This window comes from Pseudomonas sp. B1(2018) (assembly GCF_003097365.1).
GTDB classification, from domain to species: Bacteria; Pseudomonadota; Gammaproteobacteria; order Pseudomonadales; family Pseudomonadaceae; genus Aquipseudomonas; species Aquipseudomonas laurylsulfatiphila.
Genome location: NZ_PYUK01000011.1, coordinates 57,672 through 166,717, shown reverse-complemented (window position 1 = coordinate 166,717; position 109,046 = coordinate 57,672). Strand labels below are relative to the sequence as shown.

Annotated in this window: 132 protein-coding genes and 5 pseudogenes (2 of these 137 cut by a window edge); 46 read left to right on the top strand and 91 right to left on the bottom strand. The window is 56.1% G+C overall.

Annotated elements, in window-relative coordinates:
- Together C9422_RS18870 and C9422_RS18865 are read left to right on the top strand one after the other, a co-directional pair.
- Positions 1-1,047: the 3' portion of a redoxin domain-containing protein gene (locus C9422_RS18870; RefSeq protein ID WP_116581734.1), read on the top strand. The gene continues 42 nt to the left of window position 1, outside the view; the window shows 1,047 of its 1,089 coding nt (coding positions 43-1,089); its start codon lies beyond the left edge, outside the window; its stop codon occupies positions 1,045-1,047.
- 354 nt (positions 1,048-1,401) lie between these two features.
- Entirely contained in the window at positions 1,402-1,611 is a 210-nt protein-coding gene (locus C9422_RS18865; RefSeq protein WP_008020772.1) for a hypothetical protein, read from the top strand.
- Between the two features lie 1,154 nt (positions 1,612-2,765).
- Here C9422_RS18865 and C9422_RS18855 read toward each other — a convergent pair.
- From C9422_RS18855 to C9422_RS18770, 17 genes are all read right to left on the bottom strand, one after another.
- Positions 2,766-3,065: a hypothetical protein gene (locus tag C9422_RS18855; protein WP_116581773.1), complete on the bottom strand. Its 300-nt coding sequence runs from the start codon at positions 3,063-3,065 to the stop codon at positions 2,766-2,768.
- Between the two features lie 52 nt (positions 3,066-3,117).
- Positions 3,118-3,648: a DUF2514 family protein gene (locus tag C9422_RS18850; protein WP_178082426.1), complete on the bottom strand. Its 531-nt coding sequence runs from the start codon at positions 3,646-3,648 to the stop codon at positions 3,118-3,120.
- Positions 3,645-4,196 carry a glycoside hydrolase family 19 protein gene (locus C9422_RS18845; protein WP_116581732.1) on the bottom strand — a complete coding sequence of 184 codons (552 nt, stop codon included), beginning with the start codon at positions 4,194-4,196 and terminating at the stop codon, positions 3,645-3,647. The genes C9422_RS18850 and C9422_RS18845 overlap by 4 nt, the downstream gene beginning before the upstream one ends.
- A 59-nt stretch (positions 4,197-4,255) precedes the next feature.
- Positions 4,256-4,720, bottom strand: coding sequence for a tail fiber assembly protein (locus C9422_RS18840; protein WP_116581731.1), 465 nt, complete (start codon positions 4,718-4,720; stop codon positions 4,256-4,258).
- Positions 4,717-5,670, bottom strand: a complete 954-nt coding sequence (locus C9422_RS18835; protein ID WP_116581730.1) for a phage tail protein — start codon at positions 5,668-5,670, stop codon at positions 4,717-4,719. Before C9422_RS18835 ends, C9422_RS18840 begins: the two co-directional genes overlap by 4 nt.
- 3 nt (positions 5,671-5,673) lie before the next feature.
- A complete protein-coding gene (locus C9422_RS18830) occupies positions 5,674-8,895 on the bottom strand; it encodes a host specificity protein J (RefSeq protein WP_116581729.1) in 3,222 nt (1,073 codons plus the stop codon).
- On the bottom strand, positions 8,892-9,482 hold the full coding sequence (locus C9422_RS18825; RefSeq protein ID WP_116581728.1) for a tail assembly protein: 591 nt from the start codon (positions 9,480-9,482) through the stop codon (positions 8,892-8,894). The genes C9422_RS18830 and C9422_RS18825 overlap by 4 nt, the downstream gene beginning before the upstream one ends.
- 537 nt (positions 9,483-10,019) lie before the next feature.
- Positions 10,020-10,727, bottom strand: coding sequence for a C40 family peptidase (locus C9422_RS18815; protein ID WP_116581726.1), 708 nt, complete (start codon positions 10,725-10,727; stop codon positions 10,020-10,022).
- Position 10,728: 1 nt separating this feature from the next.
- Positions 10,729-11,421, bottom strand: a complete 693-nt coding sequence (locus C9422_RS18810) for a phage minor tail protein L (protein WP_116581725.1) — start codon at positions 11,419-11,421, stop codon at positions 10,729-10,731.
- Complete coding sequence (locus C9422_RS18805) at positions 11,418-11,747, bottom strand: phage tail protein (RefSeq protein WP_116581724.1); 330 nt, start codon at positions 11,745-11,747, stop codon at positions 11,418-11,420. The genes C9422_RS18810 and C9422_RS18805 overlap by 4 nt, the downstream gene beginning before the upstream one ends.
- 9 nt (positions 11,748-11,756) lie before the next feature.
- Positions 11,757-14,537: a phage tail tape measure protein gene (locus C9422_RS18800; protein WP_116581723.1), complete on the bottom strand. Its 2,781-nt coding sequence runs from the start codon at positions 14,535-14,537 to the stop codon at positions 11,757-11,759.
- 24 nt (positions 14,538-14,561) lie between these two features.
- Complete coding sequence (locus C9422_RS18795; protein WP_116581722.1) at positions 14,562-14,852, bottom strand: DUF1799 domain-containing protein; 291 nt, start codon at positions 14,850-14,852, stop codon at positions 14,562-14,564.
- Between the two features lie 17 nt (positions 14,853-14,869).
- Complete coding sequence (locus C9422_RS18790) at positions 14,870-15,253, bottom strand: phage tail assembly chaperone (protein WP_116581721.1); 384 nt, start codon at positions 15,251-15,253, stop codon at positions 14,870-14,872.
- A 9-nt stretch (positions 15,254-15,262) separates the two neighbouring features.
- Positions 15,263-15,910, bottom strand: coding sequence for a phage tail protein (locus tag C9422_RS18785; protein ID WP_116581720.1), 648 nt, complete (start codon positions 15,908-15,910; stop codon positions 15,263-15,265).
- 70 nt (positions 15,911-15,980) lie between these two features.
- Entirely contained in the window at positions 15,981-16,403 is a 423-nt protein-coding gene (locus C9422_RS18780; protein WP_116581719.1) for a phage tail terminator-like protein, read from the bottom strand.
- On the bottom strand, positions 16,403-16,972 hold the full coding sequence (locus C9422_RS18775; RefSeq protein WP_116581718.1) for a hypothetical protein: 570 nt from the start codon (positions 16,970-16,972) through the stop codon (positions 16,403-16,405). The genes C9422_RS18780 and C9422_RS18775 overlap by 1 nt, the downstream gene beginning before the upstream one ends.
- Positions 16,969-17,316: a hypothetical protein gene (locus C9422_RS18770; protein WP_256589991.1), complete on the bottom strand. Its 348-nt coding sequence runs from the start codon at positions 17,314-17,316 to the stop codon at positions 16,969-16,971. Before C9422_RS18770 ends, C9422_RS18775 begins: the two co-directional genes overlap by 4 nt.
- A 79-nt stretch (positions 17,317-17,395) precedes the next feature.
- On the opposite strand from C9422_RS18770, the gene C9422_RS18765 reads away from it, so the two are divergent.
- A complete protein-coding gene (locus C9422_RS18765; RefSeq protein WP_116581716.1) occupies positions 17,396-17,701 on the top strand; it encodes a hypothetical protein in 306 nt (101 codons plus the stop codon).
- On the opposite strand, the gene C9422_RS18760 is transcribed toward C9422_RS18765, so the two are convergent.
- The 11 genes from C9422_RS18760 to C9422_RS18715 form a co-directional block, all read right to left on the bottom strand.
- Positions 17,698-18,192 carry a DnaT-like ssDNA-binding protein gene (locus C9422_RS18760; protein ID WP_116581715.1) on the bottom strand — a complete coding sequence of 165 codons (495 nt, stop codon included), beginning with the start codon at positions 18,190-18,192 and terminating at the stop codon, positions 17,698-17,700. The genes C9422_RS18765 and C9422_RS18760 overlap by 4 nt on opposite strands.
- 3 nt (positions 18,193-18,195) lie before the next feature.
- Positions 18,196-18,456: a hypothetical protein gene (locus C9422_RS18755; protein ID WP_116581714.1), complete on the bottom strand. Its 261-nt coding sequence runs from the start codon at positions 18,454-18,456 to the stop codon at positions 18,196-18,198.
- A gap of 45 nt (positions 18,457-18,501) precedes the next feature.
- Positions 18,502-19,665, bottom strand: coding sequence for a P22 phage major capsid protein family protein (locus C9422_RS18750; RefSeq protein WP_116581713.1), 1,164 nt, complete (start codon positions 19,663-19,665; stop codon positions 18,502-18,504).
- A gap of 97 nt (positions 19,666-19,762) precedes the next feature.
- Positions 19,763-20,542, bottom strand: coding sequence for a DUF6651 domain-containing protein (locus tag C9422_RS18745; RefSeq protein ID WP_116581712.1), 780 nt, complete (start codon positions 20,540-20,542; stop codon positions 19,763-19,765).
- 209 nt (positions 20,543-20,751) lie between these two features.
- Positions 20,752-20,910, bottom strand: coding sequence for a hypothetical protein (locus C9422_RS32285; RefSeq protein WP_165824800.1), 159 nt, complete (start codon positions 20,908-20,910; stop codon positions 20,752-20,754).
- A gap of 299 nt (positions 20,911-21,209) precedes the next feature.
- Entirely contained in the window at positions 21,210-21,386 is a 177-nt protein-coding gene (locus C9422_RS32280) for a hypothetical protein (protein WP_165824799.1), read from the bottom strand.
- On the bottom strand, positions 21,383-23,029 hold the full coding sequence (locus tag C9422_RS18735) for a hypothetical protein (protein WP_256589990.1): 1,647 nt from the start codon (positions 23,027-23,029) through the stop codon (positions 21,383-21,385). Before C9422_RS18735 ends, C9422_RS32280 begins: the two co-directional genes overlap by 4 nt.
- Positions 23,030-24,424 carry a DUF4055 domain-containing protein gene (locus C9422_RS18730; protein WP_116581710.1) on the bottom strand — a complete coding sequence of 465 codons (1,395 nt, stop codon included), beginning with the start codon at positions 24,422-24,424 and terminating at the stop codon, positions 23,030-23,032. It abuts the gene before it with no gap.
- Positions 24,425-24,426: 2 nt separating this feature from the next.
- The gene (locus C9422_RS18725; protein ID WP_116581709.1) at positions 24,427-25,725 is read right to left on the bottom strand and encodes a terminase large subunit domain-containing protein; all 1,299 of its coding nucleotides are present in this window, start codon (positions 25,723-25,725) and stop codon (positions 24,427-24,429) included.
- A complete protein-coding gene (locus tag C9422_RS18720) occupies positions 25,712-26,173 on the bottom strand; it encodes a DUF2280 domain-containing protein (protein WP_116581708.1) in 462 nt (153 codons plus the stop codon). The genes C9422_RS18725 and C9422_RS18720 overlap by 14 nt, the downstream gene beginning before the upstream one ends.
- Positions 26,174-26,206: 33 nt before the next feature.
- Positions 26,207-26,830: a putative metallopeptidase gene (locus C9422_RS18715; RefSeq protein WP_165824798.1), complete on the bottom strand. Its 624-nt coding sequence runs from the start codon at positions 26,828-26,830 to the stop codon at positions 26,207-26,209.
- Between C9422_RS18715 and C9422_RS18710 the strand changes: the two genes are divergently transcribed.
- On the top strand, positions 26,818-27,084 hold the full coding sequence (locus C9422_RS18710; RefSeq protein ID WP_256589989.1) for a hypothetical protein: 267 nt from the start codon (positions 26,818-26,820) through the stop codon (positions 27,082-27,084). The genes C9422_RS18715 and C9422_RS18710 overlap by 13 nt on opposite strands.
- Before the next feature lie 31 nt (positions 27,085-27,115).
- Here C9422_RS18710 and C9422_RS18705 read toward each other — a convergent pair whose 3' ends face one another.
- The 20 genes from C9422_RS18705 to C9422_RS18615 form a co-directional block, all read right to left on the bottom strand.
- Positions 27,116-27,517: a hypothetical protein gene (locus C9422_RS18705; protein ID WP_116581706.1), complete on the bottom strand. Its 402-nt coding sequence runs from the start codon at positions 27,515-27,517 to the stop codon at positions 27,116-27,118.
- Positions 27,514-27,690, bottom strand: coding sequence for a hypothetical protein (locus C9422_RS32275; RefSeq protein ID WP_165824797.1), 177 nt, complete (start codon positions 27,688-27,690; stop codon positions 27,514-27,516). The genes C9422_RS18705 and C9422_RS32275 overlap by 4 nt, the downstream gene beginning before the upstream one ends.
- Before the next feature lie 5 nt (positions 27,691-27,695).
- A complete protein-coding gene (locus tag C9422_RS18700; protein ID WP_116581705.1) occupies positions 27,696-27,956 on the bottom strand; it encodes a hypothetical protein in 261 nt (86 codons plus the stop codon).
- A 114-nt stretch (positions 27,957-28,070) separates the two neighbouring features.
- Positions 28,071-28,331 (bottom strand): hypothetical protein, encoded by a 261-nt coding sequence (locus tag C9422_RS18695; RefSeq protein WP_116581704.1) that lies wholly within the window; start codon positions 28,329-28,331, stop codon positions 28,071-28,073.
- The gene (locus C9422_RS18690; protein WP_116581703.1) at positions 28,331-28,645 is read right to left on the bottom strand and encodes a peptidase M48, Ste24p; all 315 of its coding nucleotides are present in this window, start codon (positions 28,643-28,645) and stop codon (positions 28,331-28,333) included. The genes C9422_RS18695 and C9422_RS18690 overlap by 1 nt, the downstream gene beginning before the upstream one ends.
- Positions 28,646-28,782: 137 nt before the next feature.
- A complete protein-coding gene (locus tag C9422_RS18685; protein WP_116581702.1) occupies positions 28,783-29,037 on the bottom strand; it encodes a hypothetical protein in 255 nt (84 codons plus the stop codon).
- A 216-nt stretch (positions 29,038-29,253) separates the two neighbouring features.
- Entirely contained in the window at positions 29,254-29,931 is a 678-nt protein-coding gene (locus tag C9422_RS18680; RefSeq protein WP_116581701.1) for a hypothetical protein, read from the bottom strand.
- On the bottom strand, positions 29,928-31,067 hold the full coding sequence (locus C9422_RS18675) for an oxidoreductase (protein ID WP_116581700.1): 1,140 nt from the start codon (positions 31,065-31,067) through the stop codon (positions 29,928-29,930). Before C9422_RS18675 ends, C9422_RS18680 begins: the two co-directional genes overlap by 4 nt.
- Entirely contained in the window at positions 31,067-31,273 is a 207-nt protein-coding gene (locus tag C9422_RS18670; RefSeq protein WP_116581699.1) for a hypothetical protein, read from the bottom strand. Before C9422_RS18670 ends, C9422_RS18675 begins: the two co-directional genes overlap by 1 nt.
- The gene (locus C9422_RS18665) at positions 31,270-31,467 is read right to left on the bottom strand and encodes a hypothetical protein (protein ID WP_116581698.1); all 198 of its coding nucleotides are present in this window, start codon (positions 31,465-31,467) and stop codon (positions 31,270-31,272) included. The genes C9422_RS18670 and C9422_RS18665 overlap by 4 nt, the downstream gene beginning before the upstream one ends.
- Positions 31,464-31,595 carry a hypothetical protein gene (locus C9422_RS32590; RefSeq protein WP_256589988.1) on the bottom strand — a complete coding sequence of 44 codons (132 nt, stop codon included), beginning with the start codon at positions 31,593-31,595 and terminating at the stop codon, positions 31,464-31,466. The genes C9422_RS18665 and C9422_RS32590 overlap by 4 nt, the downstream gene beginning before the upstream one ends.
- Positions 31,592-32,173, bottom strand: a complete 582-nt coding sequence (locus C9422_RS18660; protein ID WP_116581697.1) for a recombination protein NinG — start codon at positions 32,171-32,173, stop codon at positions 31,592-31,594. The genes C9422_RS32590 and C9422_RS18660 overlap by 4 nt, the downstream gene beginning before the upstream one ends.
- A complete protein-coding gene (locus C9422_RS18655) occupies positions 32,170-32,442 on the bottom strand; it encodes a hypothetical protein (protein WP_116581696.1) in 273 nt (90 codons plus the stop codon). The genes C9422_RS18660 and C9422_RS18655 overlap by 4 nt, the downstream gene beginning before the upstream one ends.
- Positions 32,439-32,909 (bottom strand): hypothetical protein, encoded by a 471-nt coding sequence (locus C9422_RS18650; protein ID WP_116581695.1) that lies wholly within the window; start codon positions 32,907-32,909, stop codon positions 32,439-32,441. Before C9422_RS18650 ends, C9422_RS18655 begins: the two co-directional genes overlap by 4 nt.
- Positions 32,906-33,121: a TraR/DksA C4-type zinc finger protein gene (locus C9422_RS18645; protein WP_116581694.1), complete on the bottom strand. Its 216-nt coding sequence runs from the start codon at positions 33,119-33,121 to the stop codon at positions 32,906-32,908. The genes C9422_RS18650 and C9422_RS18645 overlap by 4 nt, the downstream gene beginning before the upstream one ends.
- Entirely contained in the window at positions 33,114-33,914 is an 801-nt protein-coding gene (locus tag C9422_RS18640) for a hypothetical protein (protein ID WP_256589987.1), read from the bottom strand. Before C9422_RS18640 ends, C9422_RS18645 begins: the two co-directional genes overlap by 8 nt.
- Entirely contained in the window at positions 33,901-34,821 is a 921-nt protein-coding gene (locus C9422_RS18635; protein WP_116581692.1) for a hypothetical protein, read from the bottom strand. The genes C9422_RS18640 and C9422_RS18635 overlap by 14 nt, the downstream gene beginning before the upstream one ends.
- Positions 34,822-34,927: 106 nt before the next feature.
- Positions 34,928-35,350 carry a phage regulatory CII family protein gene (locus C9422_RS18630; RefSeq protein WP_116581691.1) on the bottom strand — a complete coding sequence of 141 codons (423 nt, stop codon included), beginning with the start codon at positions 35,348-35,350 and terminating at the stop codon, positions 34,928-34,930.
- Between the two features lie 391 nt (positions 35,351-35,741).
- Entirely contained in the window at positions 35,742-35,945 is a 204-nt protein-coding gene (locus C9422_RS18620) for a hypothetical protein (protein ID WP_116581689.1), read from the bottom strand.
- Between the two features lie 34 nt (positions 35,946-35,979).
- Entirely contained in the window at positions 35,980-36,228 is a 249-nt protein-coding gene (locus C9422_RS18615; RefSeq protein ID WP_116581688.1) for a Cro/CI family transcriptional regulator, read from the bottom strand.
- 95 nt (positions 36,229-36,323) lie between these two features.
- On the opposite strand from C9422_RS18615, the gene C9422_RS18610 reads away from it, so the two are divergent.
- The 4 genes from C9422_RS18610 (at position 36,324) to C9422_RS18595 (ending at position 38,902) form a co-directional block, all read left to right on the top strand.
- A complete protein-coding gene (locus C9422_RS18610; protein WP_116581687.1) occupies positions 36,324-37,178 on the top strand; it encodes a S24 family peptidase in 855 nt (284 codons plus the stop codon).
- 230 nt (positions 37,179-37,408) lie between these two features.
- Positions 37,409-37,777: a type II toxin-antitoxin system MqsR family toxin gene (locus C9422_RS32970; RefSeq protein ID WP_116581686.1), complete on the top strand. Its 369-nt coding sequence runs from the start codon at positions 37,409-37,411 to the stop codon at positions 37,775-37,777.
- Positions 37,774-38,508, top strand: coding sequence for a type II TA system antitoxin MqsA family protein (locus C9422_RS18600; protein ID WP_116581685.1), 735 nt, complete (start codon positions 37,774-37,776; stop codon positions 38,506-38,508). Before C9422_RS32970 ends, C9422_RS18600 begins: the two co-directional genes overlap by 4 nt.
- Positions 38,498-38,902, top strand: coding sequence for a hypothetical protein (locus tag C9422_RS18595; protein WP_116581684.1), 405 nt, complete (start codon positions 38,498-38,500; stop codon positions 38,900-38,902). The genes C9422_RS18600 and C9422_RS18595 overlap by 11 nt, the downstream gene beginning before the upstream one ends.
- Before the next feature lie 44 nt (positions 38,903-38,946).
- Here the strand turns inward: C9422_RS18595 and C9422_RS18590 are convergent, their stop codons facing one another.
- Positions 38,947-39,264 carry a DUF1654 domain-containing protein gene (locus tag C9422_RS18590; protein ID WP_116581683.1) on the bottom strand — a complete coding sequence of 106 codons (318 nt, stop codon included), beginning with the start codon at positions 39,262-39,264 and terminating at the stop codon, positions 38,947-38,949.
- Positions 39,265-39,736: 472 nt separating this feature from the next.
- A complete protein-coding gene (locus C9422_RS18585; RefSeq protein WP_116581682.1) occupies positions 39,737-40,165 on the bottom strand; it encodes a hypothetical protein in 429 nt (142 codons plus the stop codon).
- A 549-nt stretch (positions 40,166-40,714) separates the two neighbouring features.
- Between C9422_RS18585 and C9422_RS18580 the strand changes: the two genes are divergently transcribed.
- The 9 genes from C9422_RS18580 (at position 40,715) to C9422_RS18550 (ending at position 45,995) form a co-directional block, all read left to right on the top strand.
- A complete protein-coding gene (locus tag C9422_RS18580) occupies positions 40,715-40,963 on the top strand; it encodes a hypothetical protein (RefSeq protein WP_116581681.1) in 249 nt (82 codons plus the stop codon).
- The gene (locus tag C9422_RS18575; RefSeq protein WP_116581680.1) at positions 40,960-41,193 is read left to right on the top strand and encodes a hypothetical protein; all 234 of its coding nucleotides are present in this window, start codon (positions 40,960-40,962) and stop codon (positions 41,191-41,193) included. Before C9422_RS18580 ends, C9422_RS18575 begins: the two co-directional genes overlap by 4 nt.
- Positions 41,190-41,324, top strand: a complete 135-nt coding sequence (locus tag C9422_RS32585) for a hypothetical protein (RefSeq protein WP_008037046.1) — start codon at positions 41,190-41,192, stop codon at positions 41,322-41,324. Before C9422_RS18575 ends, C9422_RS32585 begins: the two co-directional genes overlap by 4 nt.
- Positions 41,325-41,601: 277 nt before the next feature.
- Entirely contained in the window at positions 41,602-41,742 is a 141-nt protein-coding gene (locus tag C9422_RS32270; protein WP_165824795.1) for a hypothetical protein, read from the top strand.
- A 338-nt stretch (positions 41,743-42,080) separates the two neighbouring features.
- Positions 42,081-43,241, top strand: coding sequence for a hypothetical protein (locus tag C9422_RS18570; protein WP_256589986.1), 1,161 nt, complete (start codon positions 42,081-42,083; stop codon positions 43,239-43,241).
- A gap of 52 nt (positions 43,242-43,293) precedes the next feature.
- Positions 43,294-44,283, top strand: a complete 990-nt coding sequence (locus C9422_RS18565; protein ID WP_116581678.1) for a RecT family recombinase — start codon at positions 43,294-43,296, stop codon at positions 44,281-44,283.
- Positions 44,283-44,945 carry a lambda exonuclease family protein gene (locus C9422_RS18560; RefSeq protein ID WP_116581677.1) on the top strand — a complete coding sequence of 221 codons (663 nt, stop codon included), beginning with the start codon at positions 44,283-44,285 and terminating at the stop codon, positions 44,943-44,945. Before C9422_RS18565 ends, C9422_RS18560 begins: the two co-directional genes overlap by 1 nt.
- An 88-nt stretch (positions 44,946-45,033) precedes the next feature.
- Positions 45,034-45,681, top strand: a complete 648-nt coding sequence (locus C9422_RS18555; RefSeq protein ID WP_116581676.1) for a hypothetical protein — start codon at positions 45,034-45,036, stop codon at positions 45,679-45,681.
- Between the two features lie 2 nt (positions 45,682-45,683).
- Positions 45,684-45,995, top strand: a complete 312-nt coding sequence (locus C9422_RS18550) for a hypothetical protein (RefSeq protein WP_116581675.1) — start codon at positions 45,684-45,686, stop codon at positions 45,993-45,995.
- Between the two features lie 14 nt (positions 45,996-46,009).
- Here C9422_RS18550 and C9422_RS18545 read toward each other — a convergent pair whose 3' ends face one another.
- Positions 46,010-46,456 carry a hypothetical protein gene (locus C9422_RS18545; protein WP_116581674.1) on the bottom strand — a complete coding sequence of 149 codons (447 nt, stop codon included), beginning with the start codon at positions 46,454-46,456 and terminating at the stop codon, positions 46,010-46,012.
- Between the two features lie 88 nt (positions 46,457-46,544).
- Positions 46,545-47,081, bottom strand: coding sequence for a hypothetical protein (locus C9422_RS18540; protein WP_116581673.1), 537 nt, complete (start codon positions 47,079-47,081; stop codon positions 46,545-46,547).
- A gap of 47 nt (positions 47,082-47,128) precedes the next feature.
- Here C9422_RS18540 and C9422_RS18535 point away from each other — a divergent pair, with 47 nt between their 5' ends.
- The gene (locus C9422_RS18535; RefSeq protein ID WP_116581672.1) at positions 47,129-47,917 is read left to right on the top strand and encodes a hypothetical protein; all 789 of its coding nucleotides are present in this window, start codon (positions 47,129-47,131) and stop codon (positions 47,915-47,917) included.
- Here the strand turns inward: C9422_RS18535 and C9422_RS18530 are convergent.
- Complete coding sequence (locus C9422_RS18530) at positions 47,898-48,599, bottom strand: hypothetical protein (RefSeq protein ID WP_133249022.1); 702 nt, start codon at positions 48,597-48,599, stop codon at positions 47,898-47,900. The two genes, C9422_RS18535 and C9422_RS18530, sit on opposite strands and share 20 nt — an antisense overlap.
- Before the next feature lie 123 nt (positions 48,600-48,722).
- Here C9422_RS18530 and C9422_RS18525 point away from each other — a divergent pair, with 123 nt between their 5' ends.
- Positions 48,723-49,646 carry a DNA cytosine methyltransferase gene (locus tag C9422_RS18525; protein WP_116581670.1) on the top strand — a complete coding sequence of 308 codons (924 nt, stop codon included), beginning with the start codon at positions 48,723-48,725 and terminating at the stop codon, positions 49,644-49,646.
- On the opposite strand, the gene C9422_RS18520 is transcribed toward C9422_RS18525, so the two are convergent.
- Together C9422_RS18520 and C9422_RS18515 are read right to left on the bottom strand one after the other, a co-directional pair.
- Complete coding sequence (locus tag C9422_RS18520; protein ID WP_133249021.1) at positions 49,643-49,966, bottom strand: hypothetical protein; 324 nt, start codon at positions 49,964-49,966, stop codon at positions 49,643-49,645. The genes C9422_RS18525 and C9422_RS18520 overlap by 4 nt on opposite strands.
- A gap of 127 nt (positions 49,967-50,093) precedes the next feature.
- Positions 50,094-50,855, bottom strand: coding sequence for a hypothetical protein (locus C9422_RS18515; RefSeq protein WP_116581668.1), 762 nt, complete (start codon positions 50,853-50,855; stop codon positions 50,094-50,096).
- Positions 50,856-50,966: 111 nt separating this feature from the next.
- Between C9422_RS18515 and C9422_RS18510 the strand changes: the two genes are divergently transcribed.
- The 7 genes from C9422_RS18510 to C9422_RS18475 all read left to right on the top strand — a co-directional run bounded on the left by C9422_RS18510 (position 50,967) and on the right by C9422_RS18475 (position 54,577).
- Complete coding sequence (locus C9422_RS18510; protein ID WP_116581667.1) at positions 50,967-51,215, top strand: hypothetical protein; 249 nt, start codon at positions 50,967-50,969, stop codon at positions 51,213-51,215.
- Positions 51,216-51,264: 49 nt separating this feature from the next.
- Positions 51,265-51,621 carry a hypothetical protein gene (locus C9422_RS18505; protein ID WP_116581666.1) on the top strand — a complete coding sequence of 119 codons (357 nt, stop codon included), beginning with the start codon at positions 51,265-51,267 and terminating at the stop codon, positions 51,619-51,621.
- Positions 51,622-51,671: 50 nt separating this feature from the next.
- The gene (locus C9422_RS18500) at positions 51,672-52,406 is read left to right on the top strand and encodes a metallophosphoesterase (protein WP_116581665.1); all 735 of its coding nucleotides are present in this window, start codon (positions 51,672-51,674) and stop codon (positions 52,404-52,406) included.
- Positions 52,407-52,439: 33 nt separating this feature from the next.
- Positions 52,440-52,649 (top strand): hypothetical protein, encoded by a 210-nt coding sequence (locus C9422_RS18495; RefSeq protein WP_116581664.1) that lies wholly within the window; start codon positions 52,440-52,442, stop codon positions 52,647-52,649.
- On the top strand, positions 52,646-52,921 hold the full coding sequence (locus C9422_RS18490) for a hypothetical protein (protein WP_116581663.1): 276 nt from the start codon (positions 52,646-52,648) through the stop codon (positions 52,919-52,921). Before C9422_RS18495 ends, C9422_RS18490 begins: the two co-directional genes overlap by 4 nt.
- Positions 52,918-53,229, top strand: coding sequence for a hypothetical protein (locus C9422_RS18485; RefSeq protein WP_116581662.1), 312 nt, complete (start codon positions 52,918-52,920; stop codon positions 53,227-53,229). The genes C9422_RS18490 and C9422_RS18485 overlap by 4 nt, the downstream gene beginning before the upstream one ends.
- A 163-nt stretch (positions 53,230-53,392) precedes the next feature.
- Positions 53,393-54,577, top strand: a complete 1,185-nt coding sequence (locus tag C9422_RS18475) for a site-specific integrase (RefSeq protein ID WP_116581661.1) — start codon at positions 53,393-53,395, stop codon at positions 54,575-54,577.
- Here C9422_RS18475 and katG read toward each other — a convergent pair.
- Positions 54,560-56,824, bottom strand: a complete 2,265-nt coding sequence (gene katG, locus C9422_RS18470) for a catalase/peroxidase HPI (RefSeq protein ID WP_116581660.1) — start codon at positions 56,822-56,824, stop codon at positions 54,560-54,562. The two genes, C9422_RS18475 and katG, sit on opposite strands and share 18 nt — an antisense overlap.
- A 310-nt stretch (positions 56,825-57,134) precedes the next feature.
- Between katG and C9422_RS32265 the strand changes: the two genes are divergently transcribed.
- Positions 57,135-57,293, top strand: coding sequence for a hypothetical protein (locus tag C9422_RS32265; RefSeq protein WP_165824794.1), 159 nt, complete (start codon positions 57,135-57,137; stop codon positions 57,291-57,293).
- A gap of 115 nt (positions 57,294-57,408) precedes the next feature.
- Here the strand turns inward: C9422_RS32265 and C9422_RS18465 are convergent, their stop codons facing one another.
- Both C9422_RS18465 and C9422_RS18460 read right to left on the bottom strand, forming a co-directional pair.
- Positions 57,409-57,606: a YbdD/YjiX family protein gene (locus C9422_RS18465; RefSeq protein WP_007976534.1), complete on the bottom strand. Its 198-nt coding sequence runs from the start codon at positions 57,604-57,606 to the stop codon at positions 57,409-57,411.
- A gap of 14 nt (positions 57,607-57,620) precedes the next feature.
- Complete coding sequence (locus C9422_RS18460; RefSeq protein ID WP_104447622.1) at positions 57,621-59,678, bottom strand: carbon starvation CstA family protein; 2,058 nt, start codon at positions 59,676-59,678, stop codon at positions 57,621-57,623.
- A gap of 331 nt (positions 59,679-60,009) precedes the next feature.
- Between C9422_RS18460 and C9422_RS18455 the strand changes: the two genes are divergently transcribed.
- The 5 genes from C9422_RS18455 to C9422_RS18435 all read left to right on the top strand — a co-directional run bounded on the left by C9422_RS18455 (position 60,010) and on the right by C9422_RS18435 (position 64,191).
- A complete protein-coding gene (locus C9422_RS18455) occupies positions 60,010-61,374 on the top strand; it encodes a cache domain-containing protein (protein ID WP_116581659.1) in 1,365 nt (454 codons plus the stop codon).
- A gap of 34 nt (positions 61,375-61,408) precedes the next feature.
- Positions 61,409-62,041, top strand: coding sequence for a response regulator transcription factor (locus C9422_RS18450; RefSeq protein ID WP_116581658.1), 633 nt, complete (start codon positions 61,409-61,411; stop codon positions 62,039-62,041).
- Between the two features lie 158 nt (positions 62,042-62,199).
- Positions 62,200-62,640 (top strand): phage infection protein, encoded by a 441-nt coding sequence (locus tag C9422_RS18445; RefSeq protein ID WP_116581657.1) that lies wholly within the window; start codon positions 62,200-62,202, stop codon positions 62,638-62,640.
- A 745-nt stretch (positions 62,641-63,385) separates the two neighbouring features.
- Positions 63,386-63,547: a hypothetical protein gene (locus tag C9422_RS32260; protein WP_165824793.1), complete on the top strand. Its 162-nt coding sequence runs from the start codon at positions 63,386-63,388 to the stop codon at positions 63,545-63,547.
- A gap of 53 nt (positions 63,548-63,600) precedes the next feature.
- Complete coding sequence (locus C9422_RS18435; protein ID WP_165824802.1) at positions 63,601-64,191, top strand: helix-turn-helix domain-containing protein; 591 nt, start codon at positions 63,601-63,603, stop codon at positions 64,189-64,191.
- Positions 64,192-64,306: 115 nt separating this feature from the next.
- Here C9422_RS18435 and C9422_RS18430 read toward each other — a convergent pair whose 3' ends face one another.
- From C9422_RS18430 to C9422_RS18410, 5 genes and pseudogenes are all read right to left on the bottom strand, one after another.
- Entirely contained in the window at positions 64,307-64,816 is a 510-nt protein-coding gene (locus C9422_RS18430; RefSeq protein ID WP_165824792.1) for a hypothetical protein, read from the bottom strand.
- A 336-nt stretch (positions 64,817-65,152) separates the two neighbouring features.
- Positions 65,153-65,730: pseudogene (locus C9422_RS18425) on the bottom strand (RHS repeat domain-containing protein); the annotation flags it as partial.
- Positions 65,731-65,863: 133 nt separating this feature from the next.
- Entirely contained in the window at positions 65,864-66,334 is a 471-nt protein-coding gene (locus C9422_RS18420) for an SMI1/KNR4 family protein (RefSeq protein ID WP_116581654.1), read from the bottom strand.
- 197 nt (positions 66,335-66,531) lie between these two features.
- Positions 66,532-66,882, bottom strand: coding sequence for a hypothetical protein (locus tag C9422_RS18415; protein WP_116581653.1), 351 nt, complete (start codon positions 66,880-66,882; stop codon positions 66,532-66,534).
- Positions 66,883-67,165: 283 nt separating this feature from the next.
- Positions 67,166-67,471: a hypothetical protein gene (locus C9422_RS18410; RefSeq protein ID WP_116581652.1), complete on the bottom strand. Its 306-nt coding sequence runs from the start codon at positions 67,469-67,471 to the stop codon at positions 67,166-67,168.
- Between the two features lie 128 nt (positions 67,472-67,599).
- Between C9422_RS18410 and C9422_RS32255 the strand changes: the two genes are divergently transcribed.
- Positions 67,600-67,800 carry a hypothetical protein gene (locus C9422_RS32255; protein ID WP_165824791.1) on the top strand — a complete coding sequence of 67 codons (201 nt, stop codon included), beginning with the start codon at positions 67,600-67,602 and terminating at the stop codon, positions 67,798-67,800.
- A gap of 148 nt (positions 67,801-67,948) precedes the next feature.
- On the opposite strand, the gene C9422_RS18400 is transcribed toward C9422_RS32255, so the two are convergent.
- The 24 genes and pseudogenes from C9422_RS18400 to tssI all read right to left on the bottom strand — a co-directional run bounded on the left by C9422_RS18400 (position 67,949) and on the right by tssI (position 90,900).
- A complete protein-coding gene (locus C9422_RS18400; RefSeq protein ID WP_116581651.1) occupies positions 67,949-68,323 on the bottom strand; it encodes a hypothetical protein in 375 nt (124 codons plus the stop codon).
- 608 nt (positions 68,324-68,931) lie between these two features.
- On the bottom strand, positions 68,932-69,543 hold the full coding sequence (locus tag C9422_RS18390) for a DUF1963 domain-containing protein (RefSeq protein ID WP_116581650.1): 612 nt from the start codon (positions 69,541-69,543) through the stop codon (positions 68,932-68,934).
- Positions 69,544-69,756: 213 nt separating this feature from the next.
- Entirely contained in the window at positions 69,757-70,380 is a 624-nt protein-coding gene (locus C9422_RS18385) for a hypothetical protein (protein WP_116581649.1), read from the bottom strand.
- A gap of 139 nt (positions 70,381-70,519) precedes the next feature.
- Positions 70,520-71,038, bottom strand: coding sequence for an SMI1/KNR4 family protein (locus C9422_RS18380; protein ID WP_116581768.1), 519 nt, complete (start codon positions 71,036-71,038; stop codon positions 70,520-70,522).
- A 194-nt stretch (positions 71,039-71,232) separates the two neighbouring features.
- Positions 71,233-71,550, bottom strand: a complete 318-nt coding sequence (locus tag C9422_RS18375) for a hypothetical protein (protein ID WP_116581648.1) — start codon at positions 71,548-71,550, stop codon at positions 71,233-71,235.
- A 29-nt stretch (positions 71,551-71,579) separates the two neighbouring features.
- Positions 71,580-71,965, bottom strand: a pseudogene (locus C9422_RS18370) (type IV secretion protein Rhs); the annotation flags it as partial.
- A gap of 257 nt (positions 71,966-72,222) precedes the next feature.
- Complete coding sequence (locus C9422_RS18365) at positions 72,223-72,702, bottom strand: hypothetical protein (RefSeq protein WP_256589983.1); 480 nt, start codon at positions 72,700-72,702, stop codon at positions 72,223-72,225.
- 203 nt (positions 72,703-72,905) lie between these two features.
- Positions 72,906-73,517 (bottom strand): hypothetical protein, encoded by a 612-nt coding sequence (locus C9422_RS18360; protein WP_116581766.1) that lies wholly within the window; start codon positions 73,515-73,517, stop codon positions 72,906-72,908.
- 4 nt (positions 73,518-73,521) lie between these two features.
- Positions 73,522-73,806: a hypothetical protein gene (locus C9422_RS32580; RefSeq protein ID WP_256589994.1), complete on the bottom strand. Its 285-nt coding sequence runs from the start codon at positions 73,804-73,806 to the stop codon at positions 73,522-73,524.
- 78 nt (positions 73,807-73,884) lie between these two features.
- Positions 73,885-74,483: pseudogene (locus C9422_RS32575) on the bottom strand (RHS repeat domain-containing protein); the annotation flags it as partial.
- A 180-nt stretch (positions 74,484-74,663) separates the two neighbouring features.
- Positions 74,664-75,113: an NTF2 fold immunity protein gene (locus tag C9422_RS18350; RefSeq protein ID WP_165824790.1), complete on the bottom strand. Its 450-nt coding sequence runs from the start codon at positions 75,111-75,113 to the stop codon at positions 74,664-74,666.
- 381 nt (positions 75,114-75,494) lie between these two features.
- Positions 75,495-76,091 (bottom strand): hypothetical protein, encoded by a 597-nt coding sequence (locus C9422_RS18345; protein WP_116581646.1) that lies wholly within the window; start codon positions 76,089-76,091, stop codon positions 75,495-75,497.
- 6 nt (positions 76,092-76,097) lie between these two features.
- Positions 76,098-77,510, bottom strand: a complete 1,413-nt coding sequence (locus C9422_RS18340; RefSeq protein ID WP_371924801.1) for an RHS repeat-associated core domain-containing protein — start codon at positions 77,508-77,510, stop codon at positions 76,098-76,100.
- A 209-nt stretch (positions 77,511-77,719) separates the two neighbouring features.
- A complete protein-coding gene (locus tag C9422_RS18335; RefSeq protein ID WP_116581645.1) occupies positions 77,720-78,316 on the bottom strand; it encodes an imm11 family protein in 597 nt (198 codons plus the stop codon).
- Between the two features lie 10 nt (positions 78,317-78,326).
- Positions 78,327-80,579 (bottom strand): annotated as a pseudogene (locus tag C9422_RS18330) (RHS repeat-associated core domain-containing protein); the annotation flags it as partial.
- Positions 80,580-80,707: 128 nt separating this feature from the next.
- Positions 80,708-80,980 carry a hypothetical protein gene (locus tag C9422_RS18325; RefSeq protein WP_116581644.1) on the bottom strand — a complete coding sequence of 91 codons (273 nt, stop codon included), beginning with the start codon at positions 80,978-80,980 and terminating at the stop codon, positions 80,708-80,710.
- A gap of 313 nt (positions 80,981-81,293) precedes the next feature.
- A complete protein-coding gene (locus C9422_RS18320; protein ID WP_116581643.1) occupies positions 81,294-81,722 on the bottom strand; it encodes a hypothetical protein in 429 nt (142 codons plus the stop codon).
- Between the two features lie 314 nt (positions 81,723-82,036).
- The gene (locus C9422_RS18315; protein ID WP_256589982.1) at positions 82,037-82,408 is read right to left on the bottom strand and encodes a hypothetical protein; all 372 of its coding nucleotides are present in this window, start codon (positions 82,406-82,408) and stop codon (positions 82,037-82,039) included.
- Between the two features lie 276 nt (positions 82,409-82,684).
- Positions 82,685-83,425, bottom strand: a pseudogene (locus C9422_RS18310) (RHS repeat domain-containing protein); the annotation flags it as partial.
- Positions 83,426-83,444: 19 nt separating this feature from the next.
- On the bottom strand, positions 83,445-83,762 hold the full coding sequence (locus tag C9422_RS18305; RefSeq protein WP_116581641.1) for a hypothetical protein: 318 nt from the start codon (positions 83,760-83,762) through the stop codon (positions 83,445-83,447).
- Complete coding sequence (locus C9422_RS18300) at positions 83,762-87,943, bottom strand: RHS repeat-associated core domain-containing protein (RefSeq protein WP_116581640.1); 4,182 nt, start codon at positions 87,941-87,943, stop codon at positions 83,762-83,764. Before C9422_RS18300 ends, C9422_RS18305 begins: the two co-directional genes overlap by 1 nt.
- A 3-nt stretch (positions 87,944-87,946) precedes the next feature.
- Entirely contained in the window at positions 87,947-88,414 is a 468-nt protein-coding gene (locus C9422_RS18295; protein WP_116581639.1) for a DcrB-related protein, read from the bottom strand.
- Positions 88,415-88,453: 39 nt separating this feature from the next.
- Positions 88,454-89,038, bottom strand: coding sequence for a hypothetical protein (locus C9422_RS18290; protein WP_116581638.1), 585 nt, complete (start codon positions 89,036-89,038; stop codon positions 88,454-88,456).
- A gap of 11 nt (positions 89,039-89,049) precedes the next feature.
- The gene (gene tssI / locus C9422_RS18285; protein WP_116581637.1) at positions 89,050-90,900 is read right to left on the bottom strand and encodes a type VI secretion system tip protein TssI/VgrG; all 1,851 of its coding nucleotides are present in this window, start codon (positions 90,898-90,900) and stop codon (positions 89,050-89,052) included.
- A 711-nt stretch (positions 90,901-91,611) separates the two neighbouring features.
- Here tssI and C9422_RS18280 point away from each other — a divergent pair.
- The 6 genes from C9422_RS18280 to C9422_RS32570 all read left to right on the top strand — a co-directional run bounded on the left by C9422_RS18280 (position 91,612) and on the right by C9422_RS32570 (position 96,820).
- Complete coding sequence (locus C9422_RS18280) at positions 91,612-93,072, top strand: DUF6861 domain-containing protein (RefSeq protein WP_116581636.1); 1,461 nt, start codon at positions 91,612-91,614, stop codon at positions 93,070-93,072.
- A gap of 8 nt (positions 93,073-93,080) precedes the next feature.
- Positions 93,081-93,410 (top strand): hypothetical protein, encoded by a 330-nt coding sequence (locus C9422_RS18275; protein WP_116581635.1) that lies wholly within the window; start codon positions 93,081-93,083, stop codon positions 93,408-93,410.
- Positions 93,411-93,546: 136 nt separating this feature from the next.
- On the top strand, positions 93,547-93,951 hold the full coding sequence (locus C9422_RS18270) for a hypothetical protein (RefSeq protein ID WP_256589981.1): 405 nt from the start codon (positions 93,547-93,549) through the stop codon (positions 93,949-93,951).
- A gap of 89 nt (positions 93,952-94,040) precedes the next feature.
- A complete protein-coding gene (locus C9422_RS18265; RefSeq protein WP_116581634.1) occupies positions 94,041-94,274 on the top strand; it encodes a hypothetical protein in 234 nt (77 codons plus the stop codon).
- A 433-nt stretch (positions 94,275-94,707) separates the two neighbouring features.
- The gene (tri1, locus tag C9422_RS18255) at positions 94,708-95,835 is read left to right on the top strand and encodes an ADP-ribosylarginine hydrolase Tri1 (protein ID WP_165824789.1); all 1,128 of its coding nucleotides are present in this window, start codon (positions 94,708-94,710) and stop codon (positions 95,833-95,835) included.
- A 76-nt stretch (positions 95,836-95,911) separates the two neighbouring features.
- Positions 95,912-96,820 (top strand): immunity protein Tsi6 family protein, encoded by a 909-nt coding sequence (locus C9422_RS32570; protein ID WP_256589980.1) that lies wholly within the window; start codon positions 95,912-95,914, stop codon positions 96,818-96,820.
- 63 nt (positions 96,821-96,883) lie between these two features.
- On the opposite strand, the gene C9422_RS18245 is transcribed toward C9422_RS32570, so the two are convergent.
- The 4 genes from C9422_RS18245 to C9422_RS18230 form a co-directional block, all read right to left on the bottom strand.
- Positions 96,884-97,093 (bottom strand): hypothetical protein, encoded by a 210-nt coding sequence (locus tag C9422_RS18245; RefSeq protein ID WP_256589979.1) that lies wholly within the window; start codon positions 97,091-97,093, stop codon positions 96,884-96,886.
- Positions 97,094-97,165: 72 nt separating this feature from the next.
- The gene (locus C9422_RS18240; protein WP_116581633.1) at positions 97,166-97,639 is read right to left on the bottom strand and encodes a hypothetical protein; all 474 of its coding nucleotides are present in this window, start codon (positions 97,637-97,639) and stop codon (positions 97,166-97,168) included.
- Between the two features lie 5 nt (positions 97,640-97,644).
- A complete protein-coding gene (locus C9422_RS18235) occupies positions 97,645-97,869 on the bottom strand; it encodes a hypothetical protein (RefSeq protein ID WP_116581632.1) in 225 nt (74 codons plus the stop codon).
- 221 nt (positions 97,870-98,090) lie between these two features.
- Entirely contained in the window at positions 98,091-100,256 is a 2,166-nt protein-coding gene (locus tag C9422_RS18230; RefSeq protein WP_116581631.1) for a M48 family metallopeptidase, read from the bottom strand.
- Between the two features lie 701 nt (positions 100,257-100,957).
- On the opposite strand from C9422_RS18230, the gene C9422_RS18220 reads away from it, so the two are divergent.
- From C9422_RS18220 to tssH, 7 genes are all read left to right on the top strand, one after another.
- A complete protein-coding gene (locus tag C9422_RS18220) occupies positions 100,958-101,710 on the top strand; it encodes a hypothetical protein (RefSeq protein ID WP_007978741.1) in 753 nt (250 codons plus the stop codon).
- A 68-nt stretch (positions 101,711-101,778) separates the two neighbouring features.
- A complete protein-coding gene (gene tssB, locus C9422_RS18215) occupies positions 101,779-102,312 on the top strand; it encodes a type VI secretion system contractile sheath small subunit (RefSeq protein WP_007978739.1) in 534 nt (177 codons plus the stop codon).
- 10 nt (positions 102,313-102,322) lie between these two features.
- Positions 102,323-103,825, top strand: a complete 1,503-nt coding sequence (gene tssC / locus C9422_RS18210) for a type VI secretion system contractile sheath large subunit (RefSeq protein ID WP_007978737.1) — start codon at positions 102,323-102,325, stop codon at positions 103,823-103,825.
- Between the two features lie 25 nt (positions 103,826-103,850).
- Positions 103,851-104,333, top strand: coding sequence for a type VI secretion system baseplate subunit TssE (gene tssE / locus C9422_RS18205; RefSeq protein ID WP_102701753.1), 483 nt, complete (start codon positions 103,851-103,853; stop codon positions 104,331-104,333).
- Positions 104,333-106,165, top strand: a complete 1,833-nt coding sequence (gene tssF, locus C9422_RS18200) for a type VI secretion system baseplate subunit TssF (protein ID WP_116581629.1) — start codon at positions 104,333-104,335, stop codon at positions 106,163-106,165. The genes tssE and tssF overlap by 1 nt, the downstream gene beginning before the upstream one ends.
- Positions 106,129-107,199, top strand: a complete 1,071-nt coding sequence (gene tssG, locus C9422_RS18195) for a type VI secretion system baseplate subunit TssG (protein ID WP_116581628.1) — start codon at positions 106,129-106,131, stop codon at positions 107,197-107,199. Before tssF ends, tssG begins: the two co-directional genes overlap by 37 nt.
- Positions 107,196-109,046 carry the 5' portion of a type VI secretion system ATPase TssH gene (gene tssH, locus C9422_RS18190; protein ID WP_116581627.1) on the top strand. It continues 753 nt past the right edge of the window, so the window shows 1,851 of its 2,604 coding nt (coding positions 1-1,851); it begins with the start codon at positions 107,196-107,198; its stop codon lies beyond the right edge, outside the window. The genes tssG and tssH overlap by 4 nt, the downstream gene beginning before the upstream one ends.

The window sequence follows — 109,046 nt, the reverse complement described above, 5'->3', positions numbered from 1 at the left end:
TTTCATTGCCGCACTCAACTACGAGAACGCTTTTGTTTCGACACCATTGCCGGTCGGTATGTCGTGCTGTGTTTTTTGGGTTCTGCGGCCGACCCTGTATCCACCAAGGTTCTGGAAGATATTCAGGCCCATCGCCCGCGATTCGATGATGATCAAGTCTGCTTCTTTGGTGTTTCCGTCGATCCAGAGGATGAAGAGCTCAAGCGGGTGGAGAGTTCGATACCCGGCATACGCTTCATCTGGGATTTCGATCGGTCGGTCAGCAAGCTCTACGGTACATTGCAGCCAGACGGCAGCATCAGGCAAATGACCTATGTGCTGGACCCTGCGCTACGTGTCCTGGCCATCGTCCCGATAAGCCCCCCCATTGATAACCATGTCCCCTCGTTAATGCGTTTTCTGGATCGATTACCGGCAACGGCTGCGCCACGTGCCGCCACTCCACACGCCCCCGTCCTGGTGGTTCCCCGTATATTTGAGCCGTCTTTGTGTAAAGCACTGATCAGTTATTACGACGAACGCGGCGGCGAGGAATCCGGGTTCATGACGGAGCAGGCGGGTAAAACCGTCCACATCACTGACCATAATCACAAACGACGTCGTGACTGCGTCATTGAAGATGAGGCTCTGGCCAAAGCCTGTGAATCGCGTATAGCCAGCCGTTTGCTTCCGGAGTTACAGAAAGCGTTCCAGTTCAATGCCACTCGAATGGAGCGCTATCTGGTGGCCTGCTACAACAGCGAGGAAGGCGGGCATTTCCGGCCCCATCGGGATAACACCACGAAGGGTACGGCCCATCGCCGTTTTGCCGTTTCCCTGTTTCTTAATTCGGGAGAGTACGAAGGAGGTTTTCTGCATTTTCCAGAGTATGGAAAAGTGTATTACAACGCGCCGACAGGAGGGGCCGTGGTGTTTTCGTGTTCACTCTTGCACGAAGCCACTTCAGTAACCCAAGGTCGCCGTTACATGTTTCTGCCGTTTCTCTACGATGATGCTGCCGGCGTCATTCGAGAACAGAACCTCTCATTTATTGAAAAACAGCCTTGAGTGCCGGTTCGAACACGATCGCCAGGGTTCATGATCGCCGGATGCCCTCCGCTGATGTAAAAGCCGGAGGGCGAGCCGAGGCACTTTTTGCCGGTGGTGCCAGCGTTATCTCCTCTAGACGCGGCGATTCACGTCAAAGCGATCCAGGTTCATCATCTTGAAGGGCAACCCTGAGGGCCGCGCAGGCTGCGGCTTTCAGGTCCTCAAAAAACCCTCTTTGGGGTTTGTATGGCTCAGTTTGGCTATGCAATGACAACATTATGCCAGCCTGACATTCCCTCCCCCCGGCGTCCTGCCGACCGAACATCCCCCCTCTTTGACTGCTACGCTTTCCTCGTTAACTGAGGAATCTCAATGCCAAACTCAGATCTGCTCCCTTCCCTGCTGTTCAAGCTCAACGAAAACCAACTCGCCCTCGAAGCCGCCATCTTGGAGCTTTCGAACTGGGTCGAGCAGCGCGGCTCGGCCGACGTCGCCGACAACGTGCGCGGCGCCTTGGAAGCCATCGACAAGAATGAAGAATTCATCAAGATGACGCTCGCGGTGATGATGGCACCGGAGTGAAGACAATTGATCACTACGCCAGGGTCCTTGCTCCCCCACCAAAAAATAATAGTGAGGCCGGCCCTTGAAAGATGGCAATTCGCCTTCACAATGATCGCTATCCATTTTGAGCACTAAGGGCTGTTAGGTCATATGAAAACAGAACAAGTTGGTGAAGTCGCCGCCGTGGGCGTAGGGGCAGCAGCTGGAGCCGGTCTCGGAGCTGCTTATGGGGTTGGCGTTATAGGCGTTGCAGCCGCTGAAGCTGCGGCAACTGCCGCAATCGCGGCCGGAGCATCGGCCGCAACTACAACAGCGGCGATTGCAGCCGCGGGCGGCGGAGCTGTTGCAGCTGGTGGAACAGGAATGGCTGGCGGGGTTGCTGTGATAGCTGGCACCGCAGCCAGCACCGCCATACTACCGATCGTGGCGTGCGCCGTCGGAGGTGCGGCCGTAGTGGGTGGTTTGGGATGGGGTGCTTACAAGCTTGGTCAGAAACTGTTAAAAAAGTAAGGGCTTTAGAATTGACTACATTCCAAGCAGGGAGAGCTGCACCATGCTTACTGATCAGCAAATCGATGCCGCAATAAAAGCGGCACCAGCTACGCCGGGCGATAGCCGACAACCCGAACACCGCGATTGCATACGCTTTGCCTACGAATGGCTTGATGCACAAACAAAAACGAAGGGCGTGCAAAAAACACCGTTTGACTTAAAACATTTAATTCAGCGATGGGCCGGCAGGTATGTATCAAGCTCGGACGTAGAGGTCGCTGCATACCTACACCCCGAAATTCATGGTCAATATCCTCACTTTAATATCAGTTCGAGACTTACAAACCCATCAATAAGCCGAATATCGAATCTCGGCGAAACGTACACCCAGACCAAAGGCGAATATCATGACCTGGGTAGGTACTCCCGTACTGAGTAGCTCGGCGCGTCACAGCCTTGACGCACACCTGGCATTACCACAACGCAATCGATCCTCGGTTGCGTTGTGGTAATGCAGCAGTACTATCGGGAATGGACTACAGGCCTCGTATTTCAAAGGTATGTATCCCCGATTGTCTAAAACACTAGACCGACATAATCGCCTTTCGGGTCAATGAAACCGAGGAACGTCGAGCTAGTTTTAGACAGCGTTTCACCCTCTGCGGCGTCCTGCCGAACCATCAAACTTCCCTGCACCACCACGACTGCGCATACAGGCAGCCGTCGATTTCCTCCAGACCGCTCAGCGTGAAAGCGTTGGTCGCCATCCCTGACAACCGGGCATCCATCAACGGCGGTAGCGGCACCGCATCAAGCGGCATGCCCGCCGGCCGGATCTCGGCGATATCGCTGGTCCGGTTCAATTGCTCGCACATCTGATTCCTGATGTTGATGTCGGCACGAATGCCTGGCGTTTGCCGGATTGCCTTCCACTCCCGGGCGACGCCCTTCTCTCTCATGCACGTGATCAGGAAATACATGGACTTCTCGACACTGGATAAATAACCAGTATCGTAAACCAACGCCGGTCTTTCAATGAAGAGCTGACGAGCGGATCAGCCCGTCATACGCCTGCTCGCAGGTCACTCCCCGGGCTCGGGCTTGGTCAGCAATTGCAGCCAGGTCGCCCGCTCGCTGGTCAGCGCGCTTGAGCACGTCGGCAAGCACAGCGGCGGCGCGGGTAGCTGCCTTGCTTGCGGCGGCAGTACAGGAATTGCCGCCGGCTTCACTGGCTGCGAGGCGACGGGCAAGGTCGTCGGCGGCCCTGCGCACGCCGTCAGCAGAAGCGCGAGCAGCGGCAGCATCAGCCGTGGCTTGATCGATAATTCGTTGGCCATCTTGGACCGCCTTATTGATTGACTGCTGGTAGGCCTGTTCCTTGGCGCGTTCGCGGCTTGCGTTTTCCAGCGCCGCGGCCCTGTCGTCAGCATCGCGTTGGTGCCAGGCCGACAGCCACTTGGCATCCGTGACCGTCACGCCGTGGTGATAGGCGCCGAGCAGCGCGCCAGCCACCAACAGCACCGCCGCCATATAAGGAAGGAATTGGCGTAGGATCGCACTCATGGCAACACCTTCAGCGCGGCGCGGTAAAAGGCTAGACGCTCAGCCAAGCCATTCAAGCCGCCATTGATGCGCCGGGTGATCGCGTTAAAGTCGCTGGCATCGGCCAACGCATTCAGGTTCCGCGAGTTCCAGAACCACGCCGCTGATTTCGCCGCCCACTCGGCCTGCTCGAGCAGCTCAGGTGTCCGGAGCAGCCGGTCATCACCGAACAGCGCCTTGCTGCACGCCAGGTAGTTGTCGTGTCCGGTAACCTGGATCAGACCACGCCCGCGGTACTTCTGACCGTCGCCGTCAGCTTCGTACGTATTCCCCAGGCGCTTGGCCAACGGCCCAGTGTCGTACTTGCTCAGGTACTGATCGCCGCCCAACTCCTTCACATACCGGAACTGGCCTGACTCATGCCCGACCTGTGCGATGAACGCAGCCATGCGCAATCGGGTGCTGATCTGAAACCGATCCATGGCCAGGTTCAACGCAGATGCAAAAACGCCGGCTTGTTTGCCGGCGTTCGGGAGGATCTGCAACAGTTGCTGCTGGGTGATGGGCATTGCGTTCTCCAGGCAAAAAAATACCCGCTCGATGGCGGGTTGCGTTCATTTGGCTGCAGCTACGCTACGTCGGGCGCGACCGCCGAAACGGTCAAGTCCATGCCTTCAGCGGGCTGTGTTGGCCAAGTAACTTCCGGCGGCCATCCCGTTTGGCCGGTGACTCGCCCGAGCAGTACGGCATAAGTTTTCCACTGTTTCAGCTGAGCCGTGCGCACCGGAAGCTCCGCCACCTCTTCGGGCGTGGCCATCTCAAGTTCAATTGAATCATTCAGGGTGCTGATTCGATTGATCAGCGCGACCTTCTGAGCTGCCGCCAGTTGAGTCAGCTCCTGAAGCTTTGCGCTTTGAACGGCAAGAATGCTTTCGTGCGGATTCAGGAAGTCAAGATAGCGTTGGTCGTCATCTTCCATGACTACCAAACCAGGCCAGTATTCCGGATCCTGCGGCGACCAAAATACTGCCGTGATGCGACCATCAATAATCTGGACATAGATAGTTGTTGTGTCTTTGACTGCTTCGGTCATATCGAATACCTCGTCACGCTAATGGTGAAGGCTGGAGTACCGGCAGTGTTGGTGGTCGACACATAGGCGGTCTGCGCAACGGCTACATCAATCGCAAAGCTGCCGTTGATGGCGCCGCCAGCTACAACAGTGCCGGAAACGTTCTGTGCGCTAGTGCCAGCACTGTTAGAGCTGATAGTCATGCCAACGTTGGAGGCCGATGAAGACGAGTTGGTCAGGTTGCCAGAAATGCTGATAGCGTTGAACGGCACCGCCGCGGCCAGCGAGAACGATTGCAGAGACAAACCGCCAGTACCGCCCGAAAACACCTGAGCGCCCGGTAAGCTGATACTTCTGTCTATCTGACTAAATACCTTGAACTGTCTAGAAGCGTTTGTAGGAACCACACTGACAAGTGCGGAAGCAACATAGCCAGATGGCATATTCGCGCCCGCGTAGATTTCCGGTGCTACTGCTGATGTTGCGTTTACGCCGAGAAGCCTGGCGACACCGCCTATTGTACTAATGACATAAATCGCAACGTACCCACTGACCGGAGCAAGACCGGTATCCATGCCGTTGGTGCCGGTAGTCGCCAGGTTTATTGTTTGACTGAACCCAGAAATTTGAAGGGCCTGGCCTCCAAGATCGGTCTTGACGACGACCTCATCAGCTGAATAAGTCGCGGTGGCCGAGGCAGCGGCCACCGACATCCTTCCATTGCGTGTTTCTCCCACAACTACAGTGGATTGAGCAGCGTCAAGCTGGCCTCGATCGATCCACAGCGTGTTAGCCGAGTTGCGCTGCTTTAGCCTTCCGGTACCGGTGTCCCCCCAGACTTGGCAGGGGAATGATGGGCTCGGTGCTGACGGTCCACTACTTTGCGAGGCGAGCGCCACCAAGGCTTGGTTCATGTCCGTACGGAACGTCAGGCCGGGGCCGTTTGCAACGTTCATGTCATGTTGCGACATAAGTCAGTATCCCTTTGAGATGTAGTCAATCGAGCGGCCTGACTGGGCTACCCCACTTGAGTTGCGGATAAATACCTTGAAGCCTGCGGCATTTTTGGTGGCCGTAGGCACATCGAGGTAGTCGCCCGGGGAAAGCCCTTGCGCCGTCAAACTGAGCGCTGGGCTGGTATGGAATGGAGGTGAATAGGAAACGGTCAGCCCCCCGATAGGAACGGGGATGTCATTGCCGATTTCGATTCGACCAGGCATGTCAAACACGACCTGGAGCGTCTGCACATCGATCCAATCCGAGGTTTGCGTAACAACCCCGCGCAGCTCGAAATCGAATAGACGAGCCCTGTAATCACCAACAACGAACGGCTTCCACGCTGACCACACTGCAGGGAACACGTCGGAGGTTCGAACCCACAACGACAGTGAGGCTCCATTCGGAGGAGGCCCGTCAACGCCTATTACGGCATCAAAATCAGCCACTTGGTCAATGTACGTTCCATCATTGTACAAAGCGGCCTCAATAGTCGCCGTAAGCCTGCAATCGTAGACATACACAAGGTCTGTGGGCGCCGCGAACTGATACGACATCGATGGCGAAGATCCTCCGAACTTGTCGGTTTCGCTGAGGTTTGCGTCAACACTGGGGATGTCGTCAAACAGCCCGGTGCCAGCCATTCGCAGTACTCCACCGTCAACGGCGGCGTTCACGGCAGTTCCTGCGAACCCAGGCGATTCGGATAGCGTCAAAAGGATGTTAGATGGCAGAGGTACCTGGGCGTCTGACCAGACTTCGGTAATCGGCCCCCCAACACCAGATGAATCAACCGCACGAGCGAGGTATTTCCCTGGCATCAGCGAAACCACAGCCGATGTCGACCGCCCTACAGCCTCGGTGATCGGCAACGCTATATCCCAGGTCGCAGCCGTGTTACGCGAGTGCCTGATGTTTATGCTGCCGCCAAGCTTCACATCAAGCTCTGGAACTGGGTCCCACGCCAGTGTTGCGACACTGTTTATGACGTCAAGTCTGAGCCCCGTCAGAGCGGAGGGAGCAGCAAGCAATGCCTGTGCGGTGTAACTCTGGATTGATGCGGGGCCTGACAGACCAAGTACCGACTTTGGCGTAACGCGGACCGACCAAGGGCCAGCGGAAGCAGAATCAAAATCAACGCTCGGCGTCGATACTTCGCTAACGTACTCCCAGTTCCCTCCGGGCTTCATGACCTCGATCTGATAGCGCATTGCATTCGCCGGCCGCGCCCAACTCACTGACAGCCTTGCTGCGGCAAGACCTGTGCCCGTGTCATAGAGCGACTCCGAGAACGTCAACTGCCCGACTGCGGCCGGAGCGCCAAGATTGACAATGCTCGTCGGGGCATCAACATCGGGTATCCCGAAGTCCACTTCATCGAACTTATCGGCATCGTAAGCGACGGCACTGATGGCGTAGGTTCCGTCGTCGCCTTCGCTAATCCCGATAACGCGGAATTTCTGTGTATCCAGCGCCGCGGCGGCAAATGCCCACGGGGCCGATGCCAGAGGAGCACTTGGCAATGCAGGCGAGACGGCTACAGAGGTCGCGCCGGTCGAGACGGTGATGGTCCGGCTGGCGTAGCTGCCATCAGCAAGAATGACACTCACGACGCCAGTCCCACCCAGCCCCAGCGGCGCATCCAACAGCAAGGAAGTCGTTGTGCTGCCCGTCAGCAGGCGACCGCCATTGCGAGCGCCGGCACGGTTGGCATCAGCAATATCGATGACGTCCCCGGGCAGCGGAATGGCGCCGTCAGCACCTACGGCGAACGTCACCGCCTCGCTTTCGGCATACAGCAGCCAACGACCTAAGCGACGAGCTTGCCCCCTGGAGGTACAGCCCACAGCCACAACATCGCTCTGCTGGATGCGACCCCACTTGGCGATCAATTCAGGCCGCTCGACGATCTCGACCGACTGCTTGTATTGCTGGAATGGGTTGTTCCAAGTCACCGCCGCAACGTTGAAGCGCTGATCGGAGGCGACCGATTGGTAGCTGAACTCGCCGCCGACCACATTCGCGTTGTTGAACAAGTACCGGCTGGAGCGCGGCGCGTCCTGCACAGCAGTGAGTGTGCTGCCGGCCCAGAAACATATGGCCCGGAATACCGACACCATGTCATTGACCAGCTTCCACGCATCTTGCTGGGTGGTCAGGACCATGTCGCAAACAAAGCGCGGTTCATAGCCGCCATTACCATAGCCATTCGGCACCATCACATCGCAGTATTGGCCGATGTTGAAAAGCGCGTATTTGTCAATCAGGGTCGAATCGAGCAGACCACCGAGCCCGTAGCGGGTGTTGGTCAGCATGTCGTACCAGACCCAGGCCGGGTTGTTACTCCATTCGCGCTTGAACGTGCCGTCCCATGGCCCGGTGTAGTATCGTGTGGCCGGGTCATAGTTGGCTGGCACCAGCACCTTGATCCCTTGCACCATAAACGCCATGCGCGGGATGCTGGAAAACTGCTGAGCATCGATCGAGATGCCAACCATTGCTGTATTGGGGTAGCGCAGTTTTTCGTCCCACAGCAATGTCATGCTGTCGAAGAATGTGCGGTTTTGAACTGCCGCGCTGACGGAATCCGCTGTAAGCCGGGTGACCCTGACATAACGCGGGAAACCACCGGATAAAGGCAAGCGCAGGTAATACGAAAACTGCGTGCGACTCATGGTCTTGCCGTCAATCGCTAGGTCTGCGCACAGTGGCAACCAGGCGCCGCTGCCAACCTTGCCCTCAATGCGAAACTCGGCCCTTGCGCCATTCGTGTCGCCGTTCTGGGTGTTCTGCGTGGACAGCTGTGGGGTGCTGATGGTGACGCGGACAGCATCCACATCGGTGTCGGTGATGGCGCGCTCGGCCGCAATTCCCGCCTTGAGTTCAACCCCTACGGTCTGCTCTGCCTCAAGCCCCGTCATGGGCATGTAGGCCTGCCCCTGAGTGCCTGGACGGAAATCAACAGTCACGTCAGAAAAGTTGAAAGTACCGTCAGGGTTTTGCAGTGGCACATCGTCGAAGAACATCCCCATGGTGCCGTATGGGATGCCGTTGATTTCACCCTCGCTGATCGCGTGCAGGATGCGTACATGCTGACGGGAGCGAAGGCTGTCCGGCGCTTCAACTGCGGCCCGGACGGTACCGCTACTGCCACCCCCACCCTTTCCGCCGCCCTTGCGGCCTACGATGAGCTCGCTCATGCCGGTATAGCCTCCGCCCAGGTACCCATGCCGACGACACTGGAGCCCACCAGCATCTGCCCATAGACAACAGGCACTGGAAGGCCCTGTTGTGTCGAGTTGAATGCGCCGTTGAAGATGTAGCTGGGTTTGTTTTCTGAGGCGGCCTGCTCTTGTTGGTTGGGCGCCTTGGGGACTGGCGTGAGCAATTGCGAAACGCCGCCGATCGTCAGGGATAAGCCAATAGAGAACGCGACAGGCCCTAGCCAGATTGATGCAATCATCAGGGCGACTCCTGCGATGGTCTGAAACAGCCCGCCGCGCTTGCTCCCCGAAATGATGGGAACAATACGAATTTCGGTGGTTCCGCTTAAGGTGAACCCATCCTCTCCAACATTCTCTCGGTTGCGGAAAATGGCGAAACGCAGGCCCCTCTTTTCCGATTCACGAATGAAATCCTCGAATCCAGGTAATGTGTGCTTCAGGGCGCTAAACGCCTCAGTCGTGGTGCCTGTCTCAAGCTGGCGAAAGTGCTGACGACCGAAGGATTTGGCCAAGCTGCCGGACAGCAAAATCATGGTCATGGCCTTGTTGTGGGCAGCGCTCATAATTTTCTCCAGACATAAAAAAACCGCCTCTAGAGGCGGTTTATGGTTATTTTTACTTTTACCGAATTCTGGTAAGTCGAAGACTTCCATCAGATGGGAGAAGTATCCGATAGGCAACATTTGAGCCGGCTTTCAAGTCTGCGTCTTGCGAGGTGGAAATGTCTGGGCAGATACCACTTCCAGTCTCTAGACGAAAGAAGTAAGACCCTGGCTCAAGACTTAACTGAATGAACTCTCCGCTTCTGATCGCAAAGACCTTTGTATTGTTGACGTAAACATCATGGGTACATCCAGATCCGAAGATGCCGGTGTCACGCAAAAAAACAACGCCTGCTCTCCCGGGTAAATCGCCAGATTTTACATATTGAGGGGCATACACCCTTTCCGACGGGATAGGGTGTGCAGTTTGCTCGGTCACCGGGCTTGTAGAACACCCTGCCAGCGCAGCCAGGGCCAGAATTGTTATAGCTTTCCACATTGCTGAGCCTCCTTGTGTTTTGCCGACTCTAACAGGGAGATTGCGCACAAATACAGGGCCTATCGGTTGTAGCGCAGGATATGGGTCGTGCACTCGCGGTAAGCTCGGCCGTAGACCTCTTTACAGCTCAACCTCCCGTACAAATGATGCAAAATGACGTCGCCGTCCAGCCAGATCGCGCCGTGGCAGGGTGTGGGGCTCCCGATCGCCATGACGATCAGATCGCCGCGCTCGGGCGAACTGACCTCAATGAACCCAGCCTTGGTGAAGTTGTCGACGTACAGGTTTTCGCCGTTGTGCCACCAGTCATCCTTGCGGTGGAAGTCCATCAGCGTGATGCCGAGCACCTGGCGATAGTAGTCGCGGACCAGGGTGTAGCAGTCGATGGCACCGTGCACAAAGACGCGCCCCTCCAACGGCATTTCGCCGCTCGCCGGCATCTCGTGCCACGTCGCAACTCCATTGGCCAATCCAACGATCCACCAGGTAGTTCGACTCGCTGCGTGGCTCGCAAGGTCGTGCAGGCTCGGCTCGGGGCCGACATCCGGGTGCGAATGAACGATCACGACGATGTCGCCCATGTCTTCGGCGGCCGCATAGTCCTCGGGATGCAGAACAAAGTGATCAGGCTCGTCCGATTGATTCCGACACGGCACGTATTGCGGCTTGCCCCGCACACTGACCACCAGCCCTACCGATTCGCGCGGGTATTCAGCGCGAGCATGGGCTTCGGCGTCAGACCGGCATTTAGTGAACAGCTCGCTCATGTCAAAGCCTCGGTACGTTGGCAATGCCTGGGAACCCACCAAAGGGGAGTTCTCCATTTTCACCAAAGCGCAGCTTGCAGCCCTTTATGGAGCGGCTGCACTGGTCCTTGGTCGGATCGCTGGTTGGGGTGTTCAGGTAATCCGCCACAGGCCCGCCGGCATAGCCGCACTCACCTGAGCGGTACGCCCATAAGCAGGTTGATGCGATCACCTGGCGCCGCGGCAACTTGATGCCGGTTAGATCGAGCGGAGAACCCAGGTCGAATTCGATCGCGGCCGATGTTTCATTGGCCTTGCGCGTGATAATCCACGTTTCGACCGGGTATTCCTCGAAGGGGTTGGCCGTGGGGTTGCCCGCCGTAAAGTTCACTGCGTCCAGATACTTGACCAGCGTGCGCCGCCGCTTGAGTTTGGCGCCCAGCAGGTCTTCGTACTGTCGGCACAGTGCTGAAATGGTGCCGCCGAAGTTGCCGACCTGAAGTTTTGGGCGGGCCGGCGAACCCTGGCTGGGCGTAGCGAACTCCGAGGCATTGATCGGCCAGGGGCTGTAGGTGCTGCCCTTCCAGATGACAGAGCCTTTGTTTTCATTGGTCCCCGCATGAAAGCGGATCGTCTGGTCTGGCAGCACCAGCTCGAAGCCTTCCCAGATCGACATGCCATTTGCGAGCGCGAGCTGACCTTGAAGTGCCGTCATTCGAACACCTCCTCAAAGGTCGCTGAAAGGCTGTCGATGCCGCGCGCCACATCGGTGCGCGTCCACTCACGACAAACAAAAACCCCGCTGTTTAAACCGGGGTGGGTGTAGCTGAAGGATTCGATCCCGCCTCGGGCAATCAGAAAGGCGTCGATGGCATCGATCTCTGAGTTAACCCGTTTGAAGGTCAGCGAGAACTTGCGCGGCTGGCGATTGATACCGATTCCCTGCCGCTGCTCGTACCCGTCACCGAACTTGATCACCTTCACCGTCGGGGTGATCACCCGGGAGGCGTCATAAGTCGCTCGCCATGTGAAAACAGCCATGATGCCTCCTTAAGTGAGTTGCCCACCGTTACGGCGCGCGGTGGCGATTTCTTGCCGGCACACGACCTTGATGGCTTCGGCCAGGCGTGCTGGATCGGGTGTAGCACCGCCGCCATCAGTGGCGTCCACCGTCACGCTGACGTTGACCGTGCTGGAGCTACCGCCACCGCGAACACCGAGGCGACCTTGTGAGTCGCGAGCCAGCGGAACGATGGCCTCAGGCCCTGCCTCGCCCATCACGCCAGTTTTACCGTTGGCCATGCCAAAGGCTGTAGGCGAGCTGACCACGCTGTTGGAGAAGGCCCCGCCATTGGCGAACATCTGCACGCCGCCAGACCAGGCCCCGCCCTTCGCTTGCTGGGTTTTAATCCAGTTCGCGTAGTCCGATCCGGTGTAGCCGGCCTGCGTTGAGCCCGTCGAGCCGCCGAAGTAGGAACTCGCCGCGTTGGCAGCCAGACTAAACAACCCGCTGAGCGCCGAGGAGCTGGCCTGCCGCGCCGCGATCCGCGCCATATCCGCCAGAACAGACTTGGCGAAGTCGGAGAACGACAGCTTCCCGGTCATGGCGAACTGGACGATGGCGTCTTCCATTGAGCTGAAGGCGTTGGTGAACAGGCTTTTCGTCTGCCCGGCCACGTCGCGTGTCGACTCGAGGTAGTTTTCCCAGGCCGATGATGCGCCGGCGCTCCAGCTGCCCTGGGCATCCGTCATGTCGTTGTAGTTGGCGACCACAGTGTTGCGCAGGTCCTGCTGGCTCTGTGCAACGGCTTTCAGTTTGGCGTTGTACTCATCGAGGCTCATGCCGCGCGAGCCGTCGCCGTACTGGTTGGCCAGGTCGATGCGCTGGGCATTGGCCTTGTCGTCGATGGCGTTGAACTGGCCCTGCAACCCTTTCTGCCGATCACCCATGCCAAGGCTCGCCGCCTCCCGCTGCCCTTGCTGGCGAAGCGTGACAACCTGCTGTTGCAAGGCATCGGTATAGCTCTTGATCGCCAGCGACTGCTTCTTCAGCCGGCCTTCCTCGTTGGTGGCGAGGACTTCAAGCTGGCTATCAGCATCCTTCTGCGCCTTGACCATATTGGTGCGCGCGTCGGCAATCTTCTGGTCCAACTGGACGCGTTGGGCACCAGTCGTGCCGGCCTTGTCCTTCACGGCTTCCAGCGATGAGATCTCGGCCTCGTAGGCCCGAGTGACCTCCTCACGCTCCGCCCGGATCAACGCGGTGCGCTGGTCGAGATAGTTTTGCTGCGTGATCAGGCCGGCTTTCTGCTGCGCCTCGAGCTCCTTCTCGGAGTTCGCGTAGGTGGCCTGCAGCTCCTTGATCGCGTTCTGGGCGTCGTTGTAGCCGCTCAGGTTGAGCTGATTCGCCTTGCCGGCCGGGTCTTTGTTCTTGTCCTTGATGTTCTGGATGTTCTTCGCGACAACATCGGCCTGGACCAGAGGATCATTCGGATTGGCCTTGCGTAACGCTTCGACGTCCCGCTTGTAATCCTTGATCAGCTTGTTGCGCTTTTCCTCGTTGGTGAGGTTGGCGTCACTGATGGCCTTCAGTTTGCCGGCCGCCTCAATGCCTTCGCGCTGGATGGTGTTGTAGTTCTCTTGGGCCTTGGCAATATTTTGCTGGGTCTGAAGCTGGTTGGTGAGCGCCTCAATGCGGCTTTTCAGCAGCTCGCGCTCTTGCGCGACAGCGCCACTCTTGGAGACGATGCTGTTGCCGCCGGCCTTAGACTCTAGATCGGCAAGTTTCGCCTTGGCTTCCGCAAGTTGCTCGCCCATGCTTTGCGCGCGGCCAACGTCCAGGGTCGCATCCAGCGCGCCGGCAGCGGCCGACTTGACCCTCTTCCATGCGCTTTCGATCAGCCCCAGGTTGGCGGTGACGTCGGCTGTCCGGGTTTTGATGGTGTCGGCATAGGTGTCGGTCAGCAGTTTGGCGGCGCCGATGGTGTCGCCCTGCTCCTTCAGCGCAACGATTTGCGAGTAGACCGAGGCCGTCAAGAAGTTGTACTGGTCGTTCAGTTCCTTCGCGGCTGCGACCGGATCTTTTCCGATCTTGGCAAACTCAGCGACTGTCTCTTCGATGGCCTTGCCGGTTGCCGATTGCATCTCAAGCGCGGCCGTGGCCACGACGCCAAAGCTTTCGCCGGCGATCTTGCCGTTGCCGGCAAGTTGAGTCAGCACTTCCGCCGCTGCACCGGTGGTGCCGATTGTGGAACTGATCTGAGTAGCCAGTGAGCTCAATTGGTCAGCACTGGTCCCAGCCGCGTTGCCGGTAAGGATCAGCGCTTTGTTATAAGCCGCAGCCTCTTCGCTACCTTTGAAGTAGGCAAGGCCAAGACCGGCCGCCGCCGCAGCTGCCAGGGTGAATGGGTTGATCAAGCCGGCGACATAGCCGCCCAGTGCCTTGGCAGCCGGACCTACGCCACCGAACATGTCCTTGAGCTGGCCACCTTGTTGCAACAGAACCGTCAGCGGGGATTGCCCGCCTTGCAGACTAGTGATGATGTCAGTGACCTGGGATGGGACGCCCCGCAACGCAGCGGCGGTCTGCGCAGCAGATACGCCAACAGCAGCGGTTTGCTTACCAAGCTTGGCCGTGGCCGCCTCGGCCGCCTTCGTCTCGGCCGCCATCGCCTTGATGGATGCGCTGGCCTTCTTGCTCTCGCCGGTCAGGCCTTCCGTGGCTTTCTCGGCCTTCGCGCCAGCCTGAGCCAGGCTATCCAGTTCAGTGGAGGCCTTGGCTACGTCACCGGTCTCTACCTTGATCCCAAGGCTGGCGATGTCTTGTGTCATGCCATTCTCCTGACAATAAATTCACTACGCCTCAGCCATGACAGCGAGCGCTTCGGCCTCCATTACTTGAAGGTCAGGAAAGAGTTCGGGGAGTTGCCGCTTCTTGATGCCGAGGTAGCTGGCCACGTCGCGGATGGACGTGTAGTCGAGCCCGGTAGCGCCACCGGCTCCGGTGCGCCACTGGGTTCCAAGCGCATTGAACAGGCGGAAGACTGGCCAGTTGTCTGGCCAAATCTCCACGTCATCCTCTTCAAAGTCTTCCGCATCCAAGCCAAACAGCGACAGCGTTTCTTCAGGCGCTCGCGACCCGTACATCGCTTGCGCCGCGGCAATCAGTTTCCCCGGCGGGCTACTGCATAGGCATTCTGATAGGCGTCAAGGACCGCAGCCGGCGCGCCGACGCAGGTGGTCACCAGCTCGGTGATCGCTTCGTCAGTGAATGCCTCGTCGAAGCTCCAGCCCACGACGATGTCCTTGATCTGCCCTACCTCGAGCAAGATCTGCCGATCAGTGGCCGCTTCCCAAGTGGCGCCATCCTTCATCGCCTCCTGGGTGAGCTCATCACGCTGGGAGTTCCACTTGTCGTAGTACTTCGACAGCTCCTTGCGGTCGCGGTACCGGAACTCGATCTGGACCTTGATCGAATCGAACCCAACGCGCGGGATCTCGACTTCAGCCTTGAACGTGGCGTTCTGGGCAATCTTGAAGCTAGCCATGTGTTCCCCTTACGACAGGTAGCGGGTAGGAGCGGCCTGCAAGGCCAGGGAGACGGTGCGCGTCAGAATGTTGCTGCGCGATACGGCAGGCTGCAGCGAAAACGAGGTGTAGGCGCCGTAGTACAGCTTGTCGACACCAGGCAGGTTCAGGCGTGCGGCCTGTACGGTTTGTGCCACATCCGCCGCGGTTACGATCGGCACATAGGCCAGAGTCGGGTCATCGGCAACGGTCAGCACCATACTGGCGGCCGCCTTATCGGTCGGCAGCTGGCGGCCTTGGGCATCTTCGAGGAACACGACGTCCTGATAGTTCTGGTCACCACCGGAGAACGCCACGTCGGTGATCTGCGGAATCTGTACCCAGGTCAGGACTTTCTTCAGTGAGCCTGCACCGGAGCCAGCCGGAAAAATCGTGGTGCTGGTAGTGTCGATCGCCTCCAGGGTGATCGCCGTTGCGGTCGCGGTCTTGACGCGGACGACCTTGTTGTTCAACGCGGTCCAGCCAGAGGTGACCAGCAAGATATCACCGGTGACCAATGTCGCGCCGACCGTGGTGCAGATCGCTTCGGAGGCGTTGGAGATGGCCGAGAAGGCGAGTGGAGCAGCGTAGGTGGCGGCGTGTTCGAACGTCGCACCGTTGGGCAACTTGTATCCCATGGGGGTTTCCTCTATGCAGAAATGACAAAACCCGCTCGATGGCGGGTTCTGGGTTTGCCCAATGGGCGGATTAGGAAGCGGTATCTGCTCTGTACGTGAAGGACAGCGGCAGCGATGTGGTCGTGTCGTCCTGCCGCGCCGAGGCGGTTGCCATCGGCGAACGGACGTAGACGGTGAAGTCTGTTTTGGTCAGGTCGAGGTTGTTCGGGAACAGTGCGGCTATCTCATCGGCGATCAGGCCAGCAGCGCCCCGCCCTTCCCCTGCTTTGGTCACGACACTGACCTGAAAGACGCCACGGTAAGCCGTGTGCTTGCCTTCCAGGTCTTCACTGGTCGGGTTAGCCGGCAGCAGGAAGGGGCGCAGGTAGGGCGAGCCATCTGCCGGTGGTGTGAAGGCGACATCCTCATAGGCGATCGGCAATGCCGGCACTCTGGCGGTGGCCCATGTCTTCAGGCGGGCCTCGAACAGGCTGCGAATGATTCGATCAGACATTAGGGCAACTCCGAGACGGCTTTATCGATGAACATCTGAACTTCAAGGACGGAGACGCGGACCATGCCGGCAGGCGCCTGGCTTGAATGCCCGTACTCCAACGGCTGCGCGTACGGGAGGTTGTTCATCATCCAGATGGTGCCGACCTGAGTCGTGAACCCTTGGATCACCGTCGCACCGTCGCCCTTCGAGTCTTGTCCGGTCGGGTCGATGCGCTCCAGCGTGCCGGTCTTGGCGGTGTCGAATGACACCTGCCAGTTACCCCGAAAGCGCCCGCCGACATAGTTGCCACCTGCGACCAAGTCCATGCCGTCCTTGATCAGCCGCCCCGGTTTCATCCGTCCATTCCTGGACAGGTTCTCCGGATCGTTGCGCAACTCGGCATTCAGCCGGGCCACTTCGTTGTTGTATTGGACCGCTACCGAGTTGGCCGCCCACAACTCTGGATTGCCGACCGGGGATCGATCCACCACGGCGCCCAGCAGGTCGATGGCGACCTTCTGGACAACCGTCTCGGCATTGATGGTCGCCTTCTCAGCGAATGCCTTCAGGTCCAGGGAGAAGCTCATTTGCGGGCCTGCACACTGAAGCCGACAGCGAGGCCGGCGTAATCCCACGGATCAACGTTTTGCACCGTATAGGTGTCGCCGTCGAACAGGATCTTGTCCTGGCTGATGGGCTGCGGCGTGTCCGTGCCATTCAGCAGCAAGGGGGAAATCAGGATCTTCACGTCGCCCAGCTTGATGCGCGAGCCGTCGATGTCCTGCTGCCGGTAGTTCTCACGAACGCCTGAGCCGTCGTATTGAACGGTGGTCACCGGGCTACTGCCTGCCTCCGGGTCGTATTCACCAGTCGTGACGTGGACCAATGACAGTTCCACTCCTTTACCGCCCTTGCTGCGAGGCGCCAGCATTCGCGCAGCGCTTGCCTTGGCACGATCATAAATATCTGGCATAAGGCCACCCACAAAATGCAAACACAAGGAATTGAATATGTTGACGCTTGCGGACAGGGCAAAATCCATTACTGAAAGAAGGGTTCGCCTGGCAACTGCCCAGGAATTTTCGGACGACATTGACGGTCTCACCGTCCAGCTGAGAGATTCAATAACCCTCGCCTTTCAATACCGAGGACTCTCGAAACTAGGTTTGGACATTGTCAAAAAGCATGTACCTAAAGGAGAAAAAATTTCTCCTCAGACCCAGTCCTTTATCAGTGGTATTGAAGACTTGCTTCTTGAGGACGTGCCTCCTCTTAAGCTCCAGGGGAATATCTTTTCCCTTGAGATGGGTCTTTAACCTCTCTTCAGACTGACTTGGCTGGACGACTGCAAAAGTCCGGAGAACTGCGCATAGGACTGCCGGACAGCGGCAGCCTTGCTGATGATGGGGCTTGCAGTCGAGTACTCGGTTTCGAGCGGGCCGACCTTCTCCCGGCTGATCGCGCCGAGGCGCTGCTCAGGCGGCGACAGATCGTCAGCGTGGATCTCGGTAGCCAGAGCCATTTGCCCGGCCTTGATCTGCGCAGGGATGGTGTTGGATGGCACGGGGAACCGGTTCAGGCAGGCCTCGAAGCGCGGCCACGCCAGCGTCTGGAGCGGGCTCGCCGTCCGCCCCTTCCATGGCTTCGCATTCATCTCCAGCGCAGCCCGGCGTAACAGCGCTTCCTGCGCCGTGGTATCAGCCGGAATCACCCGGCCGAAGTTCCCCGCATAGGTGACCAGTTCAGCCGCCGTCGCAAAACTCTCGGCACCTGGAACGATCGAGCCTGTTTCGATGACGAGAGCCATGGGTTAAACCTCTGCGTCGAGCAGTGCTTGCAAATCTTCCTGGCTTGCGTCGACTTCAAAGGCGATGCCCTTCTCAGTCAGTGCAGCCTTGGTTGCTTCGAGCTTGGCAGCAGCTTCATTCGCGGCATCAAACGCTTTCTGCTCTTTAGCGGTCAGCTTCTTGGCTACGTACAGTTCGTGCTCGCCTTCGACGAAGTCCTCCTCGTTGATGAGTACGAAATCGCCCTGACCTTTGCCCCACGCCTTTACTTGAATGGTCTTCATGTCTTTCTCCAATAAACCGGGGGCCGAGGCCCCCAGCAGGCAGGGTTAACCGAGCAGGATGCCGATGTGCTCTTTCTTGACCGCCGCAGTACCCCAGGCCAGTGCAATTTCGTACTGCATTTGGCGGTATTGGGCGTACATGGAGATCTCGAAGCTGAGACCAGTCAGGGGGTCAGTGATGATCATGCGATCCACCGCCGAGTCACCCTGTTCTGGCAGAGCAGGAGCACGGGTTGCGAGTGCGATGGCCGAACGAGCGAAGAACATGTTGCGGTTGCTCACCGGCGAAACGGTGATAAGGGTTGCAGAGGCCGGAATCGCCTGCAGGAGGCCGGGCGCGGCCAGGGTGATGCTTCCACCATTGGAGGTGTCAGCGTCACCGGAAGCTACCAGGTACTTGTTGGTGTCGCCGGCGAAGGTGATCACGTCGCCCGCCAGGACGGTACCGGTACCGGCGGAAGCCAGAGTGATTACAGTTGCACCGACGGCGTAACCTGCGGTGTTGGTTGTCGCTGCAGCGCCGGTACCAGGAGTGAAGCGTTTGACCTGCGCCGACTGACGCAGCGCCAAGCCTTGCAGGCGGTCGGTGATACCGTTGCGCAGCATGTCTTCACGGCCGGCTTCGTTCACATGGAACAGGCCGGATTGCTTGCCGCGCAGGTTGAACATGGCGGCGGTGCCCAGCACCAACTGGAAGTCGAGGCCTTGAGCACCGTTTTCTTCCAGGATCCGCAGTGCGCCGGCGGTGTCGCTGAGATCGTTGGCGGTACCGAATGGCGCGGTGCCTGCGGTGCCGTAGGCGCGAGATGCGTTTACGTGGAGGCTGGCGATATCACTTTCGATCTCGTTGACCAGAGTGCGCATGCCTTGCTGGATCTGGTTGGACAGGATGACGTTGAAGCTCGCACCGTTGTTGTCCAGGCCCTTTTTCTCTTCACCGTTCCAGCGGATCGGAACTCGACGCGCCTTGGTGATGGTCATCGAAGAGCCACCGATAGTCTGGTCACCGTCGTTTGGCGGAGTGACTGCCGGAGTGATATCGGTCGCAGTGGCCGCACCGACTACAGGCGAAGTTACGGTTTGGCCCACGGCAGCGCGCTCGTAGGTCATGTCAGACGACACGGCAGGAATAAAGCCCACCAGCTCACGGGACACGACGTCCAGTGCGTTGTAAAGCGTAGGGATCAACCCGGTAAGGGTGTTGGCCATGATTGGCTCCTTGATTAAACGATGATTGAGTGTTCAGACTTCCGGGCCATCCGACCCAAGCACCGACTCCCATCCGGGCACCGGCAGTGATTCAGCGTCAGTCAGTGACGACGCCGCCATCGCGTGCAAACGCGGCCTGGTCATTCGGGCTCAAAGCATCGAACCCGGCGCGACCCATGGACTTTTTGCCCCCACCATTACCTCCACCATGAGGTGCACCACCGCCGCTTCCGCCGGAGCTTTTCAGGATGTGGTTCTTGTGGGGATATGCATCAACCAGCAACTCGATGGCTTCCTCAGCGGTAGCCAATTCGCCGTGGCGAGTGCGGGAATAGAGCTTGCTGCCGTTGGCGTCGTAGCCAACGACCTTGCCTTCTTCAACCTTCAGGCTGCTGCCGAACAGGGCCCTGGCGATCTCGACGCCGGCTGGGCCTTCAGCAGCAAATTTCTCGGCGATGAATTTGGATTGCGAGAACGCGCCGCCAATCAGGTGGCTGTTCAGTTGGCCCTTCAGTGTTTCGTTTTCCTGAACTACGGGGCCGTACTTTTCCTCGACGCTTTTCACCGCTTCAGAGACCGCCTTGTCGCGGTCACCTGCAGCGATCAAGTTCTTCTCGTCCAGGTTCTTCACGACGGTCAAAGCCTTGAGCGCGGCGGCTGGGTCGGCGATGCCTTCAAACCCCTTAAGCTTGCCTTCCGCGGCCTCTGCCCGCTCGCGATGACCCTTGGCCTCGCCATTCAGGCGGCCGATAGTGGCGACGGTGCTGTCCGCGTCAAAGGGCGCTTCTTTGCCGTCGGCGCCAGTGAAGACCGGCAGCTTCTGACCATTGACCTCTTGGGTGACGATGTGACCGTCTGCATCAAACTTGAAAGGCATGTGGTTTCCTCGGCCGTCCGGCCATCTACTGAGCCATCCGGCCCTTGGCGCCCTGCTCCATCCGGAACACAGGCAATAAAAAGCCCCGTCATTGACGAGGCCTGTGTAAATCGCGCGCATAAAAAAACCCCGGCGGATGCCAGGGCTTGATTCAAAGCATGTAGGCCCGTGCGAATGGACGGGCTTTGGGGATGTTAAGTATTTCTGCGTCAGTCGTCCTGATCTATCTGATCAAGAAAATCAACGTCATCATCTTCTTCGTCAACAATTGCCTGAGCGTCTTCTTCAACCCATGACTCGCCATCATGGAATTCATGATCGAGCAGGTGGTCGTGCTCAGGCTCGGGAATATCTCGTTCTTCGCTCATGACTTACCGAAACAAAAATAGAAAGAACCGACTGTATATGCAGATCCTTGCCCTCAGTCAACGATCACGAAACAACGACGCGCTCACCCTTGAGTAAGCACCCAACGCAAAGCAGCACCTTCGTCCCGCCAGTGGGCTTGCCGTTCTTCATCAGGACGCCGATCTTGGTTTCGATCACTTCCCTACCCCCGCAGCGATGGCACTGAACCATCGTCGCTGGCTTGGGATGAGCACGCACACGCTTGCGCACCTCTTCTGTCGGTGTGTCCGGAGCTTTGGTGCCTTGGATGAGATGAAGCTTAGGCGTCTTCGAAGTCATCTTTCAGCTTGCCGGGGCCGATCTCTTCAGCCATCTGCTTGCAGAACTTTTCCCAAGCGGCACTTCCATCGAAATAGGCTATGCCTTCGGCTCGGGCTTCTTTCCGCTCTTTGTGCGCTTCAGCGAAGTACTGTTCAGTCGCTTCTTTGCTGGTCATGATTTCTCACGCTGGTAAAGCAGTTTCAGAAGGTCGCTGTAGGCAACCCATACCTGATGCTCCGCCTCTGCCTGGGAGTACTGCAATTCAAGATCACCACGGTGAACCATTGCGTTCACTCGTTTGATTGCGGCACTCCTCGCCTGGGCAAGTGCTGACTCCATCGTAGCACTCTCAGGCCAGCCATTGGGAGCCGACAGAACGTATCTCAGTGTCGGCCCGACAGCGCGCAGTTCGACCACTCCAATTTCAGCAGCCAGGTTGATGTCTTGCTCTGAGAATGTGCCGTTGCCAGGGTGGTTGTGGGTAAAGGTTGAACCTTTCAGCCGGTCGAATTCACTCACAGGGAAACCAACACTGTCTGGCTCGCCCTGACGCTGCAGGATGATCGAGCCATCCTTGCCGATAAACGCGCCTGTCTCCAGCTTGTCACCGCGGATCTTGTCTTCGATCTCTACCGCAGCTTTTCGGGCAGGAGTTGAGATATCCGGCTTCGATAATGGATACCCGGTGTCGTAAACGGTGAACTCGCCAGTCGGCTGCCGGAACAGCGCGGAATCCTGAGCGCGAAGCTGCTTGATGGTCATCCACTCGCCAGTTGGCGTATAGAAGTCCTCCAGTTCGACCTTTCCGCTCTTGAACAACTGATAGCGTTCAGGCCCAAGCACTTCAAGCTTGCGGGCGTCCGACTGGCGGTTGAGCCATTCGCTGTAGGTGGTGTTCGCCGGGACCTGGCCGTCCATGCTGGCGCGCTGGGCGGGAGTCATCTCGTCGATGTTCATGCCCAACTCTTTCCAGCTCTTCGTGACCGCGCTCGAGGTAGACCGGCAGCACCAGTGGATTTTGCCCGGGCCTTGCAGCCAGGGCACCTTGTGACCGATCGGCTTGTGCGTGTTGATGGCGTATTGGAGCTGGTCGCGGATGCGACACATCGGCGAGGTCTTGTTGTCCAGCGTGGACACCCACTTGTCCGCCTTCAGGATCTCCTCGTTGGCGTTGTTGAACTCCAGCCGTGCAGTCGCCGCCGTGTGGCTCACTGCCGTCCTGACCACCGCTGCAAGATCCTTACGGGGGCGCTCAAGGAATCCATCTGCATACCCCGTAGCCCGTGAGCCGCGAATGCTGCGAATGATCTGGTCAGTCGTCTTGCCTTCGAGGTAACCGGTGCGGATGGCGTTGCGGATCTTGACCATGCGGTCGGCGGCAATCTCCTTGCCCCAGTCCTTCAGCAATCTGCCTTGGAATGGCCGGGCGAGCGCCGCAGCATAAGCCTGCTCGGCGCTGACACTGGCTATCGGGAAGCGAACCTGCACAGGCTCCGGCAGCACCCTCTTGTACAACTCCTGTTGCCAGTCAGCCTCATACCCGGCCAACTCTTTCAGGTCGTCCTGTAGCTCTTGGGCGACAGCGGCATAGGCCTCAATGTTGATCAGCCTCACCTCGGCGAGCAGCAGTTCCAGGCGCTCAACCGTGAAGGACTCAGCCGGCAGGCGCTCAAGCGCAGCAGTCAGCGCCGCCGACAGGTCAGCATCCGACCGGTTCAGCAGAGCAATGATCCGCCGGACTACGCCAACCTTGTACTTTTCGAGGCTTACCGCGTGCGCGATCTGCTCGTCTTCAAGGACCTGGTTGACGGTTGGCATTTAGAGCACTCCGAGGCTCGGCCCCTGTTCGGCAATCTTGGCTTTCTCTTCATCCCACTTGATGTCGCTCGACACCACGTTGCGGCGCTGCATCTCGGAGAACAGCGTCTCGTCGGACAGGCGTCCTTGGCTGGCCATGTTGAGTAGCAGAGGCAGGGTGGTTTCCGGCGCGAAGTCGATGTCGAAGTTGCCCTGCACCTGGACATGACCGCCTTCTTTCTCACCGGTCAACTCGGCGAAGTACTGCAGGACCTGGTCAATCGCGTCTTCGAGCTGGCTGGCCATGGTCTGGAGCGGGCTCATCTCCTGAGCCGCCTCATCCTCGGCCTGCGTGGCAGTCTTCACGGCCTGCTTGTCCTTCTGGAGCAGCTTGGCTCCGGCGACACGCATCTGATCTTCAAGGTCTTGCAGGGACACCCGACCGGCCTCAATGGACTTGCCGGTGTGTTCCACCCACTTCATGTCGCCTTCCTTCGGCAACTTGGTGGCGGACGCGGTGCCGACTTTCAGCTCCCAGGTGTCATCGTCGATCCCGGTAATGGCGAGCATCGGCACCCGGGCGACGTGCAGGATGTTGTCCTGATCGCTTTGGGACTGCCAATGCTTGACGTTGAGGTGGGCCAGCTCCAGCAATGGCGGCTTGGCCGTCATGTAGCCGGTGCGCTCCGTGTAGTAGGTGGTCAGCGGAATGTGGCTCAGTGAGCTCGTTCCCGCTTCGAACAGCTCCCACTCGCCCTTGCGCTCGCCACTCTCAACCTTGCGATACGTCGACCACTTGCCGGGCTCGAGGACCCTGATCTGGTTGACGGACTTGGTGCCGAAGGTGCCATCGTCCTCTTCGACCGACTCCATGTACCGGAACTGGGTCAGGACGTGCTCGCCGTCGGCTGTGCTGGAGCGCCAGCCAATGACCTGTTGAGGCCGGATCATCACAGCGTATGGGCGAACCCCAGCAGCCTGCTCGTCCGCCTTGGTAACGATGGTTGGCTTGCCTTCAGCGTCAGTTGTCTTCGGGTATTCGGCCAACACATGGCACAAGCCATGGGACAGCGCCTGGAAGAAGAACGACTTGGCCCAGACCTGCAGGTTGTTGCCCTGACGGTCGAAGTTCTCGGTGTACTCGACGATAGACTCAGGCACGTCTTCGCCCAGCACAATGGGCTCGGCGAAGACCCGGCCCGTGTTGTTCTTCACCGTCTCGCTGTAGGCCGGGAACAGGGTCGAGAGCTTCTTGCGGTTGCAATAGTCATCGCTCTCCTCCTTCGGCCATTTCGGCAGCAGGCATTCGCCCGCCTCGCGCATCGCCCGTGTGCCACCCATCAAAGGATCGACGATGGCCCAGTCTTCGCGCATGGCGTCCACTGCCGGCAGCGTTTTGCTTGGGTCGTCAGACATAGTCAGATTCTCAGAGGTGCGGTGGATGCGGTGCGTTTGACGATCGGGAATTCTTTGTGGATGAAGTAACCGCCCGCGTCGTTCGAATGGTCCTTGCCCTGGGTCTTGTCTGGCTCACCGTTGGCCCCCCAGACCTGCTGCTCGAGCGAGTCAGCGTATTGCGGGCATGTGAAAGGGTTGACCAGATAGCGACGCTCGCCGGCTGCATTGCAGAACATGGCGTTCATGGCGTTGATGCGGTCCTTCACCGGCGGGTTGGCCGCTGGAGCAATCACCACGAAGCCAGCCTGTTTGAGCATGGCCAAGTCTGTGACGCTGGCATTGACCGACTTGCGCGAGTCGCCCGAGGCGTCAGGGTAGATCCGGATCTCACAGGTCTTCACGAACTTGTCGCCATCGTGGCGCCAGTAGCGTTCTTTGATGCGACGAATCATGTCCGGCGTATCGTAGCCATCCATGAGCTCATCCACGGCGCGCGGCAGACCCTGGTCACGTTTGACGTGGGTGATCGCCGCCATCTTGCCGACGTTGAAGTCCATGCCGATGAACAGCTGCTCGCCAGGCTGCACGGTGTCGAAGCACTGATTCAGCTGACGGTCATAAGCGTGATAGATCGATCCGGACGTCAGGTTGACGAACTGGCCTCTCAGGTAGGCCTGGATCAACTGCTCCGGGTACGATTCAAGCAGCGACTCGATGTAGTCGTCCGGCAGGTTGAGCTCGTTGTCGAACGTGCTGGCCTGCACCAACCCGTACATCTGCTTGAGTGCCGGCTTGTCGCGCAGCTGTTTGACGAACTGGAGGTAGACGAACTTGAAGCCTTCCGGTGTGGTGGTCACGTCCACACCGTTCTTCAGCCCGGGCAGGTTGTAACGCATCCGGGCAATGATCTTGCGCCAGGCCTGCTGCGCTTTGATCGACGTCAGCACGTCCAGCTCATCCACCAAGGCGTGGCCAATCTTGAAGCCTACGATGGTCTGCGGCTTCTCCATCGACCGGCAAATCACAGTGCCGCGGTACTGCCGGCCACTGTAGATGTGAACCTCATGGTTCGCCTGGTTGATCTTGGTCTTCAGCCCCCAGTCGTAGGCCACCTCATCCATGGTCGGATAGAAGATGTCGCGGATCTGCGGGTAAGTCGGTGCGAAGTAGCCCGCGTTGACACTGGGCCACTCCATGAAATGCTTGCTCAGCGCCGAGCAACCGACCCAAGTCTTCCCTGAGCCGAAACCGGCAACGAACGCGCGGAACTTGTGAGGCAACGTGAGGAACTGAGCCTGTGGGACGTTAAGGCTCGGCATCTGGCTTCCTCGCATCCACTACATCGACCTGGATACGGGTCGGGATCGCCGGCTCATCGTCTGGCTCGTCTTTGCGGTGCCGGTTGACGTAGATGTCGCCGACTTCCTTGGCGGCCTGCTCCAGCAACTGAGCGGTCAACGCCATGTTCTTCATGTTCTCGGCTTTCTCAGCCATGCGGCCAAGTGCGCGGAGTCGATACGCTCGGTTGGCGATCGGGATGTCTACCGTCTCTTCACGGAAGCGCTTACGAGCGGCATGGAAGAGCTCTGCCCACTTAGCGCCCAACTGCTTGCCGGCGAACTTCGTCGGGTCGTGCGACTCGCACTGCTGACGACTGATTTCTATCCCGAATTCCTTCTTGACCGACTCAACCACTTGAGATGGCGTGTCGAAGCAGGCCAGAGCCTGAACGATGAAGGCTTTGACCTCGCTTCGTAGTACTGCCATAGGGTCGTCATCCGTCAAAACCTGTCATGGGAGTCAGGCCGACTTGAGTAGACAGGTACCGCAGGCCCTCGCGATGTTCAATTTGCCTACCTCAGCAGGACTGTTTGCAGCGTCCACCAGCGCTTGAACGTCAGGGCTCGCGCCATAGCGACGGACCACACCAACGAACTCTTCGACGTCGTGTCCACGCATCTTCAGCTTGGGAATCCCTTCTTCGGTGAACGCTGGTTGTCCGTACTTATCGCTCGCCTGGGCGATGTGGTAGAGCTCATGCTCGACCAGAGCGCAGAAGTCGGTGTCGGAGCACTGTGAGCAGTAGTCGGCAGCCAAAGTGATGATGAAGGCCGGCACTTCGCCAAACCAATCGAACATCTGCTGTTCCATCCGGGCCTTCTGCCAGCCACCAGCACGGAACGCGACCTGTTCGGTCTGGCCGAGCACCGTTCTTCCCTGCTTCTCGAAGTGGGACGATGCCCACATGAACCTCACGTCCGCATCGATCAGGTGCGCATGATCTTCGTTGTGGATGCTCCCGGTGTCGGCCAAGATCTCCGCACTCAGCCATTCCCACACTTCTGGCGCTGGTGTCAGCCGGATACCGAAGTCCGATAGCTCAGACAGCTCAAGGATCGACGCAGGAGGCATTGGCCTATCCATGGGTCACCATGATCTTGAAATACTGGATGGTTGCCGGTATTGGTAGGGTTCAATCCTTCGAGGGTTTGGCAATGTCACCGACCGAAGAAGCTGTGCTCGCACAAGCAAGGCTGCGAGCCATGTCCCGTGGAGAGAGTGAGGCAATGGCCGTGATTCACGCGCAATCGGCCGTGGATGCACTGAAAGAGTCTCTGAAGGGTGACGAATATCAGGAGGCGCTCGAAAGGCTTCTGGAAGAGTATTCGAAGTCTTGATCCACCTCTGCCGCACTCAACTGCGGCACAACTACTTCTTGCTGAACAGATTGAAGCGCGTATCGCAGAACGCCGTCGTTACCTGCTGAGTGATCGCCTGCATCGAGTAGGCCTCGAACTCGCTGCTTGGGACGTCCTCGCCAATGGCGTTCAGGATGTAGCGCCAGGCATGCGTGCACTCATGGACGATCAACCCGACAATGCCGTGACGGCAGCTGTCAGCCTTCAACCGCTCATGGATGCAGACGATGATGCAATCCTTCCCCGCGCCAGTCTTGAAGCGCGTAGTGCATCCGTCCGCCTTCGGGTAAGGCTCAGACACGTTCATCCGCTTCATTTCACGATTCCAAGCCTTCTCGCTCGGGCAGAACCCGATGAATACTGGCTGCCAGCCCCTATCGAGCCATACGACCTTGTGTTTGGCCTTAGTCATTGGCTCGCCTCGTCAGCAGGGATGATCTCGCGGTATCGCTTGGCAAATCGCGCCTGGGCCTGCAGCTTCTCTTCATCTGCTTCAAGGCCTGCCAGATAGGCGAAAGTGTGCACGCCAACCACGTAGAACCTGAACCACCATGGGTAGTAAGCCTTCAATGTGATCTGGGCCATGCCAATTACCCCGAGAACCGGCTCCCGCCAAAACGGCGCTTGCCAATGCGAAGCCAGAACCCCTTGCACTTGTAGCCGTCCGGAGTCTGGCGAGGGGCAAACAGATCTAGGTGGACGTAAGGCACGACGTCTTCGCTATGCCGAGGGCTGCGCCGCATATCCATCCCGAAGCCTTGCCCAATGCAGAAGCAGGTGTAGCCAATCTGAATGTGCAATGCATGATTCTTGGGCGACATGAAGTACGCGTTGCGTTCGATCGAGATCATGGAGTCACCACGGGATCTGCAATCTACTGCCAGTATTCCAGCCGTTTCAGCGGGATATGTGCAGTCTATTGCGTGTAGAGAGTGGCGCCCGCACGAAGCCAGGCACCCTTTGGTTTAACCGGGGAGCTTGCAGATATGCCCGCGCCGGGCAATCGCGTACAGGATCACAGCGGCGTGCATCGTCATCGTGAAGGGGCTGACCGGATGGCCTTTGATGTTGAAGATGAAGCTACCGAACGCGGCGATGGCGACCAGGTAGAACGAGATGCTCAGCAGCGGCTCATCAATCGGGCGCACGCGGCGCAGATACTCGGCAGCGGCGATCACAACCAGCACACAGAGGAAAGCGTCGGCGGCCTGGAGGATGGTGTTCATCATGTGCCCCCTGTAGCGCCGAACTTTCCTGCCAGAGCTCTCAAGCCCGGGATGATGTTCATGGCCAGCAGGCCGATCAGGAAGGCAACGCCGTATTGAGTTTCACCGCCCGGCTCAAGCTTGAAGAATCCAACTGCCAGAGGTGTGCAGAAGATCGCTGAGCTGAACCCGGTGAAGAATGCCCAGGCAGCTTGTTTGCGGGTAAGGCCTTGCAGGAACGTCAGCGAAAGGATCGCCCCAGCGAAGCCGGCGATGATGATGCCGTACTTGGCGAGCAAGACGCCGGCGGCAGTGGTGCTCGCGGGTTCGGCCATGGCGTGACTCCAGGGAATAAAAAAGGCCGTCAGGTGGCGGCCAAACCGCTGGGGAGCGGTGGATCGGGAAAACAAGAAGCCCCGCACGATGGCGAGACTTGGAATAGGTCCCGCATGTGCGGGCAGTCAGCGATTCTTTACTCGGCCAGGTGGATATCCACGTAGTAGGCCGATCCGACCGTCAGCTTCTCGGCCACCGGGGTTGCGAACGATGCATCGAAGGATGCGTAGGGCGTGTACTTGCCAAACACGGCGTTCTCGTCGTCAGGGTTGCCAGTATCAGGCGAGTACACCGCACCGAAACGCACCTTCGACATGGGGTTGTCGGCGTTCGAGTATTCGTGCGGCAGGACGTGGTGACAGATCATCTTGCAGCGGATTGTGTGCGGCATGGGTCATTCCTCGGGAGGTGCAGGATTGGCCTATCTGTCTTGCGCCTGCGGAAATAAGTCGGCCGCAACAAACACTCCAAGCTTGGAGCGATGGATGTGGTTGAGCCGAGAACGAAAAAGCCCAGCGCGATGGCTGGGCTTCTGAGGTCGTGTGCTTTGGTGGTGACTTGTGCACTATGGGAAAAGTACGCGGAATTCCCCACCATGTCAATGTTTTTATGCCGCCTCTTCTTCCTTTTCCGCGTGTATCACCTGCCAAATCGGCTGTAGCGCCTGAATATCCACTTCCTTGATCACTGCCTTCAGTGAATCCCACAACTCAAGCCAATCCCGGTTCCAGTGTTTCGGCTCGATCGACACGCCGAAGAAGTCTTTCATCTCGGCGGCGACACGGGCCGGCCCCCACTCGGCCGCCCCGCTCACCTCGCCTTTGTATGACTGAAGCGCCAGGGTGACCAGGTACTGAGCCTTCACGCGCTTGGCGGATGTCAGGTCTGGCAAGGCTGCCTTCGCAGTGACCAGCAGCACAGCATTCATGACGTGCTGCATGGTCATGCACGGGTGATACAGGAAGTGGCCGACCTGTTGCACCTGGAACGGCAGTGTGTCGATGGCGCGGAGGACCTTGCCGATGGTGGCTAGGTGCGCGGCGCGGGCAGTAGATCGACCGATCGGAGTGCGACGGGTTTCGCTGATGCTGATCTTCTGCCGCACAACCTGGATGCGCTCTTCCTTGTCCTCTCCCAGCGCGGCAAACACCGCCTCATGCCGGCGCATGCGGTTACCCGCCTTCACCGGGGCTGATTCGGCCCGGTCGATTGCGACGGCGCTGATCGATGCGTTCGATTCGTGCTGTGCTTCAGTCCATACCTGTCTTGCGTTGATCAGCTTCATGCTGCCACCTCTTTCAACATGGAGGGATGTACGGTGTGACGGGCGACTTCGCCGTGCTCGCGGTGCAGGACGATGGCCTTCATGTTCTGGCGGGATCTCCAGCCGCCGGCGTGGGCATAGCTGTCACCTGGTGCGAGCGTGTTGAACGACTCAACGGTGCAGCCCGGGTATTCCTTCTTGCTTTCGTGGTGGATGTGGCCGGTCCACCAGTAGCGGTGCGTGGTCTCGCCCCAGTCCTTGGCGCGGTCGGTCGCCATGACGCCGGGCAGCTTGTCGGCCTTGCTGGTGTGCCCGTGGTGCATGCCGATCAGGTTCTTGCCCCAGCGGTAGTAGCTGAAGACGCTCGGCGAGGTCTCAACAGTGACGCGCGGCTCATCGGCATACAGGTGAGCGAACAGACGGCTCAGCCAGACGGCACCGGTTTCGTCGTGGTTGCCGATGACGTGGACCACATGCACGAACTTGTGTTTGGTCAGGGCCGACTCGACGCACTGGCGCATGGCGAGGATCAGGATGTCGACCATCTTGGCGTAGCGGCTGTCCGCGTCCAGGTGATGACCACTGCGCGGGGGGATGGCGGCCATGGAGTCGTAGTGAGCCGCGTCGCCCAAGTTGACGATGATCGCGGTCTCGGTCGGCGGTGCGGACTCGACCAGAGAAGCCATGGCAGCGCAGTGCACGCGCTCGGCAATGCTCAGATCCCAGTCTTCGCCGCACTCCTCCGCCCAGATGTACTCGCCGAAGTGCGGATCGCCGATTGGGTAAGCCGTCATCAGGTCCGGCAGGTAGTTGCCAGTGAACGGCCGCGCCGGGACGTGCGGTAAATCCTTCACCGCCGCCTCGCATGAGGCCTGAATGAGGGCCTCTAATGCTTCCATGTCGGTATTGGTCTTGACCCAGGACAACAGCGGCTCAGTCTCGCCGCGGCGCATGAGTTGAGACGTGCCTTTGATCTTCAGAAACGGCGGCAGCTTGGTATCGATGTGCATCTCCGGGATGTGCCCCTTCAGCGCCATTCGGGCCTTACGCTTCTGGAGCGTGCGGACATTGATCCCGAGATGCTCAGCAGCCTTGGCCACGCCCATTGTCTGGAGTGCCTCGATAACCTGCTCGTCCGTGACTTTACGTTCGGCCATTATGCGGCTCCAGAGATTGGCTGGGATTTAAGTGCGTCGCGTGCCTGCCAGCCAATCCAGCAGCCGTGCATGTAGGCGTGTTTGTTGTAGTCACCACTAGGGCCGCGCAGCATCTGCATATCAGCCAGGGTTAGGTGGTTACCGGTCACATGGAGATTCCGCAGAGCGAACCATTGCTCAAAGCTTTGGCGAACCTGATCACTCATGCAGCCACCTTCTGAGTTTTCTCTAGGTGGTCAACGCATGCCGCCTTGGCCTTGGCCAGATCCTTGCCTGAGTGGAGGATCTTCCCGGCGGGCGCGCGGGCCACGTAGGCGTGCCCGTCCTGCAGTGCGTATTTGCTCAACAGGTAACCTTCTTCACTGGACATGCAGTGCTTGCTGATGGCTTTCCAGTTCATGGCCGGCCACCCCGCGCAATCCGGCCGCGGGCCAGAAGTCGGCGAATCCCCTCGACGCAGCCGACGTAGGCAATCACCAGGAAGGCCAACCAAAGGTGAAGCAGGATGTCGCTTGGAATGGTGGTCATGCTGCAGCCCTCTTGAGTTCGCGGGTTTTGGCGCGGTATTCAGCAGTGATGGTTTTCAGGTCTTCGATGGAGTAGCGCTTGGGCTCATGAGGGCCTTCCAGCCATTCAACAAGCTCGGCGCCGATCCGCTTCACCAGTTCGATGCGGTAATTCACGATGTCGCCGGATTTGTGCGTGTTGCAGGGCGAGCATTGGCGGTGGCAGTTCAACGGCTCGAAGCGCAGCGCTGGGTTACTCCCGACAGTGCGGTAGTGACCGGCGTCGTACTTACCCTGGTGGTGCCGGCCGCAGCTGATGCATGGCAGCTTGGCGTCACGCTCGCGCACCCAGGCATTGAAAGCGGTCTGGGCGTCCTTCATGTACTCAGCCCTGGACTTGACCTTCTCCTTTGCCGCCCGCAGCTCCTTGCGCCCCATATCGGCAAGAGCTTTGCGCGCCTTCTCCTGATTCACGTCCTTGATGGCCAGGCCGCAGGCAAAATCGCAAACGGCCTGACCGAGGCGCATCGGGACGAATGAGGCCGTGCATGCTGGGTTCTTGCAGATCTTCGCCTTGCGTGGTTTCGATGGGAGACTCATGCGACCACCTCCCGCGTCTTCTGCTGCTCGGGAGCGAAGTCGCCGCGCAGGGGCATCAAGTGCTCAGGCTTGAAGAAGCCAGCCCCATCTGCGTCATCGCGATAAACCGCCCAACCGTCGAATTTCGGAGTCCACAGACAGCCGTCAGGCTCTTGCGCTGTCTGCCCTTTGCGCAGGAATACATCGAGCTTCACGGTAGTCATCGCGGCAAACCCGAATCCTGAAATGAGCGTGAGCGCAAGATCGCCAGGCTTGAATTGATGGCTCATGCAGCCTCCTTGCCCAGCAGGTCGCCAAAGAAGACGCCCTTGGCGGTGAAGTCATCCACGATGCGGTCGGTGTAGGCGATGCCCTGGACGCGGTTGAACAGGCTGGTCACCGGGAACCCATCCGGGCCGAACAGCTTGCAGTCGCCCATCATGGCCAACTTCTCTTCGTACGGAAGGTGGCGCATCACCCGGTACCAGGCTGCCTGGAACTCTGAATCCTCATTCAGCAGGATCTGCACGCCGAAGTGCAGCTTGCAGTGCTTACGTGCATCCGAGGCGTCGCCGATCTGGGTCATCTCGGCGATGCGCTTGTACATTGCGAACCACAGGGCGTTTTGATCGAGGGTGCGGTCCTTGCCCGGCCGAAGCGACACCACCACAAACTTCTTCTCGCGGAACATGGCGGTGAGCATGCCGATGGCTTCGGTGAGCTTGCTGGAGCTGTTCACGCTGATCTTGTCAGTCATAGCCGCCGCACTCCCTGCTTCACCAGTGCTTCACGCTCGGCACAAGGCGTGCACAACTTCACGCCCGGGATCGCAAGACGACGGCCTTCAGGAATCTCCTCGCCGCACTCGCACTCTGTGGCGCTGATGCCGGTGTAACGCGGGATGTTGGCCAGTGCATGCTCGCGGGTCTTCTCGATTACGTCGTCAGCTGCGTCGCAGATATCAGACATGTGGGATCTCCTTCTGAAGCGCAGCAATCGCGGCCCGTGTTTGGCGCTTGCGCAGATACGTATCGACCCGGTCAGCCTGGGCCTTCTTGAGTTTTTCGCGGTCTTGGCGTGCCTTGGCGGCAGTTACGATCGAGCGAACTTCGGCTAGCTTTTCGCGAAGCTTCGGTGTTGGCTGGACGACTTTCCCCGTCAGCAACCCTGCGATCGCCATACCGTCGTTGGTGATTGGCGCGATACGCAGGTCGGAGAGGTACTTGGCACCAGCCTGTTGCGTGATCAGCTGCATGCGGACAGCAGACTCAATGGCCGTCACGCGACGAACAGGATCGAAGCCGAGAGATACGCTCCAGGCCGCCGGGATGGCTTCCGCTCTGGCGATGGTCACCAATCGCTCGTAGGCACTGAGGAATGCCATGCGGGCGCCGACTTTGTCGCCGAGATCGAGGATTGGCTGCGCAGCGGTCATCGCCTGAAGGATTTCAGCAGTCATCACCACCGTTTCAGATTCGTCCGCTGCAGCCATAGCGATTGACCATGCTTCGTCCTTGCCTGGGCGCCCGTCAGCGGCCTGGATGCGCTGGAGAATGGCGGCCAAGGTCAGCTTGCCGGTCAGTTCGCGGCGGCATGCCTTGAGCGATGCGCCGATTGCATCAGCGGGGTAATCAGCAAGATCATCAGCCATCATCTCGGCAGCGTCGGTAGTGATGGTCTGGCCGAGGACTTCAGCTGTGGCGGCAATGGCCAAGGCCAGTCGAGCGATCTGTTCGGTGCTCATGCGGTCAGAGGAATTCATTTTCCTTCCTCCCTTCTCGACTCATGATCCGTTGAGCAGCTTCCTGCCCGGCTTGGAGGTTCGCCTGTTTGCGCTCAATCTGCTGGGCAGTTGTGGCGTTCATCTGGCGATTGGTTATCCACTGGGTACGGTAGGACTCCGCCTTCACCAGCAGCGAGCCGAGGTCATGGCAATTGCGGATCAGGTATGAGTCGTTGATGCCAACGTAAAATTCGGCGACTGCTGCCGCCTCTGTGCCAAGTCGCTTCCAGAGGTCGACAACATTGCGATTAACTTTGGCATTGCGCACTGGGGCTGCTTGGTAGCGATCTTGGTAGGCAGCCGAGTAGGCGGCCCAGATTTCACGACAAGCAGATTGTTTGGCTTCATCGGCTCCCGGATCGGATTTTTTCGCGGCGCGCTTCGGCGAAGCTGGAGCGAGCACCAATGCCGTAGTCTGTGCTGTAGTCTCCTGTGTAATCTCTGTAATAGTTGTGCCATTACGGTCGCACTTGTCCGTCCCAAACGGCACAACTAGTTCTGCCGTTTGGGTATGTCCAGTTGTGCCTTTTGGGCAGGACTTGTTGTGCTCTTTGGGCAGAACTGGAATAGCTGTTTCGCCTGACAAGTATCCAAGCAGAAGGTCAGTGTCTATCCGGAAGTGCATCTTGGCCGGGACTCCTTTGCGGACCTCTTCTAGGAGCGAGATCTGCGAAAGGCGGCGCCGCGCAGTACGGACTTCCTTGTTGGACAGGCCTATCTCCTGCTCCCATTCGGATTCGGTCTTGTAGAACCAGCCGTCCCCAGTTTTCTCAGTCCAATAGACGGCCTGGGACAGAAACTGAGCTGCAGAAGCGCTCAGGCCCAATACGCGCCTGAATGCCGGGTAGACGGCAACGGCGCTTCCGGCTAACTCAGTGAGTTGCATCCTCAACCGACCTTTGCTTATCGCATGTAGTGCTGCCATAATTGTTCTCGCTGAAACTGCTGTAGAAAGAGCCACCCTGCCCGGTGGCTTTTTTTGTGCCTGAAATTCAGGCGGCCTTTACCGATGCTTCCATCACATCCAGGCTCTGCCGGACGTGGGAAATCTCTTGGCGGATCATGTTTTTCTCGAAGGCGTTGACGTGGTTGTCAGCCAGCGCGTCGTGAACGGCGATGGTCAGGTCAGCGACTTCCTTGCTGACGTTGATCAGTGATGTGGTGAGGACCTGAGGTTTCGGAGCGTCCTTCGCTACCAGGTCGAAGCCGAACTGCGCTGCCAGGGCGCGCAGAGGGCGCATGTCGCCGGTATGCAGCAACACGCCGAACAGGTGCTCCACTGTCAGGTGATGCGCATCGTTGTCCGGGTTGGCCCGCTGAAGCAGGCTCACATGGGCGACACCCATCTTTGCCGCGAGCACTTTCGCTTCGTTATCGAGAACAGCGTTCTGGCAAGCCCTCAGGAAGTCGTCCATTCGTAAAACCTCGTTACAGTTTCCGTGGTGGCGTTATGCCAAGCAGGCGATGATCTGTTCATCAACTGATCAGGGGCGTACCCATGACCACTTTTTCAAGGTCCCGAAATAAGGACCCGTGGTGTCACCACTCAAAAACCTTGCGGTCCCTAATAAAGGACCCGTACTACCGTCTCGATGGAAGGCGAAGCACGTTGCTTGGTGGTGATTCGCCAGCCTTCTGGGCGCTCTCAAGCAAGTCCAAAACTCGCTTCAGAGCCGCCCTGGCCAACTCTTCGCCGGTGAAGCCCGCGTCGTTTGCTATTCGCTCAAACACGTCCATCTGTTGCTGATCCAGGTGTACTGCTGGCTCTGGAAGATTCATTACCCGTCCTCTGGTGAGCGGTATTGGCTAGGCCCGTTTTATTTCGATCCATTCGGGCAGTTCGCCCGTCTGTTCGATGACCTCGATCACGGCCTGGAAAATCACCCGGCCAAGAACGCTGTGCTGCATTCCATGGCTGTGTGCGTATTCCCGAAGCCGGATGAATTCATCGTCGTTCAGCAAAACCTTCACTTGGCGTGCGTGGCAGTGTTCTTTCTTTCCGTAGGCCATGGGGTTCACTTCCGGGGTCGGTGTGAGGGTCGGGTTAGGCGGCTGAAAGAGCTTGGTTTGGTGCAGAGCTGATCTGCCCCCAAGGGAACGATGGGCAAAGGTCGGCCTTTTTAATTTGGCCCTCCGTCAATGCCTCGATTTGCAAGGCGCGCTTTGCAGGCACAGCGCGATCGCCTGAACACCACTGGTTAACGGTTGGTGCTGTGACCCGCAGGAGGCGCGCCATCTCCGCCTGGCTGCCCAGCAAACGGGATGCTTCTTTGGCTGCTTCTGCTGAATTCATGATTTCTCTCCTGGAGACTGGCTATGAATATAAGGCATTACCTTATCATCGACAAGCCATTGCCTAACCAATCTGCCGATAGGCTTAATTAGGCAATGCTTACCGGACCAGAATTAGGCGCAGCCATTGAGGCAGCGCGGATCGCCAAGGGCGTATCGAAAAAGAAACTCGCAGACGACTTCCATGTGAAGCCTCCGTCGGTACAGGGCTGGGTTAAAAACGGCCGGATCGACAAGTCGAAGCTGATGGATGTGATCGCCTACTTCGCCGATGACGTTGGCCCCGAGCATTGGGGCTTGCGGCCCGGCTTCGCATACGAAAACCTCTCGGAGGATTCTGTCGGCGTGACATCCGCCGCAAATCACCCACAGACGCCCACCTCATCTGCAACAGAGCAGTTGAAAGCGGCTCTGGCAAAAGTTAAGGGGATGTCGGAAGAAGCGCGAAGCCGCGTGCTTGCAGTAGCTGAAGCGGAAGATGGTGGCGGTGTACTTGAGATCGACTACTACCGACCTGGTGCCGTCGGCGACGAAGTGTGGATCGCACACTACGACGTTCGCGCAGCGATGGGCGGCGGGCAGATACCTCATGACTATCCAGAGATGCTGCAGGATGTCCGGGTTAGTCCTCAGCATCTGCGCGAGATGGGCGTTGAGTTCAAGGAACACTTCCATCTCAAGATGGTGACCGGATGGGGTCAGTCGATGGCCCCCACGATCAAGCACCGCGATCCTCTGCTTGTCGACATCAGTATCCGGGAATTCGTGGGGGACGGGATTTACATGTTCTCTTGGGAAGGTCACCTGTACATCAAGCGGCTCCAATGGGTTGGTGACGAGCAAATCACCATGCTCTCTGACAACCCCCGACACCCACCGCAAACAATCAGGGCTGAAGATACCTACATCCAGGCCCGCGTGCTGCTGGTGTGGAATGCGCATCTGGTGTAACTGAAATCGGCATCGGGCGACTGAATCCTGTAGGTCAAATTTAAACCTTAGTCTGGCGCGGACCAGAATCAGCAGCTAGCTACCTCGGGGAAGGATTTCAAGAATGTTCGTTGCTGCAGACCAAATTCTCCTGATACGTATGTCATGGGGGCTAAAGCTGAGCTACCACCGCTCTGAACAAGCCGTGACTGGTCGGGAAACAAAAATTAATTTGGCCTTCCCTAACCACTATGGTTAATACTACCAGTAAGCCGCGCTATGATTTGCGATCGATGCAACGTGCGGCTAAAGAAGCGCGTGGCCTTACGATCACTCCCAGAGCTCGTCAGGACGCTGAAAATTTAGGTTACGACCTTCCTGGGATTAGGTCGCTCGTGGCTAGACTTGAACCTTCTGATTTTGATCACGTCTGGATACTTAAGGATGACCGCGGTCGGGTCAAACTAGATATTGAGGGAAAGGAGATAGCGATGGACGTTTACTCACCATGGATAGAAGCACCAAATGGTGATCGTTGTCGGATTTATCTCAAGATGAAGCTGACACATAACACGTTCGCAATTACTAGCATTCAATCATTTCATCAGAAGCGAAAATGAAAGAACAATGCCCTTTTTGCCAAAGTATCGGAACGCTGAAGGCAATAAATTACAGATTAACCGTCCACCCCGTACCTGGGGAGGATATTGATATATTGCTGCCAGCAAAACAATGCACCTACTGCGATGAAGAAATAGAAACTCCGGATCTAGCGCAGAGAAACACAGAGTTAATTTCGGAAGCAAAACTGGAATGGCTAGTAACCAATATCCAGCGGAAGAACGCCATAGGTGCACTGATAAGAGAACTGAGAAATTCTCTTGACGTGACTCAGAAAGAATTTACTGCAATGGTCGGCGCCACAGGAAACTCAATTTCAAAATATGAGCTTCATATCATAGAGCCATCAGCGATAGCAAGAAACCTTTTTATCTTGTTAGCCAAAAGCAAACACGCACGGAATGAGCTACGCGATCTTAATAGCACTAAAAACAATGTAGCGGCTTATGACTTGAAATGGCAAGAGACTGCAACCCATGCGGTTCCGGTGCGTTGGCCGACCTACCCGAGCGCAGCACGAAAGCCTACTACTAAGGCTTCGGTTTTTAACTATATGGTTGAAGTAGCTAGTGTGACTGTCTGCGGTGCCGCAGCGGGCATTTTAGGGGCCTCAGCTATCGGAAGTTTAGAAGTACTGAGCAATATTGAACCTGCGGAAAGATTGTCGAATCAACCTATGTTTAATCCGCTTTTTAAAACATACGAGGCTGGTGTATTAAATGCTCACTAAGGCACCAAAAAAACTAAACATCCTTATCTGCGAGGATGTCCGCCAAGAATCAGGAAACAAAATCAGCCTGCTTGGAACGTATGTCGATGGAATTATTTTCACCAGCACTAATGATGATCCAAATCCGAAAATGATAAGCGCACAGCTTGCTATTTTTGGCACCTTTGGACCATTAGACGAAAATTGCCAGATGAAGGTAAGAATTCTGAGTCCTGATGGCGAAGTATTATTTGAAACGCCTGACCATCAGGAGTTAAAAAAATCAGATTCTACAACTGTAATAGCGCTTAAAATGATTGGACTTGAATTCAAACAACAAGGAAAGCACAAGCTAGAGTTCAATTTTGACAAATTTAAAGTAACACACGGTTTTTCCGTATCATTAGCTGAATAATTGTTTTTAAAATGCCCGCTTTGGAGCGGGCTTTTTGTTGCCTGCTAGAAAGGTGCGACCTCCTCTACTGCTTCCATACTGTCGACCTCGATCACACGGTCTTCTTCCGCGCTCGCTTCCCACCTCAAAGTCACCGACTCATCGTCGTTGAACGTCATGTCTATGCCGTCCGTCTCGGATAGCAGGCCCATCACCTCCTCCCACTCCCTCTCCCCGTCCGTGTCCAGGCGATGAATCGTTACCCAGCGCTGAATCTGCGCAACGGGGTGATTGATCATTGACGAGACGCGCAAGCCAAGACGCTCTATCCCGCTCATCTCCCGCCGCTCCGCCTGGTTTTCTTGTTTTTTTGCCTTTACCATTCCCGCCTCCGAATGCTGTACATCCATACAGGTTTAGCAAAGCTTATCGCAGCGGCTGCGAAAAGCAACTCCTCAAACCGAGCCTTTCTGATGAGGAAAATTACTTGAAAATAATTAGGCATTACCTATTTACAGGTATTAGGCAATGGCTTATCTTCACTCCATCGCAACCAAGTCCTCACATCGGGACCGGCAGCGAAGGGCCTCAAGAGACCCGCTACACGACTGGTGAAGCCGCCAGATAGCCCGGGATCAGCGAAGTGATCTCCCAGCCCCCAACCGGGGACCGACTGGAACCAAGCTCTTTAGGTGGGACGGACAGTTGAGCTGGGGCGAATCGAGGAATCGACGCCAACGGTGAAGCGCGACATGAAATTCGAGCCGATGAGTGCAGCCAGTAGCTGCTCACGGCGGAAAGCATCACTGGAACGCCTTGGAGACAGGGCGTTCTGGGATGACAACTGAAGAATGGCTATCGACGCTTCCCTGAGCCAGGGGCCCCACCACTCACAAAGTGGACCTTGGAGAAGGGAATTGAATGATCTGGACCTGAAGGCAAGTAGGTTTCGTCCAGGTCTTTAGCGCAAACCCTGCATAGGCTTGGAGGCCGCGCCCATTCGCTGTGAATTGAAAACGTGGAATTACAGCGCCAGCAGAGCTTTTTGACCCACTCGCCAGTGGCCTTGGTTGGCTTCGGAGCTGGAGTAACCTTTTTGGATTTCTTCGCTTCCTTCATCGCAACCTTTGCTGCCTTGCGGTTGAGCTTCTTCTTGGTGTTATCGCGAGCAATTTCACGAAGCTCAAAGATCTTGTTAAGCAACGCAAACTCATTCCTCAGCTCAATCGTCAAAACGTCCTCGTCAGATTGTGGCTTCGGATGCGTCGACTCTTTCAATTCCATGGCACTCGCCTTTGACTTCACCTAGCACCGAGATTAGCAGCGGCATAACTCCAGCACCACACAGACCAACCAGCGCCACGACAGCCTGTCGTTAACTGCCCGATCCCTCGAAAGAGGCTGCATCGGAATGTCGGCGGGTCATGAAAAAAGCAGAACTCAAGTGGCGTGCAATGCGATTACCCGGACGCAGCCATTGTGCGAGTCTGGACCGACATTCCAATGCAGCTTCAATAGGTGGCCACTGCCTCCCCAGTGAGCGAGCAGTGGAGGATTTGCAGCCATGTAACAGACAGCCAACGCCCCGACGCCTAATGCGCCCGGTCGTGATGTAGGAAAAGGTGAAAGCCCGGTTCGCGCCGGGCTTTTTATTGCCTTCGCTCCCACAGGTATAGCCGCCATGAAACGCACCGCACCATCCCCCCGCAAGCCCCGCCCCGACGTCCACGACTGCGCCAAAGGCCGGATGCACGACCCTGTCGCAAAGAAGGTCGTTGTCACCATGCCGGGTGGGTACATCGCCTGATAAACACCTCCGCTCTGGAGTCGACCATGTCAACCAGCTATGCAGACAGTGCCCAGGCCCGGGAGTGGGATCGGCGCTACGACGCTTGGGGCCGCGAGAAGAGAGCAAAGCCCGAGGAGTTCCACGACTACGAGGCCGCCGAGCAGATCCGCACCCAGGCACTGATCGACCGGGAAGCGCGCTTGCTGGAAGAGCGTAAAAGCCTGAAGCAGCGCATTGGCCTGGCCATGGCGAAGATGGAACTGGTCTGCCCACCGGTAGGAGGTGAAGCGTGAGCAATAAAGAGCGCGACCACCAGACAGCTGTCACCTGGATCGAGGGCGAGATCAACAACATGATCAGCGACCTCGGCAAGCCGAACGCCAGTTCAGCAGCCACATCGTGCATCACCCTAGCCTACATGCTGCGCGTCATCGACGACGATGAACACCGGCACTACAGAGCGCGAATCGACCAGATCTACGCCTCCTACAACGCATCGATCAAGCAAGGAGTTGCCGCATGACCATCATCGCGAGAAACGCCAAAGCCATGACTGAAGCCCTGAATCGTCAGGGCTTTTTTCTGGTCGCTGATTTGCCGAAGCGCATCAAGGTTCAGATCCGGCGCGGCATGCTGGTTGTGAGGTTGCCATGAAACGCCTTGCCACCCGCGTCTACACCTTCCAAGAGCTCATGAACCGCATCGACATGGAGTACTGGCGAGTCCACTCCCACGGGCAAGGCCAGTTCACCTTCGTTCCGATCCAATACGCGGGGAAATAACCATGAAGCTCGTTTACTGGATTTGCGTCGTCATCACTGTCTTCTGGTGGGGCATCTACGCCGAGATGCACGAGATTCAGCAGCAGGCCCAGTTGCCAGTGGCGGTGTCGCGATGAACATTTCGATCGTGCAAATCACCATCGAAGTCGATGGTCAGCTTTGAGATCCCTGATGGCTTTGAGCCGATGATCCTGAACTTCCTGCAAGGTGAAGACGGCAAGATCAAAGCGATCAAACTGCCGCCGTCGTGGAAGAAAGTCAGCCTGGCCGAGGCGACCGCCGATGACTAGCTACCAGCGTGCAAAACGCATCGTCATATGGCGCGGCTCGGCCATCGCCCTCCTCGGCACCACCTTTGTCATGCTGGCCAGCGCCCTCGCCGACCGCATCACCTCCTGAATCAACGCACCCGTGCGCAGCGGACCCGAAAGGGATATCTGCACCCGAAAGGGAGCGTAAGCCGGTAAGAGCGCGCAACTATCACCGGCAGCCAGGGCGCCTAGGCGCTGCTCTCAACCTGTTTGCTTCTGTCGCCAACTTGAGAAGCCTGCAGGTCTACCCAGCCCGGGTGTGACCTGGCATTTCCCCTATTCACTACCGAGCCGCCTGTATGGCGGAAGGAATCGTCATGTCCGCAAATACTAAGAAAGAACTCGTACAAGAGTCGCTCGAAATGAGCGAAACCGCCGACGTACAAAAAACTGTAACCCCTTCGGTAGCCTTCACCGACATCGCCGAATACCGGCCGCACGAGGAGCAGATTGTCCGTCTGGAGACCACTTACGCGAAGCTGGTCGTTGACTGCTCGACCAGCGAAGGTTTGGCGAACGCAAAGGAAGTTCGCATCGATATACGCGACGTGCGCTATGCCTTGGACAAAACCACCAAGACTGCGTTGATTCCCTATCAGCAGAAGGTCAAGGATGCCCAGGCTCGAGTCAATCAAGTTAAAGAATTCGGCGAGGCGTTAAAGGATCGAGTCTTGGCGATCGAGGCGCCTGTTGACGAAGCAATCAAGGCCGAAGAAAAGCGCGTAGCTGACGCCAAAGCCGAGCGCGAGCGTGTCGAAGCTGAACGTGTCGAAGCCATCCGGGCGAAGATTACCCGCTTCAGTTCTGTCGCTGCCGCCTATGCAAACCGTAGCGCTGCTGATGTCGCAAGCATTCTGCAGAGCGTCAAGGAATCGGTAATCCTTCCCGAAGAATATTCCGAGTTCGAAGCTGAAGGCACCATCGCTCGCGACAACGCCATTGAGCAGCTTGAAACGCTACACAGGTCTGCGGTTGAACGAGAGGAGGCTGCCGCCAAGCTGCTGGCCCAGCAGAAAGAACTCGACGAGTTGCGCGAGAAGCAGCGCATCGCTGATGCCGAAGCTGAGGAGTTGCGCAAACAACGCGCCGAGGAAGATCGCAAGCGTCTGAAGCAACAGCAGGACGAGCTGGACCAACAGCGCCGCGACATAGAAACACAGCAACGCCAACAGCGTGAGCAGCAGGAAGAGCAACAGCGCCAGCAGCGTGAGCGCGACGCCCAGTATCAGCGTGACCAGGAAGAACTGGCCCGCCTGCGCGCCCAGGCTTCTGCACCGACCTCAGTCACTATCGCAGCTACGCCCCTGGTCGCAGAAAAGGTTGAAGTCGCCCCCATCAGCACAGATGCGGTGACTGCCGAGTCCGACGATGTGACCACGACCGCGCCATCGGTCGACGACATTGTCGAGGTTGTAGCCCTGGGCTTCGACGTGGACCTCGATACTGCTCGCGCCTGGCTTCGCGCCATCCGCTTCTAACCACCTTTCCATCTATAGGCCGACACATTCACTGTCGGCCACGGAGAGCGCAATGACCGACTCAGACACCCAAGCACCAACGGGCCTCGCCACCTACCACGATCCTTCGCACAACGCGGCAGCCCTCATCCTCGACCCAGGCACCATGAAGTCGATGAGCGACCTCGCGCTGATGATGTCGAAGGGCGTGACGACAGTCCCCAAGCATTTGAAGGGCAATCAAGCTGACTGCATGGCGGTGGTGCTACAAGCAATGCAGTGGCAGATGAACCCATTCGCTGTTGCGCAGAAGACGTTCATCGTCAACGGCGGTGCATTGAGCTACGAGGCGCAGCTTGTCAACGCAGTGATCACCTCCAAGGCACCCGTGAAGGGTCGTTTGAACTTCGAATGGTTCGGCGCCTGGGAAAACGTCATCGGGAAGATGCGCGAAGTCACCAGCAGAACCAAGAAGGATGAGGACACTGGCGAGTTCAAGAAATACCGCGTTCCCGCCTGGAGCTTTGACGACGAGAAGGGTCTCGGGATCAAGGTCTGGGCAACCTTCAAAGGCGAAGACGAACCCCGCACTCTGGAGCTTCTGCTCACTCAGGTCCGCACCCGGAACTCCACGCTTTGGGCGGAGGATCCGAAGCAGCAGATTGCCTATTTGGTGACTAAAAAATGGGCTCGACTCTTCTGCCCTGACGTCATCCTCGGCGTCTATACACCCGATGAGTTCGAAGACTCATACGGCGGCGAAATCGATATCACCCCCGCGAAGCAGGCTTCAAACACCGCTGCCGCTGCTGGTGTTTCGTTCGGCCCGAAATCCCCGTCGCCGGAAATAGACGGAGTATTCGCAGACCTTTTGGTCGTCGCGAAGCGGCAGGACATCGACGCGTATGCGACAGCCTGGGCAGGCCTCAAGCCTAAGCAACGTGCAGCGATCGGCCTGGAGTGCCACGAAGCGCTTAAGAACATGGCGGCAACCGTTGATGGCGATTTTACCGACATGACTGGCACCAACGATGGCCTGGATCAGGCCGAGGAAGCGGCGTAGTGAGAGCGGAACTTCAGGGCACTGAAAAGTGGCATGCAGACCGATCTGGCCGTGTGACCGCCAGCCGGTTTAAAGACGTGATGGCCTGGGGGAAGCCTGACAAAAATGGTAAGCGCGAGCCTATGGCTGCGCGCACCTCATACATGCGCGAACTGTGCTTCGAGCGTCTGGCAAAGAAGTCCAAGCACAATGTCAGCAGCGCTTCCATGAAGTGGGGTCATACCGAAGAACAGAAGGCTCAGGACGCCTACGAGATGCTGACCGGCAACATCGTCGTGCCGTCAGAGTTCATCGTTCATCCGAAGTACGACTGGCTCGGATGCTCGCCAGACGGCCTGATCAACGATGACGGTGGCACTGAGTCGAAATGCCCTTTCAACGAGGCAATACACGTCAGGACTTGGCTCGAAGGCATGCCCGAAGAACACATGCCGCAGGTCCAAGGCTGCATGTTCGTTACGGGACGGAAGTGGTGGGACTTTCTGTCGTTCGATTCTCGTCAAGATGAAGAGTGTCAGCTCTACATCGAGACGATTTACCGCGACGAAGACTACATCGCCAACCTGCACAAAGAGCTTGTCCAGTTCAATCTGGAACTGAATCGCATGGTTGATGAAGTCGCGGACAAAGCTCGGGCGCAAGCCTATCGGTTAGGCGCCTGATAGTGAACGGGCTCGATAGTCTCAAGCCGGTGCTGGTCGCCGCCCAGTTTATCCGCAACACAGAATTAAGCAGAGTGTGGGAGTCAGCATGAACGCATACGTCAGCACTGAATTGAGCATGATCCAAATGCTCGACCCTCAACGCCACGAACTGGCCCTGCTTCAGGAGGCCTTTTTGAATAAAGGAGGGACTATTGAGGTGTTGCAGGGGCCAAGCTTCCGGCCCCCGCCAATCCGGCATGAGTCTCCACCTCAAAAGAAGACCGCCAAACCGAAATCAGGACCGGAAGCGGCTGCGCCAGTCTGGCTCGACAAGATGGCGCAGCGAGACATCGAGCGCGAAGAGCGAGCCAAGGAACGCGCCAAAGAGCGAGTCGAACTGGTAGATCGCATCCGCAAGTTGGCAGAAACGATGTGCTACGCACAGGCAATTCTGCGCACGGGCATGTCACGCCGAAGCCTGCAAAAAATAGCAGTGGACGGCGGTTTCACCTTTCAGCCAGTCATCAGCAAGGGCCGGGCAAACCTGAAGGTGAAGACGATCGACGAAGCCAAGGATGCGAAGGACGCTGAGCGAATCCGGGCATTCATGGAGATCGGGCTCAGTCGGAATCAGGCCATGACTCAGGTCGGGCTCTCATTCAAAACCTTCGCTCGCATCCTGGCCAAGTTCGACATCGACTATCCGAAACGCCGAGCAGGGCCTCATCCGGCCTTCTTCGCCAAGCAGGGGTGATCATGGCAGCGGACCAGAAAGAGCGCTCCGCCAAGACGGCAAGCAGGCGCAAGGCGCGCGGCGAGGAAGAGTTGCGAATGCATGCCATGGCCGGAACACGTCAAGCCCTGGCTGAGCTGATGGACTGGCACGGCATCGAGGAACAGGGTGAGGCAATGACCTTGGCCCTTCATCATCTCCACGCCCTGGGGCCGAAAGATTCGGCGCCCTTCTTCGCTCCGCCGCGACACGAAATCACGATCACCGAAAACGTGTCGCGCAAACTTGAGCTCGCCTTCGCCCGCGAAGCCCTGCGACTAAATACGGATGAATGACCTCGAACCCGGACTCAGGGAAGCTTTTTGAGCTCTTCCCGCCACTCTCTGAGCTTTACTGGATCTGGTTCAGCGAACTCTTGAAGCCTTTCAACTGCGCGCGCTCTGCGCTCCAAAATTTCATCAGGGCTTTCAACAGATAGAGACATGCTGAAAGCTATCTCTGTGCTGTCGACCAACGACTTTACTGCAACTCGAAGCTCATCGCGAACGGCCTCGACCTCGGCCCTAGCAACCTTGGCTGCTTGAACATCTCTCTTGATGGTTGCCTTCCATAATGTGATCTCAGTGATGCTATCGCCCAAGATCATTACTGCAGCAACCAGCAACCAGACAACGGCAACCGCGCTGAATGCCTCTATCTCGATTGCCTTCGCAAAAAGCGCGATCGGAAGCGCGACAATCGCCACAGCAAGAAGCGCAAACCCGCAGCGCCCGGCAAGACCTATCTCTTTCTGCATTGCATCACCTTGATCCGGCTCCATGCCGGGCCGAACACAAATACCCCACTTCAACGAATCACGCCAGCCGGCGAGGCTAGTACCGTGATCAACTATTTCGTCGAGCCGCCTGCTGAAAACTCCACCAGTTTGACTCGACAAATCGCACTTGCTTGAGAGTCTCTTCGCACATATTGAAATATTCCGATGGCTGAAACACGTTCGATGAAAAATACGTATTCACCTTTCGAACGACATCAGTAAGTGCGCCCATGACCCCGCTGTACGCTCTAACTGCCTCATAGCCCCCGAGTTCGTGCGCTGGAAGCTTGCCGAGCGAATAAACAGAAGACTCCAAATGCTGTTTATAGACCAGTTGCCAGAGATCTTTGAATACCATCTCGGACGGCTTCGTCTGCAACAGTTCACCAAATGTGGTTGTAGTTTTAACCGCATTTTCAATCACAGCGTAAAGAGATTCAGCCTTTTCATTCGCAGCCTTTTTTGCAAGCTTTATCTGTATTTTTTGTTGTTTGTTACTGATAGCAAATGCCCCCCAGATTGAGGCAATCGATCCCACTGCCTGAACCCAAGAAGCAAGTCCAGGGTGATGTTCAATCCAAAACGAAACACTCTCCCAGCTCATAACCCACTCCCCTGTAGATCCCGGAACTATACCGGCGAGGATCCCCTATGTCCGCACAACGACCACGAATCGTTTGCCAATTCAGCTGTGGCGCCGCCTCAGCGGTTGCCACAAAATTGGCTCTGGCACAGTACGGCGAAAGCCATGACGTGCAGATCATCAATGCGTTCTTGGCGAACGAACACGAGGATAACCGCCGGTTCCTGATGGACTGCCAGGAGTGGTTCGGGCAGGAGATTGTGCAGCTGCGGGACGAGAAGTACGGCGCTGACATCATCCAGGTGTTCCGACGTGAGCGATTCATGAAGGGGCGCAACGGAGCGCCATGCACAAAATTACTGAAACGCCGTTTACTCGATACCTGGAAAGAACCCGGAGACGTGATGGTATTCGGGTACACCGCCGAGGAAGCCGACAGACTAGAGGACTTCCGCGATCGAAACCCCGATCGCCCAGTGATTGCTCCATTGATCGAGCGTGGCCTGGGCAAAGAGGATTGTAAGGCGATGATCCAGCGCGCTGGAATTAAACTGCCATTGATGTACCGCATGGGCTACGAAAATGCGAACTGCATCGGCTGCGTGAAAGGTGGCGAGGGGTACTTCCGAGCAATCCGGGAAGACTTCCCCGAGCAATTCGAGGAGCTGTGCAGAGTTCAGGACGAGCTTGGCCCAGGCAGTTACTTGCATCGGAACCGAAAGACCGACGAACGATTTTCACTGCGTAAGCTTGGCGATGGCCCGATACGGCGTAATGAGAAAATCCCATCATGCTCATTTTTTTGTGAAATAGCAGAGTATGAAATTGCAGATCAACTCATTCTCCAAAGCCGATAAGCCGCTTTTTTGCTCCGGACCTCAGTGGCTCTATCAAACCATCTATGGTGGCCTCAGCCGAAGACCGATCTCCTAACCCCCACTTATCCAACAGAGCCCATCTTCGGACGGCGTCATCAGACTCCATATCGGATCGATCGTCGAATGTTCCCCTAATTAGCAAGCGAAGGTATATCTCAATGAAGCTACGAAATCCGTCTTCATAAGAATAGAGCTCAGCAAATTTAGTCGTAAAAACACCGCCCCAGATCTCTGCGCATTCGAGCTCGATAGGTGCTAACTGGGCACGCACAACCTGCATCTGATCCAGCCTACCTTGATAAACCCCAATCATGGGGTTGTCGTTCCCTCCTTCGCCTATCCATGTGTTACCGCGAATTTGGGCAACCGATGATTCTGCATAGCTCCATGTATGAACAAGCTCATCCCGATAGCCCCGCAGAATAATCACAACTCTGCGGGCGAGTTCATGATCTGCCTCAGCCTTAGCCTGTCGCTTCCATGAGTTCATTGTCATCAACGCAATAATAACGGCACCGGAAGTAGCTACAGCTCCGAAGATTTCGAAAAGATCATGAACATTATCCACTTTCCAAAAATCACTTGGAAAAATCAGTTCAGACCAGACAACGCCTGCGCCAAAAACCCCTAGGCACAGCAACCACTCCATTTTGAATTTCATTCAACCCCGTCCAAACCCGCTGATTCTACCGAGCCATCATCCCACAAACATTACCTCCCCAAACACAGACTTGAACAACACCCACCCTCCACCGCCCGGGCATGACCCGGCATAGGACGCCCCATGCCCACAGCAATCGATTTGTTCGCCGGACTTGGCGGATGGTCTACCGGTGCCCGAAATGCCGGCATCGACGTAATCTGGGCCGCCAATCACTGGCCGGTTGCGGTTGAGTGGCACAGCGCCAATCACCCGGAAGCCATCCACATCTGCCAGGACCTGCATCAGGCGGATTGGTCGAAGGTTCCGCCCCACGACATCATGCTGGCCTCACCTTGTTGCCAGGGGCATTCGAAGGCGCGCGGCAAGAAGTCCGGGAACGCGCAGCACGACGCATCTCGCTCAACGGCCTGGGCGGTTGTTTCGGCACTGGAGTTTCACCGACCTGAAGCTGGGCTGGTGGAGAACGTCGAAGAGTTCACTGACTGGGCGCTGTACCCCGCTTGGGTCGCGGCAGTTCAGGCGCTGGGCTACCAGGTCGCCCCACACGTCGTGGACTGCGCCGATTTGGGCGTGCCGCAACACCGTGTTCGACTGTTCCTGGTCCTGACCCGCAGCAAGGCACCACTGATGCTCGAGCTGCACCGTCGCCAGCATGTACCGGCCGCCAGCTTCCTCGACTTCGACGCCGGACGCTGGTCGCCCATCGAGAAGCCGGGGCGTGCTCAAGCCACTCTGGAGCGTGTGCGCAACGGCCGCGAACGCTTCGGCGAACGGTTCATCATGCCCTACTACGGCAAAGGCTCAGGACTGACTGGGCGTGATATCAACCGCCCGATAGGTACCATAACCACGCTTGACCGCTGGGCATTGGTCCGAGGCAATGAGATGCGAATGCTCTCGGCGAATGAGGCCCTCGCGGCGATGTCGTTTCCGGCCGACACGAAACGCCCGGACAATCATCGACTGACTATGCACATGGCTGGCAACGCGGTTCCTCCATTGGCAGGGCAGCGAATCATCGAAGCGTTGATGGAGGTTGCCTAGGCGGCACGGAAATGGCCCTTCGGCTTTTTGTAGTCAGACCCATCCAAGCTCCAGAGTTCCTCCTCCGTTCCAAGCACATGTTTTATGCGCGGATGATTGTGGCAAAGCGTAGCCACTCTCTCAGGCGTCAGGTTTACAGCCTTGGAAATTGCCCGCGTCGATCGGCACCTGTAATCGTCGATCCGCTCAAACTCACTGACTAACCAACTGTAAATCCTCTTTGAATCCCTGACGTTATCCCACTTTTGTTTGGCCATCTGTACCGCAATCACCAGTCCTCCACCGATTGCTCCGGCGACCACTTCGCTCCAGTCAGACATTCTCGTCACCTCTATTTTCTGATCGCTGAACTGTAGCTGATCCCTCACCTCCCTCCACCGCCCGGGCATGGCCTGACACAGGACGGCTCATGTCCACACTCTAATCTAGCCGTACAACAATTTAACGCTACATGTCTGTGTTATCTAGTGAGCCATCCCAAGAGATACCATTTTGGGGACTAACGTCAACAAACCAATAATCCCTATCTTCAGTTCTTATGGCGGAAAAATGAAATTTTTTAAATTTTTGCTCTTCCAAGCCATTCAAATAAGAAATCACTACGACCCCACCGTGACTAGTCTCACCCTCTATATACGTTTTACGGAATCCCGTTTGTTGCATTTTATCAAGCACTCCAACACTGTGTAATTCTTCGTCATCCAGAAGAACCTTATAACAGGTAATGGTATGACCACCATTAAACAACCTAAAACCAAAGTGCACCCCATACGCGTCCGTACCATCATACCCGCTACTCAATGAAAACTTAGGCTCAACAGAAGCTGCAAGGCGTCTATTTTCAAGCTCTGTGTTTTTCTTGGCCATATTCAACTGATCAGTAGAAATACCAACCATCTCTTTCTGCTGATCAACAGATTCCTTCAATTCTTTAGCCTGCAAATTTAATGCGGCCGAACTTATTTTTAGTTCACGCCCCTGTTGAATATATCCCAACACCAACCACAAGAACGCAACAGGACCAAAAACCCCAGCAGACAAATCACCTACCTCATTTAGTTCAAGGGCAATTAATTCATCGAACTTTGCTCCCATGACCAGAAGGGCACCGCCAACGTAGAATGCAGTGATATGCGCTGCCCACCAATCTAAACCACGACTGCACCACCACTTAATTTGTTTATTCCAGTACTCGAGATATCGGCCCAAGGGAACCCCGCCTGCATTATTAAAACGCCACTTTAACAAACTGTTTGAGCACCGAACATCAAGTAATCCTCCCCTTTCAAAGTCAGCCGCTATAGTGGCAAGGACGAAGTCATGCCTGAAGAAAATGCCGCGACCTTGCGAGAGCGGATCATCCGGTACATGCAAAAAAACGCGAAAAGTGTTCGCGGTTGGTTTCCCACCTGGTGGTTCAAGTTTCACGTCTCGGGTGCCCGCGACACTCCTGAGATTCGCCGCGAACTGGAAAGGATGAAGCGAGAGGGCCTCATCGAGGCCGATCATAGCCAGAGCAACAACACCAAATGGAAGCTGGTCGAAAAGCCCAATGAGGTGACGCCATGATCGCCCTCGCCTGGTTCGCCTACGTGTACTGCTACAAGGGGCCGCGGTGATGAAGGCACGTATCGAGAAGAAGCTCAGCAAGCGCCTGTTTAAGTTGCACCCCTCGCTTTATCGACGTGCCTGGATCGACAAAGACGAGCCCAGTGAGCTCGCGTATGAACAACGCACGCGTGTGAGCCATGTCTGGAGTGTTGGTGGCGGCACCGACTATTGGGGCGACGGCATGGACGCATATACCGTCTGGGCCGATTGGAAAATGAATTGGGCATTCCATGGTCCGTTCGAGCCATACCCGCACGAGCATAACCTTGCGTACTACCCGAACACGGAAGGATTCCAGCCCACTACCAGAAACCTGTTGAAACTGGCCGCCGAGTGCGAGCTGGCATCCGAAGCAACAGCCTAACCCCTCTTCCACCTACCAGCCTGCCGGTGAACGGCGGGCGAGGACTTCGCATGCTCGAAACTATCGAGGTGTCACGCGTGAGGCGCTTCGCCGCAAACACGGCTGGCCGGGATTTCGCGGTCGGTGACATTCATGGGCACTTCACCCGACTGCAGGCTGCGTTGGATACCGCCGGCTTCAACCCGGTGGTTGATCGGTTATTCAGCGTCGGCGATCTGGTTGACCGCGGGCCTGAGTGCCGCGATGTGCTCGACTGGCTGGCCAAGCCTTGGTTTCACCCTGTGCGCGGCAACCATGATGACTACGTGGTTCGCTTCGATACCTGCGACACCGAAAACTGGGTCTACAACGGCGGTTCGTGGTTCGCGGGCCTTGCGTGGGACGAGCAGCGAGAGTTCGCGGCCCAGTTCGCCGAGCTGCCAATCGCCATCGAGGTCGAGACGGCTCTGGGCCTGATCGGGATCGTGCATGCGGACTGCCCGTTCCCATCTTGGGACCAGCTGCACACCGAGCTGGAATCGCCCGAAAGCAACAAGCGCCTGAGGCTAGTTCAGAACAGCTGTATGTGGTCGCGCTCTCGGATTCAGGAGGGCACCACCTGTGGAGTCGAAGGGCTTCGTGCACTGGTGGTCGGCCATACCCAACTGAGGCAACCCGCCGTTCTGGGCAATGTTCACTACATCGACACCGCCGGATGGATGGACGGCCATTTCACCCTGTTGGATCTCGCCACTCTGCAGTGCAACCCACCAATCAATCCAGAGCTCAGTTTCGACTGGGATTAATCAATCTCTACCGCCTTGCGGTACGGAGCATCCATGAACTACGACATCCACGAACGTCGCCCAGACGGCGGAGTCGGCCGCCTGCTCGACGTGATTGACCGCCAACCCGAACACCGCAAGACCGGACAATTCGTCGAGTTCGACGGCGAGATGCACAAGGTCCTGACCGGCATCCGCAACTTCATCATCGTCACGACCGAGCGCTGGGCGCGGGTGTCGGCTGCTACCTGGAGGAAGGTATGAACGAGCACCCAATTCAGAAGTGCCTGCGCGACAACGGCGAGCTGATCGCCGCCCAAGCCACCATCGCCCACCAAGCGCAGATGATCGAGCACTTGAGAGGTGGTCTGACGCTCGCTTACACCGCTGTGGACATGTCCACCGCTGCTGCTGACGGTCGACGCAGCCTTTATGAACACCTGATGGAGCGGCTGGCCGAGGACTTCCCGGACTGCGAAACAACGATGACCGTCGAGTGTTTCGCTGACTGGCTGAGCAAGGAAGTGAAGCCATGAGAAACCTGTTCCAGGAAACACACGCCAGCTTCAAAAACTTCCACCGGGCCTTGTGCGCCCGGTTTGGCTATGTGCACGACGAGCGTGACTGGCAGCGCGACCAGGTATCGCTGGAGGAGCATATCGCTGGGCAGGTCGACCAGTTGCGACAGGCCCTTTCCGATTGCTGCACATCCCTTGAAGGCGAAATGCTCCAGAAGTACCACGGCCAAAAGCCAGAGGACATGCACCCGGTAACGCGCCGCGACTATGACCTGGACATGGCTGAAATTGATGGCTTCAAGGCATTGATCAAGGAGACGCAATGAGTGGGCATATCAGGTACAAGACCATTGAGCAGTTCTCGCGGGAATCGGGGTATACACCCGATGCCATCAGAACCAAAATTCGCGACGGCAAATGGCCGAAACACCTCATCTGGCGTAAAGCGCCAGACGGGAGAATATTGATCGACGTAGAAGGATATTACTCATGGGTCGAGATGGGGGAGGCGTCCGCGCCGCATCTGCAAGTAGTATCGAAATCACTTTCCAATACCAGGGCGTCAGGTGCCGTGAGCGCATCGCGCTCAAGCCCACCGCCGCTAACCTGAAAAAGGCCGAGCAGCACAAGACTGCGATTGAGTATTCGATCGCGAACGGGACTTTCGATTATGCCGCAACGTTCCCGAAGTCGAAGCGCGCCGGCGCATTCAAGCGCACCGATGCCAGACAAACCATTGGGGATTACCTGGAAGAATGGCTGGAGCGGAAAACTCCGACACTCAAATCAAGCACCGTCGCGTTCTACGAAGCGACAATCCGCGCAACCCTCAAACCGATGTTCGGCGACCTGCCTCTTAATGAGCTGTCAAAAAAGATCATCAGAGAAAAGATGTCGACCTATAAGGTTGCCAACAAGACGCTGATGAATGTTCAGAGCTGCTTTCGCTCTGCACTTAACGACGCAGTTGAGGATGAAATTTTGGAGAGCAACCCGCTTTCTGGGTGGGCATACAAGAATCGTGAACAGCTAAAGGAGGAAGATGACGTTGACCCATTCACCCGCGAGGAGCAAGTGGCGATATTAGCTGCAGCCAGGGGCGATACGTGGCCACAATTGCAGTTCTCTTTCTGGACAGGTCTTCGACCCAGCGAACTGATCGCCTTGGAATGGGGGGATATCGACTGGATCGCGGGGGAGATAAGGATCGTCAGAGCCAAGACGCGGGCTGCGAAAGAGCCAGAGTCGACCAAGACGTTATCAGGAAGGCGCACCGTGAAGTTACTGGCTCCGGCGCGAGAAGCGTTGCTCAAGCAGAAAGAGTTGACCTTCCTGGCTGGCGGCAGGGTGTTTCTCAATACAATCACCGGAGAGCCCTGGAAGCATGCCGGATACATTTACCGGGTCATCTGGATGCCGGCGATGAAGAAGTCAGGTGTTAGGTGGCGGCGACCCTATCAGAGTCGCCACACCTATGCCTCGATGATGCTATCTGCTGGCGAGAATCCAATGTGGGTAGCCAAGCAGCTTGGCCACAAAGACTGGACCATGATCGCCAAGGTTTATGGTCGCTGGATGCCCTCCGCTGATGTCGGAGCCGGAGGGCGAGCCGAGGCACTTTTTGCCGGTAATGCCAGCGTTATGACAACATCTCCTCTAGACGGTGCGGTTTAAGTCGAAACGATCCAGGTTCATCACCTTTGTCCACGCAGCCACGAAATCCTTGACGAACTTCTGCTGCGCATCGGCGCTGGCATAGACTTCGGCCAGCGCACGCAACTGCGCGTTGGAACCGAAGACCAGGTCAACCCGGGTGCCCGTCCACTTCACCGCACCGGTTTTGCGATCACGCCCTTCGAACTCCTGCTGGGCATCCGACACCGGTTTCCACTCCACGCCCATGTCCAGCAGGTTGGTGAAGAAATCATTGGTCAGCGCTTCCGGCCGTTGGGTGAACACACCGTGTTTGCTCTGGCCGACGTTGGTGTTCAACACCCGCAGGCCGCCCAGCAGTACCGTCATTTCCGGTGCGCTGAGCGTCAGCAGTTGTGCCTTGTCGATCAGCAAGGCTTCGGCGGGCACACGGTACTGGGTTTTCAGGTAGTTACGGAAGCCGTCGGCAATCGGTTCAAGGAAACCGAAGGACTCGACATCGGTCTGTTCCTGGCTGGCGTCCGTGCGTCCCGGGGTGAACGGCACCGTCACACTGTGGCCGGCGTTTTTCGCCGCCTGTTCGACACCCGCGCCACCGGCGAGCACGATCAGGTCGGCCAGGGAGATTTTCTTGCCGCCGCTGTTGAACTCCTTCTGGATGCCTTCAAGTTTGACCAGCACATTGGCCAGTTGCTCCGGCTGGTTGGCCGGCCAGGACTTCTGCGGCGCCAGGCGCAGGCGCCCGCCGTTGGCACCGCCGCGTTTGTCGGAGCCACGGAAGGTGGACGCGGCGGCCCACGCCGTCGATACCAGCTGCGAGACAGACAGGCCGGAAGCCAGGACCTTGCTTTTCAGGCCCGCCACATCGCTGTCGTTGACCAGCGGATGATCGACGGCAGGGATCGGGTCTTGCCACAGCAGTTCCTCGCCCGGCATTTCCGGGCCGAGGTAGCGCGAGAGCGGGCCCATGTCACGGTGAATGAGTTTGTACCAGGCGCGTGCGAAGGCATCGGCCAGTTGATCGGGGTTGGCCAGGAAGCGTCGGGCGATCGGTTCGTAGATCGGGTCGAAACGCAGGGCCAGGTCCGAGGTCAGCATGGTCGGATCACGGCGTTTGGACGGATCAAAGGCATCCGGAATGGTCCCGGCACCGGCACCGTTTTTCGGTTTCCACTGATGGGCGCCGGCCGGGCTCTTGGTCAGTTCCCAGTCGAAACCGAACAGGTTTTCCAGGTAGTTGTTGCTCCATTTGGTGGGCGTGGTGGTCCAGGTCACTTCCAGACCGCTGGTGATGGTATCGGCCCCCTTGCCGGTGCCGAATGTGCTCTTCCAGCCCAGGCCTTGCAGCTCCAGGCCGGCGGCTTCCGGTTCCGGCCCGACGTGGTCGGCGGGTCCGGCGCCGTGGGTCTTGCCGAAGGCGTGGCCACCGGCGATCAATGCCACGGTTTCCTCATCGTTCATCGCCATGCGGCCGAAGGTTTCGCGGATGTCCTTGGCCGAGGCAACCGGGTCCGGTTCGCCTTCCGGGCCTTCCGGGTTCACATAGATCAGGCCCATCTGCACCGCGGCGAGGGGGTTTTCCAGATTGCGGCCATTTTCGGTACGGCTGTCCTCGTTTCTGCCGGGCTCAGCCACCAAGGGCACATCGCCGGGTTTCTGCACCGGTTTGTCTTCTTTTCCGTAACGCGAGTCACCGCCCAGCCATTTGCTTTCAGACCCCCAGTAAACGTCTTCGTCCGGTTCCCAGACATCCGCGCGGCCAGCGGAAAAACCAAACGTCTTGAAGCCCATGGATTCCAGGGCGACGTTGCCAGTGAGGACGATCAGGTCGGCCCAGGAGATTTTGTTGCCGTACTTTTGCTTGATCGGCCACAGCAGTCGGCGGGCCTTGTCGAGGCTGACGTTGTCCGGCCAGCTGTTGAGCGGTGCAAAGCGTTGCTGGCCGGAACCGGCGCCGCCCCGGCCGTCACCGGTGCGATAGGTGCCTGCGGCGTGCCAGGACATGCGGATAAAGAAAGGCCCATAGTGGCCGAAGTCCGCCGGCCACCAGTCCTGGGAATCGGTCATCAGCGCCGTCAGGTCTTTTTTCAGCGCCTGGAAGTCAAGACTCTTGAAGGCTTCGGCGTAGTTGAAGTCGCCCCCCAACGGGTCAGACTTGGGCGAGTGTTGACTCAGGATCTTCAGGTTCAGTTGGTTCGGCCACCAGTCGCGGTTCGTCGTGCCACCGCCAGCGGCGTGATTGAACGGGCATTTCGATTCAGTTGACATGGCATCTCCTCTTGATTTTGTTTTCAGCTAACCACCCTTGAGCGTGGATCCGGATCACCGATTGATGAAATAGCTTTTCGGTATGGGATCCATAGCCTTGAGGCTATGACAGCCCCGCGATCAGTCGCTCCAGACCATCCATTAAAGTACCGGTCCGGGAAACTGTCGCTTCATCCGGTGGAGATAGCTGATAAACAGCGCAAATCAGTAATGCGATGCAAGATCATCAACACCTGCCACAATGGATTAATACCATTTGCTACAAGGACGTGGGCGACAGGAAGGATTGTTTGCCGCGAGAGGTTGCGCCATGTACCTCAAAGCCATTGTCATCTGGGTATTGCTGGCGATCATCGTTGTCGCCGTGCTCGCTCGCCTGGTGCATAACGCCAAGGTCGCCGACCGGGCGCTGAAGATCGCCAAGCCGGATCATCAGCCTCACGGGCGAAAGAATGACAAGGCCCCATGACTGACCCGGGACAACAGGGGCGGCGACGATTCGGATCGCCGCGCGGCCTCCATCACCCGGGGCTTTGCTGCAGGCAATAAAAAACCGGCCTTTCAGCCGGTTTTTTATTGTTCACTCAACAGCACTTGGGTCCGGCTTTACTGCCGTAACGGGCTTCCTGGCGCTCGCGGAAGAACGCCTCGTAGTCCATCACCGGTTTGTCCGGGTGCTTGGTCTGCATGTGCTCGACGTAGTTGTCGTAGTCGGGCATGCCGACCATCAGGCGCGCGGCCTGACCGAGGTATTTGCCCAGGCGACTCAGGTCATTGAACATGCTGCCCTCCTCGCCTATGCATTCGGCAGCGCCTGGAATGGCGCTTCTTTATCCGTACGCTCCTTGCTGCCCCAGGCGGCGATACCGACCTTGAGTGCGAAGAACAGGATGCTGAACACCACGCACAGGAACAGCGCGGTCAGCGTGGCGTTGGTGTAGGCGTTGAAGATCACGTGCTGCATCTGCTCGATGCTCTTGGCCGGGGCCAGCACCTGACCATTGGCCAGGGCATCGCTGTACTTCTTCGCCAGGGCGAGGAAGCCGATCGCCGGGTTGGCATCGAACAGCTTGATGAAGCCGGCGGTGGTGGTGCAGATCAGCAGCCACACAGCCGGCAGCAAGGTGACCCAGGCATAACGCTGACGCTTCATCTTGATCAGCACCACGGTGCCGAGCATCAGCGCGATACCGGCCAGCATCTGGTTGGAGATGCCGAACAGCGGCCACAAGGTGTTGATGCCGCCCAGCGGGTCGATCACGCCCTGGTACAGCAGATAACCCCACATGGCCACGCAACCGGCGGTGGCGATCAGGTTGGCGGTCCAGGACTCGGTGCGGCGCAGGGCCGGCACGAACGAACCGAGCAGATCCTGAAGCATGAAGCGCCCGGCACGGGTACCGGCGTCGACTGCGGTCAGGATGAACAGCGCTTCGAACAGGATCGCGAAGTGGTACCAGAACGCCATGGTGTTCTCGCCCGGCAACAGCTGGTGCAGGATCTGCGCGATCCCCACCGCCAGGGTCGGCGCACCGCCGGCACGGGCCAGGATAGTGGTTTCACCAATGTCGTGGGCCACCGCTTGCAACGCTTCCGGCGTGATCGCAAAGCCCCAGCTGCTGACGGTTTGCGCAACGGCCACCGCATCGGCGCCCACTACGGCCGCCGGGCTGTTCATGGCGAAGTACACACCCGGATCGATCACCGACGCCGCGACCATCGCCATGATCGCCACGAAGGATTCCATCAGCATGCCGCCGTAACCGATGTAACGGGCATGCCCCTCATTGGCGAGCAGCTTCGGCGTGGTGCCGGAAGCGATCAGCGCATGGAAACCCGAGACCGCGCCACAGGCGATGGTGATGAACAGGAACGGGAACAGACCGCCCTTCCAGACCGGGCCGGTGCCGTCGATGAACTGGGTCAGGGCCGGCATTTTCAGCTCGGGCATGGTTACCAGGATGCCGATGGCCAGGGCGACGATGGTGCCGATTTTCAGGAAGGTCGACAGGTAGTCACGGGGTGCCAGGATCAGCCACACCGGCAACACCGCGGCAACGAAACCGTAGCCGATCAGCATCCAGGTGATCTGGATACCGGTAAAGGTAAAGGCCTTGGCCCACACCGGATCCGCGGCAATCTGCCCGCCGAGCCAGATCGAACCGAGCAGCAACAGCACGCCGATCACCGAGATCTCACCGATGCGGCCCGGGCGGATGTAGCGCATGTAGATGCCCATGAACATCGCGATCGGGATGGTCGCCATCACCGTGAAAATGCCCCAAGGGCTCTCGGCCAGGGCCTTGACCACGATCAGCGCCAGCACCGCGAGGATGATGATCATGATCAGGAAGCAGCCGAACAGCGCGATGGTGCCGGGGATGCGGCCCATCTCTTCACGGACCATGTCGCCCAGGGAACGGCCGTTGCGGCGGGTGGACATGAACAGGACCATGAAGTCCTGCACCGCACCGGCCAGCACCACGCCGGCGATCAGCCACAGGGTGCCGGGCAGGTAGCCCATCTGCGCCGCCAGTACCGGCCCGACCAGCGGACCTGCACCGGCAATGGCCGCGAAGTGGTGACCGAACAGCACGTGTTTGTTGGTCGGCACATAGTCCAGACCATCGTTATTGAGCACAGCCGGCGTGGCCCGAGCGGGATCGAGCTGCATCACTTTGTTGGCGATGAACAGGCTGTAGTAGCGGTAGGCAACGAGGTAGATGGCGACGGCTGCGACTACGATCCACAGGGCGTTGATCGCTTCGCCGCGGCGCAGGGCCACGACACTCAGCGCAATCGCTCCCAGGACAGCCACGGCAAACCAGGCGAGGTGTTTAGCCAGACGGGGCATAGCGTGTCTCCTGCCGACAGCCAGTGACTGCGGCGGTAATTTTTATAATTGTGTCCGCGGAGCGGAGCTGGCCCAATATCTGCGCATGCCGTCCACAAATAAATCCGCGTTACTACGTACGTGGCGTCTACGTAGTACTACGTAGACGCCACCTGCATAGCCGCAACACCACCCCTGTAGGAGCTGCCGAAGGCTGCGATCTTTTGACTTTTTTGGGTATCAAGATCAAAAGATCGCAGCCTGCGGCAGCTCCTACAGAAGCGTATCTTTGGCATATGATGCCGGCCCCGCCGTCCCTCGGTCGGACGCAAGCGCGGGGACAGGAGTAGAGATGCAGCTCAAACACAAGATCGTCGCCCTCGGGATTCTGCCGCTGGTGCTGGCCATTGCCGTCATCTGCGCGCTGGTGATTTCCCTCAACCGCCAATTGGGCGATCAACAGGCGCAACTGATCGAAGACAGCATTCTGGCGAGCAAACGCGCGGAACTGAAAAACTACGTGGAAATGGCCCAGAGCCTGATCGCCCCGCTGTACGACGACGGCCATGGCGACGCCCGCGCCCAGCAGCAAGTGCTGGAAGAACTGCGCAAGCTCAGCTTCGGCATCAACGGCTACTTCTTCGTCTACGACCACGAAGGCCGCAGCCTGATGCATGCGCGCCAGTCGGACCTGGTGGGCCAGTACCTGTGGGACATGAAGGATCCCCACGGCCTGCCGGTGATTCAGGCGTTGCTGAAAAGCGCGCAATCGGGCGAAGGCTTCCAGCGCTACGCCTGGAACAAGCCCTCCTCCGGCCAGGTGACCGACAAGCTCGCCTACGTGGTGATGCTCGACCGCTGGGGCTGGATGCTCGGCACCGGCATCTACCTCGAAGACGTCGAGCGCGCCACCCAGCAGGCCCGTGCCGAAGTGGCCATGGGCATCCGCAAGACCATGATGGCGATTGCCGTGGTCGCACTGGTCGCGGTGCTGTTCGTCTTCGCCACCGGCATGACCCTCAACGTCAGCGAGCATCGCCTGGCGGACAAGAAACTGCAGCGCCTGACCCAACGCATCGTCAGCCTGCAGGAAGAGGAACGATCCCGGGTGTCCCGCGAGTTGCACGACGGCGTCAGCCAGGTGTTGGTCTCGATCAAGTTCCAGTTCGAACTGGCCAGCCATCTGCTGGAAAGCGGACAAGCCCGGGACAAGGGCCTGAACACCCTGAAGGACGCCACCGAACGCCTGGGCGATGCCATCGGTGAAGTCCGCAGCCTCTCCCATGACCTGCGCTCATCCTTGCTCGACACCCTCGGCCTGCCGGCGGCCATCGGCCAGTTGGCGGCAGAGTTCGAGCAGCGCAGCGGGCTGACCGTGACCTACAACGAAAATGAATTCGACTGCCAACTGGTCGACGGCGCGGCGGTGTCGCTGTTTCGCATCGTCCAGGAAGGCCTGACCAATATCGAACGCCACGCCCAGGCGAAGCACGTGTCCATTACACTGCGCGGCTGCGACGAGTCCGTGCGGCTGACGCTGGTCGATGACGGCATCGGTTTCAACGTCGCCCAGGTCGAACGTCGTCAGGCCGGCATTGGCTTGCGTAACATCCGCGAACGCGTCGAACATTATGGCGGGCGCTTCGACTTGATCTCGATGCCGGGCAGAAGCGAGCTGGACGTACGACTGCCGATGAAACCTGGCGCAAAACGCTGAGCCGGCCCCACCACTACAAGAGTGAATAGCTGCGATGAACCTGCCCTCCCCGATCCGCATCGCCCTGGTCGACGATCACTCCCTGGTGCGCGACGGCATCAAGGCGCTGCTGGCCGTGATGTCGCCCCTGGAAGTGGTCGGCGAAGCGGAAAACGGTGCCGACGCCATCGACATGGTCGGGCGCTGCCAGCCGGACCTGCTGCTGGTCGACATCAGCCTGCCGGACATGAACGGCCTGGAACTGACCCGCGTGCTGCGCAACCAGTACCCGTCGCTCAAGGTGCTGGTGCTGAGCATGTACGACAATTACGAATACGTCAGTGAATCGGTGCGCTCCGGCGCCAGCGGCTACGTGCTGAAAAACGCCCCGTCACGGGAAATCATCGCCGCCATCGAAGCCATCACCAGCGGCGGCACCTTCTACAGCGCCGACATCGCCCAGCGGCTGATCGCCGACAGGAACACCGACAACGAACTGACCCCGAGGGAAAGCCAGGTACTGTCGAAGATGGCGCAAGGGCTGAACAACAAGGAAATGGCCCGGGAACTGGACATCAGCGTGCGCACGGTGGAGACACACCGCTTGAGCATCCGGCGCAAGCTCAACATCGACAAACCGGCGGCGCTGGTCAAATACGCCATCGATCATGGGCTCATTTCCCGCTGACACCCACCCCCCTGTGGCCACTGCAAAAACCTGTGGGAGCACCGAATCATCCATTGACTGCATCAATAGTCATCATCAACTCAATGAAGTTCTCATAAAAAATCCACGGCGTAACATCTGCTCCATACCAACCCATAAGCACCCCGGAGCACACGATCATGAAACGCCAGACCCTCCTCAGCATCGCTTTCTCGGTTTTCGCAGTTAACGCTTTTGCCGCAAACTCTGCTCAACCTGTGGTCGCTGAAGGCGGCTCGGATCGTCTGATTGAAAGCCGTGTGGCTGAAGGTGGTTCCGATCGCCTGATCGAAAACCGCGTCGCCGCCGATGGTTCCGACAAGTTGATGGAGAACCGCGTGGCTGAAGGTGGTTCCGACAAACTGCTGCAGAACCGCGTCGCTGAAGGTGGCTCTGACAAACTGCTGCAGAACCGCGTCGCTGAAGGTGGCTCCGACAAACTGCTGCAGAACCGCGTCGCTGAAGGTGGCTCTGACAAACTGCTGCAGAATCGCGTGGCTGAAGGTGGCTCCGACAAACTGCTGCAGAACCGCGTTGCCGAAGGTGGCTCGGATCGTCTGATCCAGAATCGTGCGGCATAACTAATCACCGCACCACAACGCCCAACAAAAAACCCGGCCTGATCAGCCGGGTTTTTTCATGTTTTTTTGAAGGCTTTCACTGGCTTGGAGGTCACTTCATTTTCTGCGTGGGCACGTTCCCTTGTGGGAGCTGGCTTGCCAGCGATGGTCGTCAACGATAACGCGTGTGACCTGTATAAACGCGGCGCACTGTAGTCCATCGCCAGCAGACTGGCTCCTACAGTTTCAGCGTGGGCATGGTCCCCTGTGGGAGCTGGCTTGCCAGCGATGGTCGTTAACGATAACGCGTATGACCTGGTTAAACGCGACGCACTGGAGTCCATCGCCAGCAAGCTGGCTCCTACAGTTTCAGCGTGGGCATGGCCCCCTGTGGGAGCTGGCTTGCCAGCGATGGTCGTTAACGATAACGCGGGTGAACAGGATGAACCCAGCACGCTTGAGTCCATCGCCAGCAAGCTGGCTCCTACAGTAATTTCAGCGTGGACATGGTCCCCTATGGGAGCTGGCTTGCCAGCGATGGTCGTTAACGATAACGCGGGTGAACAGGATGAACCCAGCACGCTTGAGTCCATCGCCAGCAAGCCCGGCCCCTACAGGCATTGCGTTGACACTTCACCAGACACCAGAAACCGCCCACATAAAGATCAAAAAGGAATTAATAAATAAAAATTAAGTATTTATCGTTATAAAAGTAGAAGCGTACCCTCCAGTCATCCCGTCATTCATCACCACAGTGAAGTGCCCCATGAATCCGACTGACAACCTCATCGATTTCGCCAGCTACCGCAAACGCAAACAAGCTCAGCAACGGGCACGGGCCATGTGGGAGATGTACGCACGCAACGCCGGATTACAGGCATTCCAGTGGGTTCAGGCGTCTCGGTCTGCCGAGACACGTCAGGCGTGAACGCGCACGAACCCTCGCGCTTTCTGATAAGCGCGGACGAGCCTGTGCTGGACCTGAACAATCCGGATGCCCCTGAAGAGGACCCGATCTGCGAACGGGTAGCACAAAACCTGCTGCGCCTGCGGGGCAAGCGCCATCTGTCCCTCGATGCCCTGGCCCGACAGTGCAGCGTGAGCCGTGCCATGCTGGCGCAGATCGAATCGGGGCGCAGCGTGCCGTCCATCAAGGTGCTGTGCAAAATTGCCAAAGGCTTGAAGGTATCGGTGGCTGCGTTTCTGGAGCATCGGGCCTTCGAAGGTGTGGCCGTGCTGTCGGCGAGCCAGAGCAAACGCCTGGTCAGTGCCAACGGCGCTTTTGTCAGCCGCGCCCTGTTCCCCTTTGACGTGGCGCGCCAATCGGAATTCTACGAGCTGCGCCTGAGCCCGTTGGGAGAGGACCACTCGCAGGGCCATGGCCCAGGCGTCCAGGAAAATCTGGTGGTGGCGCAGGGTGTGCTGGAAATCAGCGTCAACGACGAGCGTTACCTGCTGTCCACGGGGGACTCGATCCTGTTTTATGCCGACCAGCCCCACCGCTATCGCAACCCCGCCGACAGTGAAGCGGTGGCTTATCTTGTAGTGACCTACCCGGAACGCTTGGACTGAAACGACCTTGCTCGCGATGGACTCAAGGCTGACGCGTTTTTTCAGAAAACCCGCGTCATCGTTGACGTCCATCGCGAGCAAGCTCGCTCCTACAGTTACAGGAACAGTGCAGGGATCAGCAGGTGCAGCACATCAACGGCATGCCATTGCAGCTCATCATCATCGGCATGCCGCAGTCGTTCATCATTTTCATCATCAGCGCGCAGCAGCTTTTCATCATGTCCATGTTCATGCCGGCCATCGGCATGATTTTGCACATCATGCCGTCAGCCATCATGGTGCATTCCATCACGCACTTCATCGACGGCATCGGCATGCCCATCATCGGCATTGGCATCATCATGTTCATCATCGGCATGGCCATGCTCGCCTGGGACATGCACATCATGCTCATGTTGCCGCAGTGCATCATCATCGGCATGCCGCAGTTCATCATCATCTGCATCATTTCAGCGCTGTTCTTGAACATGGCCATGTCCATGCCAGCGGCCGGCATCATCTTGCACATCATGCCGTCGTCCATCATGTCGCAGGACATGGTCGCCATCATCATCGGCATGCCCATCATCGGCATCATTGGCATGGTGGCGTTCATCGGCATTTGCATCTGCATGGCATTCATCATGGTGTTGCTCCCTGAAGGACTGGATAGTTGGGCGAAGCTGATGGAGGCCGATTCTAGGGAATCGGCCGAGCGCAACAAGCTGACGATCGAACAGCCAAAGTCGATGTCGGGGCAGGCTTAACGAGGCAGGCAGGACGATTGTTTCTGCTGTGACGAACAATCGGATTCGATCACGGACAAGGTAAAGACCATGACGCGGATTAATCGGTTATGGATATGCAGATTGCATCTATATAAATAGCTGAAAGAAATAATCGTTCTAACCGGAGTGACAATCTTTCTCTCCAGGTTAATGATTGAGTCGCCGGCAAAAACGCGACTTCACGGATTGTTGGCACGTCGTCCATAGCTGTCGTAATCATAAATCCCGCCACTTTTCAGCTTGCCGTTGACCAACGTCTCAGCCCGGACCAGCCGATTCTCACAGTTATAACGAAGCGTCTGCAGCTTGCCCATGCCGCTGCTTCAATCAGGTTGCCCCACGCATCGTAGGCATACTCCTGATCCCGCCAGCGCTTGAGGCGGTTGTCCTTGACGTGGTCAAACTGGCTGGTGTTGAAGTTCAGCCGGTTCGCCGCGGCGTCGTTGCGGAATTCTTCGCTGTCGATCAGCTGGCCGGTGTCGCGGCTATGCAACTGGCCGTTGGCTTCGTATTGGTACTTGATCTCGCCGCGCAGTTTGTCGAGGGTGCGGGTCAGTTCGCCGGCCGGGTCGTATTGGTGACGGCGGTGGATCGGGTTGTAGGCGTGCTCGACCAGCAGGTCGGGCTGGATGCCGGGGTTGTGGATACGCGAGAGTTTTTCCGCCGGCAGGCGCGAGGCGAACTGCCAGCTCTTGCGGCCCATCGCGTCGTAGCCGAAGCAGCTGGTGAGCGTGCCCTGGGTGCGCAGGACTTCGCGGTGCAGATCGTCGAACCTGAATTCGGCGAAGCGTTCCAACCCTACGCCAAGCAAGTCTCGATCAACTCCTGCCTGATGTCTCATTGACCCGAAGCAAAACCCTTTACGGCCACTCCCGAAATCTACACGTTATTCGCAAACAACAGCCCTACAGTTCCTTAATAGACTGCCTAATAGATTCACAAAAAAAATCCTCAAAACTTTTGAAAATCACGCCTTTTTGACCATCCCTTTTAAAGGAGAGCTCCGTCTCCACCACTACAGGCTCGCCCGTCTCTCCAAGCTTAGAAGTATCGATTGAATATATAGGACCATACCCTGAAGCCTTAATGACAATCATAGAACTATCAGCATCACCAAGAGATCGCGCGGTTTTTGTAGCAAATAAAACACTGGGAATCGCGGTAGCGGCCAGCCCGCTTTTTGTGATCCCATAGTATGTTTCTCCAGCAAATGATAAAGCTCCAAATTTTTTCAGAAATTGCTTATATGAATTCGGAAATCCAACACTTAATTCTTTTTCAAATTCAGCTATCAAGGCATCGCTAGCGCCCCCCGCATAAGCCGGATCTTCACCAGATGCATGAATCTCAGCGTCAATCGAATCTATATAGCTCATATCTCAACTCCCGAAATCCAGTGATCTTTCCTTCCAATAGAACGACAAATGATACCGCTGATTAAATAGCCGATGCGATTATAGGCATTAATAAAAAACGTTGACCAGCCCCACGAACAACTAAACCGAAGGAAAAGACTGGCCCCTAACTAAATGTGGCGACCGCTACTCGAACCCCTAATATTTGCCTTATAGAGCTAGCGGTAACCATTTTCCGACTGAGCCTTTTCAATGAAAATATCAAGGAGATCACCTTGAATCTCCTCCCCATCACAAGTAACGAGAAAATCTCCATTTATACCGTCGGGAAAATGAACACCATCCAATGTTCCAAATACTACAGAGGCGCTGTCTGCGACAATGACCCTAAAAAAATTGAAAACATCAGACCGTTCATCATCGCCTAACTTAGCCAAAGCGTTTCGAGCCTTTGCATAAGGATCACCATCGTTATTAACCGGCTTACTTAAAGATTCTTTGTATTGTTCAATATTTTTTTTAAAAAGCTCATCAAATATTGCAGCTACAAATTTTTCGTCGCCCCTCATAAAACCTCCTTAACGCATTTTCTGGGATCGGGTTGTAGGCGTGCTCCACCAGCAGGTCGGGCTGGATGCCGGGGTTGTGGGTGCGCGAGAGTTTTTCCGCCGGCAGGCGTGAAGCGAACTGCCAGCTTGAAACCATCTACCTCCGCCCAAAACCACCCTTCAATACAACTTATGCACACCCTTCAGCCCCATGACCCTTTCAACCATTCTTAGTAGTTAAAAACCGTCATAGCAAAGCGCGCAAAAACCTGTAAAACTAACAGATCACAAACTCAACGACCAACTATCCTTGAAAATCATCATTCTCAAGATAGTAAAGTGTCGCTTCCAAATATGTCTTTACATCAGGCTTTATTTTGCTTCGATCCGCGACAGCCTTAATATCCAACATAGAAGGACATTCGACAAACGTACGCTTAGAATTCTCGCACGCAATTTCCTCCAAATCATTTTCTGCCACATAAAAAACGGCAGAATTCACAGCATCCTTCGATGCTCTATCAACTGTAGAGTCGACGAAGATCCACCCAACAGCAGGTAGATATTCTAGATTCAGAATAAGATCAGTAAAACCTTTATATTCTTTCATAAAAACTCTCGTTATTATCGACAGGCAGTACCACCGCCCCATTTATTTCGTCCACCCTTGCCATCTGGATGGTAGTGCGGGTCAGTTCGCCGGCGGATCGTACTGGTGACGGCGGTGGATCGGGCTGGATGCTGGGGGTTGTGGATGCGCTAGAGTTTTCCCACCGGCAGGCGCGAGGCGAACTGCCAGCTCTTGCGGCCCATTGCGCCGTAGCCGAAGCAGCTGGTGAGCGCGCCCTGGGTGCGCAGGACTTCACGGTGCAGGTCGTCGCGCTCGATGTCGCTGTTGAGCTGGCCGTCGAGGTTGAGTTGGTTGCGACTTTACTCTAACGAAACTATTCAGTAGCAAAATTCACCTCACGTCCCGCCCCTGTATCTGGTGGCCTATCAGGTCGTGAGTGAATTAGATTTTTTCTTAGACATTTCCAGTTTGTTGTTAACCGGTTGATTTTCAGCAGCCGATCCGTATCGCCAAAAGCTAACAGGGAAATTCACCTTTGCGGTACAAATCAAGTAACTTCGCTACCCATTCACTCACATATCCTTTTGCTATGGCCTCCCCAATCATTCCGATATCATCAGACACATAGCTTGCGGCTTCGGAATTTTGCGTTAGACGGAACACTTTCTTGAAAGAAAACTCTCTTAACGCTGAAATTTCCATTTCATCAGTAGGGATTTTATAGTCTAGTTTCTTCAAATACTCATTACTTTCAACCCACAACGCATCAAACTCCCCCCTATCTCTTTGGTCTAACGCCTCGTCCCAGTCTTTCACAGCCAAAACAACCACTTCAAAGAAATTTTCTTCATGGATTAAAATCGATAGCTCTTTTATAGATTCAGTAGTCATCTCAAGCCACTCTCCCTCAGCTAGTTCTCAATAAGGTCTACTGCCGTACGCGGTGTCACGTTTTACGCCTAAGACATGCGTTCCATTAGGTTGCAGTCAGGCGAATCGCCGGGTCGTACTCGTAGCGAATGCGCTGGCTCTTGGCGTCCTGGCGGCTGCTCGGCAGGCCCCGGGCGGTGCGTAGCAGGCGCGTGGTCTGGCCTTTGTCGTCGGTGCCAGGGACTGGCTGGGGGCTGCATGTTCTTGGCGTGTATTCTGCGCCCCCGCCACTAGGAAATTTGCTATCCGGATTAATCTAGATTCTTAAAGAGCGGACAAACTAGCCAACTTAAAAAGTCTTAAAATTCGTTATTTTCGTAGTAAAATTTAAACGCTTGGCATTGTGTGCATGCTTTCCAAAATTTCTCTGATGCCATACGACCTCACATCACCCTCATTACATGCAACTTTGAAAGCTTTACTACGCCGCACTGCTCAGAATAGAAATTTTTTTCAGACGCAACTTTCAATGCAAACCCCACTACAATAAAACCCTACGCAAAAGCACTCAGAGTGATTTCACGGGCTATAGCCATCCTAGACATCAACCATCGAACTCGCTTTGCTTCTCAACCTGTTTGAACAAAAAACATCCCTTCCCCGCTCCCATTTTTCTTCAAAAACAAATACCCAACTGCATCGGTGAGATAAAAAATATCTTTAAAAGGCTCTGAAAAATCTGATGAATACAGCTGACAGATAAAATCATATTCTACAGTTAAAGTCTCAGGAAGGATCATTCCATGAGGGGCCGAATCTGAAAGCATAGAGAAAACGGGAAAGTCCTCCTCTTCTATTTTCCTGTCTTTTAACTCTGTCGCCACCTCTGGAATACTATCTACTGGGCTTGCTTGAAACACACCGCCCTCACTGCGCACAACTAGAGTATATCCACTCAAAATAGATTCTAACTCTGAAGGATCTCCACTGTACGTTATATTCTCAAGAAAATAGTCAGACTTACTATAAGTCGAAAAGACGTACAAAACTCCTGCACCTGGCAGGCTGTTGTTTTTTATGTCGCCTTTAATTTTAGAGCAATCTATCGAAGCAACTAGGGTAAGAGGATCTCCATCAGGGTTAACCGGCCATACTACGACCTCCGCTGTCTGCCCCCCAAACGTGATACCCGAAGTAACAGCACCGCCACGAGAAGGAATAATTTGTTTTACTGTTATCATAATGACCTCATCCACATGTACTTAGACTGCTATGAAATTTTTTCGCCACAGGATCTAACGCTGCAGATAGGTATACGAATGAGATCAGCCCCTTGCACAAAAAAAACTGCAAGAAACTTATGAGCTATTATTTTAACTCGAATAACCCAGCTTAATATTTGCACCCACCCCCCCGACCAAAAAGTAGTAACAGAAAGAAAAAACCTCTCCGTCCTAAAAATCCAATCTCGCATCATACTCCAACTCTGACAACGGCTTTATCATCACACCCTTCAAATCAAGACCAATAATCCCCTCCCCTAGTCCAGCTGAAAAAACATACTCTCCCCTCAGCATTTCGGAAGCAATAAAAAAGTCCAAATCACACACTTCTTTTTTTATCCTAAAATCGGATATCACGTCAAAAATTACTCTACCAGAATGAAATGCATCTTCTTCTGGATTCTTCGTAACCGGATCAAGCCTCAATTCATATTTCGATTTCTCCATATCTAAAATTTTATGGATTTCTCGACTACGAACCAAAAAGTACTTCTTTGATGAAACTGGTGAGATTTTACTCTCCTGACGAAGCCGAACCTCCCTGACATCCACAACCCCGCAGTTAGATTTTTCAATCAACGCTAAAAGACCACCAGAGCAAATAAATTCACTACCAAAATAAAAAAAGTCCGCCTCAACAGTTTTATGTTGTGCGTAAAAATCTAGAATCGCTCCCTCGGGTGGAAATTTATCATCCTCAAAATCATTTGAGTTCCAATTGTACCCAACCAGCTCTCCGCAAACCCCTCCCTCCGGACAACCGCTTCCACCACCTTTATAAGCAATTGTAAACATGATTTTTTTCCACAATTTTTAGCATAGTCGTCCCTTTGAGTTAACAGGGACATGTTCCGCCAGAGTATTAGAGTGCCATTTGTTCTGGATGGACTTCATCCCAACGCCAGGTCGATATTCGACAATCGGCCAGCTCGCTTTAAATATCCTCTACAAAAATTGGCACACCACCCACACACTTAACAACCAAATCATAAAACTCAACAAAGCTCCCAGAGACAAAAAACAAGTTGCCGCAATCGTTCCGCTCCGGGATATCAAAATCATTCTTTAAATCAGACTCATGAAGATGGGTCCTATCCCAATAATAAATACCTTGTTCACCACGTTTGCCAACCATTACGTAGGGATTACCTCCTCCATCCTCGCCGATAGCCACAGCCTCGTCGAGAAACTCAAGCTCCTCAATAAACTCCTTATTAAAACAAATTACATCATTGCAATCTTCTTCAGGTAAAAGCCCAAAAAACCGATCAAAACTTATAACTCCCTCATCAACAGCGCTTAACGGTATCTGGGCGTAATCAGGCGCCGTCAAATAAAATCCATTCATCTTACATAAAAACTCTCTATACTCAATTGGAAACGCCCTACCAATTTCCGCCTCAATATAATCGACATCTACAGATTTTAAACTTGGCTTATATACTATTGGCATACTACACCTCACCTTTAGCATGTGGATTCCATATTTTCATGGTGATGCAGGCTGGATGCCGGGGTTGTGGATGCGCGAGAGTTTTTCCGCCGGCAGGCGCGAGGCGAACTGCCAGCTCTTGCGGCCCATCGCGTCGTTGCCAACGCAGCTGAAGTGACTGAGATCAAATTCCCAGCCACTTAATTAGATACAACTCATGGAATTTTAGCCAACGCCTTTTCAATCTTGCTTGTATTATTAACATCTCCGCCTTTATCCACGTAGGCGTGCCAAGCCGGAACTGCCTTCTTGAATAGTTCGAGGCATTGAGAAGTGGCATCTGATTTTTTTATAACCAAATCCATCTTCAAATTACCATCACTATCAAATGGCTCCTTAAAAATCAGACCTCGCACCTTAAGGAAACTCATTAAAACTGTATACCGCACAATTATCTGTCTCTGATATTCGGAACTTTTATTTCTAGACATTAGCATCGGTATGCTGCACAAAGTAAAATCCAAATCACTCATTACCAAACTCCTATTACCTTGCACGAATCACTGTCGACACCGAAGCAGCTGGTGAGCGTGCCCTGGGTGCGCAGGACTTCGCGGTGCAGGTCGTCGCGCTAAATGTCGCTGATCAGTTGGCCGTCGAGGTTGAGTTGGTGCAAGTGGCCGCTGCCGTAGTACAGGTGATTGAGGTGTTGGCCGTGGGCAATGTCAGCGTGGTCAGGTTGGTCAGTGGGTCGTATTCGTAGGACAAGGCGCCTTGCGCCGTGGTCTCCTGGATCAAGCGGCCGAGCAGGTCGTAGGAGAATTCGAGGGTTTCTTCGCTGACGCCGAGTTGCTTGCCCTGCGCGGTCGGCAGGCGATCAGCGTCGTCGTAGGCGTAGGCGTAATCCTGACGGGCATCGGCATTGAGCTTGGCCAGCAGCCGACCGATGCTGAGGGCTCACCATAGCTGGTCCATTGCTCCACCACACGTTAGCCGCTGTGGATGTTTTCTCAGAGGTAATTACAGTTCAGGCTCAAGGCATTGATGCGGCAGGGAATTGCGTCGTCGACGACATGAACGGAGCACTAGATCACCTGACCACAAACTAATCATATTGTAAAAGAGCGAAGCGCACATAACTACACCAACTAAAAATCCCTCACCAAACTGCCGACAACGGAGATACTCAACTCATCCATCGCAAATCAAATAACGACTATTTCATCCTTACAGAAGCCAACAGGCCAGCGACCACAGTAATACAATTTTATTATTGTCGACCATCGATCACCAAGTCCGTAATACTCTTCAGAGACATATTGCCTAAAAGCGAAGCAGATTCCATTTCTTGCCGCAAGGCTAAAGTCATGCGACGCACACAAAAATTTATTTTTATCAAGATTTTTAGTCGCAGCCATTACCGCCTTATTTACCTTCATCCGCATAGCAACAAGATCAGAAGGTGGTTTAGGAATATTATAAAAAGGGTCCGATTTAGTTGGGGATGTGGGCAGCCACTCAACACCATCGTAGCGCCCCTTAAACTCAGCATCAGAAGGCTCTACAAAAACCTTGCGGACATTCTTTATATATATCAATCGACCATCGTCAGCCCCGTCACCCCCCATATTATAAAAAAATTCTGACCCTTCTATTTTTTTACACTCTTCGTCAATATCAATCATATTACAATCCCAAATCAGTTATTGCACCAGGCGGCAGAGCCTTTCTTTCTTGTTGAATTGTTGTCCTGAGAACTCCACCTGCGGCATGCGGACCGGGAATTCCTGGCAAGGAATGATTAGGTAACCGAATGCAGGAAATACTCGAGCTGACACTCTCAACTCTCAATAGTGTCAACACCTAAGCTAATGTACAACCAACAATACTATAAGCTGCTCAAAAGCCCCAAATCAAAATCTTTATTCTTAATTATCTTTTTATTTAACTTCAACTTCTCAAGATTTGAGCTAGTGATGATTTCTGAATTATAAGCAACAGCACAATGAATAAATAACGCGGGATATGCATAGTCAGTCGGAGATGCCAGCACATCATCAATAGTCCGGGCGCTTGGCAGTATGCACCCTGCCATGAGGGGGATATAGTGGCTTTCAAGCGCGCGCCGGATATGCGCACATATCGCACCAACATCCTCTCGCTTAGGCACACTTATGGTGCCATATATACTTGTGCCAAATTTTTTATCTTGTCTTCCTGATGTTGTAAATGAGAAACACGCAGCACTACCCAAATTGCTTTTATAAGGAGGATTGACCTCAGAAGAACAGTCAAAAATAGGCCCCCCGAAGACTATGCCATTCAGGACATATGCATTCGAATTTACCAAATACTGAAAATCAAGCTCAGCTACTAATTTTTTTTCCCAGCGAAATTTAACCCCTCCCTTTACCGCCTTAATCGACAAGCCAGGCCATTCAAGACCCTTCAGCTCTTTTAGCAGCTCACTCTCAAAATAAACCCTATTTTCTTTACTCATAAAATCACCCATATTTCAATACATTGAACGTAGCATTATGAACGGCGCCTTTGCCGCCTAAGGATTTACCAGGTTTACCTTTAGTATCAACTTTGAATGTGCCTGCTGTGCCTGCTGTGCCTTGCGATTGTTTTATGGTGTTGGCAGGACTTGACACATCATAGACTCCAGCGGCTTTTTGATTCTTAGTTAGTCCACCAGAACCATGCTTAACCTCGAATACGTGATAACTCCCATGTGCATCTTGAGCGACTATATCGGCGCGAACCCTACTGCCATTAACTTTCATCGTCACCTCTTCCGAAACCACCTTATATCCATTTCGCTCAAGATCATGCCGTGCTTTATTTGTGCCTTTAACACCACTTGCAGAACTTTTGCATAGGCCAAACGGGTCAATCCAACCAGTGGTATTGGGTGCATATTGATAGAGATTATCCCCCCCAACAAACCAATCGGATCCTGCGTAATAAATCGTCCAATCTGCGGATCGTAATGCCGAAACGTGTTGTAATGCAGCCCCGTCTCGTCGTCGTAATACTGCCCCTGAAACCGCAGGTTCTGTTCAACTTCATTGACCGCCAACTTCTCAACCGAACCCCAAGCCTTGTACGTCGCCTGCCAGACTATGCTCCCGTCCGCGTCAGTCATCTCCAGCGGCGTACCAATCTGGTCGGTATGGAAGTAATAAAGCTGCTGCTCCCCACCCTCTGCCTGATCGACCCGCGCCAAAGGCGCATAACTCCCCGGCTCATACAGGTACAGACTGCTCCGTCCCGCACTTTCCTCCCGCAGCATCCCCAGGCCTTGCCACAAAAAGTGCTTCTGCTCGGTCCGACCGTTGACCTCTGAAACCTTGGCAACCCGCCGCCCCAGGCTGTCGTACCGATACGAACCGGTACTTACGAGCTTTCCGTTGACCAACATCTCAGCCCGGACCAACCGATTCTCACAGTCATAACGAAACTGATCACTTCATGCCTTTTACCGACAAAACAGTTAAAATTGCTGAGTAAGACACTGCATTTTAAATGTAGGTGTCTGAGCCTTGACCTCCTTGCCCCACCGTAAATCAAGTACAGTTCACACCAATGAATTCGCCAAGAAACCTTTCATCCCAACCAGGCAGTTAAAAACCAAGATTATTCAAACATATGTTTTATTCCACTTACCACCAGACTTAAAGTCACGCCCCTGAATTACACAGTCACCTTCATTGATCGAAAAAACCAATCGATACACCGTTGAAAGCCCAGTATTTTTTTCTATTATTACCGATGCAGAATCCCCCCTAACCTCAACCCCCCCTACGTTGTCGTTTTCCGGGTCGTATTCCGGGTTACTCCCGCAAACCAGATTTTCTAGTCGTTCATAATTTCTATCAATTTGAACCACATACTTAGAGAATATACTCAACAAATCAGCCCGCATGTGATTCTGCAGCGACTCTTCCAAGGACTCATCCTCAAGTGCCTCCATGCTTTTTTTATAGTACTTCTTCTCCCATCCATACATTTCATTCATAAAACTACTCAGAGTTAAGCGCACTACCTCTCCGAGGGCATCACCCGTGTTAGCGGAGGAATATTTTGCCATCAAGCAATTCTCCACTCCTAAATAAGTTATACAAAATTTTTGTCGGTCTTGTACCACCAACCCCATACTTAAAAATCAATTCCACATCAATTGGCCCATTTTTTGATATATCGTTAAATATTTGCCTCTCATAACCCCTAAACAATCCTCTACTCACTTTGGAAAGCTGAGGAAACACACCATCTTTCCCACCCGAACCGCCAAGTAGCTAACCGATTATATGCCCATAATGAGCTGCTGGCCTAAGGCCGCAATCCGACCAACGCCCCGATATGCGTAAAGTGGCTGCGTTGTTGGTAAGTTATTTGCGCCCGCATAGTCAGGTTGCTTAGCACGCCGTATTCATAGACCAACATCTACCAACCATATGAAAATCGGTTTCTAGATATGTGAATATATATCTACCTCTTTACCACCATTCAAGAAAAAGAGCCTTGCAACAGTCGAATCTATATCATATCCAGCCTTGATTACAGTACCAGCCACACCATTACTCGCCAATGAAACAACCTCTTTAACTCTGTCCCCCTCCCAGTTATATCGATATGCCCAATACTCCATATCCCCATCTACGCGACAAGCTCTTAGAACCTTCCCTTCCTTTAGCTCTGCTATCTTTAGCCAAAGGATCTCGTTATGTTTATTTTTCCGAAGTGAGAATAATACACCTTCAAAAGACCTAAAAAATTCGAACTCACCCAGCAAGCCTTGAGAATTATAACTTTCAATTTTTACTACTTGACCATCACAAAGAAAATACTTAGATACGTTCTTTTTACTGGCCGGTTCCTTATCAAGAATTTTTGATGGAGTAACACCCGCCATTTCGAGTTCCAATGGAATTATCGTATAACATGGCCCCTTAGAAAAAAAAATCTCCCCGTAAGCAGCATCATCAACAAACTTAGCGCAAAAAGTCTCGTCGCTAATTTTAGTCAATGCCTCGTCCTTAAGCACCAGCAAATCTGAATAATTCATACTTAACTACCTTTTGAAATTAACACCTTCACCGAGGGATTTCTTAATATCAGCCAGACCACTCAAAAACTCTTCTCTTGTGTTCCTCCCTGACAACGAATCAAAAACTTTTTGCTTATAAGCATTACTATGCACACCTGCACCTTTATGAGGTGTTGCGCTGCTCCCTGGCACTCGAGCAGACTCCGTATTAGGCGACCATATCCCATTACGTTTGTCGTTTATGTCTATATCCAACGCTTTCATTTTGTCCCGAAGCGCCACCATCCTAAGATCTTTCGAATTTGACATTATTATATGATGCGCATCGTACTGCCCGCCTCCGACAGGGCTAGGACCGAGTTTTTGTCTTAAAATTTTCGCATCAGAGCCACACGAGAGCCCCATTGGATCGATCCATCCAGTAGGACCGGGCGCATATTTATATAAGTTATACCCCCCATCCAACCCAATCGGATCCTGCGTAACAAACCGCCCCACCTCCGGATCGTAATACCGAAACGTGTTGTAGTGCAGCCCCGTCTCCTCATCGAAATACTGCCCCTGAAACCGCAGGTTCTGTTCAACTTCATTGACCGTCAGCTTCTCAACCGAACCCCAAGCCTTGTACGTCGCTTGCCAGACTATGCTCCCGTCCGCGTCAGTCATCTCCAACGGCGTACCAATCTGGTCGGTATGGAAATAGTAAAGCTGCTGCTCCCCACCCTCCGCCTGGTCCACCCGCGCCAAGGGCGCATAACTCCCCGGCTCATACAGGTACAGACTGCTCCGCCCCGGACTTTCCTCCCGCAGCATCCGCAGGCCTTGCCACAAAAAGTGCTTCTGCTCGGTCCGACCGTTGATCTCTGAAACCTTGGCAACCCGCCGCCCCAAACTGTCGTACCGATACGAACCGGTACTCTCCAATTTGCCGTTGACCAACGTCTCAGCCCGCACCAGCCGATTCTCACAGTCATAAACAAACGTCTGCAGCGTGCCCATGCCGCTGCGTTTTTCAATCAGGTTGCCCCACGCATCGTAGGCATATTCCTGATCCCGCCAGCGCTTGAGGCGGTTGTCCTTGACGTGGTCGAACTGGCTGGTGTTGAAGTTCAGCCGGTTCGCCGCGGCGTCGTAGCGGAATTCTTCGCTGTCGATCAACTGGCCGGTGTCGCGGCTGTGCAACTGGCCGTTGGCTTCGTACTCGTACTTGATCTCGCCGCGCAGTTTGTCGAGGGTGCGGGTAAGTTCGCCGGCCGGGTCGTACTGGTGACGGCGGTGGATCGGGTTGTAGGCGTGCTCGACCAGCAGGTCGGGCTGGATGCCGGGGTTGTGGAGGCGCGAGAGTTTTTCCGCCGGCAGGCGCGAGGCGAACTGCCAGCTCTTGCGGCCCATCGCGTCGTAGCCGAAGCAACTGGTGAGGGTGCCCTGGGTGCCCAGGACTTCGCGGTGCAGGTCGTCGCGCTCGATGTCGCTGATCATCTGGCCGTCGAGGTTGAGTTGGTTTTACCGTTAACCTCTGAAACCTTGGCAACCCGCCGCCCCAGGCTGTAGTACCGATACGGCCCCGTACTTTCCAGCCTGCCATTAACCAGCGTCTCAGCCCGGAACAACCGATTCTCACCGTCATAACATTCGGCTTCGTCTAACTAAAAATCATCCCAGGGCGCATACCGATAATCATCATCTATCTTTTTAAAGGTAAGACCATGGATTTTCTTATTAATACACTCATTAAGGAAGCGAGCAGAACATGCAACCTCATGAATCTCTTCAAAATAGAACAAATCAGAATCAACACTTTCCGAAACTACAAGCTTATCAATACGCTCATAAGTTGAACCCCTCAAATCGAGAGCGCCTGACTTCACATTACTATCCAGCACGAAAGAGGAACTATCCAAATCCATAGCTCTCAGCCTTTCGACAACGGCGAAGAAAAAATATGACTTATCTTGCTTGGCCACCCCCTGAGTAAAAAGTTCAACCGGCCTGCTAACATACTTGCACTCAAAAACATCGCAGACAGCCAAAAAGTCTTTGGACGCCAAAAAATGATCCGGCAACCAATCTGCCGTTAATTGGGGAACATCAGCCATTGCTCGATAGCAGTCGCTTAAGGCACCTTGCTCTGGGTTTTCGGAGGGATAATGGAAGGTTGGCAAATCGGGAACCCAACTCAAATCAAAAAAAAATGGCGCACCCTCACCATCCGGCTCATAACTAATAATATATATATCTTTCATTTTTCCACCTTTAAAGCAACCGACCAGTTATGGCATCAAGTTTAAATAGCCCGCCTTCTAGACCCTGAGCAGCCCACGTTTGAACATTTTTCACGCCAAGCGCCAGATCTATATCAGTCAAATTATTTAGGTTATTGTTAAGTTTCACCAACTTGTTTTTTACAGCTTCAGTGTACTGACCGTGATTCGACCAGTGCCCCGGCATGCCAGTAGTTTTGGCTAGATCTTTTGAGCCAGGTAGAAAAATCCCATTGGACGCCCCATCCGGATCCCAACCAATTTTGTTCAGCCTACCAAACATTTTTTTGAACTGAGTACTTTTTATCAGCTCTTCGGGTATCAAATGGTGATTTGCCATTCCATCGCCGGTACGTGCTCCCATGTTGTTACCTAACTTCGTAGAACACCAACCTAATGGATCAACCCAGTTATTAGGGCTTGGTGCATACGAGTAAAAATTCATGCCTCCTGATAAAGAAATCGGATCCTGCGTAACAAACCGCCCCACCTCCGGATCGTAATACCGAAACGTGTTGTAGTGCAGCCCCGTCTCATCATCGAAATACTGCCCCTGAAACCGCAGGTTCTGCTCGACTTCATTGACCGTCAGCTTCTCAACCGAACCCCAAGCCTTGTACGTCGCCTGCCAGACAATGCTCCCGTCCGCGTCAGTCATCTCCAGCGGCGTACCAATCTGGTCGGTATGGAAGTAGTAAAGCTGCTGCTCCCCACCCTCCTCCTGGTCGACACGCGCCAACGGCGCATAACTCCCCGGCTCATACAGGTACAGACTGCTCCGCCCCGGACTTTCCTCCCGCAGCATCCGCAAGCCTTGCCACAGGAAATGCTTCTGCTCGGTGACGCCATCGACCTCTGACACCTTGGCAACCCGCCGCCCCAAGCTGTCATACCGATACGACCCGGTACTCTCCAATTTGCCATTGACCATCGTCTCAGCTTTGACGAGGCGGTTTTCGCAGTCATACGTGAACGTCTGCAGCCGGTTCATCCCGCTGCGTTTCTCAATCAGGTTGCCCCACGCATCGTAGGCATACTCCTGATCCCGCCAGCGTTTCAGGCGGTTGTCCTTGACGTGGTCAAACTGGCTGGTGTTGAAGTTCAGCCGGTTCGCTGCGGCGTCGTAGCGGAATTCTTCGCTGTCGATCAACTGGCCGGTGTCGCGGCTGTGCAGTTGGCCGTTGGCTTCGTATTCGTATTTGATCTCGCCGCGCAGTTTGTCGAGGGTGCGGGTCAGTTCGCCGGCCGGGTCGTATTGGTGGCGGCGGTGGATCGGGTTGTAGGCGTGCTCGACCAGCAGGTCGGGCTGGATGCCGGGGTTGTGGAGGCGCGAGAGTTTTTCCGCCGGCAGGCGCGAGGCGAACTGCCAGCTCTTGCGGCCCATCGCGTCGTAGCCGAAGCAGCTGGTGAGGGTGCCTTGGGTGCGCAGGACTTCGCGGTGCAGGTCGTCGCGCTCGATGTCGCTGATCAGTTGGCCGTCGAGGTTGAGTTGATGCAGGTGGCCGCTGCCGTAGTACAGGTGGTTGAGGTGTTGGCCGGTGGGCAACGTCAGCGTGGTGAGGTTGCTCAGGGGGTCGTACTCGTAGGACAAGGCGCCTTGCGCTGTGGTCTCCTGGATCAGGCGGCCGAGCAGGTCGTAGGAGAATTCGAGAGTTTCTTCGCTGACGCCGAGTTGCTTGCCCTGCGCGCTCGGCAGGCGCTGGATCGACAGCAGGCGATCAGCGTCGTCGTACGCGTAATCCTGACGGGCATCGGCATTGAGCTTGGCCAGCAGCCGGCCGATGCTGTCGCGCTCGAATTCGGTGCGGCGCTGTGGCCGTTCGCCGCGCTCGCCGTAGCCGGTTTCGTCGACCTGGGTCAGATGTCCGCCGAGGTTGTAGCTGAAGCGCCGGGTCAGGTTGTCGATGCGCTTTTCTTCGACCAACCGGTCGGACGCATCGTAGGCGAACTGGTACGCCGCGTTGTTTTCGTTGATCAGTGCCGTCAGGCGAATCGCCGGGTCGTACTCGTAGCGGATGCGCTGGCCCTTGGCGTCCTGGCGGCTGCTCGGCAGGCCCCGGGCGGTGCGTAGCAGGCGCGTGGTCTGGCCTTTGCCGTCGGTATGGCTGAGCACCTGGCCGAGGGCGTTGTAGGTAAACGATTCGGCGCTGCCGTCCGGGTGATGGATGCGCAGCACTTCGCCGTCGGGCTTGCGTTCCAAAGTGTTCCACCACCGGCATTTGGGCTTGCGGCTGGCGTCGATTATTACTATAGAGAAAGCGACTGAGACAATTTTGGCAGACACTTTTTTCGATTAGTTTTAAAAGAGCGATCGACAGAGGGTATTAATGACCGTATCAAAAACTGAAATAGCGTTAAAAAAACATCAACCACTTAAGGCCTGACAACCAAAAAATTATTAACCTCCCTCTGTGCAAAATCCATTTTTTCAAGCAATGGATTTTCATAATCACTATATATTTCCAAATATTCCCTAGGCGAAAATCCGATCAAATTATCGGTCAAATTTCTTCGAAGCAAGAGCACAACTACCCTCTCGTAATCTTCGATAATAGAGCGAAGATCCGTCCCCCCACGCACTGCCTGAATTTGTTCCAACTCAATTAATATTTCTCGCAACAACTCTATCAGATCAGCTTCTTTCATCTCACGCCCCTTATATAGCGCTTATATTTCCAATGCCTACAATCCAATTTTCTGGCCGATTTTGCGGCATGAGTATTTGGTCCGCCCCCCTTTGAATACTGTTCCTGCCTTGGTAATCTGTGGCGCCACCGCCCCCATATTAAGTGTCGTACCCTTGGGAATAAGAATTTTAGCCTCAAATTGCCGTGTATTTTTCCACTCACCGACTGGCCCTTAGCCTATTGGCGCTGCTCAGCACTGCTCGGGCGTGCATAGCAGCCGGAATCGCTGACCGAAGATGCAGACTCAACGACATCTAACTTCCAAAGCGCACTTAATACGATGGTGTCAAAACCCCAATCTCTCCAGAAACAGCATCAAACGAAAACCTGAAGTCCTGATCATTTATATTTACAAAAAAACACAACAGCCCCGAAACATAATATACATCTGAAAATACGCCCCCTTTTATCATGGTACCAGCCAGAGCACTAACATCCCACATCACTTCACCGTCAGGCTTAACAACCAACGCCTTGTTTTTCTCAGCATTAAATGGAGAAACAACCACCGCTATTCCAGTACCACCTATTAGTAGCTGAGGAATTAGTTTTTCGGCGCTCTCAATTTTATATAAGCGCCCCCAAAATGACCATGACACTTCCTTTGGGAGTAATTCCCAAACGCTTAAACCTTGGGGATTAGCCTCGCGATCATAATTCCCAAGCCCATCGACTACCGTAAAATCACTTACATCACTCATTCAACCCCCACAGCTAATAGAATGTATAGCTCTCCTTTCCCACCACGAGAGCTACAAAGTCACCATCCAAGCTATCAGGATAACGGATACCATCTCTGCCACATTTTTAAAGAGATCTTGCACTGCTATCGATTTCTCAAACTACTTATTGAATATAGCCCGTACGCACTTCTAATCTAATATATATATCATTCCGCCAAGAATTATGGCGAGCAGACCAGCTCGCCTTTTGCTTGTAACCACTGTTAAAAACTGGTTTAGCGCACCAAAAAAAAGCAACATTCGCGATATCGCTAAAAAATTAGCTCTATCGACTAAGAAGTTAGCTTTTTCAAGCCCTGCGAAAGTCGATTGGTATTATTTACATCACCTCCCTTATCTAAATACGAGAACCAGCCAGGAATTACTTTCTTGAAAAGCTCAACACATTCAGGCGCAGCATCGTTTTTTTTCAAAATACACTCAAGATCCAAACTTCCATCCAATTTAAAAGGATTAGTAAATATGAGATTATTGCCTTTTAAAAAGCCCAGCAACACTGCGAGCTTTAAGATCATTCGCTCTTGGTATTCTTTGCTTTTGTTTCGGCTAAGCAGCATAGGAACACTACATAACGTAAAATTTAAATCAGCCACAATAACACCTATATTTTGCTCGTATAACAGTAGACACATCAGAAACTTCAATAAGCTTTTTCGTCCCAGGATCCCTTACAAAAATACGACCTGCCTCTCTATTCCGGTCTTCCTTGAGGAGTTGCCCAGTTTTATCTGCCGCAAGGCTAGTGATCTCCTTGGCAGTACCTGAGCCATCTGAATTTTTGACGACGAAGTCGAGCCGACGCCCCTCGCCAGTAAGCGGATCCTTTGCAACTTTTCCATCAGCAGTGCGCAGATATCTTTCACTGAGAACATTTTGCTTGTTTCTTTAGCCAGTGCCGTACCAGCTACCTTGTTTGGAATACAGTTCCAGCCCCAAGGATCAATCCACCCATTCGTGTTGGGAGCGTAGGAATAGAGATTATCCCCTCCCAACAACCCAATCGGATCCTGCGTAATAAATCGTCCAACCGGCGGATCGTAATACCGAAACGTGTTGTAGTGCAGCCCCGTCTCATCATCGAAATACTGCCCCTGAAACCGCAGGTTCTGCTCGACTTCATTGACCGTCAGCTTCTCAACCGAACCCCAAGCCTTGTACGTCGCCTGCCAGACAATGCTCCCGTCCGCGTCAATCATCTCCAGCGGCGTACCAATCTGGTCGGTATGGAAGTAGTAAAGCTGCTGCTCTTCACCCTCCGCCTGATCGACACGCGCCAACGGCGCATAACTCCCCGGCTCATACAGGTACAGACTGCTCCGCCCCGGACGTTCCTCCCGCAGCATCCGCAGGCCTTGCCAAAAAAAGTGCTTCTGCTCGGTCCGACCCTTGACCTCTGACACCTTGCCAACCCGCCGCCCAAGGCTGTCGTACCGATACGAACCGGTACTTTCCAGCTTGCCGTTGACCAACGTCTCGGCTCGCACCAGCCGATTCTCACAGTCATAAACAAACGTCTGCAGCGTGCCCATGCCGCTGCGTTTTTCAATCAGGTTGCCCCACGCATCGTAGGCATATTCCTGATCCCGCCAGCGCTTGAGGCGGGTGTCCTTGACGTGGTCAAACTGGCTGGTATTGAATTTAAGCAGGTTGGCGGTGGCGTTTTGGTGCTACCTCAACTAATCACTTAGACCTGATTTTTTTCAGTTCTTTCTCTAATCCCACTACATCTGATCGGTCACCTCCACGGTCAATTTTCTGAAGCCATGCTGGTACTGCTTTTTTAAAAAGCTCTACTCCTTCCGGGCTAAGATCAGATAACTTAACAATGAAATCCATTTTCAAACCCCCAGCATCATCAAAAGGTTTATTTGCAATTAACCCCTCCCTCCACAAAAAACCTAACAATGCCATTGATGTATCAATGACGTGCTGCTTATACTCTAAATTCTTATTCCTACTATACAACATTGGAACACTGTACTTTGTAAAATCGACCATTAGTCCACCCTTATTAATCTAGAAACATCCGAAACTTCAATCAACTCTTTTGTCTTAGGATTTCGCACAAACATACCGCCAGCCTCGCGTATTTCTTGCTCTTTGATAAGCTGGAGCGTTTTATTTGCCGTTTTACTAGTCACTTCAATTGGCTGCCAACTCCCATCGGAACGCTTAACGACGAAATCCACGCGCCGTGCAGTGCCATCCGGACCTTTTACAATTTTTCCTGTAGCGTCTCTCAAGTAGCGCTCTTTCAAAACATTTTGCTTGCCGAAAGTAGCCTCCAACCTACTACCCACTCTAGCTTCTCGAGCAGTGCCAGCAACTTTATTTGGAATACAGACCCAACCCCAAGGGTCGATCCAGCCAGTAGGGTTCGGGACATACCGGTAAAGATTGACTCCACCATCCAACCCAATCGGATCCTGCGTTACAAACCGCCCCACCCCCGGATCGTAATACCGAAACGTGTTGTAGTGCAGCCCCGTCTCGTCGTCGAAATACTGCCCCTGAAACCGCAGGTTCTGTTCAACTTCATTGACCGTCAGCTTCTCAACCGAACCCCAAGCCTTGTACGTCGCCTGCCAGACAATCTCCCCATCACGGTTCGTCATCTCCAGCGGCGTACCGATCTGGTCGGTGTGGAAGTAGTAAAGCTGCTGTTCCTCACCCTCGGCCTGATCCACCCGCGCCAACGGCGCATAACTAACCGGCTCGTAAATGTACAGGCTGCTCTGCCCCGGACTCTCCTCCCGCAACATCCGCAGGCCTTGCCACAAGAAATGCTTTTGCTCGGCTTTACCGTTGATGTCGGAGACCTTGGCAACCCGCCGCCCCAGGCTGTCGTAACGATACGAACCGGTACTTTCCAGCTTGCCGTTGACCATTGTCTCAGCTTTGACGAGGCGGTTTTCGCAGTCATACGTGAACGTCTGCAGCGTGCCCATGCCGCTGAGTTTCTCAATCAGGTTGCCCCACGCATCGTAGGCATATTCCTGATCCCGCCAGCGCTTCAGGCGGTTGTCCTTGACGTGGTCGAACTGGCTGGTGTTGAAGTTCAGCCGGTTCGCCGCGGCGTCGTAGCGGAACTCTTCGCTGTCGATCAACTGGCCGGTGTCGCGGCTGTGCAACTGGCCGTTGGCTTCGTATTGGTATTTGATCTCGCCGCGCAGTTTGTCGAGGGTGCGGGTCAACTCGCCGGCCGGGTCGTACTGGTGACGGCGGTGGATCGGGTTGTAGGCGTGCTCGACCAGCAGGTCGGGCTGGATGCCGGGGTTGTGGAGGCGCGAGAGTTTTTCCGCCGGCAGGCGCGAGGCGAACTGCCAGCTCTTGCGGCCCATCGCGTCGTAGCCGAAGCAGCTGGTGAGGGTGCCCTGGGTGCGCAGGACTTCGCGGTGCAGGTCGTCGCGCTCGATGTCGCTGATGAGCTGGCCGTCGAGGTTGAGTTGGTGCAGGTGGCCGCTGCCGTAGTACAGGTGATTGAGGTGTTGGCCGGTAGGCAACGTCAGCGTGGTGAGGTTGCTCAGTGGGTCGTACTCGTAGGACAAGGCGCCTTGCGCTGTGGTCTCCTGGATCAGGCGACCGAGCAGGTCGTAGGAGAATTCGAGGGTTTCTTCGCTGACGCCGAGTTGCTTGCCCTGCGCGCTCGGCAGGCGCTGGATCGACAGCAGGCGATCGGCGTCGTCGTACAGGTACTCCTGACGGGCATCGGCATTGAGTTTGGCCAGCAGCCGGCCGATGCTGTCGCGCTCGAATTCGGTGCGGCGCTGTGGCCGTTCGCCGCGCTCGCCGTAGCCGGTTTCGTCGACCTGGGTCAGATGCCCGCCGAGGTTGTAGCTGAAGCGCCGGGTCAGGTTGTCGATGCGCTTTTCTTCGACCAACCGGTCGGACGCATCGTAGGCGAACTGGTACGCCGCGTTGTTTTCGTTGATCAGTGCCGTCAGGCGAATCGCCGGGTCGTACTCGTAGCGAATGCGCTGGCCCTTGGCGTCCTGGCGGCTGCTCGGCAGGCCCCGGGCGGTGCGTAGCAGGCGCGTGGTCTGGCCTTTGCCGTCGGTGTGCGTCAGCACCTGGCCGAGGGCGTTGTAGGTGAAGGACTCGGCGCTGCCGTCCGGGTGATGGATGCGCAGCACTTCGCCGTCGGGCTTGCGTTCCAGTGTGGTGGTCTGACCCAGCGCGTCGGTGACGGCGACCAGGTGCTGGCGCTCGTCGAAGCGGTATGTGGTGTTTTTACCCGAGCAATCCTGGAAGCGCTCGACCTGGGCCAGGGTGTTCCACCACAGGTATTTGGACTTGTGTGTCGCGTCGATGATCGTGTGTGGCAGGCCATCGTCGCCGTTGAGGTATTCAGTGGTGTGACCGAGGGCGTCGACTTCGGCGATGAGGTTGCCCTTGGCGTCGTAGCGGGCTTGCCAGGTGCTGCCGTCCAGGAAGGTGGTTTCTGTGACCAGCGTAGTACCGAGGTGGTACTTGTATTTGATCTGTCGGCCCAATGGGTCGGTTTCTTCAAGCAAACGCGAAAAGTTGTCGTACTTGAACCCCAACCGGTTTCCATCCGGCAGCTTGAGACCGGTCATGTTGCCCGCTTCGTCGAGGTCGATGGCGTACTGCTCACCGCCGAAGTCGCGACTGGCAATCACGCGGCGATCTTCGTTGTAGTGGATCTGGAGCTCGCGCCCCAGTGCGTCAGTGGCCCACGAGGTGCGGTGCTTGAAGTCGTAGCGGTAGTGAAAGTGTTCGCCATCGCTGGTCCAGTGCTCCACCACACGCAGTTGGCCTTCAATGGTTTCCCAGCGGTAATGACAGCTCAGGCCCAGGGCGTTGCTGTGGCTGGCCATCACACCATCGGCGTAGCTGAAGCGGCGCATCGAATCGCTGTTGCGATTGATCACCTCGATGAGTTGGCCGTTGTCGTCATAGCGATACTGCACCAGGGTTTCAACCGCCTGGTTGTCGACGACGCGCTTGACGTCGGTCAGGCGCCCCAGCGGGTTGTCATAGTGCAGGTGCACCCGAACACCACCCGTGGCGCTGATGTCGGTCAACCGGCCTTCAGTCGTGCGGGTGAAATGCAGGTAATGCCCAAGGGCATTTTCCAGGCGTTGCAGCGGGACAACGCTGTTGTCGTCCGGCACCTCGCCGAAGTAGAAGAACAGGTTGTCGAGGGTTTGCAGCAGGTAATGGCCGCCTTCGGTGCGGACCAGGTGGAGCTGCTCATAGGGGTTATAGATGCGATCACCTGGCTCCACATCCACAAAGGGCACGCTACGCCCCTGGTTATCCGTGAGGTAGACGAAGCTGCCACTTCTGCGCAGGCTTTGTTCCCAGGGCAATACCCAACCTCTGCCGAGCACGCTGTCGACGGTCAGATCGCTGGCATAGAAGCGAGACCATTCAATCGGCATGAGCCCCGGGAGCGCAAAGTCGGTTTCTCCGGACTCGAGCAATAGCTTGCGCCCGCTGGTAAGGTCGACGGGGTTGCCGCTCAAACCGCCGATTGCGCGCTCAACGGCCGGACCGATGACAAAGCGCCCGGCCAGATAGCTGGCCGCCACGGTCGCTCCAAACCTCAATGCGCAAGGCCCGGCAGCCTTCAGCCCTTGGGTCAAACCCAGTTTGTAGATCGGAACCAATGCGCGCCCCATCGAGGCGACAATCATCAGCACGTCGACGGTGACCCGAAGCCAGCCGGGTACTTCTTCGTCGACATCCAGATAGCGCTCTGTCCCGCCGCCGATGAACACATTGTTCGAGCCGCTGGAGATCTTCGCGCCACAGGTCAGTTTGTCACCCTTGCGCGAAGCCGCCACATTGTTGATGAAAACGTTGGAAGAGCCTTCGGCAACCATGACCGGCGCAGGGTGTTTATCGCACGTGCCCATGCTCAACTTTGCGTGGGCAGCATTGCGGCTATTGATGAACACATCCGTCGAGCAGCCTTCAAGCTTGATCCCCCCGGCGGGCGAACTCATTGCCGACCCTATGCTTTCGCCAATCATGGGGACGAAACTGGCAGCCAGTCCTACGGCAATTCCCAGCAGAATTCCGCCGAGCCCCGCCGTGCAGATCATGAATGCGGCTGCCGTCGCAATCGCAAGCCCGATCACTGCACCGGCGAGAAAACCGCCGAGCGCACTGGTGTGTTCAATTTCATCGCCCCAACGCGCAGCTTCGAACATGGGTTACTCCTGTTCGGCGCTGTCGGTGGACACCGTTTCGGCCTGGCGCGGTTTGAAACTTTCCAGCAGCTGCAGCCAATTCTGGTTTTGTGTAACGCTGAAATCAGCCTGGCTGGTCGTGGAAAACACAAGGATGCGACCGGGTTCGATTTCGAACGCTGCCTGCCGTTGGTAAACCGGTCGACCATCGTTCATGTAGTAAGCATCCACCTGGATGCCGGAGAACGGTTGCTCTCCGGACAGCGCTGCCGGCTTCTTGCTGAGCAAGGTATAGCCGCGCAGTTTGGCGGCAATGAGTTTTACCTGGCGCTCGATATAAGCCTTCAGATCCTCTGCCGGCAGCATGTTGTCGCGCGACAGTGTGATGTTCAGCGGCGCAGGAATGCTGTTGCCGAGCACAAACATGTTCACCGTGCGGTCCTGAAAACCTTCCGGCAAAGTGATGGATCCTTCCTGAAGCTGATAGTCCATTGGGCGTGCGTTCCGTGAATAGGTGAAAGAGGAAAAGGCTTAGTCAGCGCTGATGTTTTCGAGCATCGTCTCGAACTCGATCAGCCAATCGGCAAGCTCTGCATGAGCGGGATTGATCATTGTCGACATGCTCAACCATTGGCGCTCGTTACCATTGTCGGGATGGATGACTGCGCTGGTCGTTCTGCCGTGGCGACGCTCCTGTCCCGCCGTGAAGATATAATCCAGGGTAATCGCCGGACTGCCCGCCAACAGGCAATCGCTCTGCCGCACGATGGTGACGTCGGGGTGGTTTTTGCGCAGGTTCTCCACATACAACTGCACCGAACGTTGCAGTGTCAGCCCTTCAGGTGCAGGACGACGCTTGACACTGAACGTGACGGGATGACCTTGCTTTTCGAGCGTTGTATCGATGTCGCGGAAGTTGAAGCCTTGCGGCATTACCAGATTCAGCCCCGCGACTTTCAATTCATTGCGCGCCAATTGAAGCGGTACCACCGCTACCGGCTCAGGCTCGATGACAGCGGGCGAAGCCTCGGCAGCCTCCTGCAACTGTTGCCGCGCAAGTGTCTCGGCCGCGATCCGTTTCTCGGAAATACGGTCGTAGATACTGGTCCTGACCATGGTCTGATTTCTCACTTGTTGATATCGACTCGGTCGCCGTGGACATAGGTGTTCTTGCCAAGAATATCGATGGCGTCGCCTTTTATTTCGATGCCTTGGGGGGTCAGCTTGATACTGCTGCCGCCCACCTGAAGAATGATGTGCTGATTGGCACTGACCTGAATGAACTGGTTGTCGACCTGAATCGTCAGCGAGCCTTCCTGGACATTCATCACCGTGTCTTTCTTGATCGTTTCGGTGTGCGTGCCACCGACCGTGATCGTGCGGTTACTGCCGACACTGTGGGTCTCGTCGACCTCGATCTCGGTGTCCATGTTGCGCTCGGCATGCATGATGATTTGCTCGGCACCTGCTTTGTCTTCGAAGCGGAAGAAGTTCGCCGTGCCGCCGTCACCCTTCATCGACCGGGTCAAAAAACCACTCTGGGTCTTGTTCGCCGGCAACGACCACGGCGGGGTGTTCTGGCTGTTGTAGAGGCTGCCCATGACCAGCGGGCGGTCGGGGTTGCCGTCGAGGAACACCACCACGACTTCATCGCCTACCCGGGGAATCTGGATGCTGCCGAAGCCGCCGCTGGCACCGGACTGCGCGACGCGGACCCAGCAGGAGCTCTTGTCGTTGTGCTCGCCCTTGCGGTCCCAGTGAAACTGCACCTTCACGCGGCCGAGTTCGTCGGTGAAGATTTCCTCCCCCGGCGGGCCGACGATGATCGCGGTTTGCGGACCCGAGATGGTCGGGCGCGGGGTGGTGAGTTGAGGGCGGAAGACGATCTTTTTGCGCACGCAGGAGAAGGTGTTGTAGTAGCTGGCCTGATGCCCGTTGAGGTAGTTGTTGTGGCCTTCGCTTTCGACGCTCATCAGCAGGAACTGACGCTCATCGGCAGGGCCTTGATCGTGATCGTAATGCTGCAACAGCTCAAAGGTATAACCGGGCTTCATCGCGCGGCAGTTACTGGCGCCATGAAAGCTCTTGCCCTTGAGTTCAAGCGCTTCGACCCGCAACCGCAGCAGCGCTTCGCCTTCGTCGTAGGTGCCGTGGGTGTATTGGCCGGGGAAGTCATAGATTTCGAATTCGTCGACATCGCCCTGCTTGTTCAGGCTCTTCATGGCGACCGGCAAGCGGTTGGACGGCTGACGATAATCGAAGGTCTGGACCGCGATTTTCCCCGACTGCAACTGGCGGTTGCCGCTCCATTGGGTGATGGAGTCGGCGGTCTCGGTGACCGATGCCGTGTGGAAACGGATCTGCGGCTGCTCAGGCAACGGCACCAACGTGGTGGAGTCGTCGCAGATGATCATGGTGTGGCCTTCGGCGGTGTGCTCGAAGTAGTAAAACATCCCCTCTTCTTCCAGCAGGCGCTGGACAAAATTGAAGTCGGATTCGCGGTACTGGGTGATGTAGGTGTAATGCTTGAGTGGCTTGCTCAGGCGGAACTCGTGCCGGGAAAACGCGGTGCACAAGGCAAACACCTGGGTGACGACATCTTCCACCGTGCAACCCTGGAAAATGCGCGTGTCGAAACGGTTCTTCAGCATGGAAAACCAGGGGTTCAGCGTCGCCGTATAGCGGGCCATGCCACCGTCGCTGCCGATACTGGCAAAACGCGTGAGGTAGCCTGCCAGGTAACGAGGCGTGGTGTCTGCCAGCTCGATTTCCAGAACCACGTGCTGACCCATCATCGACTTCAGCTCGACGCCGGAGTCCTGGCACACCAGCAGCAACTCGAAGTTGTACGCACGCGACAGACCTTCAGTCCCCTTGAAGGACTCAAGCAACAATTGCTGTTCGGGGTTGGCGAGGTTCTTGAACTTGAACAGGCGCCGATTCTGCGGGGAAAGCATTGCGGCAAGGTCCATCAACATGTGTATCTCCTTGAAAACAGTGGAAAGCTACCGCCCTCTCTCAACCACTGCGCATAACGAATCAGATAAGAGGGTCAAAACCCTGTCTGCCACATCATCGATCAGGGCGAACACCTCGCCGCCCCATGTTTTCGGACTGTGGCAATTTGCAAGTCTTGTAAGCGACTGCCGGCAAAAGCTCTTCATTTTCATCGGGTTTGTTTAAACGCCGAGTGAAATTCCTCACACAAAACAAACATCAGAAACTGCGACCGCACGACAGTATGAAAGTGCCATCACTCATTAAAATACTTGAGAAATTTGTCACACTTTTGCAGGCATCACAGATGTTCGAACGCGGGAAGGAGACACCCATGTCATGCACTGTGTCAACCCGCACACCGTATATGCGCGCACTTCCACGCACCTGGAACCCGGTTCAGGATAATCCCTGAAAAATAATTATCGCCACACTGGCCAGCCAGAAACGCTGATATATCAAGGATGAACGGGAAGTTAGCGGCCACGTGTTGGCGACTAATGCCTTATTGCCATCATTGCCGAATGTAACGCGAATAACAAAAATGGGATCCATGTTGAAATCTTCTACCCGCCCCGCAGTCTGAAGTGCGGCTAATTGCCATCATTTTGGCAATGATGTGAAGTCGGATATTCGACAGCTCGACCGCAGCAACAAGGAAGCGCCTTACCCCCAAGGACAGTGACGAGTAAATGGATCTTTTAGCCAACGTGCCCAGCTGGGCCGATGTCGAACGCAACCTCGACCAGAAATTCAACGAGCTGAACCAGGGCGTCAACGACGGCTTGCAGAGCGTGCACGACAACTGGAACGGCTTCACCCGGCGTGTCAGCAATGGCGCGAGCCAGGCCTACGGCTACATGGGCGGTCGTCGCATCGATGCGGTGCATCAGGCGATGACCCTCTCCTACCCGATCATCCAGATGGACCTCAAGCGCAAGTGGGCCTCGATTGAAATCGAGCAGATCCTGCCGGTGCTGCTGCAACTGGTCAAAGAAGTCTCGATGATTCTCGGCGGCAGCGTGGCGATCGGCACCGTGGCCGGCGGCGCAGCGGGGGCCTTCGCATTTGGAATCGGCGCCGCCCCGGGAGCCGCTGCCGGGGCCGGTATCGGCCTGCAGGTCGGCAACCTGATCCTGATGGGCCTGGGCCTGTCCGCCATCGCCGAATATTTTTACCAGGGCCTGCCCGCCTGCCTCTCGACCTTGCAGGAAGGCATCGCCACGGCCTGGCACGCCGAAGAAGGCGTCAAGCCGTCCGGCCTCGACCCCAGCGGCGGCTCCGCCGCACTGGTCCAGGAACGCGTCGAACGCGCGGCACGACAACTGGCTCGCGGGCAGGAGCAGCTTGTACTCCTGTTGCTCACCGCCATCGTCACCTACCTGACCCGGGGCCAGATGAAAGCCGGTGTGATGAACAGCATGGAAAACATCGCGACCCGCAGCGCGAAGCTTCAGGCGGAGATATCGAACAAGCAGTTGGCGGGTTGGCTGGCAAGGAATGAGCAGAAGTTGCTGGCTCGGGATGAGTTGCGGGTGAAGGAGCCGGCGCCCCTTCAGAAGGCCGAGCCAGAGACAATGCGTGAATATTACGCCAAGCAGGACCCTGACTTCGTTTCGGTGGAGGATCAGATCAAGAAGGTCAAAACCTTCCAGACCAAGGGCCTGTCGAACGAGCAAATCGAAAGCTTCCTGAATACACCCGACGGAGAAAAACTGCTGGGCAAACTGCAAGCGGCTGCCCCTGATGCTGACGCAACAACCATCTACTCACGGGCGTTCGACCAGGTAGCTTCCGGCTCTACCATCCCCGAAGTAAGATTAATGGATTCGCCCCTTGTGAAAATCGTTCCCGAAGGTCAAGGCGTTTCACCTTACTCGCCGTTCTTTACCACTCATGAGGAGCTACAGGCTGCCGCAAACTCCGGGAGGACATTGGCTGATTCGTTCGGATTGCCGTTGAGCAGCGAATCAACCACCTATTCGATCTACGAGATGGCACCATTGAAGCCAACCGAGGTTTTTGTCAGTAAAGTCGCACCTACATCAGAATTGAGCGGTGCAATCCAGAGAACCGGTGAATCATTCCAATATCTGACACCTAACCGTGGCGAGTGGGGAACACCAAAGTTGATCGGAACCACAGCTAACTAGAGCCTCCTATGGATATCGAAAAACTGAAAGAAAAGACCCTGAAGCTACGGGCTGCCATCGATGCATTAAAGGCAAAAGACCCTGCTGCAGCTAAATTGGATCTAGAACTGGCCTCTCTGATGGAGTTGGCCGAGCGTGGTCAAATCCGCACACCTATGGAATGGCGGGATATCCCTGGACGCTATCTGTTCACTGAAGAGGGGTTGCAGCAATATGCAGAGCTTGAGCATGCTTTTGCGGAGTTTAAAATCGAACTGATCGGAGGAGAATCCCCTACGCTACGTCGACTAAAAGCCCAGATGGAAGAAAAAAAGAACAGTAATCCGAAACCTACATAAGCACAAAAATGCCATAGCTTTTCAAAGTCATAGACTTTGAAAAAGGCCGCTACAAGCAATGAAACCCACGGCGCTCTCGAATGGATTGCCAAAGCCGCGGCTACTCGAAATTCAATATCATTCAAGGAGAATGCAGTTGAAGCCCTACTATTTAAATTTCCGTCCTATAGCCCTTGCAACTGCACTTCTTGTTACACCCCCTCTCCATGCCCAAGATGCCGACACCGTCCTCGCAGAAGTCGTCCAGCAACAGCAGAAAAGCCTGCCCATCATGCTGGACACGGCAACACGCATTGACGACATAACCTTTGCGGACCGTACGATCCTTTATAAAATGACGCTTGCCGGGTACGAAGGTCGCCCGGGCGAGCAGATTTATTATCAGAACTACCTGACACAGCAAATCAACAACAGCTTGTGCAGCCAAACTGCTTATCTATTGGTTTTGGCACTTGGCAACAAAATCACCTATCAGTACGCCAGTTCGAACGCACATCCGATTACTGAAATCACACTAAAACCGGGCGACTGCAAAAGCTAACACACCCCGTGTGTTTCAGTACCTGCAAGCAGGAGCACATAATCGATAACAGTGAAGAACAAGGCATAATACAACGCGGTGAGGATTGAATGGCTATTCAGAAAGGCGAACGCTTCGCCAACGAAGACATTTTTATTGACTACCCATACGAAGAAGTCACCTATCGATGGGATCATCATTCGAAGCAGGTATTCGTACGTTTCTACGGCAACGAAGAGAACAGTCAACCAATCCCTCATGACAACCGTTTATTCAATGAGGCGCTGTGCTGCGGTGAGGAGATCACCCGCCAGGACTACAATAGAGGTCGCCTCCGCCGATGATGGTGGAGCAAAACATGAGTCAGCACAGATACAGCAGGGGGCTAACAACGTCCCTTGACGTTGGCACAATTGATAGGCGTGACGAATGCAGCACATGACAAATTCACATCTGATCGAACTGCTTATTTCGCTTAAAGATATATTTCATACTGAGAACTGCCGACATTTTGATGCAGGCATAAACTCGATAATCCGCCTACTTTCCAGCAACCCCTTACCGAATAGTAATGAGTGGGCGCAAGCGACCTCGATGTATAGAACAATGGCAGGCAGTAAATCAGGTTTCTCAGACGTCTACATTGATCAAGGTACTGCGGAGCAGCGAACCGCAGCCAACGCCAGACTGGATGCTATTCGACAGATGTTATGGGACGCATTTGAACGAGCCTGAACTCATACGATTCGTCGTGACAGATCATTGCCTGGTGCCGAGATGTTTAAAAACCTAATTGATCTCAGAAGCTCAAACGAAGCGCTGACCCAATACACTGAGCGATACGACCACCTGCTCCCACCGCCCTCTCCTCAACTGCGCCAGCGCATGGATTACATGTTGCAGCCGGACGCACCCAGATATCCGAACAGGAAGCCTGAGTGGCTGACTTCCAGGCCTTGCACCCTCACTGAAGAGCAGGCGCTGGACCGCGCAAAGGGTTGCCTGCTGGGGCTCTCGATTGGCGACGCCGTGGGTACAACGCTCGAGTTTCTGCCCCGTGATCGTGAACATGTCAGTGACATGGTTGGCGGTGGCCCCTTCAAGCTGAAACCGGGTGAGTGGACTGACGATACGAGCATGGCACTGGCTCTCGCAGACACTTACGTGGCAAACAATAAATTCGATTTCCGCGACTACACGCAGAGGCTTTGTCGCTGGTATACAAATGGCGAAAATAGCCATAACGGAAAATGCTTTGATATTGGCAACGCCACTCGCGCTGCGCTTGAAGGTCGATTGGCGCAGGGCGTCGACTGGTACGGCAACGATCATCCATCCACAGCCGGCAACGGATCGATCATCAGGCTGGCACCGACCGCCATCTTCCGTCGCCACTCCTTGTCCGGTACCTGGCGAGAAAGCGCGGCACAAAGCCGCTGCACTCACAAGGCTGCAGAAGCCGTAAATTGCTGCGAACTGCTCGGCGCTCTACTGCACCTGGCCCTCAATGGCGCGGACAAGGAAGAAACCTTGTCTTCAATGGTTCGCGCCTTGTATCCCCGCCCCTTGATCATCAACGCTGGCGAATACAAACAAAAAACCCGCGATCAGATCCGCTCCTCCGGCTACGTCATCGATACGCTGGAGGCAGCTCTGTGGGCGGTCTGGAACACCGACAACTTCAAGGATGCAATCCTGTTGGCGGCCAATCTGGCGGACGACGCCGACAGCGTGGCAGCGACCGCCGGCCAGATAGCCGGGGCGCTGTACGGGGTGACGGGCATGCCTGAGGAATGGGTCAAAACGGTCGCCTGGTCAGAACACATTCAGGACCTGGCGCAAAAATTATTCGAAAGCGCCCCACTCCATGACGAGATGGACGAAGTGATTTATGGGAATCACTGAAGCGGCAAGTACTCCCTGGAAATTCTTGTCAGCGGATAGTTTTACTCAAAATCAAAACACTTGAACGGCTACCCTCATGTCAAAACTACTGCAGCGCTTGAAAACCTTTTTCGTGCAAAAGACCGCTCCTCCACCCGCCCCCACCGAGCAGGTTGTCGATACAGCCACCTTGACCGAAGTGGACAAGCCACCTTCCCGAATGGAAAGGAACCTGTCCTGGCTGCCGATCAATTGTGAGCCAGAAGTGTTTGTACCGTTGATGCCCCCCGCCTGCCCGGACCTGACGCTAGTGGATGCCCTCCTGTTGCAGCGTTATCGGGTATTCGTCATCGCAAATGACCGGGCCGGATGGACATCAGAGACCACGATAAACCGCGATTACGCCAGCCAACTGGCGCGGGACCTGTACGGCAAAGCGACAGATCTTGGCTATTGTCGAGGCACCGAATCCTCGTTCGAAATTTATTGGCTCATACAATGTGCGGCCATTGTTTCGCTGCTGGCCCATGGACCACAATCGGAACAATTCCTGACCTATAGAAAACATGTTGATTCAAATCGAGACTCTGCCCGGATCGGAGAGCAGGTTCGAATGTTTGATCAATACGTGGCGTCGCGCAGCAATCAAAGCGCTGGTACCGAGAGGGACCACCTCTTGAAAACGCCGATAACCGCCCTCGACTACATCGACAATGCGCTAGCCATCACCGCCCTGAGATACAACGGCTGTCCAGAATTCCAGATTTATTCAAGCTCGTTAATCCAGTTGCAATTCATCAAGAACGTGTTGCTGGGCGTTGAAAAAGATAAAGCCCGGCTGCACGATTTGACCATCGGCGTTTGGGCCGGCAAAGAGTTTGAAGCCGACGATCCTGAACTTGCTGGTGTACTGGGGGATGCCTTCTACATAGGCATTCAGATCGCACGCGGCCTGAAGATTCAGCTGCCTAACGGATTGCCGGCGGAAAGTCTTCCTCGTACATAGCATTAAATACTGGGTATTGAGTTTTTTATCGCCCCGGCGGAACCGAATCAACTGTAACTGGACTCAGCGCTTTTTCTTGTCGAGCGTCGCATCGGGTGAAAAGAAGGAGCGCGAAGCCACCTCAGGCATGGGGGCGTCGTCTTCCAGCAGCAGATTCAAGTGCTCGGGCGTCCGCAACAACGCCGTCTTGCTCGCCCGCTTGAGCATGCGCAACGAGAATGGCAGCAGGCACGCCATCAATACGACCAGCCCCCCGCCAGCAACCACTATCATCGATTTGCCGATGCAGTGGCCGGCGCTGGCGATTGCGGTTGTCTGCGCGGTGATTGCCTTGCTGAAGCAAACTTACCGACCGCTCGCCAAGGGTGGTCGCGTTTCGACTTGTTCAAGGCTTACACGGTAGGTGGTGTAAGTGTCGCCGTCTTCAAGGTAAAGGTTGCTCTGGTAATTCGAGACTGCGCCTTTGAGTTTGATGTACAGGCCGTTGGAGACACGCTGGATTACCACGTCTTTCAAGTCAGTGTCCGAGACCAGGAAGGGCGGGGTCTTTGCGAGGAGCACCTTCATCGTCTCATTATTCCTGCCGTCGCCATTGTTGACGTAGAACCTCAGGCTTTTGGGCTCATCTGCATCCCTGGCATCTTGAACGATGTAGATCGACTGCCCCGGAATGAAGTCTTGCTTCAGGACTATCTCAGAAGGAAACTCCGGTTTGTGCAGGTACGCATAGATGACAACGCCTACAAGGCAGAGCATAAAGATAATCGCGAGATACTTTTTAACTCTGACTACAAGCGTTTGCAGTTCGGCCTTATTCATGGGATTCAACTGTAATCGAAGGTGAATAGCACCAAGCCTTCAATCGGCTCGTAGAACATGACGATCATGTCCGCGCCGGCCGGGTTTACGGTGCTGATATCCAAGCTGAACAAAGGGTGCAGATGGTTGGCCAGCTCCAGTTGATCGGCGACAAACACGTCTTCAACAGGCGGGAACGGCAGTATGCCAGTGGGGACTTTGGTGAAGTCGGGGGTGTGATAGTCGCTCATCAGAGATTCTTCCTTGTGGGTCGCCACGGATCGAGCACTTTGGGTATCAATGGCTGTCTTGGTAAGCGCCCAGCGTGGCGCAGTGGCGACATTTGAACAGGTAGGCGGTAGGCCCATGATCCTTATCCAGGACATTGAAGAACGCTTGCCACTGCGGACCGTCCTCCAAGCCTGTTGAGCCATTGAACCCGGAACCCCACGCTTGCCAATGCTGAAAGCCTTCAAGCCTGCTCGAATCGCTGCTGCAGCAAGTGCCGCGCAGTGCCTGCATTCAGATAGGTGCCAATCAGGTCTGCCAACTCCTGGTCCTTGAGTTTTTTGTCGTCACGGCAGATTTGAAGCAGCTGCAACTGGACCCAGCGTTTTTTCCTGTTAAGTTTCGCATCCGGTGAAAAGAACGAACGCGAGGCCAACTCAGGCATGGGGGCGTCGTCTTCCAGCAGCAAATTCAAGTGCACCCCGTGCCCCACTTGCAGACCAAAATCGGCAACGTGCTGTATTGGCAATGGCGCCTTGAAGTTGGCGAACACGAAGTGCTCGGGCGTCAGTAGCAACGCAGTCTTGTTCGCCCGCGTGAGCATACGCAAGGAGAGCGGCAGCAGGAACGCCATGCTGATCAAGAGCAGAATGCCAACCAACTTCATTGTGGAATCCGCGTCCACGAAAACCTGCGGTAACAGGTACGGCAGGATCAGCAGGCCCAAACCCAACACCATGAAGAGCGAGAGGCAACCCAGGGTAATCCACCCGCGCAATCGTGCGCCCTCATGCAGTCGGACTTCCTCCATGGCATTACCGGCGTGGCTGCGCAACTCCTGCACAACCGCCGCATCCTGCTCCACGTAGTGGCCGAGAAAGTCCTCGGTAATGCGCGCACGCAATGCCTGGGGATCGGCGAAATAGTGATCCATCGCGGCGCTGGCCTGTGCCGCGATGATCGGTCGGGTGCCACGGCTGACGGCCTCTTCGACCGTGACTTGCAGGGACGCCAGCCGCTCGCGGTTGGAGGGGTGAGTGTCCGACGGATGAGGCAGGCTGGCTGCCATTTCTTCCTCGGGCAGGGTCAGCGGCTGCGCGGCCAGTTCCTGCAGCACGCTGCCTGGCAAGTCGCGGGTCAGGACGTGTTCGGCGCCGGGGTTGGTCGCGTGGACCACATGGGTCGAGACACCCTGGTGCAACAAGGGGTCGATGGCAGAGATGCGCACCAGCGCCGAAGCGATGGCGATGTTTCCCGTCAACTGCGCACCCGCCGCGTCCGCCGCCAGCTCCCGCACGCGGCTCCAGTGGTTCACTGCATGATCGAAACGCTCCATGAAATACTCACCGAGCATGAAGGCCGGCCACAGCGTCGTGCGTTGCAGCACATCGCTTTGCAGCATGGTTTCGGCAATCACCCCGAGACTGCGGCCGATACCCTCGTAGATCGGTACGAAGCGCAGGCTGTACTCGGTATCGGCACCGGCGAAGTGCGCCAGTTCGTGACCGATGACCGCGCCGGTTTCTGCCGAATCGAGCAAGCCCAGGTACATCATCGGCACGTGCAGGGTGCGCCCCTTGAGCGCGGTGCCTGACGGGAGCAGGTTGACGTCGCTGGAGGTGACGTAAAAGCCTTCGGTCATGCCCAGCACGATGTGCTCGGGTGCCAGCGCGCCGAGTTGATCCGCCAGTTCGCGAACAAAGGCCCACAGCGCGGGCGCCTGTTCCGCTGTGACCACCTGGCCCAGCACGCTCATCGGCGTGGACTGGAACATGTGCAGCATGACCGGCAGCTGCTTGCCCATCTGCCAGATCGAATACAGGAAACCGAGCATCAGCATCAGCACGATGAGCATCAGCTTGAATTCACCAGTGGCCATTTTCCCCATGTGCCACAGCCCCAGGCCTTCGAAACCGAGGATAGCCGCCACCGCCGCGCCCATGGCGACGATGTGCCCCACCAGCAGGTACGGCAACAGGCGGCTCACTAGGCTGAAGGTGTGCAGCAATCGTTCACGGGAATGACTGGCGCGGGCACCGGCCCAACGCAAACCCAGCAGTCCCAGCACACCGACCAGCGAGGCCAGCAGGCCGAGGGCGATGACGCCCTTGGCCAGGTTGTTCATCACGGCTGCCACCGGTTGCAGGATGGTCAGTTCATGCTCGACTTGGGTAACGAGCGACAATGCCTGGTGAACGCCCATGCTCTCACCGTTGATATCGACCTTGGCCGAGCGTGAGAACGGCTTGGCGACCATCGCTTCGATTTCGGGACGCATCACGCCCAACTCGGCTTTGGCTTCGGCGAAGTCCCGAATACTCTCGGTACTGCGTTGCAACTCCCAAACGCCAAACAAACCAAGGCAAAGCGGCAGGAGAATAAGTACGGCAATGAGTTTCAACGTTCTCATGAGACAGGGCCTCAATAGTCGCGTCGCCAGATATCCGTGGCGAGCATAAATTCCATTTAACAAAGGCCCGAAAGGCCTCACGCTATTGCACGGCCCGACATGAAAGTTACGGGGTGCAGTCGTACCTGGCGCGTTATACAGAAATATCGACGATATGTAACGCCATATTGCCCGAACACTTGTTCAGCAATGGAAAGAACGCCTTGTATATCCCGGACATCCTGAGATGCCATCACTTCCTTGGCGGCTATATGACACTCATCCTGCAATCTTTTCTACAACGGACCCTCAAGCGGGTATTGGGTGAACCGGTTCACCTTTTTCAAATTATTTTCAATTAAAAATTGGATCCATTACCTGCCTGAAACCATTGAATTAATTGGGTTTCAGACACTTTCTCCATTCAGACCCAGCAAGTGATGGCAACAAGACATCATTGCGACCTGTATCAAAAAAAAGAAAAAATCCGCGCCTCGTAGGAACTTTCCTACAGATCCTGTTGCCATACACGGCGTTACTGGCAACTCGACATCCATATGCCAGCATCGCACTCCCAATGATTCCTGGCAGTGTGATTTTTTGATGTCAAACATCAGCAATCACAACTCGTGAACAGGTGTTCACTCGAGAAATTAGTCGCTGCGCACGCACTCCCGTTATATCCGGGTAGTGGTCGCGAAGTGTTCAAGGACGATGTACCGATGACTCAGACGTTTTTTGATGTTGAAGCATTGATCCAGCTGCGAAGCCAGACCCGGGCCATTTCCGATGCGCTCAAGGCGCAGGCTTCGGATTATCTGGCGACCCTGGCTTTGCTGATTCGTCCGCAAGCGTTTTTCGGTGAATACCTGCAGGGCGCGCAACGCAGCAGCGGGCGCGAGACCCAGCACCATTTCAAGGAACTCAAGGAGCTCTTCGACCGCATCGGCTCGGCCGCTCCGTTCCAGCTGGTCAATGAACTCGAAGTGCCCCTCAACCTGCTCAGTACGACCCCGCAATTGTTTGCGCTGGAGTACGACAAGGTGCTGTCCCAAAGCGGCCAATCCATTCGCATCACCAGCCCCGTGCGCTGGGTGGTGGGCTTCAGTTCGTTCGACCTGGCCCGTTTTCGCACCGTCATCAAAGACCCCAATCGCAGCAGCGCCGAGCTGTACCGCTTCGTGGTGCATTACCTGGTGCTGTTCTACTGCCTGAGCAAGTCGCCCGGCATCAGCCGCCTGCTCGAAGGCCTGCGTTTCCCCGTCAGTTTCGAACGCTTGAAGGAGTTCGGCGACCTGCCCTTCTGCGTCATCAGCTCGCCGGTTCGCTCGCAGTTGCCCGACGAGGCCGTGATCCGCAGCAGCACCCAGATCGCCGGCAACACCAGCTTCGAAGAGCTGGTGGGGCACGCCAACATCATGGAAATGAACGATGAAATCCGTCAGCGCCTGCTGCTGACGATCGAAGGAATGTAACGCGCTCGGCCACCCATTGAACCGACACGCAAACGACTTGCAGCGAATTGTTCGCACAGGAGATCACGATGGCGAAGAAGGAAAGTACCCAGCACAAACTCGACCGCGTCCGCGCGCCTCGGGTCCATATCACCTACGACGTGGATATCGGTGACGCTCAGGAAAAGAAAGAGCTGCCCTTTGTCGTCGGTGTGCTGGGCGATTTCTCCGGCAACCCGCTGGAGCCGCTGCCGAAACTCAAGGACCGCAAGTTCATTTTCATCGACCGCGACAACTTCAACGGCGTGCTCAAGGGCATCAAGCCGCGCCTGACCTACCGCGTCGACAACACCCTGGCGAAAAACGGCACGCAGCTGGGCGTCGAGCTCAACTTCAACGCCCTCGAAGACTTCGAACCGCAGAACGTGGTCAAGCAGGTCGAACCGCTGCGCAAGCTGCTGGAAGTGCGCAACAAGCTGGCGGACCTGCGCAACAAGATGGGCGGCAACGACAAGCTCGAAGAGCTGCTGATGGACGTGTTGCAGAACACCGAGAAGTTGAAAACCCTGGGCAAGGAATTCGGCCGTGAAGCCGCTGTTCCGGCCACCGACGGCAAAGCGTAGGAGCCTGACGATGAACGACAAGCAAACCGTGACTCAACAGGACAGCACGCTGGTTGAAGTGGACAGCTTCACCGCGCAATCCTCGTTGCTCGACAGCATCATTTCCGAAAGCCGCGTGGCCCGTTCCGAGACTGAACGCACCCGTACCCGCGACCTGATCGGCGAACTGGTCAACCAGATCCTCGAAGGCGAAATGACGCCGAGCAAGGACCTGATCGCCGTGCTCGATGCGCGCATCGCCGAGATCGACGCGATGCTCTCCGAGCAAATGAACGAAATCATGCACGCCAGTGAGTTCCAGCAGCTGGAAGCCTCCTGGCGCGGCCTGAAGTATCAGGTGGACCAGACCGAGACCAGCACCACGCTGAAGATCCACTTGCTCAACGCGTCGAAGAAAGACCTGGTGCGCGACCTCAAGGCCGCTTCCGAATTCGACCAGAGCGCGCTGTTCAAGAAGATCTACGAAGAAGAATACGGCACCTTCGGCGGTGCACCGTTCGGCATGCTGCTGGGTGACTACGAGTTCAACCGCAGCCCGGAAGACATGTACCTGCTCGAAGAGATTTCCCACGTCGCCGCGGCCGCCCATGCGCCGTTCATCTCGGCGGCCTCGCCTGAGCTGTTTGGCTGGGATTCGTTCACCGACATGTCCGGCCCACGGGATCTGGCGAAGATTTTCGACACCGTCGAATACGCCAAGTGGAAGTCGTTCCGCGCCTCCGAAGACTCGCGTTATGTCGGCCTGACCCTGCCCCATGTGCTCGGTCGCCTGCCTTACGGCCCGGATACCACGCCGGTCGAGGAATTCAACTTTGTCGAAAGCGTCGACGGCCGTGACCACAACAAGTACCTGTGGATGAACGCCGCCTACGCACTGGGCACCCGGGTCACCGATGCGTTTTCCCGTTACGGCTGGTGCGTGGCGATTCGTGGCGTCGAGGGTGGCGGTCTGGTGGAAGGCCTGCCGACCCACACGTTCAAGACCGATGACGGTGAAATCGCCCTCAAGTGCCCGACCGAGATCGCGATCACCGACCGCCGTGAAAAAGAGCTGTCGGACCTCGGCTTCATTCCGCTGGTGCACTGCAAGGGCACGGACTACGCGGCGTTCTTCGGCACCCAGTCGGCGCAGAAGCAGAAGCAGTACAACACCGACATCGCCAACGCCAACGCCCGGCTTTCCGCGCAGTTGCAGTACATCTTCGCCACCTCGCGCATCGCCCACTACATGAAGGCGATCATGCGCGACAAGATCGGCAGCTTCGCCTCACGCAAGGACGTCGAGCTGTTCCTCAACAAGTGGCTGTCGAGCTACGTGTTGCTGGACGACACCGCGAGCCAGGAAGCCAAGGCCAAGTTCCCGTTGCGCGAAGCCCGCGCCGAGGTGTTCGAAGTGCCGGGCAAGCCGGGGGTGTACAAGGCCGTGACCTACCTGCGCCCGCACTACCAACTGGACGAGCTCACCGCTTCGTTGCGCCTGGTGGCTGAATTGCCGCAATCGACCCGCGGCTGATCATGCACATTGCCAGGGAGGCAATATGAGTAGTCAACACAAGCTGTTGCCATCACTGCTGGACCGGTTGCTGGACGATCGTCCGCACCAGTCCATCGAAGCGTCATCGCAGCGCTTGTGTTCGCTGGCCGATTACAAGGCCAGCATCGTTCGCGACCTCGAGATCCTGGTCAACACCCGCCAGTCCCTGGTCGCCAACGAGCTGGAAGGCTTCGTCAATCTGGGCGGCACCATCCTCGACTACGGCATGCCGGATTTCACCAGTCGCAGCGTGCTTGACCCCAAGGATCGCCTGTTGATCCAGCGGCAACTGGAGAAGGCGATCTCGGTCGGCGACCGGCGCTTTCGCAGCGTCAAAGTCCAACTGCTTGCCCAACAGACCGGCCAACGCATGCTGACCTTTCGCGTGGACGCGGTCCTGCGCCTGCAAGACGTCACCCGTCAGGTGTCCTTCGACGCGGTGCTGCAGGTCAACACCCAGGAATACAAAGTGCAGAACCTCAACTGATGCTCGACGATCTGCTGCCCTATTACGAAAAGGAACTGTCGCACCTGCGCTTTTTGGGCCAGGAGTTTGCGAGCCAGTATCCGAAAATCGCTTCGCGGTTGCTCATCGAGGGCGATAACTGCGAAGACCCGCATACCGAGCGCTTGATCGAAGCCTTCTCGTTCCTGTCTGCACGGGTACACAAAAAACTCGACGACGAGCTGCCGGAAATCGTCGAGTCGTTCCTCGAAGTGCTGTACCCGCACTACCTGCGCCCTACCCCGTCGATGTCGATCGTCGAGTTCAACCTGGGCAAGCAGGAAAAAGTCACCGAAGCCTTCCACGTGCCCCGGCATACCGAAATCAGTGCCAACCCGATCGATGGCGTGGTGTGTAAATTCCGCACCTGCTACCCGGTCGAACTGTGGCCGGTGGCGGTGCAACAGGCGTCGTTCATCGAGATGGAACGTTCGGCGTTCAACGGCCACAGCGCTGACCTGGTCGCACGCTTGCGCATCGGCCTGGTGGCGACCGGCGACATGATGTTCGGCAAACTGGAACTGGACCGCCTGCGGTTCTTCCTCGACGGCGAAAGCACGTTGATGCTGCAACTGTACGAACTGCTGTTCAACAACCTGGCCAAGGCCACGCTGACCTTCGAAGATCAGGGCCGCACCCGCGAAGTCGCCTTGCCGGCCAACGCGCTGAAAACCGTCGGTTATGGCCTGGACGAGGGCCTGGTGGATTACTCCGAGCGCTCGTTCCTCGGTTACCGTCTGCTGCACGAGTACTTCACCTTCCCCGACAAGTTCATGTTCTTCGACCTGTCGGGCTTTGCACGGATTCTGGCAGGCAAGGAGGTCGAGAACGTCGAGGTCAATTTCTACTTCTCCGACTACGACCTGAGCGATCGCCTGGCGCGCCTGACGCAGAACATCGGGCGCAACAACTTCAAGCTCAATTGCACGCCGATCATCAACCTGTTCCGCCAGCAGGCCGAGCCGATCAAGTTGACCCACGCCCAGCACGAGTACGCGGTGACGCCGGATGTGCGCCTGCAAAGCTCGGCCGAAGTGGTGTCCATCGACCGCGTGCGACGCGTGCGCAAGGTGGGCAGCATCGATCAGGTCGGCACCTGCCATCCGTTTTTCGAGCCCCGTGGCGATCAGGGCCCGGGCCAGAGTTTCTGGATTGCCCGGCGTCGAGCCGTACAGACCGGCCAGCGCGATGGCTCGAACGTGTTTATCCGGGTGGTCGATCGAGAACTGGGGCTGATGGAAGCCAACAACGATACGTTGAGCATCCGCCTGACCTGCAGCAACCGCGACCTGCCCCTGATGTTGCCTTTCGGTGGCGAGCGCGGCGATTTCACTATCCCGGGCAACTCGGTGATCAAGGACATCCGTTGCCTGCGCAAGCCCACCGCCACCGCTCGCGTGCCGCTGGGCAACGGCGTGATCTGGCGGCTGATTTCGCACCTGTCGCTGAACCATATGTCGCTGGTGTCCCGCGGTCGCGAAGTGCTGCTGGAGCTGTTGTCGCTCTACAACTACCGCAACCTGTCGGCACTGCGCAAACAGATCAACGGCATCGTCTCGGTGAGCAGCGAGCCGGTGGTGGCGCGCATCGGCCACCCGCGGCCGAACTTCGTGCGCGGCGTCGGCATCACCCTCAATTTCGATGAAAGCCAATACACCGGCAGCGGTGTGTTTCTGTTCGGCATGGTGCTCGATCACTTCTTTGGTCAGTACTGCACCATGAACAGTTTTACCCAATTAACCCTTCGCACCTTGCAGCGCGAAAAGAGAGTCGTCCAATGGCCACCGCGAACCGGCGATCAACCCCTGGTCTGATCGACCAGGCAAGGGCTGAGCCGCACCGATTCGAGTTTTTCCAATTGGTGCGCCTGCTTCGCCTGCATTACAGCAGAACCGGGCGCATGGACCTGGAAACCCGACCGCACGAAGACCCTCTGCGTTTTCGCTCGCAGCTGTCGCTCAACTTCCCGGCCAGTGAAGTCAGCGACCTGCAGTTCGAGCGTGAAGGCAAGGTGTCCGTGGCCGGCCTGCCGCTGTCCGAGATGCAAGTCACCTTCATGGGCCTGGTCGGGCCCTCGGGTGTGTTGCCGCGTCCGTACACCGAGCTGTTGATCGAGCGGCACGTCCAGTACCGCGATGACGCGGCCCATGCCTTCCTCGACATCTTTTCGCACCGCATGACCACGCTGTTCTACGAGGCCTGGCAAAAGTACAAGTTCTACATCGAGTACGAACGCAACGGTACTTCGGACTTCGATCGCTACCTGCTCAACCTGGTGGGTTTCGGGCCCGAGGCGCAGAAGCAGAAGTTCGACCGGCAAGGCTCGCCCCTGCGCCGTGAACTGTTCAGCTATTTCTCCGGCCTGTTTGCGCAGAAACCGCGCAACGCGTTGAACCTGGAAGCGATGCTGTCTTTTTATTTTTCGCTGCCGTTCAAGGTCAGGCCCTTTGCCGGTCGCTGGCTGAAACTCGACGCCAGCCAGTGCACGCAACTTGGGCGCAAGAACGCCGTGCTCGGGCAAAGCGCCGTCGCCGGCAACCGGGTCTGGGACTATCAGTCGTGCATACGCATCGAGATGGGTCCACTGGAGCTGACCGACTATCAACGCTTCCAGCCAGGCACCGAGGACTACCGGAAACTGGTGGAACTGGTGCGCTTCTATGTCGGCGCCGAACTCGACTTCCAGTTGGCGCCCAGGCTCAAACCCCAGGCCGTGCCCGTTGCGCGCCTGGGGCGCCAAGGCAACGTTTCGCTGGGCTGGCTCGGCTGGCTCAAGCGCCCGGACTCCGACGTCGAGCCATCCCGTTGTGCCCTCTTCCACATTCCTTTTGATGGGGTCTCCCTGTGAACCTGAAGTCCCTGTTTGCCAAGCTCAACGACACCAGCCGCGCCGCCACTGAAAGCGCCGCCGCCTTGTGCCTGTCGGAACACCATTACGATGTCGAAATCGAGCACCTGTTGTTGCAGTTGCTCGACAGCCACGACAACGACCTGCCGGCCATCCTGCGTCATTACGACGTGGTGCCCGAGCGCTTGCAGGCGCAGCTGGTGACGGCACTGGGGACGTTCAAGAAAGGCAATACGCGCACGCCGGCGCTGTCGCCGCACCTGACCCGCATGATCGAACAGGCGTGGGTCCTGGCCTCGATCGAGTTCGGCCAGGCGCAGATCCGCACCGGTCATCTGTTGCAAGCCTTGCTCGATGACGACGAACTGCGCCGCGTGGTGGTCGCCAGCGCCGCCGAGCTTGAGAAAATCAACGCCGACGACTTGCGCGTCAACCTCGGCGCGCTGGTGGACAGCAGCGCCGAGTCGAAACAGGCCAAACCGCTGGGCACGTCCGACGTCGCCAGCACCGGCACGGTAAAAGGCAACGGCAAGACCCCGGCCCTCGATCAATACACCATCAACCTCACGCAAAGCGCTCGCGAAGGCCGGATCGACCCGGTGCTGGGCCGGGAGTTCGAGGTGCGGCAGATGGTCGACATCCTCACCCGCCGCCGCCAGAACAACCCGATCCTCACCGGTGAGGCCGGCGTCGGCAAAACCGCCGTGGTCGAAGGCCTGGCCCTGCGCATCGTCCAGGGCGACGTGCCGTCGGTGCTCAAGGGCGTAGCCATCCACACCCTGGACCTGGGCCTGTTGCAGGCCGGTGCCGGCGTGAAGGGCGAATTCGAAAACCGTCTCAAGTCGGTGATCGAAGAAACCAAGCGCAGCCTGCACCCGATCATTCTGTTCATCGACGAAGCGCACACCCTGATCGGCTCGGGTGGCCAGGCCGGGCAGAACGATGCCGCCAACCTGCTCAAGCCAGCCCTGGCCCGGGGCGAACTGCGCACCATAGCCGCGACCACCTGGGCCGAGTACAAGAAGTACTTCGAGAAAGATGCCGCACTGGCGCGGCGCTTCCAGGTGGTGAAGGTCGAAGAGCCGGACGAAGACAAGGCGATCCACATGCTGCGCGGCCTGCTGGCCAAGATGCAGGAGCACCACAAGGTCACGGTGATGGACGAAGCGCTGGTGCAGGCCGTGCGCCTGTCCAATCGCTACATCACCGGCCGCCAGTTGCCGGACAAGGCCGTCAGCGTGCTGGACACCGCCTGCGCCCGGGTGGCCCTCGGTCAATCGGCGCAGCCGGGACCGCTGGAAGACTGCAAACGCCAGATCGACAACCTGCAGGCGGAAATCGCGGTACTGCAGCAGGAAGCCGCCAAAGGCAGCGACCACGCCCGACGCCTGAGCGCCCTCAATACCGAACTGCAAAGCGCACAGCAGACCCGCGACGCCCTCGAACAACAGTGGCAACTCGAACTGCAACTGGTGGAAAAACTCGGCGCCCTCAGCCACCCGGAGAATCAGACACCGGATGCCCAGGAGATTGCCGCGGTGCGCGCCGAACTGGCCAGCGTCCAGGGTGAGCAACCGCTGGTGCATGCCCTGGTGGATGGCGGGACCATCGGTGAAGTGATTTCCGGCTGGACCGGCATTCCGCTTGGCAAGATGCTGCGCAACGAAATCGAAACCGTGCAGCGCCTGCCGGCGTTGCTGGGCGAGCGGGTGCTCGGCCAGGACCACGCACTGCACGAAATCGGCAAGCGCATCAAGATTTCCCGCGCGCGCATGGAAGACCCGAACAAACCCATCGGCGTGTTCCTGCTGCTCGGCCCGAGCGGCGTCGGCAAGACCGAAACCGCA

What these genes read in the sequence shown, in the direction of transcription:
- C9422_RS18335 (WP_116581645.1), bottom strand. Translation starts at nt 78,316, where the DNA reads ATGAAAGATATATATATTATTAGTTATGAGCCGGATGGTGAGGGTGCG.
- C9422_RS18510 (WP_116581667.1), top strand. Translation starts at nt 50,967, where the DNA reads ATGCCTGAAGAAAATGCCGCGACCTTGCGAGAGCGGATCATCCGGTAC.
- C9422_RS18665 (WP_116581698.1), bottom strand. Translation starts at nt 31,467, where the DNA reads ATGAACTGGAAAGCCATCAGCAAGCACTGCATGTCCAGTGAAGAAGGT.
- C9422_RS32285 (WP_165824800.1), bottom strand. Translation starts at nt 20,910, where the DNA reads ATGAGCGAAGAACGAGATATTCCCGAGCCTGAGCACGACCACCTGCTC.
- C9422_RS18690 (WP_116581703.1), bottom strand. Translation starts at nt 28,645, where the DNA reads ATGGCCGAACCCGCGAGCACCACTGCCGCCGGCGTCTTGCTCGCCAAG.
- C9422_RS18750 (WP_116581713.1), bottom strand. Translation starts at nt 19,665, where the DNA reads ATGGCCAACACCCTTACCGGGTTGATCCCTACGCTTTACAACGCACTG.
- C9422_RS18420 (WP_116581654.1), bottom strand. Translation starts at nt 66,334, where the DNA reads ATGAGCTATATAGATTCGATTGACGCTGAGATTCATGCATCTGGTGAA.
- tssG (WP_116581628.1), top strand. Translation starts at nt 106,129, where the DNA reads ATGGCCACCGCGAACCGGCGATCAACCCCTGGTCTGATCGACCAGGCA.
- C9422_RS18830 (WP_116581729.1), bottom strand. Translation starts at nt 8,895, where the DNA reads ATGAGCGAGCTCATCGTAGGCCGCAAGGGCGGCGGAAAGGGTGGGGGT.
- C9422_RS18730 (WP_116581710.1), bottom strand. Translation starts at nt 24,424, where the DNA reads ATGTCTGACGACCCAAGCAAAACGCTGCCGGCAGTGGACGCCATGCGC.
- C9422_RS18550 (WP_116581675.1), top strand. Translation starts at nt 45,684, where the DNA reads ATGGCAGCGGACCAGAAAGAGCGCTCCGCCAAGACGGCAAGCAGGCGC.
- C9422_RS18320 (WP_116581643.1), bottom strand. Translation starts at nt 81,722, where the DNA reads ATGAGTGATGTAAGTGATTTTACGGTAGTCGATGGGCTTGGGAATTAT.
- C9422_RS18455 (WP_116581659.1), top strand. Translation starts at nt 60,010, where the DNA reads ATGCAGCTCAAACACAAGATCGTCGCCCTCGGGATTCTGCCGCTGGTG.
- C9422_RS32280 (WP_165824799.1), bottom strand. Translation starts at nt 21,386, where the DNA reads ATGACCAGCAAAGAAGCGACTGAACAGTACTTCGCTGAAGCGCACAAA.
- C9422_RS18570 (WP_256589986.1), top strand. Translation starts at nt 42,081, where the DNA reads ATGTCCGCAAATACTAAGAAAGAACTCGTACAAGAGTCGCTCGAAATG.
- C9422_RS18490 (WP_116581663.1), top strand. Translation starts at nt 52,646, where the DNA reads ATGAACGAGCACCCAATTCAGAAGTGCCTGCGCGACAACGGCGAGCTG.
- C9422_RS18445 (WP_116581657.1), top strand. Translation starts at nt 62,200, where the DNA reads ATGAAACGCCAGACCCTCCTCAGCATCGCTTTCTCGGTTTTCGCAGTT.
- C9422_RS18280 (WP_116581636.1), top strand. Translation starts at nt 91,612, where the DNA reads ATGGATCTTTTAGCCAACGTGCCCAGCTGGGCCGATGTCGAACGCAAC.
- C9422_RS18790 (WP_116581721.1), bottom strand. Translation starts at nt 15,253, where the DNA reads ATGGCTAGCTTCAAGATTGCCCAGAACGCCACGTTCAAGGCTGAAGTC.
- C9422_RS18585 (WP_116581682.1), bottom strand. Translation starts at nt 40,165, where the DNA reads ATGGAATTGAAAGAGTCGACGCATCCGAAGCCACAATCTGACGAGGAC.
- C9422_RS18465 (WP_007976534.1), bottom strand. Translation starts at nt 57,606, where the DNA reads ATGTTCAATGACCTGAGTCGCCTGGGCAAATACCTCGGTCAGGCCGCG.
- C9422_RS32255 (WP_165824791.1), top strand. Translation starts at nt 67,600, where the DNA reads ATGCTGGGGGTTGTGGATGCGCTAGAGTTTTCCCACCGGCAGGCGCGA.
- C9422_RS18500 (WP_116581665.1), top strand. Translation starts at nt 51,672, where the DNA reads ATGCTCGAAACTATCGAGGTGTCACGCGTGAGGCGCTTCGCCGCAAAC.
- C9422_RS18660 (WP_116581697.1), bottom strand. Translation starts at nt 32,173, where the DNA reads ATGAGTCTCCCATCGAAACCACGCAAGGCGAAGATCTGCAAGAACCCA.
- C9422_RS18265 (WP_116581634.1), top strand. Translation starts at nt 94,041, where the DNA reads ATGGCTATTCAGAAAGGCGAACGCTTCGCCAACGAAGACATTTTTATT.
- C9422_RS18695 (WP_116581704.1), bottom strand. Translation starts at nt 28,331, where the DNA reads ATGAACACCATCCTCCAGGCCGCCGACGCTTTCCTCTGTGTGCTGGTT.
- C9422_RS18495 (WP_116581664.1), top strand. Translation starts at nt 52,440, where the DNA reads ATGAACTACGACATCCACGAACGTCGCCCAGACGGCGGAGTCGGCCGC.
- C9422_RS18645 (WP_116581694.1), bottom strand. Translation starts at nt 33,121, where the DNA reads ATGTCTGATATCTGCGACGCAGCTGACGACGTAATCGAGAAGACCCGC.
- C9422_RS18800 (WP_116581723.1), bottom strand. Translation starts at nt 14,537, where the DNA reads ATGACACAAGACATCGCCAGCCTTGGGATCAAGGTAGAGACCGGTGAC.
- C9422_RS18345 (WP_116581646.1), bottom strand. Translation starts at nt 76,091, where the DNA reads ATGAATTATTCAGATTTGCTGGTGCTTAAGGACGAGGCATTGACTAAA.
- C9422_RS18840 (WP_116581731.1), bottom strand. Translation starts at nt 4,720, where the DNA reads ATGACCGAAGCAGTCAAAGACACAACAACTATCTATGTCCAGATTATT.
- C9422_RS18300 (WP_116581640.1), bottom strand. Translation starts at nt 87,943, where the DNA reads ATGTTCGAAGCTGCGCGTTGGGGCGATGAAATTGAACACACCAGTGCG.
- C9422_RS18700 (WP_116581705.1), bottom strand. Translation starts at nt 27,956, where the DNA reads ATGATCTCGATCGAACGCAACGCGTACTTCATGTCGCCCAAGAATCAT.
- C9422_RS18375 (WP_116581648.1), bottom strand. Translation starts at nt 71,550, where the DNA reads ATGAGTGATTTGGATTTTACTTTGTGCAGCATACCGATGCTAATGTCT.
- C9422_RS18725 (WP_116581709.1), bottom strand. Translation starts at nt 25,725, where the DNA reads ATGCCGAGCCTTAACGTCCCACAGGCTCAGTTCCTCACGTTGCCTCAC.
- C9422_RS18655 (WP_116581696.1), bottom strand. Translation starts at nt 32,442, where the DNA reads ATGAGCCATCAATTCAAGCCTGGCGATCTTGCGCTCACGCTCATTTCA.
- C9422_RS18505 (WP_116581666.1), top strand. Translation starts at nt 51,265, where the DNA reads ATGAAGGCACGTATCGAGAAGAAGCTCAGCAAGCGCCTGTTTAAGTTG.
- C9422_RS18415 (WP_116581653.1), bottom strand. Translation starts at nt 66,882, where the DNA reads ATGAGGGGCGACGAAAAATTTGTAGCTGCAATATTTGATGAGCTTTTT.
- C9422_RS18720 (WP_116581708.1), bottom strand. Translation starts at nt 26,173, where the DNA reads ATGGCAGTACTACGAAGCGAGGTCAAAGCCTTCATCGTTCAGGCTCTG.
- C9422_RS18450 (WP_116581658.1), top strand. Translation starts at nt 61,409, where the DNA reads ATGAACCTGCCCTCCCCGATCCGCATCGCCCTGGTCGACGATCACTCC.
- C9422_RS18835 (WP_116581730.1), bottom strand. Translation starts at nt 5,670, where the DNA reads ATGTCGCAACATGACATGAACGTTGCAAACGGCCCCGGCCTGACGTTC.
- C9422_RS18365 (WP_256589983.1), bottom strand. Translation starts at nt 72,702, where the DNA reads ATGATTGATATTGACGAAGAGTGTAAAAAAATAGAAGGGTCAGAATTT.
- C9422_RS18360 (WP_116581766.1), bottom strand. Translation starts at nt 73,517, where the DNA reads ATGAGTAAAGAAAATAGGGTTTATTTTGAGAGTGAGCTGCTAAAAGAG.
- C9422_RS18795 (WP_116581722.1), bottom strand. Translation starts at nt 14,852, where the DNA reads ATGTACGGGTCGCGAGCGCCTGAAGAAACGCTGTCGCTGTTTGGCTTG.
- C9422_RS18815 (WP_116581726.1), bottom strand. Translation starts at nt 10,727, where the DNA reads ATGAGCGAGCTGTTCACTAAATGCCGGTCTGACGCCGAAGCCCATGCT.
- C9422_RS18485 (WP_116581662.1), top strand. Translation starts at nt 52,918, where the DNA reads ATGAGAAACCTGTTCCAGGAAACACACGCCAGCTTCAAAAACTTCCAC.
- C9422_RS18475 (WP_116581661.1), top strand. Translation starts at nt 53,393, where the DNA reads ATGGGTCGAGATGGGGGAGGCGTCCGCGCCGCATCTGCAAGTAGTATC.
- C9422_RS18555 (WP_116581676.1), top strand. Translation starts at nt 45,034, where the DNA reads ATGAACGCATACGTCAGCACTGAATTGAGCATGATCCAAATGCTCGAC.
- C9422_RS18810 (WP_116581725.1), bottom strand. Translation starts at nt 11,421, where the DNA reads ATGACGGCACTTCAAGGTCAGCTCGCGCTCGCAAATGGCATGTCGATC.
- C9422_RS18400 (WP_116581651.1), bottom strand. Translation starts at nt 68,323, where the DNA reads ATGACTACTGAATCTATAAAAGAGCTATCGATTTTAATCCATGAAGAA.
- C9422_RS32275 (WP_165824797.1), bottom strand. Translation starts at nt 27,690, where the DNA reads ATGGCCCAGATCACATTGAAGGCTTACTACCCATGGTGGTTCAGGTTC.
- C9422_RS18650 (WP_116581695.1), bottom strand. Translation starts at nt 32,909, where the DNA reads ATGACTGACAAGATCAGCGTGAACAGCTCCAGCAAGCTCACCGAAGCC.
- C9422_RS18670 (WP_116581699.1), bottom strand. Translation starts at nt 31,273, where the DNA reads ATGAGTGATCAGGTTCGCCAAAGCTTTGAGCAATGGTTCGCTCTGCGG.
- C9422_RS18620 (WP_116581689.1), bottom strand. Translation starts at nt 35,945, where the DNA reads ATGGCCTACGGAAAGAAAGAACACTGCCACGCACGCCAAGTGAAGGTT.
- C9422_RS18770 (WP_256589991.1), bottom strand. Translation starts at nt 17,316, where the DNA reads ATGCTGGCGCCTCGCAGCAAGGGCGGTAAAGGAGTGGAACTGTCATTG.
- C9422_RS18580 (WP_116581681.1), top strand. Translation starts at nt 40,715, where the DNA reads ATGTCAACCAGCTATGCAGACAGTGCCCAGGCCCGGGAGTGGGATCGG.
- C9422_RS18525 (WP_116581670.1), top strand. Translation starts at nt 48,723, where the DNA reads ATGCCCACAGCAATCGATTTGTTCGCCGGACTTGGCGGATGGTCTACC.
- C9422_RS18380 (WP_116581768.1), bottom strand. Translation starts at nt 71,038, where the DNA reads ATGCCAATAGTATATAAGCCAAGTTTAAAATCTGTAGATGTCGATTAT.
- C9422_RS18245 (WP_256589979.1), bottom strand. Translation starts at nt 97,093, where the DNA reads ATGATAGTGGTTGCTGGCGGGGGGCTGGTCGTATTGATGGCGTGCCTG.
- C9422_RS32580 (WP_256589994.1), bottom strand. Translation starts at nt 73,806, where the DNA reads ATGAAAGTTAATGGCAGTAGGGTTCGCGCCGATATAGTCGCTCAAGAT.
- C9422_RS18735 (WP_256589990.1), bottom strand. Translation starts at nt 23,029, where the DNA reads ATGCCAACCGTCAACCAGGTCCTTGAAGACGAGCAGATCGCGCACGCG.
- C9422_RS32590 (WP_256589988.1), bottom strand. Translation starts at nt 31,595, where the DNA reads ATGACCACCATTCCAAGCGACATCCTGCTTCACCTTTGGTTGGCCTTC.
- C9422_RS18410 (WP_116581652.1), bottom strand. Translation starts at nt 67,471, where the DNA reads ATGAAAGAATATAAAGGTTTTACTGATCTTATTCTGAATCTAGAATAT.
- tssF (WP_116581629.1), top strand. Translation starts at nt 104,333, where the DNA reads ATGCTCGACGATCTGCTGCCCTATTACGAAAAGGAACTGTCGCACCTG.
- C9422_RS18390 (WP_116581650.1), bottom strand. Translation starts at nt 69,543, where the DNA reads ATGATAACAGTAAAACAAATTATTCCTTCTCGTGGCGGTGCTGTTACT.
- C9422_RS18640 (WP_256589987.1), bottom strand. Translation starts at nt 33,914, where the DNA reads ATGAATTCCTCTGACCGCATGAGCACCGAACAGATCGCTCGACTGGCC.
- tssC (WP_007978737.1), top strand. Translation starts at nt 102,323, where the DNA reads ATGAACGACAAGCAAACCGTGACTCAACAGGACAGCACGCTGGTTGAA.
- C9422_RS18240 (WP_116581633.1), bottom strand. Translation starts at nt 97,639, where the DNA reads ATGAATAAGGCCGAACTGCAAACGCTTGTAGTCAGAGTTAAAAAGTAT.
- C9422_RS18680 (WP_116581701.1), bottom strand. Translation starts at nt 29,931, where the DNA reads ATGAAGCTGATCAACGCAAGACAGGTATGGACTGAAGCACAGCACGAA.
- C9422_RS18545 (WP_116581674.1), bottom strand. Translation starts at nt 46,456, where the DNA reads ATGCAGAAAGAGATAGGTCTTGCCGGGCGCTGCGGGTTTGCGCTTCTT.
- C9422_RS18825 (WP_116581728.1), bottom strand. Translation starts at nt 9,482, where the DNA reads ATGAGCGCTGCCCACAACAAGGCCATGACCATGATTTTGCTGTCCGGC.
- tssE (WP_102701753.1), top strand. Translation starts at nt 103,851, where the DNA reads ATGAGTAGTCAACACAAGCTGTTGCCATCACTGCTGGACCGGTTGCTG.
- C9422_RS18805 (WP_116581724.1), bottom strand. Translation starts at nt 11,747, where the DNA reads ATGGCTGTTTTCACATGGCGAGCGACTTATGACGCCTCCCGGGTGATC.
- C9422_RS18235 (WP_116581632.1), bottom strand. Translation starts at nt 97,869, where the DNA reads ATGAGCGACTATCACACCCCCGACTTCACCAAAGTCCCCACTGGCATA.
- C9422_RS18305 (WP_116581641.1), bottom strand. Translation starts at nt 83,762, where the DNA reads ATGGTCGATTTTACAAAGTACAGTGTTCCAATGTTGTATAGTAGGAAT.
- C9422_RS18535 (WP_116581672.1), top strand. Translation starts at nt 47,129, where the DNA reads ATGTCCGCACAACGACCACGAATCGTTTGCCAATTCAGCTGTGGCGCC.
- C9422_RS18610 (WP_116581687.1), top strand. Translation starts at nt 36,324, where the DNA reads ATGCTTACCGGACCAGAATTAGGCGCAGCCATTGAGGCAGCGCGGATC.
- C9422_RS18865 (WP_008020772.1), top strand. Translation starts at nt 1,402, where the DNA reads ATGCCAAACTCAGATCTGCTCCCTTCCCTGCTGTTCAAGCTCAACGAA.
- C9422_RS32265 (WP_165824794.1), top strand. Translation starts at nt 57,135, where the DNA reads ATGTACCTCAAAGCCATTGTCATCTGGGTATTGCTGGCGATCATCGTT.
- C9422_RS18230 (WP_116581631.1), bottom strand. Translation starts at nt 100,256, where the DNA reads ATGAGAACGTTGAAACTCATTGCCGTACTTATTCTCCTGCCGCTTTGC.
- C9422_RS18460 (WP_104447622.1), bottom strand. Translation starts at nt 59,678, where the DNA reads ATGCCCCGTCTGGCTAAACACCTCGCCTGGTTTGCCGTGGCTGTCCTG.
- C9422_RS18295 (WP_116581639.1), bottom strand. Translation starts at nt 88,414, where the DNA reads ATGGACTATCAGCTTCAGGAAGGATCCATCACTTTGCCGGAAGGTTTT.
- C9422_RS18595 (WP_116581684.1), top strand. Translation starts at nt 38,498, where the DNA reads ATGCTCACTAAGGCACCAAAAAAACTAAACATCCTTATCTGCGAGGAT.
- C9422_RS18855 (WP_116581773.1), bottom strand. Translation starts at nt 3,065, where the DNA reads ATGTATTTCCTGATCACGTGCATGAGAGAGAAGGGCGTCGCCCGGGAG.
- C9422_RS18520 (WP_133249021.1), bottom strand. Translation starts at nt 49,966, where the DNA reads ATGTCTGACTGGAGCGAAGTGGTCGCCGGAGCAATCGGTGGAGGACTG.
- C9422_RS32260 (WP_165824793.1), top strand. Translation starts at nt 63,386, where the DNA reads ATGAATCCGACTGACAACCTCATCGATTTCGCCAGCTACCGCAAACGC.
- C9422_RS18590 (WP_116581683.1), bottom strand. Translation starts at nt 39,264, where the DNA reads ATGGTAAAGGCAAAAAAACAAGAAAACCAGGCGGAGCGGCGGGAGATG.
- C9422_RS18600 (WP_116581685.1), top strand. Translation starts at nt 37,774, where the DNA reads ATGAAAGAACAATGCCCTTTTTGCCAAAGTATCGGAACGCTGAAGGCA.
- C9422_RS18745 (WP_116581712.1), bottom strand. Translation starts at nt 20,542, where the DNA reads ATGCCTTTCAAGTTTGATGCAGACGGTCACATCGTCACCCAAGAGGTC.
- C9422_RS32585 (WP_008037046.1), top strand. Translation starts at nt 41,190, where the DNA reads ATGACCATCATCGCGAGAAACGCCAAAGCCATGACTGAAGCCCTGAAT.
- C9422_RS18430 (WP_165824792.1), bottom strand. Translation starts at nt 64,816, where the DNA reads ATGATGAATGCCATGCAGATGCAAATGCCGATGAACGCCACCATGCCA.
- C9422_RS18755 (WP_116581714.1), bottom strand. Translation starts at nt 18,456, where the DNA reads ATGAAGACCATTCAAGTAAAGGCGTGGGGCAAAGGTCAGGGCGATTTC.
- C9422_RS32570 (WP_256589980.1), top strand. Translation starts at nt 95,912, where the DNA reads ATGTCAAAACTACTGCAGCGCTTGAAAACCTTTTTCGTGCAAAAGACC.
- C9422_RS18760 (WP_116581715.1), bottom strand. Translation starts at nt 18,192, where the DNA reads ATGGCTCTCGTCATCGAAACAGGCTCGATCGTTCCAGGTGCCGAGAGT.
- C9422_RS18275 (WP_116581635.1), top strand. Translation starts at nt 93,081, where the DNA reads ATGGATATCGAAAAACTGAAAGAAAAGACCCTGAAGCTACGGGCTGCC.
- C9422_RS18290 (WP_116581638.1), bottom strand. Translation starts at nt 89,038, where the DNA reads ATGGTCAGGACCAGTATCTACGACCGTATTTCCGAGAAACGGATCGCG.
- C9422_RS18350 (WP_165824790.1), bottom strand. Translation starts at nt 75,113, where the DNA reads ATGGCAAAATATTCCTCCGCTAACACGGGTGATGCCCTCGGAGAGGTA.
- C9422_RS18765 (WP_116581716.1), top strand. Translation starts at nt 17,396, where the DNA reads ATGTTGACGCTTGCGGACAGGGCAAAATCCATTACTGAAAGAAGGGTT.
- tssI (WP_116581637.1), bottom strand. Translation starts at nt 90,900, where the DNA reads ATGTTGATGGACCTTGCCGCAATGCTTTCCCCGCAGAATCGGCGCCTG.
- C9422_RS18635 (WP_116581692.1), bottom strand. Translation starts at nt 34,821, where the DNA reads ATGCAACTCACTGAGTTAGCCGGAAGCGCCGTTGCCGTCTACCCGGCA.
- C9422_RS32270 (WP_165824795.1), top strand. Translation starts at nt 41,602, where the DNA reads ATGGTCAGCTTTGAGATCCCTGATGGCTTTGAGCCGATGATCCTGAAC.
- C9422_RS18530 (WP_133249022.1), bottom strand. Translation starts at nt 48,599, where the DNA reads ATGAAATTCAAAATGGAGTGGTTGCTGTGCCTAGGGGTTTTTGGCGCA.
- C9422_RS18780 (WP_116581719.1), bottom strand. Translation starts at nt 16,403, where the DNA reads ATGTCTGATCGAATCATTCGCAGCCTGTTCGAGGCCCGCCTGAAGACA.
- C9422_RS32970 (WP_116581686.1), top strand. Translation starts at nt 37,409, where the DNA reads ATGGTTAATACTACCAGTAAGCCGCGCTATGATTTGCGATCGATGCAA.
- C9422_RS18715 (WP_165824798.1), bottom strand. Translation starts at nt 26,830, where the DNA reads ATGGATAGGCCAATGCCTCCTGCGTCGATCCTTGAGCTGTCTGAGCTA.
- tssB (WP_007978739.1), top strand. Translation starts at nt 101,779, where the DNA reads ATGGCGAAGAAGGAAAGTACCCAGCACAAACTCGACCGCGTCCGCGCG.
- C9422_RS18685 (WP_116581702.1), bottom strand. Translation starts at nt 29,037, where the DNA reads ATGCCGCACACAATCCGCTGCAAGATGATCTGTCACCACGTCCTGCCG.
- C9422_RS18220 (WP_007978741.1), top strand. Translation starts at nt 100,958, where the DNA reads ATGACTCAGACGTTTTTTGATGTTGAAGCATTGATCCAGCTGCGAAGC.
- C9422_RS18385 (WP_116581649.1), bottom strand. Translation starts at nt 70,380, where the DNA reads ATGTTTACAATTGCTTATAAAGGTGGTGGAAGCGGTTGTCCGGAGGGA.
- C9422_RS18675 (WP_116581700.1), bottom strand. Translation starts at nt 31,067, where the DNA reads ATGGCCGAACGTAAAGTCACGGACGAGCAGGTTATCGAGGCACTCCAG.
- C9422_RS18850 (WP_178082426.1), bottom strand. Translation starts at nt 3,648, where the DNA reads ATGAGTGCGATCCTACGCCAATTCCTTCCTTATATGGCGGCGGTGCTG.
- C9422_RS18845 (WP_116581732.1), bottom strand. Translation starts at nt 4,196, where the DNA reads ATGCCCATCACCCAGCAGCAACTGTTGCAGATCCTCCCGAACGCCGGC.
- C9422_RS18785 (WP_116581720.1), bottom strand. Translation starts at nt 15,910, where the DNA reads ATGGGATACAAGTTGCCCAACGGTGCGACGTTCGAACACGCCGCCACC.
- C9422_RS18565 (WP_116581678.1), top strand. Translation starts at nt 43,294, where the DNA reads ATGACCGACTCAGACACCCAAGCACCAACGGGCCTCGCCACCTACCAC.
- C9422_RS18325 (WP_116581644.1), bottom strand. Translation starts at nt 80,980, where the DNA reads ATGAAAGAAGCTGATCTGATAGAGTTGTTGCGAGAAATATTAATTGAG.
- C9422_RS18705 (WP_116581706.1), bottom strand. Translation starts at nt 27,517, where the DNA reads ATGACTAAGGCCAAACACAAGGTCGTATGGCTCGATAGGGGCTGGCAG.
- katG (WP_116581660.1), bottom strand. Translation starts at nt 56,824, where the DNA reads ATGTCAACTGAATCGAAATGCCCGTTCAATCACGCCGCTGGCGGTGGC.
- C9422_RS18615 (WP_116581688.1), bottom strand. Translation starts at nt 36,228, where the DNA reads ATGAATTCAGCAGAAGCAGCCAAAGAAGCATCCCGTTTGCTGGGCAGC.
- C9422_RS18540 (WP_116581673.1), bottom strand. Translation starts at nt 47,081, where the DNA reads ATGAGCTGGGAGAGTGTTTCGTTTTGGATTGAACATCACCCTGGACTT.
- C9422_RS18775 (WP_116581718.1), bottom strand. Translation starts at nt 16,972, where the DNA reads ATGAGCTTCTCCCTGGACCTGAAGGCATTCGCTGAGAAGGCGACCATC.
- C9422_RS18630 (WP_116581691.1), bottom strand. Translation starts at nt 35,350, where the DNA reads ATGGACGACTTCCTGAGGGCTTGCCAGAACGCTGTTCTCGATAACGAA.
- tri1 (WP_165824789.1), top strand. Translation starts at nt 94,708, where the DNA reads ATGTTTAAAAACCTAATTGATCTCAGAAGCTCAAACGAAGCGCTGACC.